Raw genomic sequence first — 115343 nt, 5'->3', positions numbered from 1 at the left:
AGTCATATTAATAAGTAGCTTACATACCCATCGAACAGCCACATTTTTGACTTTGTGAAGCTCTTCTTCGGCGTAGCCACTAAGCAGTGTCATAGGGGACACGGCATAACAGTTGTTTGGTATTTTTGGTGTTACGGAGTAGGGAATGGCAACATCATTGATATAGTAGCAACCAAAGCTTGCTGTGCATTCATTAATAGGATTCGATTGCATAAGAGTGATAAAGGTTTTATGCCATTCTTGAGAGGAAAGTGTCATGATGGCAACGCTTCTCCATTCCACTCAATATCAACGGTAGAAGCGGCGCTCCATTTTGCCTTGTTCTGCCTAGCTAACCGGAGTAATTCAAACACACTCCGGATTTGGCTCCCTACCGGCAAGTTATGCTGTTGCATTACATTCACTCCAGACCACCAATCTTGCCAAGTTCGAGCCTTAAATAGGGATAATCCACCTTCAGCGATGAGTGTTATTGGCCCTAAATGATGTAATCGCTGCTTGGAATGACTGGTAAACTCCATATAAGGAAGCAGTTGATTGCATCGAGACGAGAGTAGGTGCAAACCACTGGTGGCTCTTGGGTTACATTCAATCACGTAGAGTTCATCTTGTGATTTGATGAAGTCAAACGACACTTGCCCATGATAAGTATGACGTTTACCAAAAGCGGCGATAAATGTATCTAGTCGATCGCATGAGATCGGCTGAAAAGCACTGGCGGCCGATCCGTTTACACAGTATTTCGGCACATAAGCTTGGTGTGCTTTAAGGTCACCATGTTCAAAAATCGCATAGTTACACACCGGAGTCCCATGGATTTTTTGTTGCTGAACCCAAGGATAAAGTGGCGATATCGTGACGGCAGAAATAGACTGAGTCGTCACATCTCTTATGACTTGCCCACCAAACCGAGAGTAAACCGGCTTGAGAACGGTTCTCTTATTAATTTCAATCTCACTTTTATCAGCGACCAAACGGGTTTTTGGAAGTGTAATTTCTGGCAAGCCTTTAAGTTGTTCAAAGACGGTCAACTTGTTGTGTAGGGCATTGAGCAGCGCCACATCGGGAAGAAAAAAATCTACTTCTGGACATTGTTTGGCAACATGAGCCAAGTAATACACTTCTTCACAAGTGGGTATCACCATATCAATACGCATCTGAGTAATGATTTTTAGGATCTGCTGTTGATAGGTGGGAAACGCAAATCGAGGTGAAGCGGTGGGGATATAAGACTCGATGCCTCGCAAAAATGACCCCAAAGGCCTTTTTAGTGAATCGGTGAGAATTACTTCATGCCCATGATGCATACACATGGTTGCCCACTCTAGTGCAACTGGTGCTCGGGCTCCGGTGATTAAGACCCGCATATGTTCACCACACGTCGTTGTTTATTCATTGGCGTCCAAATAGGCGCAGGGCGGTAACTAAATCTGACAGGATCAAGCCGCAATTGGTCAAACAACTTTATCAAGGCTTGATGTATAACCCGATGGTGGTGAACATCCGCTTCAATTTGAATGGTTTGTGACCTTGTTTGGGTGATTCGGTAATCCACGCGACCTTGGGCTGATAGTGTTATAGCGCGGTAGATGAGATCTGGTAACACCGTCACTGGGACGTGGTTTGCGTTTAGTGTGAGGCGATCACCACATCGTCCGGCAATTGCGCCAAGAGGTTCAAATACGCCATTATCCTGTTTATTCTCAATAATATCGTCGAGCTGATAACGAATAATTGGCTGAGTTTTACGACGAAAATCGGTAATGATTGGGCTGTAATGAGTGCGTTCGGTATTCAGCCAATGTTTTTCGATGTAAACAACATCCTGATTCCAGCGCATTTGTCCTTGCTGATCAGTACATGCAAGAAAACCTTCGGTACATTGATAGACTTCATGGAGTTCGCTGTCGAACCGTTGAGAAATATAGTGACGGTCACTCTCGGTTAGAACCTCTGCCCCAGAAATGATCCGCTGTGGTTGAATTGCGGGTTGACCAAATTGACCGCTGAACTGGGCGCAGAGCTGAAGAGCTTGCGCACTACCAACCAAAAGCGTGGGTTGGAACTCATCCAGCTCTTTTATCCATTCTTGGTAAGGTTTGGTTAAATCGGCATAAAAGAATGTGACAGGCCCTTTCGCGACGGATTTATACAGTGGGCTGTTGGCTCGCAAGGCTAGTGCAATTCGGTGCTTTTGCCATAGGTTGGGCAAAAGGCGAGCCAATATATTGCCGGCCCACAGTTGTGTTTCCTGCTTGTCAGCAAGAAACAGCCCGCGCATGCCTGATGTGCCCGAAGAGAGCCCAACCGTAACATCGCCAACTTTCGAAGCGGCAAAGTTGCGTGATTGCTCTGCTTTGAGTGCCTGCTGCATTAACTGTTCAGCATCTAAGCCCTTCGTATTTAACTCTGAGAGGTTCTTCATCATAGTTTGCTTATTCATGATAGGGAAATCACTGAGTGGTGCACCTTGAAAAGAGCGGTAATACGGTGAATGACGGCATACCCAATCCAAGTGTTGCGTTAAGTGTTGTTGCTGCCATGTTTCGACTTGTTCCCTTGAGCCGAAGGGGCGGTAGCGGGTTCGCCAGAATTCTGAGATAAGCGTTCTCACTTCATCCATCCTTCTTTGATTAGCTGCTGGATAGTTTCCTGACAATGTGAAGGTACGAAGCGAACAACGTGGTGGGTTTGTTGGTAGCAACTTCTCAACTCGGAGAGGGTGTTTTTATAGGCTTTTGTATCATCGCAAAGCATGTTCGCCAGCCAATGCTGATCGATATTTTCACTCAAGCTCTCGATTAACCAGCATGCATCGGCGAGTAAGAACAGCCAACTTTGGTCTCTTTTAACCAGCAAGCCCACTTGGCCAGCGGCATGGCCTGGCAAGCTAACCATATAAATAAGTCCATCGTCGAACATGTCTTTACAGAGCAAGTTAACCCCTTGGCACTGAGGAAGAATTTGGCTGATTGGCACAGAAAAATCACCATGAATGATGAAGTTAGATTCTATTTGTGGAGGAAGCAGAGCTTTTAGGTAGCCTTTTCTTACGCCTCCAATTCGACCACTTTTAGTAATCGCATCTACCCCTTTTTGTTGGCAATGCAATTGAGAGTGAGAAAACTCAGACACGGCGGCAATGTGATCAGCGTGAAAGTGGGAGAGCACTAAATGCTCAATATCATGAGGTTTGAGATTTTCTTTTGCTAACTGCGCAACAATCCCATGTTCTTGTTGATAGCGGCAAGGTGTTGTCCAAGCATAAAAACGTTCAGGGAAGGGACGAGTCGCGCTAAAAAAGTGCTCGTGATATCCCGTATCAAACAGGATGTTGCCTTGTGTCGGGTGCTGAATTAACGCAACGGCTGCAGGAAATGCTCTAGGCTTTATACCAGAGCCTGGTTTGACAACAAAGCCTGGGTGTACGCAGTGTCCAGCCTCAAAGATTTTTATTTTTAGACCAGTTTGCATACTGCTGTATTCCTTCTTGAATTGAAAAAAGCGGTTGGTAATTCAGGTTTTTTATCGCCTTGCTGATATCCAGAGTTTGATGATAGTTAAACAATCCTGCGCTGTATGAAGTGAGCCTTGGCTCTGGCTGATGTGGTAAGCGCCTTCGTATTTGCTCACTGAGCTTTAATAATGGTGATACCACACCGTATGGTAATGATTGTAACGTTACTTTTAGGTTCAACCCCACACATAAAGCTTGTAGAACAGTCTCAATTGGCATTGGTTCGTTGTTGGAAATATTGAAGACATCACCATGCTGAAGCCGGTCTGCCTGAGTGCAAGCGAGCATCGCCGCATGGGCAACGTTGTCGACATAAGTTAGATCAACCACTGGGTTTCTACCCGATGGCAGAAGCAGAGTGTTGTTTTTTATCGCCTTAAGCACTCTTGGGATAATCGCGCGATCGTTGGGACCAAAAATGCCACGCGGTCTTAAAATGATCACTTTGCTTTGGCCTTTTATGGCTTCAAGTTCAGATAGGTATTTGGTGTGTGCGTAATCATTACACCAGTGTGAAGCAATGGCGTCGGTTTCTCGAATATTCCAACGGTCTTGATGGTCAAAGTAGACGCTGGTGGAGGAAATATGGATAAAACGCGAGATTTGATGCGTATTAGCCGCATTGACGAGGTTTTTGGTGGCATCTACATTGGCTTGATAAAACGCCTGCCACTTTCCCCATGGGCTTGAGAGAGCGGCACAATGGATGATTGCATCCATACCTTGGCATACCGCATGAACTGCTGAGTGGTCTCTTAAATCGACTATATGTGGGATAACATCGAATTGCTCGGCGAGTTGTTTAGCGATGACTGTGTTTCGTGCTGTAAAATGCAGTTCATGCTGCTGGTGAAACATTCTTAGAATTGCGCTACCCAACATCCCACTGCCGCCAGTGACTAATATCTTCATAGTTTTAGCACTCCCATACCTAGTGACAACCCTGCGGCGGTGCCAGCTAATAACACATGTTTTCCTGCTGTTTCTGGCTGATTACGCAGCCAGTGTAAGTTAATTGGGAGTGAGGCGGCGACTTGGTTTCCCAAAGTCGAAAAGTGATTAACTGTTTTCTCGGTTGGTAACCCGGTGAGTGATGGAAGTTTTTTTAATCCGTGCGCACTGGCTTGATGCGGAAGAAAATAATCAATATCGCTGAGTGTTACCGGAGAGGCGTCAAAGCCTTTTTTTAGAAACGCCGGTAAGGTTTTACGCACATGTTTAAAGAGTGCTTTGCCCTCCATCTCAAACTGGCAGCTTTTTAAATAAGCTTGATGCTCTGAGGTGTGAGGGTTGACATGACTACCTCCGCCCTTAATTTGACAAAATGAATACCCGGTATGATGCGTTTCAAAGTGACTGGTGAGTAATCCATCACCGTTTTGTTCTTCGAGCAAAAACGCGGCGGCACCGTCGGCGAATAAGGTTGCAACTTCTGGTTTGAGCGTAAAATTTCGATTCAGTGTGATGCCAGTGGCGAGCTCACTGGTAACAATGAGAATCCGACGGTATCGTTTTGCGAAGAATAGACTCTGAGCAAGATCAAGCGCAGAAAGAAATGATAAACAGGTGCTGTTCAAATCAAAACTTTCTAGCCATGTTGGAGCGTCTAACGCGGCGAGAACCGCTGAAGCGTCGTAGGGCAGAGACTGGTGGTGAGTGCCGCTGGCGTAGATAAGGAGATCAATGGAGCCCAAGGTATATATGTTTCCTAAACACTGCTCTATCGCCTGCACCGCCATGTAAATAGCGGTCTCTTTTGTATTGGCTACATGACGATATTCAACGTCGAATTTATTTCGGCAGGTCCCTGGCGCCAATTTTAGGAAGCGATCCATCTCTCGATCTGACCATTGATTCGTTGGCAGGTAGCTTCCACTAGAAACGATGTTAAAGCCCATTATTCTCTATACATTTATTAAAAACGTCGTTCAAAATAAACCACGTTGCATATTGAAGCTATGGCGAGCGAGATGAAAAATAAACAGAACAAAACAAATGGGAGTAAGAGCACGCTTTGGGTGCAATGCTGAAAATGAATTTTCAGGAATGAGCCAGGCTTTGATTTGCTGGCTCAATATGAATAGAGTGAGGATTACTTCCTAAATTTAGCCAAAATACGATCTAAATGGTTCGCAAATTCGCGGCGATCGGTTTGGGAAAGCGCAGCGGGACCACCAGTCTGAATTCCGCTTGAACGCATGGTTTCCATGAAGTCGCGGATATTTAGACGTGCTTTGATGGTGTCTTTCGTATAAAGCTCGCCACGTGAACTGAGGGCTTGAGCACCTTTAGAGATGACCTCATCTGCAAGCGGAATGTCTGATGTGATCACCAAATCGTTGGCCTCCACACGCTTAACGATTTCGTTGTCAGCGATGTCAAATCCAGCTGGAACTTGCAGCGAGTGGATGTTGTCTCTTTTGGGCACCGGGACAACGTGGTTGGCGACAAACGTACATTCAATCCCCGTGCGTTCGGCGGCACGCACAATGGTTTCGCGGATGACTTTCGGACACGCGTCTGCATCTACCCATAACTTCATGATGACTTCCCACTTAGCTTGGCTTCTAGCTCTTCAATGCGAGCGACTAGTTTTTTCACCGTGCTTTCTAGCGCTGCAAGACGATCATTATCGGTATGCGCTTGCGCTGCGACTTCAACCTTGGGAACACGCTGAGCACTTTTCCAACTTTTTATTGCGGTGATTAATGCAGGCATTGGGACGGGCGTTTTCAAGCGTGCTTTCACTAACGCTACGGTTGGCTCTTTTCCTTGTTGTTGCAGTTGTTCCATTACCGCTTCTAATTGTTTAGTAACGTCTTGAGTTAACATTTTTAATCCTTAACAACGATATATCTATCATCATACGTTGAGTCCCCTAATTTGGCGAATAGCAATTTGGAATGTGTGGTGTGAGAGATCTCTTACATGGGTTGTGAGAGAAAACGATTTCGTGAGCGGAAAAATAGAAATTACAAACATCAAGTTATTGATAAATAATGATTTAACAACTATTTAACCAATGTGGAGTATAAATATTTATCTAGTATAGATTGTCAATTTTTAGGAAAGGCGTAAATTGAGAGTTGTCAGCAGGAAGCAGACATGGAACAGGAAAGCACCAAGGATTTGGTTATCGTCAGGAAGACGATTTGGTTGGTCAGGATGATTAATCAAGCATGGAGCGTAGGACATTGTATGGACACTATCATCAATAGGATGTTGATGACTAAGGATAGACAATGGACCCCTCTAGGATAGAGGTTATGGACAGCGTCAGGAAGATGCAAGGGACACCGCTCAAGGAACAAGTGATGTGTGCTAACGGGGAATGTTAGCTATCAGGATGATAAGGACACCGCTAGGACGGCGACGTAAGGAATAAGCTGACGGAATCAGCCACTATTATGGATGATGCATGGAGCACTTTTAGTAGCCGGACTGCTGCGAGTAAGACCATGACCCCGATACTTATGTGTCGGGGTCTTTCTTATATAAAAAAGATACTTAGTCGTTCTCGTTGAATTAAGCACCTAGAGGTGGCTTGGGTATATCAATATCACAAAATTTATAAATTCCTAATAACACTTAATAAAAAACAATCCAGATCAATATCCTTTCCAATCAGTTGGTTTAACTTTCGGCTTCTCTACAAGGTGTTATGCCCCGCAGTTATTGAGCATATTCAAGCTCATCGAGTTTGCGATCTGCGGATAAATAAAGTTTGTTGTAATCAAGGAACAGATGTGGCCATAGTAACCAGAAGAATGCTTCTTCTACCCTACAATGAGTCGTTGCAACTAGAGTTCGTCATGCTGAATTGCTGTGCGAAAAACCGTGCTGAAATGAACGGTCCGTATACTGTCGCGTCTGCCAAACAGATGTTTGAGAAAATACTGGATGATGAAAATATTTATAGTATGGCGGTGCTAGAAAGCACCAGTCGTGACTATATGGGGCACGTGTTCATTTCCCATCTCGATTCCGAGCCTGAGTTAGGGTTTATTTTTGATAAATCTTATTGGGGTAAAGGGTTAGCGACAGAAGCTCTAAAAGCGTTTTTCCCAAAGGCGTGCCGTGAGCTGGGGCTACATAAGGTGAAAGCTAATGTGAATAGCAACCATCAAGCTTCTATGGCGGTGCTGAAAAAACTGGGATTTGTTGAAACAAAAGAAAGTAAGGATCTATATGGTCCTTACTTTGAAATGGAATTTACAAGCGATGCGGTGGTAGGTGAAAGTTCTGCGGCCTGAAACCGACCATAGTTAGCTCCCCTTGGTAGCAATCGTCACCAAGCGATGAAAACTCAAATTGATACACCGTATGCCAACGCCAGACTCCGTCTGGCGTTTTTAGTTTGTGGGCACCAAAGGCGATGCTGATTAATTGGAGATCCAATTGCTCACATTTACGCGTGATTGCCACTTTTGCGAGTTCGGCTTGACGACGTTGTTGCCAAAACAGATAACAGAAAAAGCATAGCCCTAAAATTGCTAAAAGATCACCAATCATCCCTGAACCTTTATTATCCCTTTGTTGCTTGTTGTAAGCTGACTAGCGCGTTTGCTAGTTCTTCAGATGGATTTGAATGTAGCAAGGGCAATAGCACCATTCTTAACTCTGGTAGCATCACTAAATCGGCAAATAACTGATTAAATAGGGCTTGATTACCGGTTTGAGCTAAACGCAGCAAAAACTGTTCTGCTACCTTTTCATTGGCTAGTAAGTGCCAAGCTCGGCCAGCCACGCCAATCAGTACTTCCTGATGGCTTAAACGAGGGCTTTGTAATATCGCTTCTAACACTGGAGAGGCAATGGCTGTTGGTGCGCCAGCCAAAGCTCGGATAAGCGCTGAAAGTAGGAAGAGATCCGGTTCGCTACTTGCGATTTCTTGTTGTGCTTTGTCGGCGATACGCTCAGCTAAACGCTCTTGTAACTCTACATGCTCAAGCGCACCCAATAGAGCATAAAGTGGTTCATTCGGTAGGTGGTTCAACGCTTTGCGTATCATTACCCCGTTTTGCTCTTTGTCCAAACGAGCGGCCATGTCGGTGATCCCTTGCAGACCTACGGTTTGCCAATTATCCCAGCCTAAACCACCTGAAAAGTAATGCTGAGTGTGCTCGTAATATTGGCTGGTAGGAAGATCGAGGTTCGCGCGGACCTGGCTATGGAACACGGCCATTTTGTCTTCGGAAGGTTTGAACGTATATGGGTTATTAGACAGCTTTTGCTGTTGCTCTTCAGTGATATCATCATTGAGGCGTGTTCCCATGGCTTCCACTACGTATTTAATGAAATTGCCGATATCCGCTTGCTTTAACAAGCCGCGCTCGTCCAATTCAAACTTTAGAAACCAAATCCAAGGTTGCTTTTGTTCATTCCAATAAGCGATGGCAAGGTGTGCTTTACGCTGCATTGGGAATGGGTACGGTGCTTGACCTTTTTCTACATCGGCAAACTCTTTCTTAGCGATGGTTTTGATACGACGACCAAGATCGAAGATTTGATAATCACAGTGGCTGTTGTTCAACAGTTGAGTGAGGGTTTGAATGTTTTCCATTAAATACGACGTCCTAACGTTCTTTTCACAAGAAATGGTATCATTCTCGGCTAATTCAAGGTTCGAGATAGAATTAATGGTAACAAATACTCAATTGGTCGACTTACTTCACCAACTTGAAACGCAGCTTAAAGAACATAAGTTGTGGCAACACACTAGGCCTTCAGAGCAAGCCTTACAAAGCGTGGAGCCATTTGCGATTGATACACTGCATCCTCATGAGTGGTTGCAGTGGATCTTTATAGACAGAATGCACGCGCTAGTGGAAAGCAACCAACCATTGCCAAGAGGGTTTTCTCTCGAGCCCTATTTTTCAGAAGCGTGGAAGCAGGTACCGCAGTTCGCAGAGCTGCTTGTTACAATCCGAACCATTGACGAACTGTGTAAGTAAACGAATGCTAGAACAAGAAATAGCGCGATCTTCAGAACCAGTGGAACTGGAGATCGTTTATCAGGATGAATATTTTGTTGCGGTCAACAAGCCTGCCGGCATGTTAGTGCATCGCAGTTGGTTAGATAAACACGAAACTCAATTTGTCATGCAAACTTTGCGCGACCAAATTGGTCAGCATGTTTTCCCACTGCATCGTCTGGATCGTCCAACATCGGGTGTGCTCGTGTTTGCTTTGTCGAGTGAAGTCGCGTCACAAGTCATGCCAATGTTTGCTGAACATAAAATGGAAAAAACATACCACGCGATAGTACGCGGTTGGATTGAGGAAGAGGGCGTCTTGGATTACGCGCTCAAAGTCGAGTTAGACAAGATTGCGGATAAGTTCGCTTCACAAGAAAAAGAAGCGCAAGAAGCGGTGACGGAATATAAACCGTTGGCTAAAGTGGAAGTTCCCTATTCGACGGGTAAATTTCCTACAACGCGTTATTGCTTAGTTGAGATGAAACCTAAAACGGGGCGTAAGCACCAACTTCGTCGTCATATGGCGCATCTACGCCATCCTATTGTGGGTGATACAACGCACGGAGACGGCAAGCACAACAAGCTTTATCGCACAGAGTTTGATGCTCACCGCTTGCTACTGCATGCTTCAGAGTTACGGTTCGTCCATCCATTTACCGATCAAGAGATTGTCATGACGGCCAATATTGATGAGACTTGGCAGCAATTGTTTACTCGATTTGAGTGGGATGAATCGATGATCAACCGATAATCGGCGCAGTTAGATCTAGATAATGATTGAGTACAAATAAAAAGGGTTAGCATCAATGCTAACCCTTTTTTAATATTTAAGACTTAACGTTTTACTTTAGTTTTTCGAGATCTGCTTCGATCTCTGCGATCTTGCTCGAAACAACTTTTTCTAAATGACGAAGGTCTGAGAGAATTTTCTCTTTGACATCAACCTCAGGTTGTTTCGTTGGCTTAGTGATTTTATTCAGTTCATCAATGACCAATGTGAGGTTACGGTTGATTTCCGTTACTTCTTTATATTTGTGACTGCCACTGTCCACAAGAACATTTTTGATTTGGCGCGGGTATTTGAATTTAACGCTTTTGGCGAACAGCTCGCCTTTTTGCTTGTGGAAATAGATCTTGAGCACGTCTTTGTGTGCTTCTTGGCGTAGGGAATAACGTTCAATCTGCTTAGGGTCGTGAATACCCAAACCAGTGAGGTGGGGATACATAGGCTACCTCTATTACATCGAATTGATATTGATATAACTGTAGCAGCCTATGTATGAGCTAGATAGCTGATATTTAGCCAAAATGCTTAACTTGTGGGCAAGATCGCTCTCGCCCTGAACCGAAAAGATTGGCAGGTTTGATCTAAGCAGCGACCTCATCAGATAACTTTTCGATCAATCTCTCTCTTAGCTCATCTTGCTGTTCTTCACTTAATCTTCCCCCTGCATCACTGGTTAAAATAAACAAGTCTTCTGCTCGCTCACCAATGGTGGTGATTTTTGCACCATGAAGGTTGATATTTAAATCAGCAAACGTACGGCCTACTTTGGCCAACAGCCCTGGTGTGTCTAGCGCGACAAACTCCATTAAAGTGTGTTTTTTACCTTTGGTTGGTAAGAAGTCGACTTTGGTTTTCACATTAAAGTGCTGAAGTTTGTTCGGAGTACGGCGCGTTTTAATCTTGGTTGGTCGGCCAGCCTCCAGTACATGGGTGAGGTGTTTAATCACCGCGGCGTGACGAGACTCATCAATCGCTTCGCCATGTTGATCGAGCACCATAAAGGTATCAATCACGTGCCCATCTTTGCTGGTCATGATTTGCGCGTCGTGTACATTAAAATTACGCCTATCTAACTCCGCCACGACCGTCGCAAATAAAGCTGGCTGGTCTTTCGTATATACAAACACCTCAGTGCCGCCACGAGTGGCTTTTTTACTGATCAACACCAAAGGCTTAGTCGGATCTTCCATGCGAAGTAAGTGTTCGCAGTGCCACGCGATTTGCGTATGAGTATGACGAAGGAAATAGTCAGCTTTAAAGCGCTGCCACAATACTTCAATTTCGCGCGCGGCAAAGCCCTCTTTACGTAGCATTGCGGAGGCCATTTGTTGATTGTGGCGAATTCGCTCACGCACATCGACAGGATTCTCTAACCCTCTACGTAAAGCACGTTGTGTGGAGTAATACAGCTCTGCCAGTAAGGTTCGTTTCCAAGCATTCCAAAGTTCTGGGTTAGTTGCACAAATATCTGCAACTGTCAGGCACACAAGATAATCGAGAGATTCTTCGTCTCTGACTTTTTTGGCAAATTCGGTAATCACATCGGGATCATAAATGTCTCGGCGCTGTGCTGTGACGGACATTAATAGATGATGCCTTACCAACCAAGCGACAAGTTTGGCCTCGGGCTTTGATAAGCCATGCTCAATACAGAAGTCGTAAGCCTCACCTTCGCCTATAACAGAGTGATCGCCGCCACGTCCTTTACCGATATCGTGGAAAATAGCGGCAATAATCAACAGTTCTTTCTTTTGCATCCGAGGGTAGACGTCACAGCAAATAGGGTGCTTCGCATGATTGTCTGGGTCACTAAAGGTGTTGATGTGTTTCAGTAAGCGAATACTGTGTTCATCAACGGTGTAGGCGTGGAATAAGTCAAACTGCATTTGACCAACAATTTGACTCCATTGTGGTAAATAGGCCGCCATAACCCCTAATCGGTGCATTAGGCTGAATGCTTTATGCAGAGCATTAGGGTGACGACATAACGCCATGAATTTTTCACGCGCAGCAGGAATGGTGTGCAAAAATTTGTTGAGTCGACGGCGCGCGGTGCGCAGCTGACGTAGTGTTGGTGGGCTCACCCCTTCAATGGTTGAGTCGTTCGCGATATGTAAGAACATATCCAGAATAGTTTCTGGGCGAGCTTGAAACAATGCGGGTTTCCGCGCTTCAATCAAAGAGCCACGACGTTGGAAGTCGGCATCGAGAATCTCGGCACTTTCTGTCGCACCACCATTAATGATCGCTTGATCAAAAAGTTTGAGTAGCATTTTATTGAGCTCTGCCACACGACGAAGTGTGCGATAGAACTCTTTCATCATCATTTCTACGCCTCGGTTGCCTTCACCGACGTAGCCTAGATTTTCCGCAACTTGTGCTTGATGGGCAAAGGTCAAGCGGTTGTCATAGCGGCGAAGCTCCATGTGCAGAGCGAAACGCACTCGCCAAAGGAAGTCCTGACATTCAACCAATTCTCGGTATTCTGCGTCAGTTAAAAATCCGTATCGGCTCATTTCCAGCAATGATGTGGCACCAAAGTGACGTCGGGCGACCCAGCTTAATGTATGAATATCGCGCAGCCCGCCAGGGGTCGACTTAATGTCTGGTTCTAAGTTGTAGGTCGTATCATGGTAACGCGCATGGCGTTCTCTCTGCTCTTGAATTTTCGCGCGGTAAAACGTTTCACTTGGCCAAAAGGAGTCTGATAATACGACTTTCTTCAGTGCCTGAAAGGTATCCTCGCTGCCACACAGTAGACGCGCTTCTTGGAGGTTTGTCGCGACCGTTAGATCGGCTTTACCAATTTCAGCACATTCAGTAACGGTGCGAACAGCGTGTCCGACCTCGAGTTTTAAATCCCACAACAGCGTAATGAATTCGCTGATTTTTGCTTCTAACGCGGTCGGCAGTTTATTGTTCGACAGAATCAAAATATCGATATCGGAGAGCGGATGTAGCTCGCCACGCCCATAGCCACCCACGGCAACTAGGGAAATGTTGTAAATATCTTTGAAGCCAAAATGTTGCCACAAACGATTCAGAAGCAGATCCATGTATTCTGCCCTGGCTAAAACCAAGCTCGTTACCGGATGATGATTGAGAAACTCTTGGTTTTGATCGGAGCTAAATTTCTCTAACTCTTGTTTGAGCTCTCCGATATTGATTTGTTCATCGGAAAAGGTAAGAGGGGACTGAAGTGTCATATTTGCCATCCGTGCAAGCTAATCTAGTTACAATCTAACAAATTTGTGGCAGATAAAAAATATCCCCGCCGAAGCAGGGATATAGTAAACAACGAGTGGTCGTCAGCTTTACGCGTTTTTCATTAGGCGAGGAATTGTATCGTCGCTACGAAGCGTCAGTACTTCACAACCTTCTTTTGTTACAACAATGGTATGTTCCCATTGCGCAGAGTTCTTGCCGTCGCCTGTGTAAACGGTCCAATCGTCTTGAGCGTCAACAGAGCAACCAAATTTACCTGCGTTAATCATCGGCTCAATAGTAAAGCACATGCCTTCTTTTAGTACGCGGCGGTCTTTGTTCTTGTAATGAACCACTTGTGGTTCTTCATGGAACTCATCGCCGATACCGTGGCCACAGAAGTCTTTCACAATAGAAAACTTGTTGCGAGGGTTGTTTTTGTTGTTCTCTTTGATGTATTTCTCGATAGCCGTACCGATGTCACCAACCGTTGAACCTGGCTTTACGGTACGCATACCAACATACAGTGCTTCTTGAGCAACCATGCATAGACGTTTGTTTGCAGGTGAAACATCACCGACTAGGAACATCTTAGAAGTGTCACCATGGTAACCTTGAGGACGCACGCTCAGATCCGCATTTTCGTCATTTGGAACGATTACGGTAATATCAACGTTTAAGATGTCGCCATCTTTTAGTACCGCTGGCTTCATTTGACCGTTGCTACCGATTTCGTCTTTTTCTGCTGGAATACCGTGGCATACGATATGGTTGATTGAAGTACAAATCGACTTAGGGAAACCATGGTAATCAAGCGGAGCAGAGTATGCGCCTTTTTCTAGAGCGTACTCATGACAGATTTTGTTCAACTCTTCTGTCGTCACACCAACTTTGATGTGTGGTTCGATCATTTCTAGAATCTCTGCGGCCAGCTTGCCCGCAATGCGCATGCGTTCTATTTCTTCAGCAGTTTTAATCTTGATTGACATTGGCTTTCTCTACTTATTCCTAAGCACGTAAACGTGCGAATGGCCGCATTCTATCAGACATCGGGGCGTTAACCCAAGTTAGATAGGAATATGCATCATTCTTAATTCGATCGTATGTTTAAAGTTTTGCTTATAAATAGGAGAAAGTGGCACGGTGAAGAAATAATTTTTACTAGCCACAGTGAGCTAAAATATGGTATAAAGCGCGCCGGAATAGAGGACTGTTCTCTTCGTTTAGCAAAGCTAAGCGGCGAAGCAAGCTTCATCCGAATAACCTTTTATCTTTAAATCACACACATTCCGTCACATATTCCGGGGTGCTGAGCAGAAGCTTGGTCGGAGTTATGGGGAATGTGGAGGCCTAACCCCATAGAGGAATTTAAAATGGCAACTGTATCAATGCGCGATATGCTAAAAGCTGGTGTTCACTTCGGTCACCAGACTCGTTACTGGAACCCAAAAATGAAGCCATTCATCTTTGGCGCTCGTAACAAAGTTCATATCATCAACCTAGAAAAAACTGTACCAATGTTCAACGACGCTCTAGCTGAACTAGCTAAAGTTGGCGAGAAGAAAGGTAAAGTTCTATTCGTAGGTACTAAGCGCGCTGCATCTGAAGCTGTTAAAGAAGCTGCAATCGCAAGCAACCAGTTTTACGTAAACAACCGCTGGTTAGGCGGTATGCTTACAAACTACAAAACAGTTCGTCAGTCTATCAAGCGTCTAAAAGATCTAGAGACTCAATCTCAAGACGGTACTTTTGACAAACTAACTAAGAAAGAAGCTCTAATGCGTACTCGCGAAATGGAGAAGCTAGAGAAATCTCTTGGTGGTATCAAAGACATGGGCGGCCTACCAGACGCTCTATTCGTAATCGACGCTGATCACGAACACATTGCAATTAAAGAAGCTAACAACCTAGGTATTCCAGTATACGCTGTGGTAGATACTAACTCTAACCCAGACGGCGTTGACTACGTAATCCCAGGTAACGACGACGCGATCCGCGCTGTACAGCTATACCTGAACGCTGCTGCTTCAGCAGTATCTGAAGGTCGTAACAAAGACGTAGCTGCAGTTGCTGAAAAAGACGGTTTCGTAGAAGCTGAATAATAGCGGCTCTGTGTCACACTTGGTCTATGTGAAACCTTTGTGTAGCATAAACTAAGTTATAGTTAGCAATGGGGGCCGACAATGTTAGGCCCCTGTTTTTTACCTTATTTCGAATCAAACGAGGAATACAGAATGGCAACTGTAACTGCTGCTCTAGTTAAAGAACTTCGCGAGCGTACTGGCGCTGGCATGATGGAATGTAAGAAAGCGCTTGTAGAAGCAAACGCTGACATCGAACTAGCAATTGAAAACATGCGTAAATCTGGCGCAGCGAAAGCAGCTAAGAAAGCTGGTAACGTTGCAGCTGAAGGCGCAATCATCATCAAAGAAGAAAACGGCGTTGCTGTTCTTCTTGAAGTTAACTGCCAAACTGACTTCGTTGCTAAAGACGGTAACTTCACTGCATTCGCAGAAGAAGTTGCAGCTGCAGCTCTAGCTTCAAAAGCGACTGTTGAAGAGCTACAAGCACAATTCGAAGACGCACGTGTAGCTCTTGTAGCTAAAATCGGTGAAAACATCACTATCCGTCGCGTAGAATACGTTCAAGGCACTGCAATTGCTTCTTACCGTCACGGTGAGAAAATCGGTGTTGTTGTTGCTGGTGAAGGCGACGCAGAAACTCTTAAGCACGTTGCAATGCACGTTGCTGCTTCTAAGCCTGAGTTCGTTAACCCAGAAGACGTACCAGCTGACGTAGTAGAAAAAGAGAAAGCGGTTCAAGTTGAAATCGCAATGAACGAAGGCAAGCCTGCTGAAATCGCTGAGAAGATGGTTGTTGGCCGCATGAAGAAATTCACTGGCGAGATCTCTCTAACAGGTCAAGCTTTCATCATGGAACCTAAGAAAACTGTAGGTGAAATGCTGAAAGAAAAAGGCGCTTCAGTTTCTACATTCGTTCGCCTAGAAGTAGGTGAAGGTATCGAGAAGAAAGAAGAAATGAGCTTCGCTGAAGAAGTTGCTGCAGCTCAAAAAGGTTAATCCTTAGAGACTGTATAAAGATTAGACCGTAGCCTTGGCTGCGGTCTTTTTATGAGCAGTGAACGATTAGCCGTGATGAATAGCCATAACTGAATTTGTGTCTATTCATGACTGTTAATCAACAACTCTCTTTGGAAGGTAAACTCCATGACTACGAACCCTAAACCAGCGTATCAACGTATTCTATTAAAACTGAGTGGTGAAGCTCTTCAAGGTGAAGACGGTTTTGGTATTGATCCTGCGGTCCTTGATCGCATGGCACAAGAAGTGAAAGAACTGGTTGAACTGGGTGTTCAGGTTGGTGTAGTTATCGGTGGCGGTAACTTGTTCCGTGGTGCAGGCCTTGCTGAAGCTGGTATGAACCGCGTAGTTGGTGACCACATGGGTATGCTTGCTACAGTAATGAATGGCCTAGCGATGCGCGATGCTCTTCACCGCGCATACGTGAATGCGCGCGTTATGTCTGCCATACCTCTAAAAGGCGTATGTGACGACTATAATTGGGCTGATGCGATCCGTGAGCTTCGCCAAGGCCGTGTTGTCATCTTCTCTGCTGGTACGGGTAACCCGTTCTTTACAACGGATTCTGCTGCTTGCCTACGTGGTATTGAAATCGAAGCGGATGTTGTACTAAAAGCGACGAAAGTTGATGGTGTATTTACTGCTGACCCTGTAGCAAACCCAGACGCAGAGCTGTATGATAAGCTATCTTACGCAGAAGTTCTGGATAAAGAGCTGAAAGTGATGGACTTGGCGGCGTTTACGCTAGCTCGTGACCACAAAATGCCAATCCGCGTATTTAACATGAACAAGCCAGGCGCACTACGTCGCGTGGTTATGGGCGAAGCAGAAGGCACGCTCATCAACGAATAAGCTTGTCCCAAGGTGCCACCCAAAGCGTTAGGGTGGCGTTTGCTTTGCTCAACCGTTTTAGGCTTTCTTCAGGAAAGATGACATTTTTAAGGTGAAACTGTGATTAACGAAATCAAAAAAGACGCGCAAGAGCGCATGGATAAAAGCGTTGAAGCGCTTAAGAACAACCTTTCTAAAATTCGTACAGGTCGTGCACACCCAAGCCTACTATCTGGTATTTCTGTAGAATACTACGGTGCAGCAACACCTCTAAACCAAGTAGCAAACGTTATTGCTGAAGATGCACGTACACTTGCAATCACGGTTTTCGATAAAGAGCTGACGCCGAAAGTAGAAAAAGCGATCATGACGTCTGACCTTGGTCTAAACCCTATGTCAGCTGGCACTATCATCCGCGTTCCACTTCCACCGCTAACGGAAGAACGTCGTAAAGACCTAGTTAAGATCGTTCGTGGTGAAGCTGAAGGTGGTCGTGTTGCTGTTCGTAACATCCGTCGTGACGCAAACAACGATCTAAAAGCGCTTCTAAAAGATAAAGAAATCTCTGAAGATGAAGATCGTAAAGCACAAGACGAAATTCAAAAACTAACTGACGTTGCAGTTAAGAAGATCGATGAAGTTCTTGCTGCAAAAGAAAAAGAGTTGATGGAAGTTTAATACTCCCACACACATCACTGTTGGAAAACGCTGTGCTCACAGCTCAGCGTTTTTTTATGTTAGTCTATCCAACTGATGGAACTCAATTAACTCCCTATGCAAAATTCTCAAGCCTTCTCTGATTCCCTTCCTAAGCATATTGCCATCATTATGGACGGTAATGGCCGTTGGGCTAAGTCCAAAGGAAAACCTCGCGTATTTGGTCACAAAAAAGGCGTTAATGCCGTTCGTAAGACCGTGGCTGCTGCTTCAAAGCTTGGCATTAAAGCCATGACGCTATTTGCTTTTAGTAGTGAAAACTGGCGTCGTCCGGAGGAAGAAGTGGGTCTTTTGATGGAACTGTTTATCACGGTCCTGTCTAGTGAAGTAAAAAAACTACACAAAAATAATTTACGGTTGCGCGTGATCGGTGATACCAGTCGATTTAGTGAGCGTCTACAAAAGAAGATTGTAGAAGCTGAAAATCTAACGGCAGGTAACACGGGGATGGTGATAAACATTGCAGCCAATTATGGCGGTAAGTGGGACATCACAGAAGCGGCCAAAACGTTAGCGTTAAAAGCACGTAACGGTGAGATTCGTGTAGAGGATATCAATGAGCAGCTAATCACTGAGCATTTGACCATGGCAGACTTACCTGAAGTGGATCTTTTGATTCGTACCAGTGGAGAGTGTCGCATCAGCAACTTTATGTTGTGGCAAATGGCTTATGCAGAAATGTACTTTACACCCGAGTATTGGCCGGAATTCGACGAAGACAGCTTAGTTGAAGCTGTAACTTGGTTTATCAATCGAGAGCGTCGTTTTGGCTGTACAGGGGAACAAATAAAGGCATTGATGGCAGCTCAATAAGGACTAGTTAGTTTGAAACAGAGAATAATAACAGCACTAATTTTAGCTCCCCTGGTTATTTTAGGCATTTTTAAATTACCCCTAATGGGCTTTATTGCCGCTTTAACTGCAATTACCCTATTAGGTTTTTGGGAGTGGACTCAATTTACAGGAAGCAACTCTCGCTTTGCTGCCCTCGTTCCGGCAGTCATTGTTACCGGACTTAGTTTTCTATATATTTCGCCTGACGCACATAGCCTCAACCATTTAGCAACGCCTCATTATGTTGTGCTGGGCCTTGGTTTTGTTTGGTGGATTATTGCTAGCTTAATGGCGATTACTTATCCCAAAACGACGAAATCTTGGCAAAATAATTTTGTTTTACGCCATGTGTTTGGTTTTCTGACATTAATTCCATTCCTTTGGAGTGTAGTTATTCTTAGAGCTCATGACATTACGGTAGATCCATACCACGGAGCAAAGCTCGTGTTATACGTTTGTTTCTTGGTATGGGCTGCAGATAGCGGTGCTTACTTTGCAGGCAAAAGCTTAGGCAAACGTAAAATGGCGCCACATGTCAGTCCGAATAAAACCATTGAAGGGCTTATTGGCGGCATTATCACGGCATTGATCGTGGCGTGGGCATTTTCTGATTGGTTTGATATTCAGTTCTCCAGTCCTGTCCATATGGTGTTGATTACGTTGGTTACTGTTGTTATATCAGTGCTCGGCGATCTGGTGGAAAGTATGTTCAAGCGTGTCTCAGGCATTAAAGACAGCAGCAACATTATCCCAGGACATGGCGGTGTGCTCGATCGTATTGACAGCCTAACCGCAGCATTCCCAGTTTTTGCTCTTCTTTACTACGTATTCTAATTTATCAGGAGCGGCATTGTCGCTCCTGAGCTTTCTAACGGTCTTACAACATGCAAAAGTTAACGATTCTTGGTGCTACTGGATCCATTGGTGCAAGCACGCTTAAAGTGGTCGAACAAAACCCAGAGCTGTTTTCTGTCGTTGCCTTAGCGGCAAGCACCAACGTTGAAAAGATGATCGGGCTATGTCGTCAGTGGCAACCTAAATACGCGGTAATGGCGGACAAAGCCGCAGCAATTCAACTCCAATCTGAGTTACATTTGGTTTCGCCAAACACCGAAGTATTAGGTGGTGTGGATGCTCTATGCCATATTTCTTCATTGGACGAAGTTGACAGTGTGATGGCTGCTATTGTCGGAGCGGCTGGTCTACTGCCTACCATGGCTGCTGTGAAAGCTGGTAAGCGAGTATTGTTGGCAAATAAAGAAGCGCTGGTAATGTCAGGACAGTTATTTATTGATGCCGTAGAAGAGTTTGGTGCGGAGCTACTTCCCGTCGATAGTGAACACAATGCTATTTTCCAGTGCTTACCACAGCAAGTACAAACCAATTTAGGTCGTTGTAGTTTACAAGAACATGGCATTTCTCATATTTTGCTGACTGGTTCTGGTGGTCCTTTCCGTTACACTGACATCGCAGAACTGGAAAAGGTGACTCCTGAACAGGCGATCGCCCATCCAAACTGGTCGATGGGACCAAAGATTTCCGTTGACTCAGCCACGATGATGAACAAAGGCTTAGAGTATATCGAAGCTAAATGGTTGTTTAATGCGGCTCGCGAGCAGCTAAAGGTTATTATTCATCCGCAGTCTGTTATTCATTCAATGGTTCAATACCGCGATGGTTCGGTTTTGGCACAAATGGGTGAGCCGGATATGGCGACCCCTATTGCACTGACTATGTCATACCCATCAAGAGTTGAAGCTGGGGTTAAGCCACTAGACTTCACGCAAATTGGCGAATTGACGTTTTTGCAGCCTGACTTTGCTCGTTACCCATGTTTAAAACTAGCAATTGATGCTTGTTATGAAGGTCAACATGCAACAACGGCACTGAATGCAGCGAATGAAGTCGTTGTTGATGCATTTTTAAATAACAGCCTAGGTTTTACGGATATCGCTCGCATCAATGAGTCTGTGTTGAATAAAATCAATGCAAGCTGCAAAGCTGAGAATGCGAATAGCTTGGAAAGCTTGTTAGAGCTAGATAGAATGGCACGAACTATTGCCCTAGAAACCATACGCGAGCGTAGCTGATGACTGGTATATTGTGGAATCTCATTTCTTTTATCGTCGCACTGGGCATTCTTGTCGCTGTGCACGAGTTTGGGCACTTTTGGGTTGCTCGCCGTTGCGGCGTGAAAGTTGAAAAGTTTTCAATCGGTTTCGGCAAGTCTATCTGGAGTAAGGTAGGCAAAGACGGAACGGAGTACAGCATCTCAATGATCCCTCTCGGCGGCTATGTAAAAATGGTTGATAGCCGTGTTGATGAGGTGCCAGAACATGAGAAGCATTTAGCGTTTGATAAGAAGCCGCTATGGAAGCGAACGTCTATTGTTGCGGCAGGCCCTATCTTTAATTTCCTTTTCGCAATTTTCGCCTATTGGCTCGTATTTCTTATTGGTATCCCAGCAGTTAAGCCAGTAATTGGTGAAGTTACGCCCAATTCGATCGTCGCAGAAGCCGGAATTGAATCAGGAATGGAACTTAAATCGATATCTGGTATCAAAACTCCGGATTGGGAATCGGTAAATATGGGATTGATTTCTCATATTGGCGATGATTTGATGACGGTAACACTAACGTCAGCGAATGAAGTTGGTTCAGAAGTAACGAAAACGCTCGATTTACGTGAGTGGAAGTTCGACCCAGAAACTCAGTCAGCGATGCAGTCGTTAGGTTTTGCTCCGTATACACCGGAGGTGTATCGCGTTATCGAGCAGGTCTCGCAAGGTGGAGCGGCGGAAAAAGCCGGTGTGCTTCCAGGTGATGAGGTTGTCGCAATTGGTCAACAACGCGTGACCGAATGGAAGCAAGTGGTTGAAGCGGTTCGTTCTAATCCTGATACACCGATTGAATTAACGGTATTGCGTCAGGGCTATGAGCAAACATTAACGCTGACGCCTGGTGGCCGTGAGCTAGCTAACAAAGAAGTCGTTGGTTTTGCAGGTATTGCACCTAAAGTCGCAGAATGGCCAGAAAGTTATCGCTTCGACCTTCAGTTTGGTGTATTCGAGTCAGTAGGTAAGGCGGTAGACAAAACCGGCCAAGTCATTGGCTTGACAATCAGCATGCTTAAGAAACTGATTGTTGGTGACGTTGGTCTGAATAATCTGAGTGGTCCAATATCAATAGCCAAAGGCGCAGGTGCGACGGCTGATTATGGCTTGGTCTACTTTTTAGGTTTTCTCGCTCTAATTAGTGTTAACCTAGGTATTATTAATCTCGTTCCTTTACCAATGTTGGATGGCGGTCATTTGTTATTTTTTGCAATTGAAGCAGTCATTCGACGTCCCGTTCCTGAGAGAGTGCAGGAAATGGGCTTTAGAATTGGTGGTGCGATCATCTTCTCGCTCATGGCGTTAGCGCTATTTAATGATTTTACTCGTCTGTGATAGTTCAGAGACAAAAGCAGTAGCAAGGAATAATTAGAACAAGTATGGCGATTAAGCGAATTCTATTTGCAAGTTTACTGGCGACCAGTGTATCTGCAAATGGAGCAGAGAACTTCGTAGTTCAAGATATTGAAATCGATGGATTGCAGCGTGTAGCACTGGGTGCTGCGTTGTTGAAAATGCCTGTACGTGTCGGTGATACCATTGGCCAAGGCGATGTTGCAGAGATTATCCGTGCACTGTATGCATCTGGTAACTTTGAAGATGTGAAAGTGTTACGTGACGGCGGCGTTCTGATGGTTCAAGTCAAAGAGCGTCCTACCATTGCCAGCATCTCATTTTCTGGTAACAAAGCAATCAAGGACGAGCAGCTACAAGAAAACCTGAACGCATCTGGTGTTCGTGAAGGCGAAGCGCTTGACCGCACCACGCTAAGCAACATTGAAAAAGGCTTAGAAGACTTTTACTACAGCGTAGGTAAATACAACGCCACAGTAAAAGCTGTGGTGACTCCACTGCCACGTAACCGTTCTGACCTAAAGTTTGTCTTTACTGAAGGCGTGTCGGCAAAAATTCAGCAAATCAACTTTATCGGTAATGAAGTGTTCAGTGATGAAGAGCTGCTTTCGCGCTTTAACTTAAATGTTGATGTGCCGTGGTGGAATTTCCTTTCTGATGAAAAGTATCAAAAGCAAGTCCTTGCAGGTGATATTGAAGCACTCAAATCATTCTACCTGGATCGTGGTTACTTAAAATTTAACGTTGATTCGACACAAGTTGCAATCTCTCCTGACAAGAAAGGGGTATACATTACTCTTGGCTTAGAAGAGGGAGAGGTTTATACCGTCAAGGACGTAAAGTTCCGTGGTGATTTGATTGGTGAGGAAGCGACGTTCGAACGACTTGTACCATTTGAAGACAATGAGACGTACAACGGCTCGTTGGTCACTTCAATGGAAGAGGGTATTAAACGTGTGCTTGGTGAGTCCGGCTACGCTTATCCTCAAGTGAATACCATTCCTGAGTTTGACGATGAGAATCAAGAAGTTTCTTTGGTCGTTAACGTCGATCCAGGTAACCGAATTTACGTTCGTGATATCCGCTTCACGGGTAACAACTCAACCAAAGATGAAGTACTTCGTCGTGAAATGCGTCAGATGGAAGGCAGTTGGTTAAACTCGAAATCGATTGAAACGGGTAAAACTCGTCTAAACCGTTTGGGCTACTTTGAAAACGTTGAAGTACAAACCGTTCGAGTGCCAGGTAGTGATGATCAAGTCGACCTAGTTTACTCTGTCAAAGAAGCGAACTCTGGTAGCGTTAACTTCGGTGTTGGCTACGGTACAGAATCGGGTGTGAGCTTCCAGGTTGGCCTGCAACAAGATAACTTCATTGGTAGTGGTAACCGTGTTGGTATCAACGCGATGATGAATGACTACCAGAAAAACATCAGTCTTGATTACCGTGATCCGTACTGGAACTTAGACGGTGTAAGCTTGGGTGGTAAGGTTTTCTATAACGAATTTGAAGCGAAAGAAGCCAATATCGTTGACTATACCAACGAAAGCTATGGCGCGAGCTTAACGTGGGGCTTCCCATTCGATGAGTTGAACCGTTTTGAATTCGGTGTCGGTTATACGCACAACAAGATCGGTAACTTATCGCCTTACTTGCAGGTAGAGCAGTTCTTACGAGCACAAGCAGACAACATTGATTCTAGTGGAGCGTTGAACACAAACGACTTCGACTTCAATATCTCTTGGACACGTAATAACTTAAACCGTGGCTATTTCCCAACAGCAGGTAACCATCAACGTGCATTCTATAAAATGACCGTACCTGGCTCTGACGTTCAATATTTCAAAATGCAGTACGATGTTCGTCAGTATGTGCCATTGACTAAAAAGCACGAGTTTACCCTCTTGTTCCGTGGCCGCTTAGGTTACGGTAATGGTTACGGTCAAACGGATGGTAACGATAACTTGTTCCCATTCTACGAAAACTACTACGCAGGTGGCTTTACATCGCTTCGTGGCTTTGGCTCAAACTCTGTTGGTCCTAAAGCGGTTTACCGTGATACATCTGGTTCAAACAATGGCGCAGATACAGCAACAGATGACTCTGTTGGTGGTAACGCCGTAGCGCTAGCAAGTGTTGAGTTGATTGTCCCAACACCATTTGCATCAGAAGAAGTACAAAACCAAATTCGTACCAGTATCTTCTTTGATATGGCAAGTGTTTGGGATACGGAGTTTGACTACCGCGATTCAGGTGCGGAATATGGTGACCGTTACTACTACGATTACTCAGATCCAACCAACTACCGCTCTTCTTACGGTGCGGCGTTGCAGTGGATGTCTCCAATGGGGCCACTAGTCTTCTCACTAGCGAAACCAATTAAGAAATTTGATGGCGATGATGAAGAGTTCTTCACATTCACTATCGGTAGAACTTTCTAAAGAGGAAAATATTTTGAATAAAATGATCAAAGCGGCTGGGATTGGCCTTCTTGTACTGAGCTCTTCAATGTTTGCAAATGCGGCAGAAGCTGCACAGAAAATTGCTTACGTAAATACAGCTCAAGTTTTCCAAGCTCTTCCTCAACGTGAAGTTGTACTACAAAAAATGCAGAAAGACTTCAAAAGCAAAGCTGATGAACTGAAGTCAATCCAAGCACAAGCTAAAACAAAGATCGAAAAGCTACAACGTGACGGCGAGCTTTTGGGTCAAGACGAAGTTGAAAAGCTACGTATCGATATCGCGAAGCTAGACAGCGAGTACAAAGTGAAAGCACAAGCACTTGAAAAAGCAAGTGCGCGTCGTGAAGCTGAAGAAAAAGCGAAGCTTTTCAAAACGATTCAAGATGCAGTTAAGAAAGTCGCAGACAAAAATGGTTACGATCTTGTGATTGATATCTCTGCTTTGCAGTACGGCAAGCCAGAATACAATATCTCTGAAGACGTAATTAAAGCTCTAAAATAAGAAGTTATGAAGACATTAACATTAGCCGAATTGGCGACAATTACCGGGGGGGAGCTGTTTGGTGACGAGTCTCTCGTTGTAAGCCGTGTTGCTCCAATGGATAAAGCACAAGAAGGTGACGTAACCTTCTTGTCTAACCCAAAATACGCAAAACACCTTTCTGAGTGCCAAGCTACCGTTGTTATGGTAAAGGTTGAGCATAAAGATCAATGCGTTGGAAATGCGCTAGTGGTTTCAGACCCTTATGTCGCATTTGCTCGTGTGGTTCAAGCGATGGATACCACACCAAAACCGGCAGACGATATTGCACCAAGTGCTGTGATTGCCGCTGACGTTAAGATGGGTGAGAACGTTACAATCGGCGCTAACGCTGTGATTGAAACGGGCGTAGAACTCGGCGATAACGTAAGCGTTGGCGCTGGTTGTTTTATCGGTAAGAACGCCAAGCTAGGGAATAACACCAAGCTTTGGGCTAATGTCACTATCTACCATGAAGTGTCATTGGGTGATGACTGTCTCGTTCAATCGGGTACCGTCATTGGCTCTGATGGTTTTGGTTACGCTAATGACAAAGGCGAGTGGATCAAAATCCCTCAGCTTGGTTCAGTGCGTATCGGTAACCGCGTTGAGATTGGTGCTTGTACTACGATTGACCGCGGTGCACTCGAAGATACTATCATTGAAGACAATGTCATTCTGGATAACCAACTTCAAATCGCGCACAACGTGCAGATCGGATATGGTACCGTGATGCCTGGTGGTACTATTGTCGCGGGCAGTACAAAAATTGGTAAGTACTGCCAGATTGGCGGCGCGTCTGTTCTGAATGGCCATATCACTATCGCAGATGGTGTGGCGATTACAGGTATGGGCATGGTAATGCGCAGTATCGAAGAAAAAGGCCTTTACTCATCAGGTATTCCACTACAAACGAACAGAGAGTGGCGTAAAACTGCAACTCGAGTTCACCGTATTGATGAGATGAATAAGCGCCTGAAAGCGGTTGAAAAACAGCTGGAACAGAAAGAAGAAATTTAGAACAAGTTATCTTTCGCTCTGTATTTAACGTGAAAGCTAACAGGCTCTAGTTCCATATTCTGTACGAAGACTCGCGAAATGCGGGTCTTTTTCTTCTATAATGACGCGCTCTAAGTAGATTTAACTCCAAGATGGTGCGTATTTTGCTAGTATATTGCAAAGCGATTCGGCTTTACGACCTGTTGCCACGTTTGCCATCTTGGCGGCAAAAAATTGATATAGGAAGACGACTTTGACTACTGAAAAGAAAACGATGAACATCTCTGAAATTCAAGAGCTACTACCTCATCGCTACCCATTCTTATTGATCGACCGAGTGATAGACTTCCAAGAAGAGAAGTACCTTCACGCGATTAAAAACGTGTCGGTTAACGAACCTCAGTTCACAGGTCACTTTCCTCAACTACCAGTATTCCCAGGTGTTTTGATTTTAGAAGCAATGGCTCAGGCAACAGGCTTACTTGCATTTAAATCATTTGGTGCACCAACAGAAAATGAACTGTACTACTTTGCAAGCGTAGACGGCGCGAAATTCCGTAAACCAGTGGTTCCGGGCGACCAATTGGTTATTGAGGTAGAATTTCTGAAAGAACGTCGCGGCATTGCTGCATTTAGCGGTGTAGCAAAAGTTGACGGCGAAGTGGTATGTTCTGCAGAACTGAAGTGTGCTCGTCGAGAGTTTTAATATGATTCATGAAACCGCTAAAATCCACCCGGCAGCGGTGGTAGAAGAGGGCGCCAAAATTGGTGCTAACGTAACAGTAGGTCCTTTTACGTACATCACCTCTACGGTTGAAATTGGTGAAGGCACAGAAGTGATGTCTCACGTTGTGATCAAAGGTCACACGACTATTGGCAAAGATAACCGTATTTTCCCGCATGCTGTCATTGGCGAAGAAAACCAAGACAAAAAATACGGTGGTGAAGACACAACTGTGGTTATCGGTGATCGTAACGTCATTCGTGAAGCGGTCCAAGTTCACCGCGGCACAGTGCAGGACAAAGCAACCACGATCATTGGTGATGATAACTTATTGTGTGTGAATGCACACGTTGCGCATGATGTTGTTATTGGTAACCACACTCATATCGGTAATAACTCGATTCTTGGTGGTCACGTTACTGTTGATGATTATGCTGGTGTGATGGCACTGTCTGCGATTCACCCGTTTTGTACAGTGGGCGCTTACGCGTACATTGGCGGCTGCTCAGCAGTGGTGCAAGATGTCCCTGCTTACGTACTCGCGCAAGGCAACCACGCGACTCCTTTCGGCTTGAACCTTGTTGGCTTGAAGCGTAACGGCTTTGAGAAACCAGAGATTCGTGCGCTACAAAAAGCGTATAAAGAAATCTATCGTTCAGGTAAGACGCTAGAAGAAGTGAAGCCTATTCTGGCTGAAATGGCTCAAGAGTGGCCGGCTGTGAAGCGTTTCTCAGATATTCTGGAAACGACGGAACGTGGCATTATTCGTTAATTGGCGAATGAAGCAATAAATAAAAAGATCGTGACCGAATTTGAGGTTACGATCTTTTTGTGTTTTATGGATAAGGCAAACCGTTATCCATAGCGCACAGGAAAAATAGCGAAGTAGATATGGAAAGACCATTACGTATTGGCATCATTGCCGGAGAATTGTCTGGCGATACGCTAGGTGAAGGCTTTATCAAAGCAGTAAAGCAGCAATATCCAGACGCAGAGTTCGTAGGCATTGGCGGTCCGAAAATGATAGCCCAAGGTTGCGAGTCTCTGTTTGATATGGAAGAGCTTGCGGTGATGGGGTTAGTCGAGGTTTTAGGCCGCTTACCGAGACTTCTTAAAGTGAAAGCTGAGCTCGTTCAGTATTTTACTCAGAATCCGCCTGATGTTTTCATCGGGATCGATGCTCCTGACTTCAACTTACGCCTAGAGCTTGACCTCAAGCAAGCGGGCATTAAAACCGTTCATTACGTGAGTCCGTCTGTTTGGGCTTGGCGTCAGAAGCGCATCTTTAAAATAGAAGCGGCAACGAACTTGGTGCTAGCATTTCTTCCGTTTGAGAAAGCGTTCTACGACAAATTTAATGTACCTTGCGAGTTCATTGGTCATACCTTGGCTGATTCCATCCCACTAGAATCAGAACAAGCGCCTGCACGTGAGTTGCTTGGTTTAGAACAAGATAAAAAGTGGCTTGCTGTCCTGCCAGGCAGTCGTGGTAGCGAGTTAAAAATGCTCTCTGAGCCATTTATTGAAACCTGCAAGTTACTCCATAAAAAATTTCCAGAACTGGGGTTTGTTGTCGCGCTTGTTAATCAAAAACGCCGTGAGCAGTTTGAACAAGCCTGGAAAGAACTCGCACCAGAGTTGGACTTCAAGTTAGTTGATGACACCGCACGCAACGTCATCACCGCATCCGATGCCGTGATGCTGGCCTCTGGTACCGTAGCGTTGGAGTGTATGCTTCTCAAGCGTCCAATGGTGGTGGGTTATCGTGTGAATGCATTTACTGCTTTCTTAGCTAAACGTCTATTGAAAACGAAGTATGTGTCATTGCCGAATATCTTAGCGGATGATGAGCTCGTCAAAGAATATCTACAAGATGAGTGCACACCAGACAATTTGTTTACTGAGGTTTCTCGCTTATTGGAAAGCGACAATAAACTGATGTTAGATAAGTTTACGGAAATGCATCATTGGATCCGTAAAGATGCGGATCAACAAGCCGCAAACGCGGTTCTAAAATTGATTGAGAAATAGAGATTTATCATGGCTGTTAAACCAAAAGCGACCAAAACCAAAGTTGAACTCCCTCCGTTTGAATATCCGCAAGGTTATCAGCTTGTGGCCGGAGTCGACGAGGTAGGACGTGGCCCTTTGGTGGGAGACGTCGTCACCGCTGCGGTTATCCTTGATCCTAACAATCCTATTGAAGGTTTGAACGATTCGAAAAAATTGACCGAAAAGAAACGCATGGCGCTGCTTCCTGAAATCAAAGAAAAAGCATTGGCGTGGGCGGTCGGGCGTTGTTCTCCTGAAGAAATCGATCAACTGAATATTTTGCAGGCGACCATGGTTGCGATGCAGCGTGCAGTGGCGGGGTTAAAGGTTCAACCTGATTTGGTGTTGATTGATGGTAACCGTTGTCCAGAGCTGCCAATGGATGCTCAAGCTGTAGTAAAAGGCGATCTACGCGTTGCCGAAATCAGTGCGGCTTCCATTGTTGCCAAAGTCGTGCGTGACCAAGAGATGGAAGAGTTGGATAAACTTCATCCACAATTTGGCTTCGCCAAGCACAAAGGTTATCCAACTAAAGCGCACTTTGAAGCGATTGAGCAACACGGAGTGATCAGTGAACACCGCAAGAGTTTCAAGCCAGTAAAAAAAGCTTTAGGCATAGAATAATCAAACGATCTAATTGGTGTTATAAACCCAACCTCTTTAGGTTAGAATCCCCAACAAAATAGAGTTACACGGTACCTGTTAATGTCAGATCCCAAATTCATCCACCTGCGTGTTCATAGTGACTTCTCGATGGTGGATGGCCTCAACAAAGTTCCGCCAATAGTAAAGAAAGTTGCTGAACTCGGCATGCCCGCAATGGCGTTGACCGACTTTACCAACCTATGTGGTTTGGTGAAGTTTTACGGTACGGCACATAGCAGTGGTGTTAAACCGATCATCGGTGCTGACTTTAAAATGCAGTCGGACGAGTTTGGTGAAGAGCTGACACAAGTGACTTTGCTTGCGGCGGATAATGTGGGTTATAAGAACCTGACGTTATTGATATCAAAAGCGTACTTACGCGGACATGTTCAACACCACCCTGTGATTGATAAAGCCTGGTTGGCTGAAATGTCTGAAGGCTTGATTGTATTATCCGGCGGTAAAAGCGGGGAAATTGGTCGCGGCCTTTTGAAAGGCAACCGTCAAATAGTGCAAGGGTGTGTTGATTTTTATAAACAGCATTTTCCAGATCGCTTTTATCTTGAGTTACTTCGTACCGGTCGTCCAGATGAAGAAACTTATCTTCACTTTGCAGTTGAATTGGCAGAGCAGCAAGACTTGCCAGTAGTGGCGACCAATGAAGTTGTATTCCTGAGTCCAGACCTATTTGATGCTCATGAAATACGCGTAGCGATTCACGATGGTTACACATTAGAAGATCCGCGTAGGCCAAAAAACTACAGTCCGCAGCAATATCTTCGTACAGAAGAAGAAATGTGCGAGCTGTTTGCTGATATTCCTGAAGCGTTAGAAAACAGTGTCGAGATAGCGAAGCGTTGTAACGTGACTGTGCGCTTAGGGGAGTACTTCCTACCAGCCTTCCCAACTGAAGGGATGAAAGAGACTGAGTTCTTAGTCATGAAATCCCGAGAGGGCTTGGAAGAGCGTTTAGAGTTCCTATTTCCAGATGAGGAAGAGAGGAAACGTCGTCGCCCTGAATATGATGAACGTCTTCAGATAGAGCTAGATGTTATCAACCAAATGGGATTCCCTGGTTACTTCTTGATCGTAATGGAGTTCATCCAGTGGTCAAAAGATAATGGAATTCCTGTAGGTCCTGGACGTGGTTCCGGTGCAGGTTCTTTGGTGGCTTACGCACTAAAAATCACCGATCTGGATCCACTAGAATACGACTTGCTGTTCGAACGTTTCTTGAACCCAGAACGTGTCTCGATGCCCGATTTCGACGTCGATTTCTGTATGGATAAACGTGACCAGGTTATTGACCACGTTGCGGAAATGTACGGTCGCGACGCGGTGTCTCAGATCATCACGTTTGGTACCATGGCGGCAAAAGCGGTAATCCGTGACGTTGGCCGCGTATTGGGCCATCCATTTGGTTTTGTTGATCGTATTTCAAAGCTGATCCCGCCCGATCCAGGCATGACGCTAGATAAGGCGTTTAAAGCTGAACCTGCACTACCTGAATTGTATGAGGCCGATGAGGAAGTTAAAGAACTCATCGACATGTGTCATATTTTGGAAGGTTGTACGCGAAACGCCGGTAAACACGCTGGTGGCGTTGTAATTTCACCTACAACAATTACCGATTTTGCACCAATTTATGCAGATGCTGAAGGTCACTTTCCGGTTACTCAATTTGATAAAAACGATGTTGAGACCGCTGGCCTAGTTAAGTTTGACTTCTTGGGTTTACGTACCTTAACCATTATTGACTGGGCGTTAGGACTGATTAACCCACGTCTAGAGCGAGAAGGTAAAGAACCGGTTCAAATTGAATCCATACCGTTAGAAGACCCTGCCTCTTTCCGTTTGTTGCAAAACTCTGAAACGACAGCAGTATTCCAGCTTGAATCTCGGGGCATGAAAGAGCTGATCAAACGACTTCAGCCAGACTGTTTCGAAGACATTATCGCGTTGGTAGCACTCTTCCGTCCGGGTCCTTTGCAATCTGGCATGGTAGATAACTTTATCGACCGTAAACATGGCCGAGAGGCGATCTCTTATCCAGATGAAAAGTGGCAACACGAGTCGCTAAAAGAGACGCTTGATCCAACCTACGGCATCATCCTGTACCAAGAGCAGGTAATGCAGATTGCTCAGATCTTAGCGGGTTACACGCTAGGTGGTGCGGACATGCTCCGTCGTGCAATGGGTAAGAAAAAGCCAGAAGAGATGGCAAAACAACGTGCTATCTTTGAAGAAGGTGCGATAAAGAACGGTATCGATGGCGAGTTGGCGATGAAAATCTTCGACTTGGTAGAGAAGTTCGCTGGTTATGGTTTTAACAAATCGCACTCTGCTGCTTATGCATTGGTTTCTTATCAGACTCTTTGGCTGAAAACCCATTATCCTGCCGAGTTTATGGCCGCGGTAATGACAGCTGATATGGATAACACGGAAAAAGTCGTTGGCTTGGTCGATGAGTGTTTCCGTATGAAGCTAACCGTGCTGCCACCAGACATCAACTCTGGCCTATATCGCTTTAATGTTGATGAAAATGGCGCAATTGTTTACGGTATTGGTGCGATAAAAGGGGTAGGTGAAGGCCCTATCGATGCGATTCTTGAAGCGAGAAATAAAGGTGGTCACTTTAAAGACCTATTTGATTTCTGTGCTCGAGTTGATCTAAAACGCGTCAATAAACGAGTGATAGAGAAGCTGATCTACGCGGGCGCGTTAGATCGACTAGGTCCACACCGCGCGGCGATGATGGCGTCACTCAATGATGCGGTAAAAGCAGCAAGTCAACATCACCAAGCTGAGGCGTTTGGTCAAACGGATATGTTTGGTGTGTTAACGGATGCGCCTGAAGAAGTAGAGCATAAGTATACGCAGGTTCCGCCTTGGCCAGAAAAAGTGTGGTTAGAGGGCGAGCGTGATACCCTAGGTCTATATTTGACAGGGCACCCAATTAACGCCTACGTAAAGGAACTAAACAAATACACCAGTTGTCGACTAAAAGACGCAACGCCAACGCGTCGCGACCAATCTGTCACGGTGGCAGGTCTGGTTATTGCAGCTCGTGTAATGACGACTAAGCGTGGTACACGAATTGGCATTATGACACTGGATGACCGAAGTGGTCGCATGGAAGTGATGTTGTTCTCAGATGCACTGGATCGATACGCTGAACTTCTCGAAAAAGACAGAATTTTGGTCGTTTCTGGACAGGTCAGCTTTGATGACTTCAACGGTGGCCTTAAAATGTCGGCGCGTGAAGTTATGGATCTCGGCAGTGCGCGCGAGAAATACGCTCGTGGTTTGTCGGTATCGATAGATGCAACTCAGATCAACGATCAGTTTTTTGAGCAGTTCAGCCGTATTTTAGAACCGCACAAAGCCGGAACCGTACCCGTCAATGTATACTACCAGCGTGCCGACGCCAGAGCGCGGTTAACATTGGGCACCGAGTGGCGAGTAACGCCAAGTGATACATTACTCGACGATTTAAAACAGTTACTTGGCAAAAGCCAGGTAGAACTCGAATTTAACTAAAAATTCAGCGCAATATGTTAGACGCTGAGTAAACAAGGATTCATAGATGAGCCTAAACTTTCTTGAATTTGAAAAGCCAATTGCAGAACTAGAAGCGAAAATTGAAGCACTACGTGATGTCTCTCGTCACGGTGGTGATTCTGCGATTGACCTGGATAAAGAAATCGAACAGCTTGAGAAGAAAAGCTTAGAGCTGAAGAAAAAAACCTTCAGCGACCTAGGCGCATGGGAAACAGCTCAACTGGCTCGTCACCCACTACGTCCTTACACGCTGGATTACATCCAACACGCTTTTGAGGAGTTTGATGAATTAGCGGGTGACCGCGCGTTTGCAGACGACAAAGCGATTGTGGGTGGCATGGCTCGACTTGAAGGCCGTCCAGTGATGATCATCGGTCATCAAAAAGGTCGTGAAACCAAAGAGAAAGTGAAACGTAACTTTGGTATGCCAAAACCAGAAGGTTACCGTAAAGCGCTACGTTTGATGGAAATGGCTGAGCGTTTCAACATGCCGATCATCACATTTATCGATACGGCTGGCGCGTACCCAGGTGTGGGCGCAGAAGAGCGTGGTCAATCTGAAGCTATCGCGAAAAACCTAAAAGTGATGTCTGGTCTTAAAGTGCCAGTAATCTGTAACGTTGTTGGTGAAGGTGGTTCAGGCGGCGCACTAGCAATTGGTGTAGGCGACTACGTGAACATGCTTCAGTACTCTACATACTCAGTAATCTCTCCTGAAGGTTGTGCTTCAATCTTATGGCGTGATTCTGACAAAGCACCGCAAGCTGCAGAAGCGATGGGTCTAACTGCTCCTCGTCTTAAAGAGCTTGAACTGATCGACGAAATCATTGAAGAGCCACTAGGCGGCGCTCATCGCGATCATGTTCAAATGGCAGCGAATATGAAAGCAACACTACTTCGTCAGCTAGAAGATCTAGAACAATTGGATGAAGAGACACTACGTGAACGTCGTTACCAGCGCCTAATGAGCTACGGTTACTGTTAATTTCGGTGATTGCTATTAAGCGTTAGCTGATATCTCAAGTGATAACAGTTAAAATAGAAAGGGTTGGATGAGAGTCCAGCCCTTTTTTGTACCTATCGGATCGCTTATGGAATCGCTTTACCCGCATTTTGCTCAAGTTCTCGGCCGCTACTATCAATCAGGCACTAAGGTTGTCTTGGCGTTTAGCGGAGGAGTGGATTCACGTCTTTTACTCGAATTACTCAGTCGCTATCAACAAGCGCATTCGATAGAGTGTCACGCTGTGTATGTGCACCATGGTTTGAGCTCGAATGCCGATGATTGGGCCGATAAATGCTTACTTTGGGCAAAACAAGTGGGCATATCATGCTCGATTGAGCGAGTGAGCTTAGACATCAGCAATGGTGAAAGTATTGAACTTCTTGCTCGTGAAGCTCGCTATCAAGCCTTAACTAAGTACATTCAAGAAGGCGATATACTGTTGACCGGCCAACATGCTGATGATCAACTAGAGACTTTTCTCCTTGCTCTTAAGCGAGGCAGCGGGCCAAAAGGGTTATCTTCGATGGCGGAGAGTATGCCGTTTTCTGGCGGATCCCTAGTTCGACCATTGCTTACTATCAAGCGGAAGACCATCGAAGACGCGGCTACTAAGTTAGGCTTGGAGTGGGTGGAAGACGAAAGCAACCAAGATACTCGTTATGATCGTAACTTTCTTCGTCATTGTGTTATCCCTGAATTGTCTGGTCGCTGGCCGAGTATCCATCAAGCGGTTCAGCGCAGTGCAAGCTTATGTGCTCAACAAGAAGCGCTATTGGATGAACTATTGAGCGCGGTGTTTGAACGCGCTTTACAAACGGATCTAAGTTTGAGTATTGAAGAACTGGCTAAGCACAGTGAATTAGCGCGTGCGCGCTTGATTCGTATGTGGCTGGCTAAGCTTAATACTAGTATGCCGGCTCAGGTACAACTCAATCTTATCTGGAATGAAGTCGCATTAGCTCAGCAAGATGCCAACCCCAAACTACAACTTAAGCAAGGTGAAGTGCGCCGTTTTCGAAATCGTCTCTATTGGGTAACGGAAATCGCTGACGTCACTGAGTGGCAAAGTACGATTCAAGTCGATACCGTTTTATCGCTTCCAGAGCAGCTAGGGGAGCTGACCTTAACGACGAGTTCTAGCAACGCAACGATTGCGCTTCCGAGTCAGCCAGAATTGCTTCGCGTGACCTTTAATCCGGAAGGCTTATCAGCGCATCCAACCACGCGTAATCACAGTCGAAAACTGAAGAAGTTGTTCCAAGAATACAATGTGCCAAGCTGGCTGCGTCGTCAAATTCCGATTTTGATGTATCAAGACCGAGTCGTTGCTGTGGCAGATCTGTTCGTTGATCAGGCGTTTAATGGTCAAGATTGTGAACTTATTTGGCGCAGGTAATGAAAATTCATGCCACAATGTCGATTATAAAATATAAAAATCCTTAAATAATAATTGATTAGGTGAAGCAATGAAGAAAACAATCATGGGCGCAATGGTGACGCTAACCATACTCAGTGGGCAGGCTCTAGCTGCGGGAGATGCCACAGCAGGTCAAGCAAAGGCAGGAGTATGCGCTGCGTGTCATGGCGCCGACGGCATTGCTGTCATTCCGGGTTACCCAAACCTGAAAGGGCAAAACGAGCAATATATTATCAGTTCAATTAAAGCCTATAAAAACAAAGAGCGAACAGGTGGTCTTGCTGCTGTTATGCAAGCTCAAGCTTCACTGTTGTCTGATGAAGATATCGCTAATCTAGCGGCTTACTACGCAAGTTTGAAGTAAACGCGAGTCTGAAAAAGCTTGGACGATTGGGCATTGAGCAGTCCTCATTGGGGTTTTATCAACTCACGATATTCGCTATGTTAATTTGCTCAATCTGGATTTTCGCTGGTGGATCAGAGACAAACATTGAATGTTGCGAAACGCTAAACGATAATAAGCGCAATCGATTGAAGCTTAAGGGATGAACATGAAAAAAATTGAAGCGATTATCAAGCCATTTAAATTGGATGATGTTCGAGAAGCGCTAGCTGAAGTTGGCATTACAGGGATGACTGTCTCTGAAGTGAAAGGCTTTGGTCGCCAAAAAGGTCACACCGAGCTTTACCGTGGTGCAGAGTACATGGTGGACTTTCTGCCTAAAGTGAAGCTCGAAATCGTTGTAACGGAAGATGTGGCTGATAAATGCGTAGAGACGATCATTGAAACCGCGCAAACCGGCAAAATTGGTGATGGTAAAATCTTTGTTACTGATGTTGAGCGTGTGGTTCGTATCCGTACTGGTGAAGAAGACGAAGACGCGATCTAAGGTTTCTTGTTACCTGTCTCGTATTTATTATGCTAAAAGGGAGCCAAGTGGCTCCTTTTTTGTTTTTTACTTTCAGTGAAATCAAATAACCCGAGCTTGGTTGTTCCAGTTTTAGGGTGCGTATATTCAGGTTTGTCGTATGTTTAAGCGTTTTTTTCTGGCGTTAGCTTTTCTTATTATGGCGGTATTGGTCGGCTTCCAGGTTATTTTCACCGTACCAGATCAGCCGCAAATCATTACTCAAACAGGTTCAGAGCTGACGCAGGATATTAGGTGTATCGAATTTAGCGGCTCAAAAGCTCTGGATCAGGGCGGTGAAATCAATGTACTTGTCTGGAATATCTACAAACAGAACCGAACTAATTGGCAAAGCGCACTCAATGAATTCTCTGCTGAGAAGCAACTGCTGTTATTGCAAGAAGCCAGCATGACACCATCTTTTAAGCAATGGTTGGTGGATGGCAACTGGGTCAGCAACCAAGTGAGTGCCTTTAAGGCGCTGGGCAGCGGTGCGGGTGTGATTAGTATCGCTCAAGGGCAACCAGAAAAAGCTTGTGCTTATACGTCTAAAGAGCCTTGGCTGCGTTTACCCAAGTCTGCACTATACAGCCAATATCAATTAAGCAATGGCGAGAGACTCGCTGTGGTGAATGTACATGCAATTAACTTCACGGTTGGCACGCAAGAGTATGTCTCTCAGTTAACGGCTCTTGAAATGCTTTTAAAGCATCATACAGGGCCGATCCTATTCGCTGGAGACTTCAATAGTTGGAGTGAATCTCGCGTTAATGCGATGCGACAGGCCTTAAAAGCCGCGGACTTGCAAGAAGTGACGTTCTCGCCTGATCATCGAGTCCAATTTATAACGGGATTACCGTTGGATCACGTATTTTACCGAGGGCTGACCCTCAAATACGCGAAAGCGCCGCAGAGCGACGCTTCCGATCATAACCCATTGTTACTGTCATTTACGTTAGATGACTAGCTTAGGTCACTACAATATAAAGCGCCCAAATAACGTAGAAGAATACCCATGGCAGGCTTGCAATCACCAAGGCTTGCCCACGTTCAAACTCAGTCCAAGTAAGCACAACACCGTAGCCCAATACAATATACCAAGGCAGCAGTAGTGGTAGTGAGCTGGCAAAATGCGACCACTCGCTGGTAAGCGGCAGTTTTAATAGACCATTGAGGCTGTTTAAATCTGCTGCGTAAGTCATCACCTGACCATGCTTGAGTAACAGACTCGCGTAGCTTGCGATATCGCCCAATACTGCTGGGAATAAGATTGCACACGACGCGGCAAACCACTTCCAGTAACCATATTGTTGCTTGCTTGCCTTCGTTGCAAGAAAGAACCAAAGCGCAAGCAACAGTAAGGTGGCAAAGCGGTTGAATACATCATTGATGATCGCACTTGCCATTAGCGTGTTTGGCTCTAATAGCTCAATCTGCTTTGGGTCGATTTGTTGAAACTGCGCGGCTAGTTGGTCACTAAGCCACGTGAAATCGACATTCGAAAAGTAAGCGCCCCAGAATAAAAACGGACTAAGCATCAAGAAGATGAACGGTTGCCATCCCCATCCGCCGCGTTGGTAAAGCGCTAGAAAGCAAGATGTTGGAGAACGAAAAATGTCCAACAGCATCACAAGTGGGTTGCTTGATGGGTTCATACACTTACCTTCGTTACGTCAACGTACAACTTAAGTTTTTGACCTGGTTGTAAGTATTTTTTCTTGTGTAGCGAGTTCCATTTTACGATGTCGTTTGTTTTTACTTTGAACTTGCTTGCAATGCCGCTAATGGTGTCACCGGAGCGAACGTTGTAGAAAACGGTACGGATCACAGCACCTTTGTCTGAGTCCTTCCAAATCACGAGCTTTTGACCCACACGCAATGGATCTTTAGGGCCCATGCCATTCCATTTTGCTAACGATTTATACGACACTTTATTTTCACGTGCGATTGACCACAAACTTTCTCCAGACTGAACGACATGAGTGAGCTTGAGTTGTCCACGAGCACGTGATTGAGTCTTGCTTAATCGATTTTGTGCCGTTAGTGCGTATTTCGCATCGTCTTTTGTTGACGTCGGAATCAGTAGGTATTGGCCAATACGAATATTGTTATTCGACAGGCCGTTTGCACGTCGAATCACTTTTGTGGTTGTGCCGTATTTATTAGCTAGCACACTTAAAGAGTCACCAGACTTCACCTTGTAGCGAGCGACCTTCATCCCTTTACCACGGTTTTTCTCCACCTTAGTGAGAAAAGTCTCTTTTTTCTCTACCGGAATCAAAAGTTGGTGCGGACCTTCAGGCGCAGTCGACCATTGGTTGTATGCAGGGTTGTAACTTTGTAACTCTTTCACACCAATGCCGGCATAATCTGCAGCAATGGCTAGATCAAGCTGTTCTTTCGGATCGACAAGCGTTAGAACAGGCTTGTTTGGAATCGCAGGAATATTAAGCCCGTACTTGTCTTGGTTTGCGATGACGTCAGCCAAGGCTAGCAGCTTCGGTACGTAACTGCTGGTCTCTTTTGGTAAGTCCAATGAGAAGAAATCGATAGGTTTACCGAGCTTTTTATTCTTACGAATTGCGCTAGAAACACGGCCACCACCACTATTGTAAGCGGCAATTGCATGCTCCCAGCTACCATCAAAACGCTCGTTTAGTTGTACAAGGTAGTCCAGTGCGGCATCCGTTGCTGCTGCCACATCTCGGCGACCGTCATACCAGTAGTTTTGCTCTAGTCCCATCATCTTTCCGGTGCCAGGGACAAATTGCCACAATCCAGCCGCGCTACCGTGTGAGTAGGCAAAGGCATCGAATGAGCTTTCCACCACAGGAAGCAAAGCAAGCTCCATTGGGAGTCCACGCTCTTCGATACGTCTTGTGATCATGTATAGAAAAGGAGTCGCACGCTTAGACACCGTGTAAAGGTGATTCGGGTGCTTTAGATACCACGTACGGTAGTAGTCCACTTTCTTATGGTTTGGGATATCCATTTCAAGTTGCATGGCGATACGTTGCCATACATCTTCTTGTTCCTGAGGGGAAAGAATTTTAGGCGCGTCGTTAGCGGATTTTTTTGCTAAAGACGATGTGTTGCCCGGTTGAGCCTTCGCTGCATTTTGTTTTGCAGTCTGCTCAGATTTATTGGTTTCTGGTGTAGAAGACGTTGAGTCTGACTGAGTCAATTGACAGCCAGATAATAACAACGCCAACGCCCAGGTATACTTCAAACGCATGGATTCAGCCTATTTAGGGCCTTTTTATCTTCACCTGCCTGTCGCGCAACACAATGTGCGTGGCAGTCGCAAGATAATAGACATCTTTTAAACACTAACTAATTAATAGAGGCAAAGAGCTTCTAAATTATGCAATGGGGAGAAATTCAAATAGATTTATATCAACCCCAAACGTAAGAGAAGCGCCAGTGGCGCTTCTCGAAAAATCAGCCCTTGATAATACTGGGGTCTTGCAAACTTACAAGCAGAAAATGGTTAAAATTCGTTCTTCCACTCACGTAAAGCAGTAAAAACCGAGCATGGATCGCTATTTTTAATACGACTAGCAACAGATTGAACCACGTCAGGATTGGTGGTTCGCAAGAACGGATTAATCCACTTTTCTTTGCGTATTGTTGTTGGAAGTGTCGGAATGTTTAGGGCTCGCAGTCGGTTTACATCATCGCGATATTGACGGAGCTGCTCATTATCAGGCTCAACCGCTAAAGCAAACGCCACGTTACTCGCGGTGTATTCATGCGCGCAGAAGACTTGAGTTTCTTCTGGTAGAGACGTTAGCTTGTTTAGTGACTCAAACATTTGCTCTGGCGTACCCTCAAAAATACGACCGCAGCCTGCGGAAAACAACACGTCACCGCAAAACAGTTTTCCGTCTCCAACGTAACCGATATGACCTAAGGTATGGCCTGGTAAACCCAGCACCAAAAAGATTTCGCCAAATAACTCCAGTTTGTCGCCTTCTTCCATGGGGGTGGTTAGGGTTGGAATTGGCTCAGATTTCGGGCCTACAACGGCGACTTCAGGAAAGGTACGCACTAAGTCTGGAACGCCACCAATGTGATCGTTGTGGTGGTGCGTAATTAAAATCGCTTCTAAAGTTAATTCGTTAGCCTGCAAGTATTCTAACACTGGCTTCGCATCGCCCGGATCAACGACTGCGCAACGTTTATCGCTATTTTGTATCAGCCAGATGTAATTATCATTAAATGCGGGTATGCTTTTGATCTCTAACACGATTCGTTCTCCGTCACCCATTTTAGTCAGGTGGTTAATGAAACCAGCACTCAGCAACAAAACTATACCACACCCGTCGACTTGGTCAGCAATGAACAACGGTCCGTGGGTGCTTGAGTCAATCCAGACCCGACTTGATGAATGGTGTCCGAAACTCTTCGGTTACCATATGCTCAAACTGGGCGGGTTGAGCTGTGAGCTAACCAGCTGTAATTGTAACATTCAACACCAAGTCAACGTAGATATCCAGAACCCGTTGCATAATGTGATTGCAGATGGTTACGAATTGCCCTTTTTGGAAAAAAGCTTTGATGTTGTGATACTCGCTCATCAGCTCGACTATGCAAGCGATCCACACCGTTTGCTACGGGAAGTCGATAGAGTGATGATGGATGATGGTTATTTGATAATCACTGGATTTAACCCACTAAGTTTGACTGGATTAGCGAGTTTGCTTCCATGGCGTAAACATAATTTGCCTTGGAGTGGACGAATGTTTACGTCGAACCGCATCAACGACTGGTTAGGGTTACTTAATTATCAAGTGATTCATTGCGATCGTTACGCGCTGTTTCCGATGAAGCGCTACCGCACGATGTGGACATGGTTGGAAAACAGTCTCGGTGATTGGGCGTCACCTGCAGGGAGTTTGTATTACATTGTGGCACGGAAACGAACATACCCTCTCAAGCCTATCAAACCGCATTGGCGTTTGAAGAAAAAGCTCACACCACTAGGGGTGATGAATCGAGAGGGCAATACTATGAGGAAAGAATCTCGTTAAGAGGGTTGGTAACCAGTATCTTCCTCGGTTGGGTTTTCTGCGGCGGTACGGGCTAGCTCATCACAAATTTCGTTCTCACGATGGCCCGCGTGGCCTTTTACCCAATGCCATTCAACTTGATGGCGTGCGGTTTCTTTGTCTAGAGCTTGCCATAAATCGGCATTCTTAACGGGTTTTTTATCCGCTGTTTTCCAACCACGCTTCTTCCAGTTATGGATCCACTGAGTAATACCTTGGCGCACATATTGACTGTCAGTCGTTAAAGTGACTTTGCAAGGTTGTTTTAACGTCTGCAGCGCGACGACAGCCGCCAACATTTCCATGCGGTTGTTGGTGGTTAACGTGTAGCCTTTGGAAAGCGTCTTTTCTACGTCTTTGTAACGCAATACAATGCCGTAACCACCTGGTCCTGGGTTACCTAAACAAGAACCGTCAGTGAAAATCTCAACGTGTTTGGTCATATTTTTTGGTACTATTAGCCGAAACATTTAATAAAGCATAGTCTGACATACATAACCTTATGAATACCAGCAGCAATTCTGAATATAACCGCATTGTCGTTCTCGATACCGAAACCACAGGTATGAACCGCGAGGGTGGTCCTCACTACATGGGACACCGCATTATTGAAATCGGTGCCGTGGAGATCATCAACCGTAAGCTGACTGGTCGTCACTTCCACGTCTATTTAAAACCCGATCGTGAAATCCAACCAGAAGCGGTTGAAGTTCACGGTATTACGGATGAATTCTTGGTTGATAAACCGGAATACGCGAGCGTGCACCAAGAGTTTCTTGAGTTTATTAAAGGTGCAGAACTTGTTGCCCATAACGCGCCCTTCGATACCGGCTTTATGGATTACGAGTTTGGCATGCTCGATCCCAACATCGGCAAAACGGACGACTACTGCAAGGTGACCGACACCCTTGCTATGGCGAAGAAAATCTTCCCAGGTAAGCGAAACAACCTTGATATCTTATGTGAACGTTACGGTATTGATAACTCGCACCGTACACTCCACGGAGCTTTGCTCGATGCGGAGATTCTAGCCGACGTTTACCTCTTTATGACGGGTGGTCAAACGAGTCTAGAATTTAACGCGAATAAACAAGAGGGTGGGGTAGAAACCATTCGCCGTATTGAAGGAAGAAAAGCGCTAAAGGTTTTGCGCGCAAGTGCCGATGAACTAGAAGCTCACCAAAAAAGATTAGAGTTGGTGAACGACTGTATTTGGCATCAATAGGAGAAGCTATGCTGAGGGCTTTGTTGGTCGCGTTTTTAGCGATATGGAGTAGTCTCTCGAGTGCATCGAGTGAATCTGCTATGTCTTTGTTAGACAATCGCTTTCGAGTGGATCCAACCATCGAGCAGATCACTTTTTTAGTTTATCGTGAGCAAAGTTCTCAGCCAGTTGTTTTAGTCCGCCCTGACGGTAAAAAGTACTATGCTTGGGACGCCTACGACAATGTACGTTGGTACCAAGAAGCCTCACTCGATATTATCTCCGTTGACAATCCTATGCCAGGCCCATGGCAGGCTGTGGGGAAAGTCACTCCTAAAAATAACATCCGCTTAATTTCTCACTTAAAGCTCAGTACGGATGTGTTCCCAAACCGATTATATAATGGGGAAGCGCTTAAGTTTACAGCTCGCCTAACCTCCGACGACAAACCTCTTGTACTGCGCGACTTCCTTGACCGCGTGAATCTACGCGTGACATTTACCAAGTTTGTCGAAAATGAAGATGAGTTGATCAAAGAAGCACGTCCAGTGCCGATGGTTGTGGGTGAGTTTGCTGATGATGGCCGCGGCTTGGATGAAAAAGCAGGGGATGGTGTGTTCACTGTCCAACTACCAATAGACGTTGAGCCCGGTAAGTACCGTGCGCGAATCACCTCTGGTAATGGCGTATTCTTACGAGCGCAAGAGCAAGTCATCTTGGTTTATCCGAACCCCATTTCTCGTACTTTTATTCAGGCGCGCAATCCTGACAAAACACACCAATTGGTGGTGAGTGGTGAGCAAGGTATGATCGCGCCAGGCTCAATCGCAGTCACGGTGGAACAAGATGCACCTGATGGCTTTGTTAGCTACAGCCAAGGCCAGGTTTCTAAAGATGGAATGAGAACCACGCTGAACCTCAATAACGACGCTGAGCTTGGTAAATACGCATGGCGCGGCGAGATCTTTGCCACTGATTTTGCGACGCAACGTCCACTGGTGTTTCCTATTCCAGAGCAAACCTTCAGTGTAGTTGATGACGTTGATCTAGAAGCCGCTCGAATTGCAAAAGAAGCTGAATTAGCCGAGCAGCGCCGTATTGAAATGGAAAAGCAAATTATTGCTGAGCGGGAGGCTGAGCGTAAGCGCAGCATGATTATTATCGCGGTGGGTAACGTGATAATGCTGCTGATTGTGATCATTGCATGGATAGTCTGGCGCAAAATTAAAGCGAAGCGCGATGCCATGCCAGAGATGCAGTTAGAAGTGCCAAAGAAATAGTAGTAACACATAAAGCGAGAAACGGAGCCAATCGGCTCCGTTTTTTTTCAGTTTAAGTTTGAGACAGAATTTGATGTTTCTCATGGTCATTAATCATTTTATTTTAAAGTAACGCCATGATTTAACGTTGATTAATCATAATAAAGCTCGCATGATACTCTTTACGTTTCGACTTGATTTTAGTGCGTATCGACGGAGTGAGTTATGACAATTGGAGCGTTAGAACTAGAACATCTACCACGACACAAGGCCTTGGTTGAGTCTGCTTATGATGCCTTTTATTCTGAAAAAGACGTTGTTGCTGCGGTATTGCTTGGTTCATTGTCATCAGGAAAAGGTGACCGTATTTCGGACGCTGATGTTGTTGTCTTTACTCAAAACAACTTCCATAAAGCCTCAGAGCCTTGCTTTACCCACTTTGAAGCAAATAAAGACATTTTTTATCGTCTTGAGGGAGAGCACAACGAAAATGCGTGCTTCAAAAAATATATTTTTAATGACCTAACCAGTGCGGAGATTCATTGTTTAGATATCTGTGAGCCTTTCAAACTTTCTAAGCCATTTAAGGTTTTATTTGATAAAGCTGATGTGACTGCTGGCATGGTTACTGATGAACCTGCGCCAAAACATGAAGATTTCCCAGTTTATACCAGTGGTGATCAAGGCCTGATTTGGGAACTCTTTGATTGTATTAAGTGGTTGAGCAGAGATAACCATGATCTTGCAAAGTCCTACTTGAAAAAACTCTCTGAGAAACTCTAATTTGAGAGTTATCCCCGTTCCTCCCACTCAAGTTAGTTAGGCGGTTAGGTTATGAAATACAAAAAGCGTCAGAAGTACAGATACACTCTCCATTCTGAAGAAAAGATTGAGACTCACATTTCAGTGAGTAACGCGTATGACAGCCCTTTTCTTAGTTTGTCCAAACAAGGCGTGTTAACGATTAAAAAGGGCTATGCATGGGATGGAGCGAGTGGGCCAGCGTTAGACACAAAAAACATTATGAAAGCTTCTTTAGTGCATGATGCTCTTTACCAACTCATGAGGGAAGAGGTGTTGCCTCAAAGTGCTCGAAAGCATGCGGATATGTTGATGAGAGAAATATGTTTAGAAAAAGGAATGTCTAGCTTCAGAGCAACTTATATCTATTATGGCGTCAGAGTTGTCGGTGGCTTCTTTTCCAGACCCGATACTTTGTGTGCTTAACGGGAACATCTTTCCAATGTTTAACTGTTTATTTATACAGTTTGGTTGTGTAAGCTCCAAGATGATATAAAGGAGTCGTACATAATGACAATAAGATATGAAGAGCATGTGCCAAGCCCGAAAGAATACTGTGATATGCGTGTCAAAGCCGGGCTATCACCCAAATCGTTGAAAGCTGCTGAAATTGGTCTACCCAATTCGTTGTATGGCGTATCTGTCCGGGATGAAGGAAAGCTCATTGCAATGGGTCGGGTTGTTGGTGACGGGGCGTGTAACTTCGAAATTGTCGACGTTGCCGTTGATTCTGATTATCAAGGTAACGGTTTAGGTAGAAAAGTCATGGAATACATCGACGGTTATCTTTCTTCTGTTGCACTTGAAGGCTCTTACGTTTCTATGATTGCTGATGAGCCGGTCTTTTACGAAAAGCTTGGTTATAGGCTGGTGGCTCCTAAAAGCCAAGGGATGACAAAAAAGTTTAAGCCGAAGGTGTAACACGTATTCAGCTGTGCAAATAAGCAATAGAAAACAGGAGTTTAATTTCCTGTTTTCTATATTAAATTTCTACTTAAGCCACTTCTGGAATTGGTTTGGGTGGCTGCTCTAAATCAGGCTCTTTTTGAACAGTAGGAATTTGTCCCTCACCCACAGCACTGATGTAACAGCCACTAAGTTTAATGGCAAGGTACATATCGGCTCGAAGTAAGATACCTCCTTCACTGGTGCTGATACCAGTAAGCTCACACCATTGACGTAAGCGTCGTTTCCTTCCTGCGAGGATTAAGCGTACGCCTCTCTTTTTTAAAGTATTGTGAATATCTGCCAGTGTTGCCATCACACTGAGATCCAAGTGAGTAAAGCTCGATACGGCGTCGATGACAACGCAACTTGCGTCTTTGTGATGTTCTACTTGCTCTAACACTCGGCGTTTAAAGTAAGGTGCGTTGAAGTAAGTCAGCGGCGAGTTAAAGCGGTAAATCACCATTCCTGGAATAGGTGATGCTTTTCCTGAGTCGTCGATGGTCCGAATTGTGCCTTTTTCATCCAAGCCAAGTAGCTGATCACTCGGTCGCATGACAATACGTAAAAATTGAAACAGCCCTAGCAGTACCGCCAAAGTGATCCCCGGTATTACGCCTACGATCAAAACAGAAATAAAAGTGATGATTGCTAGATAGAACGCATCTTTGTCACGAGATTTTAATTTCCAAATGGCTTTGAGATCGAGCAGAGACAAGGATGCGATGATCAACACGACACCAAGTGATGCGATGGGAATAAACTGTAAAGGCTCATAAATAAATACCGCAATAATGGCAATAGTGATTGCGGCGACAATCGAAACTAATTGAGATTTCCCGCCATTGGCATCATTTACCGCTGTGCGTGAGTCAGCTCCGCTTATCGCGAAACCTTGCGAAAACGCCGAGGCAATGTTGGCAAAGCCCAACGCCTGAAACTCTTTATTTGCATCAATATCATAACCGTTTTTGGCGGCGAAACTGCGCGCGGTGAGCATCATGCTAACAAAGCTGACAATCGCAAGGTTGAGCGCCGGGACCACTAGCTCACGAACTTCACCTAGCTCAAACTCCGGCGTTTGAAACTGAGGGAAACCACCTTGAGTGAGCCCAACTACGGATACGCCCATCTCTTGTAAATGGAAAAACCAAACTGACGCGGTAGTCACGAGTATCGCCAGCATGGCAGCAGGCCAAGTTGGTCGGTAGCGTTTGGTGAGTAAATAAACGACAACCGTCACGATACTCAGAGTTACGGTAGGCCAATGAAGCTCGGTTAATCGTTGTGGAGCCTCCCATAAGCGTTCCAGCAAATAACGTTGTTCGTATTTCAAACCGACCACTTTGGCAAACTGACCAACGATAATCGTGAGAGCGACACCGTTGAGTAGACCCAAAAGAATCGGGCGAGAAAGGAAGTCTGCAAACACCCCTAACTTGAAACGACTTGCCAGTACACACCAAATACCAGTCATCGCTGTCATGGTCATGACTAACTGCCAATGTTTTGTAGGATCACCTGCGGCAAGTGGTGTTACAACAGCAGCGATCACTGCACAAGTTGCTGCATCGGGTCCGACAATGAGTTGTCGAGATGTGCCCATCATGGCGTACACCAACATTGGCAGTACACACGAGTACAGACCGACAATTGCGGATACCCCGGTTAATTGTGCATAAGCAATGGCAACTGGCAGGGCAACCGCGACAACAGAAAAGGCGGCTCTAAAGTCGTTAACAAACCATTCTTTTTGATAATGCTTAAGCTGAACAAGCCCTGGGAACCACTGTGCGAATAATATTTTAGCCAACGGATTTACCATATATGTGAGTGAGTTACTTAAAAGTATACACCGCTTGCTTGGAACGTCTGTGAGTTAGTTATCACTGGAAATCGGGGGGAAGGGTCGGAGTGCGTGGATTTTATTGCGCTTGCGCAGAGGTTCTTCGTGGTGTGAGGTGTTATGAACGCTATTCTGGTAGCTATAAAAAAACGGGAGTTGTTACTCCCGTTTTATGGTTTCAGATTAGAAAGTTAAGCAACGCTATCCATCTGAGGGTATAGCGGCTTTGCGGCGAGCAATTCCGGCTCAAAGTCGTCAACGTTTATTGTATCCAGACGATGCTGTTCCGCTTCTCTGAGTAGATCGGCTTCTTCTTGCGTTATGAAGCCTTGCTCTAGCCCTTCCTGAGCAATCATATCCAAACGTAGGAATGGACGACGTTTGCCTTGCGCTTTACATACTTTGTCGAACACTGGCTCAGCTTGAAGAATGACTGACAGGGCAAGCTCAATCTTACCTGCTGCGTTGTGCTCGGTTGGTTCAAGGTACTGACCGCGACCAATGCGTGAGCGCGTTGCACTAGGCGTTTGTAGAATGCGCGCCACTTTGCTGTCTAGTTTATCGCTTGGCGCTTTGCGTACACGACCGAATGGCATGATTAACACGCGCAGTGCACGACCAATCACTTTGTTCGGGAAGTTTGCTAAGAATTCGTCTACCGCCACTTCCGCTTGTTTCAAACTGTCTTGTAGACCCCAGTGTACTAATGGTAAATCTTCGACTGGGCGGCCATCTTGCTCAAAACGTTTCAACGTCGCAGAGCTCAAATATAGCTGGCTTAGAATGTCACCAAGACGCGCTGATAGACGCTCTTTACGTTTCAAAGAGCCACCTAGCACTGCCATTGAGATATCCGATAGCAGAGCAAGGTTTGCGCTGTAACGGTTCAATTGTTGGTAGTAACGTTTGGTTGCATCTTTGGTTGGTGATGAAGAACCTAAACCGTCGCTCAAACCAAACCAGATGCTGCGAACGAGGTTACTCATGGTGAAGCTCGCGTGACCAGCAAGCGCTTTATCAAACTTCTCTACAGAGTCACTGGCATCAGAGTACGCTGCGTTCATTTCTTCAAGAACGTAAGGGTGACAGCGAATCGCACCTTGACCAAAGATGATCATTGAACGAGTTAGGATGTTTGCACCCTCAACCGTTACCGCGATTGGCGCACCTTGGTAACCACGCGCTAGGAAGTTAGAAGGTCCCATACAGATCCCTTTACCGCCTACGATGTCCATTGCGTCGATGATGCTTTGTTGTCCACGGTGCGTACAGTGGTACTTCACGATAGCTGAGATAACCGAAGGTTTTTCACCTAGGTCGATACCTGCCACGGTTAAGTTACTTGCTGCATCCATTACGTAAGCATTACCACCAAGACGTGCCAATGGCTCTTCTACGCCTTCCATGTGACCGATAGGTTGTTTGAACTGACGACGAATGCGTGAGTAAGCGCCCGTTGCCATTGCCGCAGTTTTGATGCCACCTGTTGAGTTTGAAGGTAGCGTGATACCACGTCCAACCGACAGACACTCAACCAGCATACGCCAACCTTGGCCCGCCATTTTTTCACCACCGATAATGAAATCGATAGGAACAAAGATGTCTTTACCGCGCGTTGGGCCATTTTGGAAAGGCACATTGAGCGGGAAGTGTCGGTTACCAATCTCAACACCTTTGACATCAGTTGGGATAAGCGCACAAGTGATGCCAAGATCTTCTTTGTCGCCTAGCAAACCTTCAGGATCGCGAAGTTTAAATGCTAAGCCTAGTACCGTTGCGACTGGCGCTAGGGTGATGTAGCGCTTGTTCCAAGTCAGGCGCATACCCAGTACTTCTTTTCCTTCCCATTCGCCTTTACAGACCACACCGTAATCTGGAATAGATCCAGCGTCAGAACCCGCTTCTGGACTTGTTAGGGCGAAACAAGGGATTTCCTTACCTTCAGCTAGGCGCGGTAAGTAATGATTTTTCTGATCTTCAGTACCGTAGTGTTGCAGTAGCTCACCAGGGCCCAAAGAGTTAGGAACACCAACGGTAGACGATAGAACGCCAGAAACACCCGTTAGTTTTTGTAGTACTAGTGATTGCGCGTATGCTGAGAACTCAAGACCACCGTACTTTTTCTTAATGATCATGGCGAAGAATTTGTGATCTTTCAGGTATTGCCATACTTCTGGTGGTAAGTCTGCGAGTTCGTGAGTCACTTGGAAATCGCTCACCATGGCACACACTTCATTCACTGGACCGTCTAAAAAGGCTTGTTCTTCTGCACTTAATTTAGGTGCTTGAATTGCGTGAAGCTTTTGCCACTCTGGTTTGCCTTTAAATAGCTCGGCTTCCCACCAGACGGTACCTGCGTCTAACGCTTCTTTTTCGGTTTGAGACATAGCTGGCAGCACTTTCTTGAAAAGCGCTAATGCTTTGCGGCTTACCAAAGACTGACGTACGCCAGGAACCGCGAATACAGCGGCAGCAAGAACGTAAATAGCCCAACCAGTAACGCCAACCGCGCCTATTACTGTGAGCGCTAACAAAGCTGCTGTGAGTAAACTAATAGATTTCACGAGAGACATGCGGTGGTAGAGCGTAATGCCTAGCACGACCGTCATCGTGATGATTGAGAGCAAGATGTCCATATGTATTTTCCTTTTCAGACTTTATAAGTGTTGTACGTCTGTATGTTAGGTAAGAGGTCTAACCAGTTGGTTTAAGTGTAATCAAAATATTAAGGAAATGTAAAACATAAGATTGGATAAAAAGTGATCTAAGTAGAGTTAAAGTTCTAAAGTTGCGATTTGAGTGATGGTTTCATGAGCAAGTTGACAAGTTTATTACCATCACCAATCTAAATCTGTTGGTTCACTATCGACACTAATTCTCGTTTGTGGGTAAACTCAGAGTAATCAAACCCGAGTTCAGGTTTATGAAATGTCCGATACCAAATTGGTATCAGAACAATTTGCTCAGTGAATCTAGGACTGACTGAAGCCGAAATAATAAAGAGAACGTCTTATGTACCATGATCTGATTAGAAGTGAATTAAACGAAGCTGCTGAAGTGCTCAACAAATTTTTAAGCGATGACCATAACATTGCACAAATCGAAGCAGCGGCGAAAATGATTGCTGACTCATTCAAGCAAGATGGTAAAGTACTGTCATGTGGTAACGGTGGTTCTCACTGTGATTCGATGCACTTTGCCGAAGAGTTAACAGGCCGTTACCGAGAAAACCGTCCTGGCTATGCTGGTATTGCTATTTCAGATCCAAGTCACCTTTCTTGCGTGAGTAATGACTTTGGTTATGACTTCGTGTTTTCCCGTTATGTAGAAGCCGTTGGTCGAAAAGGTGACGTACTGTTTGGTCTGTCGACTTCAGGTAACTCAGGTAACATCCTGAAAGCGATTGAAGCGGCGCAAGCGAAAGGCATGAAGACGATTGCGCTAACAGGCAAAGATGGCGGCAAAATGGCAGGGCTTGCCGATATTGAAATCCGCGTGCCACACTTTGGTTATGCGGACCGTATTCAGGAAATTCATATTAAGATTATTCATATCATCATTCAGTTGATTGAAAAAGAGATGGAATAGTCGTTTCACGGCCACCTTTTCGAGCTGTGTTGTTAGGGAGTTTTTTAAATCATGTGTGAATTGCTCGGTATGAGCGCTAATGTTCCGACGGATATTTGTTTCAGTTTTACCGGGCTCATGCAGCGTGGAGGTCGAACTGGCCCACACCGTGACGGATGGGGAATTACCTTCTACGAAGGGAAAGGTTTTCGAACTTTCAAAGATCCCAAGCCAAGTTGTGAGTCGCAAATTGCAGAGTTAGTGCAAAATTATCCCATCAAAAGTCGCGCTGTCGTTAGCCATATCCGGCAGGCGAATCGTGGCGGCGTTAATTTAGAAAATACTCACCCTTTTACACGTGAGCTGTGGGGGAGGTATTGGACGTTTGCGCACAACGGTCAGCTCTCAGGCTATCAAGACTTACATACGGGTCGACACCGACCTGTCGGTGAGACAGATAGTGAACTGGCATTTTGCTGGTTGTTGAAGCAAATGGAAGATCGATATCCTGAGCCGCCAAAGGACATGGAATCGGTATTCTTATATGTTGCTAAATGTTGTGATGAGCTAAGAGAGAAGGGTGTATTTAACATGCTTCTGAGTGATGGTGAGTATGTAATGACGTATTGCACCAATCACTTGTATTGGATCACGAGACGCGCACCGTTTGGTAAAGCCGCTTTGCTTGATGAAGATGTGGAAATTAACTTCCAAGAAGAAACAACGCCACATGACATTGTTTCTGTGATCGCGACTCAACCTTTAACGGGTAACGAAGCTTGGCAGCGGATGAAACCTGGCGAGTACGGCTTGTTTCACCTAGGTGAACTAGTGAAAAACAATGCCTCTGAACTGGTGAATGTGCCGTTTGCAGCGGCGAAACCGGGCAATCAGGCGCCAACTGAGCCGTTAGAATAGCGGTTAACTCGGAACAACTCGTAAAGCTCGCTTAATCGCGAGCTTTATTTTTATACGTTTTCAACCGAATGCGGATACTGGTGAACTCTCATACTTTCTAGCTTCCTAGTCTCGCTAAGGCTTGCCGGAAAGATGTAACTGATAGAAATTTCTCATAAAACACCACGTTATTCTGAACGGTGAGGAACGAACCAGATTCAGAATCTACTTTCCGAGTGTCGTGTTACTCAAGTGGTTATGGGATTTTTTTAGAATGTTGGGTTTTAGGTTTCTAGTCTCACTACGGCTTTCTTGAATCAAGTTTATATGTTTCAAAATAACAAAAGGCAGCTCTCAGGCTGCTCTTTTGTGTTTGGAGTTTGGTATTCAGGACTACTCATCGGAGGCGTAGCCGTGTGCGCCAAGTTCTGCGCCATCTAAATAGGCTTTACCATCCTTCATGATCAACCGCTCGTCTACCAACCACTTAGCCACCATAGGGTAGATTCGGTGCTCCTGAGCCTGCACACGCGCAGCAAGTACACTAGCATCATCGTCTTCGAACACCGGAACTTTTGCTTGCAGTATGACAGGGCCACCATCAAGCTCTTCCGTTACAAAGTGCACACTCGTACCATGTTCTTTGTCGCCAGCATCTATTGCTCTCTGGTGTGTGTGTAGCCCAGGATATTTTGGTAGAAGAGAAGGGTGGATATTGATCATCTTACCCATGTAATGAGAAACAAACTCGCTGCTCAGAATACGCATGTAGCCCGCCAGAATAATCACGTCTGGTTGGTACTCATCGATTTGACTCATTAGCTCTGCATCAAAGCTTTCACGCGAGTCGAATGCTTTAGGGTCGACAAAGTGACCGTCTACATCAAACTTTTTTGCACGTTCTAAACCCAAAGCATCAGCTTTGTTAGAGAACACGGCTGCCACTCGTGCGTTTGGCATGCTGTCTTCGCAAGCTTCCAAGATAGCTTGCAGATTACTTCCGTTACCCGAGATGAGGACCACAATGTTTTTTAGGGTATGGTTTTTCATGATGTCGAGAGCGCCTTGGTATGGTAGGTTGGAGTTATGTAGCTTCTAAACTACCTACTAATAGAATGGTTTTTAGTGTTCTAGATAGCAAAATGAGGACCTAGTCATCTAGTGTCCTCATTCTTCTTATCTTTTGAGCTCGATTTGCAAATTATTGGATTTCAACTTGCTCTTCGTTCGCTTCAGCTTGTGCGATTTGACCAATCACCCATGCGTTTTCGCCTTCTTCTTTAAGAAGAGCAACTGCTGCGTCTGCCTGGTCTTTCGGTAGTGCGACGATTAGACCTACACCACAGTTGAATGTGCGGTACATTTCGTGTGTGTCGACGTTGCCTTTCTCTTGTAGCCACTTGAAGATCACTGGCCATTCCCAGCTGTTACCATCGATAACTGCTTTTGTGCCTTCAGGCAGCACACGTGGGATGTTTTCCCAGAAACCACCACCAGTGATATGAGAAATCGCATGGATGTCGTGTTTCTCAATCATCTTAAGTGCTGATTTGATGTAAATCTTAGTTGGTTCTAGTAGGTGCTCACCGATAGTGCGACCTACTAGTTCTTCGTTCTTATCTGCGCCAGATACTTCTAGGATTTTACGGATAAGGGAGTAACCGTTTGAGTGTGGGCCGCTTGAGCCAACAGCGATAAGTGCATCACCAGCAGCGACTTTCGTGCCGTCGATCACGTCTTCTTTTTCGACGACGCCAACACAGAAACCAGCTACATCGTAGTCTTCGCCTTCATACATGCCAGGCATCTCCGCAGTTTCGCCACCAATTAGGGCGCAACCTGCTTGAACACACCCTTCAGCGATACCTGAAACAACATCCGCTGCGGTATCAACGTCTAGTTTGCCTGTTGCGTAATAATCTAGGAAGAACAGTGGCTCTGCGCCTTGCACGATAAGATCATTTACACACATCGCAACAAGGTCGATGCCGATAGTGTCGTGCTTGTTCATATCCAGCGCTAGGCGAAGCTTAGTACCTACGCCATCAGTACCAGAAACCAGTACAGGTTGTTTGTATTTGGTTGGCAATTCGCATAGCGCGCCAAAACCACCGATACCACCCATAACTTCAGGGCGACGAGTACGTTTTACCGCACCCTTAATACGATCCACAAGCGCGTTGCCTGCATCAATATCTACACCAGCGTCTTTATAGCTAAGAGAAGAGTTGTTACCACTCACAGGGAAGTCCTCGGTATTAAGTTGGATATGAAAACGGCGCTATTCTAACAGTGCTTAAACACAGATAGCAAACGTTTGCGTCTGTTTTTTTCTTTAGTGATTTATCCTGATATCCCTGTAAAAATCATGTATAATCTGAAGGTTTGTTTAAATATTGCCAACTATAGCCGGAGATGGACATGAAAGTTGTTGAAGTAAAGCACCCTCTAGTAAAACATAAAATTGGTCTAATGAGAGAAGGTGACATCAGCACAAAACGTTTTCGTGAGTTAGCGACTGAGGTCGGTAGCCTACTTACTTACGAAGCAACGTCAGACTTTGAAACAGAAAAAGTGACCATTGATGGTTGGAACGGTCCGGTAGAAGTAGACCAAATTAAAGGTAAAAAAGTAACCGTAGTACCAATCCTACGTGCAGGTCTAGGCATGATGGACGGTGTTCTTGAGCACATGCCAAGCGCACGTATCAGTGTTGTTGGTATTTACCGTGATGAAGAAACACTTGAGCCAGTTCCTTACTTCAACAAGCTTGCTTCTAACATCGATGAGCGTATTGCGCTTGTTGTTGACCCAATGCTTGCAACAGGTGGTTCTATGATTGCTACGATCGATCTTCTAAAAGAGAAAGGTTGTAACCAAATCAAAGTGTTAGTACTTGTTGCTGCACCAGAAGGTATTGAAGCGCTAGAAAAAGCACACCCAGATGTGGAGCTATACACTGCTGCAATCGATGAGAAGCTAAATGACAAAGGCTACATCGTACCGGGTCTAGGTGATGCAGGTGATAAGATCTTCGGTACTAAGTAATTCTTTAATGTATTACTACGACTGAACAGAAAAAACAAAGGCTTGGTGAAAACCAAGCCTTTTTTATATCTATAATACGAGAAGAATAAAATGCGCCACTCAGTAAAGCAGCGCAGACGCACTATTTCGCGTTCTCTTCTTCCATTTGTGCGTTATCTACAACGTGGTTTTCACCTAAATCGTTTGGTAGCACAAGGTTAAGAATAATTGCCACGATACCGCATAGGCTCACACCTTGTAGGCTGAACTCGCCAATACCGAAAGCCATACCGCCAATACCAAATACAAGTGTTACGGCAACGATCACTAGGTTACGAGACTTATGTAAATCAACGTTATTCTTGATCAGTGTATTAAGTCCTACCGTGGCGATAGAGCCGAACAGCAGAATCATGATGCCACCCATGACAGGAACTGGAATCGTTTGAAGAATCGCGCCTAGCTTACCTACCAATGCAAGTACGATTGCAGTGATCGCAGCCCAAGTCATGATCACAGGGTTAAATGCTTTGGTTAGCATTACCGCTCCTGTAACTTCACTGTAAGTGGTGTTTGGTGGAGCACCCACCATCGAGGCTGCGATAGTTGCCACCCCGTCACCTGCGATTGTGCGATGAAGGCCAGGTTTTTTCAGGTAGTTTTTACCTGTAACGTTTGAGATAGCAAGCATGTCACCTACGTGCTCTACCGCAGGTGCGATAGCGACAGGAATCATGAACAAGATTGCGTTTATGTTGAACTCTGGCGCGGTGAAGTTTGGCATAGCTAGCCAAGCCGCTTGTGTTACTGGAGTGAAATCAACCACCCCATAGAATAGAGAAACAGAGTAACCAGCAAGAATACCACCAACAATAGGAACGAGCTTCAAGAAGCCTTTTGCAAACACGCTTAGTACAATGGTTGTGAGCAGTGAGACCGCCGAGATGATGATCGCAGCATCACCATTAACAAGCTGTGCAGCACCATCACCGGTTTTACCTACCGCCATGTTCACTGCTGTTGGAGCAAGGCCAAGACCAATCACCATGATCACAGGGCCAACGACAACAGGGGGGAGAATTTTATGGATAAATCCAACACCACGCACTTTGATCATCGCCCCTAGAGCCACATAAACCAGGCCCGCTGCCATTAAGCCGCCCATCGTTGCGCCGATACCCCAAGTTTGGATACCGAACATAATAGGAGCAATAAACGCAAAAGAAGAGGCAAGGAAGATGGGAACAGAACGTTTAGTCATTAATTGGAAGAGGAGAGTACCGACACCGGCACCAAAGAGGGCGACATTTGGATCAAGGCCAGTTAGCAGCGGCACAAGCACCAAAGCACCAAAAGCGACAAAGAGCATTTGAGCGCCTTGTAACGCGTTTTTCATAATAATTCCCTATTTTCAAGATACGCAGACAAATCCGGCGAATACTATCATCCTGCAATCGTTTGCAACGTTGCATGGATCAAACTTTCGATTGAATCTTTCCCATAAATAGCGTTTTTGAGAGTTAGTTGCTTGCAAATTGTCCTCTTTTACGTGTCTTGCGTGAAGGTGAAAAATAGACAGCCTAACTTGTTGAGATAGCTTAATAAGCAATGAGTTTATTATAAAAAATAGCACTGAAGCGCTGGTTGAGGCCCGAGTTAACAAAGCTGGTCATAATACAGACAATTTACTCAGTACTTACCTTGCTCAAGATTTGATAGTTGCTTATTATTCGGGTTCTTGTTCAGAGGATTATAAAAACTATGCGCTATTTAGCTCTCTTACTGATAGGTTGGTTGTCCCTACCAGTATATGCATTAACTCAGGTGGATATCTATCGTGCCGAAGTGGTTATCGACAGTGAGCAGAACGACGGTGAGTCTCTGGCTCGTCAACAAGGTATGCAGGATGTGATTGTTCGAGCGACCGGTTCTCAATCCTCTTTAAGCAATCCAGTGATTAAAAAGGCACTTGGTTCAAGTGCGCGTTACATTTCCCAACTGAGCTATGGGCAGGTTGATGGAAAAGCGAGCTTAAAAATGTTGTTTAACAGCGACCAAATCAGCTCGCTTTTAACACAAGCACAATTGCCATCTTGGTCGCCAAATCGCGCCAATATTTTGGTTTGGATGGTGGAAGAGCAGAGCTACGATCGTAATATTGCTTGGGAGCATTCCGACTCTTCAAACGTTGTAGCACTTCGCAGTGCTGCGAAATCGAGAGGCTTGCCGATCACGATCCCGGTTGGTGATTTTGATGATGTAACTGGTGTGAATGTTTCTGATCTTTGGGGCGGCTTTATTGAACCTATTGGCCAAGCCAGCCAGCGATACCCAGTGGATGCTGTTTTAGTTGTGCGCGCTCAAGGTGAACAAATTCGCTGGACGTTATACGATCAATCACCAATGAGAATTGTTGAAGCACAACGCTCTCCGCGTAACGGTTCAGCATCAGGCGCCAATGCCATTGCTGAGATGGTTGATGGCATCGCTGACTATTACGCGAGTAAGAGCGCAGTGGTAGTATCTGGAAAATCTTCAAAAGCGTTGGCGGTGAAAGTCCTTAATGTAACGTCTGCCACGGACTTCTTCCGTTTAGAGAATGCGTTAAAACAACTTAATTCGGTTGCGGGTACGGAAATTAAGCGTGTCCAAGGTGATGAGCTGACGCTCAACATCCATCTTTTGGCATCTCAACAAGCTTTTGAGAAAGAAGCTTCTTCTATTTCTCAATTAATGGTTTTTGAAGATCCTTTGGGTGAAGTTGATGCCCCAGCTTTAACTCAAGAAGCAGAGCCAATTGCTCCGATGAATGAAGCTAAAGATACAGCTATGGTAGAAAAAGTGCAGTCTGAAGTGCCTACGGATATCGCGGCGGAAGCAAAGGACGAAACGCAACCAACTCAGCCGATGATTGTGGAGCCTGTCCGAGAACAGTATGACTTGATCTACGAGTGGCGCTCGGCATCGTAATCGCATTGATAGCTTTCCAGGCGTGAAGCGCAAGGATCAAACACCAATGTGGTAAGCGTAAATAAGAGTCGCAATAGCGACTCTTTTTGTTTTCTAAATTCGTATTCGAACCAATGATCAGTGATTGACTGCGATTGGCGTTATTTATTGAATTTCGCTTTTTCTTCTTTTTCTACTTGAGAGAGGCGTTTCAACTTAAGACCTAGCTCTTTGCCTCTCGCTCTAGCAAACAAAATATTGCCAGCGAAACCGAGTGAAGTCAGGAGCAACTCTACTGCCGCAAGCCAACGTTCTCCGCCATCCACATAAAGGATGGTCAGCGCATGCAAGAAATACAGCATAAGAACAAAGTTAGCCCAAGCATGAGTGTAAGGCTTGCCGGCCAAAATACCAGGCAACGGAAGTAATAGCGGAATACACCAAGCAATAGCAAGTGTTGTGCTGCTGAGGTGAGGGTGAGGGGACAACGCAAGCTGCCAAATAGCGACCCAGGCCAATAAGGCTAAGTTGCCAAATAAAGCCAGGTAACGATAGGTTTTAGCCTGTGTACCGAGTGGTGTTTGGTCTAAAGAGTCAGACATCGATTAACTATCCTTGATTTTACTAACAGACTTTTAGTTTTAACGCTGCAGTTGCCAGCCTTTTGCCTAATTGTTGTGCCAGACGAATCTCTTCACTGCTGAGGGTTGCCTCATGGCCTACACTGCTGGCGCCATACGGAGTGCCTCCGGACTGCGTAGTGTGTAGCTCTGGTTCGGCATAAGGAATGCCCAAAACCATCATCCCGTGATGCAATAAAGGGGTCATCATGCTTTGTAACGTTGTTTCTTGACCACCATGCATCGAAGAGGAAGAGGTAAAGACACAAGCTGGCTTATCGATTAAGTCACCACTGACCCATAAAGATGTAGTCTGATCCCAGAAGTGCTTTAAAGGCGCAGCCATGTTGCCAAACCAGACGGGACTGCCAAACGCTAGACCGTCGCACGTTTTCAGTTCCTCTAGAGTAACAATTGGATCAGAAGGGGAGTGTGAGTGAGGTGACAATTCTTCAACTGTACGCAAAATTGCTTGGCATTGAGGAGTCGATTCGACTCCTCTTGCTATCTGTCTTGCCAGTTGTTTTGTCGAGCCGTGACGGCTGAAATACAAAATAAGGATCTGGCAATCCATTTATAGAATATCCAACACTTGCTCTGGTGGTCGACCAATTTTCGCTTTGCCGTTGGCAACTACCACCGGACGCTCAAATAATTTTGGATTTTTCGCCATTGCTTCGAACAATTGCTCATCGCTAACAGAGTCTTCGCCTAGGCCAAGTTCTTTGTATTCGCTTTCTTTGGTGCGCATCATTTCACGTACAGATGAAAAGCCAAGTTGTGCGTACAGCGCTTTTAGCTCATCTACGTTAAGTGGTGTTTCTAGGTATTTGACGACTTCCGGTGTAACACCATTTTGCTCAAGCAGTTCAAGTGTTTGACGGCTTTTTGAGCAACGAGGGTTGTGATAAATCACGACTGACATGGTTTTCTCCATTTCGTTATTGTAATGCCATGAATCGATCTCTTTGGATCATTAGTTGGTCAATACGGGCATCGTATCGAGCTTGCTCTAAGCTGCCCAACTTGGCCATTTTACTTGCTTCACTATAATATTGAATCGCTTTATTCCAGTTTGCTCGCAACGCCAAAATTTCCGCTCGCGCAGCCAACTCTTCATCACTACGTCCTAGTGCGTGGTAGCTCTTCGATATTAGGTGCCAGCCATTTGTATCTTCAGGATAATCATGAGTGTATCGCTGAAGAACTCGCGTGGCTTGATCGTTTTTATTGTCCTCAAGTAGCGCATTGGCATAGTTAATGGTCAATACTTTATTTTGAGGGTTCCGAGATAACGCTTTACGGAGCATATCGGTTGCTTTTTCTGGCTGCTTCTTATCGATATATAAATCCGTCATAGCATCCAGGTAGAACGGGTTACTTGGGTCCTGCTCCAGCAACTTTTTCAAAATAGGTTCCGCTTGAGACAAGCGTTTGCTGTCTAAATGTACGAGTGTTCGCCCATAGTCAAAAGCAGGTGTAATGTCCGCAGAGGCTTTCTTTTGAGTTCGCTCAAACCAGCCTAAAGCAGCTTGTCCGTCAATGCCGGCGTACCGCGCCACAATGCGCGCACGCGCTAGGTGATAGTCTATTGAAGGCACTACTCGCATTGGTGGATAGGTCCTTGCTCGCGCACGGCTATCGGTAATTCGATCTTCAGGTAGTGGGTGAGTCAGTAGCATTGGCGGCGGTTTACTCGCATAACGATATTCATCTGCAAGACGGCCAAAAAAACGTGGCATTGCTTGAACATCAAAACCAGCTTTTGCCAGTGTTGAAATACCAAAGCGATCCGCTTCTTTTTCATTCGCGCGAGTGTAGTTGATTTGGCTTTGCATGTTACCTGCGGTTGCCGCCGTAATTGCAGCCATCCCCGCTTCTGGTGAGGCAATCGAAAGCAGTAATGCGCCAGCGAGTGCAGCTAATGTGGCCGGAGAGCGACGTGCTTGCTCTTCCATGCTGCGCGCAAGGTGGCGTTGTGTGACGTGCGCAATCTCGTGAGCAACAACAGAGGCTAACTCGCTTTCTGAACGTGCATGAAGAAACAACCCAGAGTGCAACGCTACGTAACCACCAAAAAACGCGAACGCGTTAATATTGCGGTCGCGAATCATAAAGAAGTGAAACGGCGTTTTTACATCGTTCGCATTGGCTACTAATCTGTGCCCGAGAGCGTCAATATACTCATTGATAACAGGATCATTAACGATAGGTTTACTGGCTCTGAGCATACGCATATAGGCGTCGCCGTAAATCAACTCTTGGTCTATTGAGAGCGTGCCACCAGCAGCCGTGCCAATGTCTGGCAAGTCAATGCTATTGGCATAAGTTGTCGGCGAACTGATTGCAGCTGCAAGACATAAGCAAACTAGCGAGCGAGTGCGTTTTAACATACGTTTAAAAGGTTCTCCAAAATACATAAGCATGTGGTTAGAGGCTGAGAACCTCTCAACAGCGCCACATGCGTTTTGGTTATCCGCGAGGATATAAGCTAGCAATAAGACCGGAAATAAATGAATTGGTTTCGTAAATTATTTTATATCCGAGTCATTTCAGCATGTGGTTAAATCATGTCAGAAGTGCTAGCACCAGCTCAAAAAGCCGTTACAATACAACCCTATCATAAGTGCAGAGCAATACAATGGAATCCATGTTACTTGATTTGCGTGAACAACGTTGCCCTATGGCACTGTTACTTGCAAAGCGTCACGCTGCTGAAGTCTTTCAAGGAGAAACGCAGCAGTATCATCAACTTGTTATTCAAGTGGTGGATAACAGCTCTAAACGAGACATTGTGAACTATCTCAGTGCCCAAGGGTACTCAGTTGATTGCCAATCTACATCAGAGCACTACACATTGACTGTATTCAATAAGGAATCCGCATAAGATGTTTGAAATGGTTAGTCGTTGGTATAAACGACGTTTCTCAGACCCTCATGCAGTAAGTCTCGTCGCGATCTTGCTGTTTGGTTTTATCACCATTTACTTCTTTGGGCATTTGATTGCGCCATTGCTTGTCGCGATCGTTTTGGCTTATTTACTTGAATGGCCAGTCGTAAAAATGTGTCGCATGGGCGTGCCGCGCACTTTGTCGGTCATCATCGTGATCTTAATGTTCGTCGGATTGATGTTGATCGCTTTGTTTGGTTTGGTTCCGACGATTTGGACTCAGGTCGGTAATCTAATTAACGATATTCCAAACATGTACAACGGGTTACAAAAGTTTATTGTCACGCTACCAGAACGTCATCCTGAGTTAGCAAACTTAGAAATTGTAGAAACCGTGGTGACAAATGCCAAAAACCAAGCGTTGGGACTTGGTGAGAGTGTAGTAAAAGGCTCACTTGCGTCATTAGTCAGTATTGCGACGCTAGCGGTATACCTGATTTTAGTGCCACTACTTATCTTCTTTTTGCTTAAAGACAAAGAAGAAATGCTGAGAATCGCAAGCGGTATTCTGCCGAAAAACCGTAAATTGGCGAATAAAGTTTGGCATGAAATGAACGAGCAGATATCAAATTACATTCGCGGTAAAGTGCTCGAGATTTTAATCGTGGGTGGCGTGAGTTACGTGACTTTTGCCATTTTAGATCTTCGCTATTCGGCGCTGCTTGCCGTAGCTGTCGGTCTATCGGTGTTAATTCCTTATATCGGCGCGGCAGCTGTAACTGTGCCTGTCGCCATCGTTGGTCTGTTCCAATGGGGTCTTGCGCCTCCGTTTTATTGGTTGCTGCTTGCTTACGGTATTATCCAAGCGCTGGATGGTAATGTGTTGGTTCCTGTTCTGTTTTCCGAGGCGGTAAATCTACACCCAGTTGCCATCATTGTGGCAGTGTTAGTCTTCGGTGGCTTGTGGGGTTTTTGGGGCGTATTCTTCGCCATTCCGTTGGCGACACTAGTTAAAGCCGTATGGCATGCCTTACCAAGTACGGAAGAAAACGAACCAGTCGAACAAGAGTAGGCGTTACCAAAGAACAATGCTCAAAAGAAAGCCCAGCAGTTTGCTGGGCTTTTTGTTATTTGAGAACGGATCGCGCTTATGCGTTTTCGTTCAGGTAATTTAATACGACTTCGTGGTGATCTTTGGTTTTGAACTTGTTGAACACGTGTTCAATTACGCCTTCTTCATTGATCAGGAAGCTAATGCGGTGAAGACCATCGTATACTTTACCCATGAATTTCTTTTCGCCCCAAACGCCAAATTGGTCTGCAACGGCATGATCTTCGTCAGAAAGCAGGGTGAAGTTTAAATCATCACGCTCGATGAATTTGCCTAGGCGTTTTACAGGGTCGATGCTTACGCCAAGTACCACCACGTTGTGTGCATCGAGTTCAGCTTTGATGTCACGAAGACCTTTTGCTTGTGTAGTACAACCCGGAGTCATCGCCTTAGGGTAAAAGTAGAAAAGTACTTTCTTGCCTTTAAAGTCTTCAAGAGAAACGGTATTTCCGTCTTGGTCGAGCAAAGAGAAGGCTGGCGCTGGCGAGCCTGCTGTCAGCGTATTCATGGTGATTTCCTTTACTTTATAGTGTGTTTTTAATGAAATTCAGAGAACCTTGTACGTTGAGCGACTGACAAAGTTCATCGAAATCTTCTTGTAATTGCATTAAGTTACAATCTGCACTTACTGATGCGGTAATCGCAATGTGGAATTGGTCGGCATCAAGTTGAATTTTCGACTTACTGATAGTTTGCGCGCTGAGTGAGTCCAAACCAATCTGTTGATCCGCGAAGAACTTAGTAAACTTTTCAGTCAGACCTGGGCGGTCTTCAGACTCAATAAACACTTCCATTGTGTAGCTGTTGTCGAGCAATTCGTGCGCCGACGTACGCTTCATAATCGTAATCAGGTCATGCTCTTGGCCAAGTAGAGGCAATTGCGTTTCTACTCGAGTCACGCTACTGGCGTTCCCAGTTAGGAGCATGATCAGCGTAAATTCACTTCCAAAGATAGCGATACGGCTATCGACTATGTTACAACCGGCTTGAGTAACGAGGTGTACGACTTGGTTACAAATGCCTGGACGGTCCGTTCCAACTGCTGTAAGTACCAGATGTTGCTTCATAAATGAGCTTCTTGTCCTTTCTTCAATAGAGAGATGTTAGCACAGATATTGCGGAGAAATATCGAGTCAGTTCTTTTTTTAGTTTACAAAAAAGCAGGTTGGCTCTTGAGGTGAACGATTGGAGGCAAGCAGTAAACGAGGGAGTTGGGGGAATAAAACGTTTGCATGATGTGCTTGCGTATTGTTTGGTCTTTTTATTCACTCAGGTCTGACTTGGCGAGCGCAACCCAAGAGTATATTTTCCTGGCTTGTGCACTTCAGTATTTTCCAAATCACTGATAGATTCTAAAGTCACTCGAAAGCCCAACACGATTATCAATATTGCCGCTAATCAAACCAAATAGAGCAATTAAGTTGCTAGACCTCTAACAACTGATAATTATTCATTCATTTGTACTTTGTAAGCGAGTTTACGCTCTTGTGTTTTTCAATCGCATTACAGTACCATGCAGAAAGAGTTAAATGAGGGAGATAAACATGTTTTCAGGAAGTATCGTAGCGCTGATTACGCCATTCAAAGCAGATGGCGAAGTAGACTTTGACAGTCTGCAAAAGCTAGTAGAGTACCACGTTGAAGCGGGTACAGACGGTATTGTGGCAGTAGGCACAACAGGTGAGTCAGCGACACTGACCATTGAAGAGCATGTAAAGGTCGTTAATAAAACTGTTGAGTTTGCCGACGGTCGCATCCCTGTGATTGCTGGCACGGGTGCAAATGCAACCCACGAGGCAGTAACATTTAGCAAATTACTGGCTGATTCTGGTATTGCTGGCTTCCTGAGTGTGACACCGTATTACAACAAACCAACTCAAGAAGGTTTGTTCTTGCACTACAAGGCAATTGCTGAAGCGAGTGATGTGCCTCTAATTTTATACAACGTACCAGGCCGTACTGCTGTTGATATGCAGCCAGAAACAGTGGCACGCTTGTCAAAGCTTGATAATATCGTGGCTTTAAAAGATGCAACGGGCGATTTGGACCGAATTGCAATTCATCGTGAACTTTGTGGCGAAGATTTTATCTTACTAAGTGGCGATGATGCGACGGGTCTCGATTTTGTGAAACTTGGCGGCAATGGTGTTATCTCGGTAACGAACAATATTGCAGCTAAAGACATGGCAGACATGTTCCATTTGGCAAGTGAAGGTAAGTACGAAGAAGCAGAAGCGATTAACCAACGCTTGATGACTCTACACAAAAACCTTTTCATTGAAGCAAGCCCTATCCCAGTAAAATGGGCAGCGCAAAAGCTTGGTTTGATTGAAGAAGGTGGTTTGCGTCTTCCTTTAACCACACTTTCTGAACAATCGCAGCCGATCGTCGAACAGGCGTTAACCGACGCCGGTATTTATTAAAATTGAGCTATTAAGATTGAGTTACTAGGATTGAAGTTCATACTGGGGGCCAAAGCGCCCTCGGTGTTTTAGGAGTATAGATGAAGCTTTCAAGCCAGTTAGTGTTAAGTTCATTAGCTGTATTCGTATTGACTGCCTGTTCAGGTGGTGCCAATCAACGTCGTCAAGCAAAAGATGACTTCGACTATTTGAACTCCCCCAATTTGGGTGAGTGGAATGTCCCACAAGGCGCACAGCCACAGTTTTATCCGAACTATGAGATCCCTCAGGGTAACTATGCTGGTGGTGTAGGTAAAGATGTCGACATTCGTCCACCTCAACAAGTCCTAGAGCTTATTCCTGGTGCACGTCTGGACCGCAGTAGTGATGGTGAAGTGACACTTTGGCTACTTCGTAAAGATGAACTAGATAAAGTTTGGCAAACGGTACAAAACATGGTCGCGGCCAACGAGATTCCAGTTGAAAGCCAAACGGATTCTCGTATCGAGACGGGTTGGGTGACGTGGGATTCGCCAGACGAAGAGCTGGAAATTGGTAGCCGATATGAGATCGTACGTGCTGAAGCAAATGGTCGACACGGCTTTAAAGTGAGTCTTATTGACTGGCGTGAAGGCAATCAAGTGAAAGAAGTAACGGCGACCAACCGTGAGCGCTACAATGTGTTCATGACTAACTTGGTAACCGCTCGCTACGATCAAGAAGTACGTGAAGAAGCACAACGTAAAGCGCAAGAGTTGGTTAAACAGATCCCAATTACAATGGGTAAAGACCGCAGCGGGCTTCCTGTGATTGTCGCGCGTGCGCAATACAACATGCTTTGGCAACGTCTGCCTAATATTCTACCTAAGATGGGCTTTAAGATTGAAGAGCGTAGCCAGTCTCAGGGCACAATCACTGCGAAATATGCGTCTCCGGATGATGAATTCTGGAACGATATCGGCGTTAAACCAGTGGAGTTAGACGCTGGTAAGTACACATTCTTACTTGGTGATTTAGGCAACCGTACGTCTATCAATATTACGGATTCCTCTGGTAAGCCAGTAGAAGAAGAGTTTTTGAAATCACTAGCGCCTGTATTGGCTGCGACGGTGAAGCAGTAACCAAAGCGAACTTAACGCGATACGTTTACACAATAATTGAAAAGGGACCCAGTGGTCCCTTTTTTGATGCTTATATTCGGCGTGTCGGGATAAAGTAGGTGTTTAACTAACGAGGCTCGTCTTTGTTGCTCTCCTCGTCAGCGGAGCGCTGTTTATCCAACGTGTTCAGCTTATCTAAATCGTTCTTACGGCTTTTATCCATCTGACCAAACTTCATTTTTGCGGTGTATTTGAGTGCGGCAATGTTACCAATGACCACGCTCAACACTACAATGATAATGACCCAAGGGTTGGTGAGTATTTCTATCATAGAGCCTCCGGCGGCGTGATATTGTGAATAAATTTGGCAACGACGTTATCCAAATTATTCAGTATGACGTCAATCCCTGCAATGTTGTCGGTCTGATTTTGCTGAATCAGCTGGTTTCTAAGCACATCATGCGTCAATTGCGCGAGGCACTGTTGCCCGACAGTGCGGTGGCTAATGTGCCAAGGCTCAATCGAAACGCCACCTAAATCTTGCTGATAAGGGAAGAAGAAGCCGAATCGACCAAGGTTGGCTTTTAACCATTGGTAGAACGCTTGCTGGTGGCCTTCAAGGTACTCCCAAGGCTCCAGCTTGAGTTTGGTGTCAGTAGGCAATAAATTGCGCGCATAGACATCAAAATCGCAACCCCAATGATGACGACTTCCTCCAGGCAGTGCCGACCAGCGCAAAATGGCCATCAACTTCTCTTCGTCATTTAACTCTGCTTTGTTTAAAGGGCGGGAGTTGACGTCGAGAATTGGCAACTCACCAGAAAACTTCCCGTTCCAGATCGCTTTTTGGCGGTTGAAGTCACGAAAACCACTGGCGATTTCCATTTTAAAACCTGCTTCTGTTGCCGCTTCAATCATCTTTAGCAGATCGTCAGCTACTTCAGGGTGGAGTAGAAACGCTTTTTGACCCACTAAAGTGGATTGCAGATGAGAATCTGTGGTGCCGGTGAGTTGCTCTGGTGTCATGGTGTTCTCGCTGATTACTTCGCTAACAGGTGTTTCAACGTGTTCTCGTACATGTCAGTCAACTTTTCTAGATCGTCCACTTTCACGCATTCGTTCACTTTATGAATCGTAGCGTTAACAGGGCCTAACTCTACGACTTGACCACCCATTCGAGCGATAAAGCGACCATCAGACGTACCGCCAGTTGTAAGTAGTGCTGGCTTCGTATCATTCACTTCGGCAACAGCAGCAACAACTGCATCTAGCAGCGCGCCTGTATCGGTCAGGAATGGGTCGCCGTTGAATGTCCATTTTAGGTCGTAGTCCAGCTCATGCTTGTCTAGTGTTTCGGTAACACGCTGAACAATTGCGTCATTGTTAAGCTCAGTACTAAAACGTAGGTTGAACTGAACATGGAACTCGCCAGGAATGACGTTAGACGCACCAGTGCCAGCCGATACGTTCGGGATCTGGAAGCTGGTTGGTGGGAAATAATCATTTCCTTTGTCCCACTCGGTTGTTGCGAGTTCATGAATCGCGAGTAGAGACTTGTGCACAGGGTTATTGGCTAGGTGAGGATAGGCCACGTGGCCTTGTGTTCCTTTTACCGTCAAATCGCCAGTGATAGAGCCGCGACGTCCATTTTTCACCACATCGCCAACTACTTCGGTACTGGATGGTTCACCGACGATACACATGTCGATATTTTCGCCACGTGCCATCAACGTTTCTACAACACGAACGGTACCATTGATAAATGGTCCTTCTTCATCCGACGTAATTAGAAAGCCGATTGAGCCTTTGTGGTCTGGGTTCTCTGCAATGAAGCGTTCGACAGCAACGACCATAGCAGCTAGCGACCCTTTCATGTCCGCTGCACCGCGACCGTGTAGGTAACCATCAATAATAGTTGGTTCAAACGGATGTGTATCCCAGTGCTCCAGTTTGCCAGCAGGTACCACATCGGTGTGGCCAGCAAACGCAAATAGTGGCGCTTCTGAACCACGTCGAGCCCAGAAGTTCGTGGTATCTTCAAACACCATTACTTCAATTTCAAACCCGAGTGCTTTTAAGCGCTCGATCATCAAATCCTGACAACCTGCGTCTTCCGGCGTTACAGATTGTCTACTGATCAGATCTTTAGCAAGTGCCAATACTGGACTGTCTGTCATCCTTGAGTATTCCTTTATTTAAGAGTTGAAAATGGTAGCGTATTGATCAGCTTTAAAACCGATATGAAGTTGATCATTCACTTTTAAAATTGGGCGCTTGATCATCGCCGGATTTTCTACCAAAAGAGCGATCGCGTTTTCTTCGTTAAGCGTGTCTTTCTGTTCTTGTGTCAGTTGGCGGTAGGTCGTGCCACGTTTGTTGAGCACCTGTTCCCAACCTAAAGCGCGACAAAATTCGCTTACCATAGCTACATCAACGCCTTGCTTACGGTAGTTATGGAAGTCGTAAGCAATATCCTCAGCTTCTAACCATTTTTTGGCTTTTTTGATCGTATCGCAGTTGGGAATACCAAACATGGTAATCGACATAGTGTTTCCTTTTTTCTTTGTTCTATTTTTCACTGGCGTGGTTAAAACGCACTTAAGTTATTTGGGCTGCTATAGCATCCTATCAAGAAGCAATCAAACTGACAAAATGCGGTGGAAAATATTTTCAGATAGATTGAGATAACTGATGTTACGTAACTTATTTACGATGAATGCACTATAAATCGAATAAAAAATCGTCTAAATCAAATGGAAAAGTCGAGTTATTGATCAAACGCAACATCTCGCTGAGCAAAAACGAAATAATGAATCAGCACAATTTTAGGAGGTGTCAATGGAATTGAGTCCTGTTTTTGCAAGGCGGCTATATTTGGCCTTGTTGGTGGAAAACCTAGAAAGGCCGAATGTGCCAAAGTTGATCGAAAAAACGGGGTGGCCTCGTCGTACAATTCAAGATGTACTCAAGGCGTTACCTGGGATCGGCATTGAACTCATATTCGTTCAAGATGGCCGACGTCATAATGACGGCTATTATCAACTTTCAGATTGGGGGCCTTTTGATAGCCAATGGGTTCTAGAGCGGGAGAGAGATATCGCTAGCAGTCTTGGATTTCGTGCATAAGCCAGCAATTGCTGGCTTTTTTCATATTCAGGCGTCATCTATTGCAGCGGTAAGCGGAGCCCAGCACGCTAAATGAGGTGATAAAATCTTGCGGGGAGACCATAAAAACGGTATCCGCATCGATAGCCGCTGCATTGTTTTTTAAATCATTCATTGCACCTTGCATCATCGCGTCATTGGTCATGAAAATGTAGTTATACCAATGACCCTCGCTTCCGGTGACTTCGCCTTTGTATTCGCATCGATCAGGGTTGAACTGAGCGTCAATGCGAATATGAACATCTTGGCTTTGAGCATGAGTAAGGTGAGAAGGCATCGTGCAACCAGAGAGAAGTACGACAAAAAGTCCAAGTAACAGGCGTCTCATCAGCTATTTCCCCAATACTATGTAAGCAGCAAAGCCAATCCAGCTCAGAGCGAGCAGTATCCAAGGCAGTTTGCTTGATGCATAGTTTGGCGCATCGTTGGTGATGTTGTCTTGTTCGATAGCTTCTTCATGCTGACGTTGCTTTTCACGTTGCTGTTTTTTCTTTGCTTTATCGGCTTGACGATTGCGCTCTTTTTGCTGCTTCTTATATTGAGCGATGCCTTTTTCGATACCTTGAGCGATCAGCTTGGTTTGCTCTTTGGTTTGCCCCGGTTTCTGTGTGGATTTGGCAATTCTCATCGCTTCGGCTTGAGTTTCTTGAGAAGGCGCTGGGGTAGCTGGAGTTCTTTTTTTCATGTTTCTCATCAACGTCATTGTAAATCTTTGTTTAGTTTACCTGTGTAAGATGATGAAATGAACTTTAGTTCTCATCTTTGCTGGCTTGCAACTCTGAAATGATAGGTTAAAGTGGCGTTTTATCACATTAAGAAGAAGATGTTGTGCGCTACTCGTTTGACCAATATGACGCCCATGGATTTTTAAAAGCGCCGATTATTTTATGGTTTGGATGGATGTTTCTTGTGCGTTCATGGGTTGTGTTTGCGATGGCAGGCGTAAGTCGTGATAGTGGCAGTAAGCTACTCGCTATTGTTTACCCAGACTCAAGTACGCTGTATTTGGGTTTGGCGATGGGCATTCCAAGCCTGCTTCTCATGTGGTTGATGGGGCTCCGTCACCCCGATAGAGGATGGGTAAACAGAATTACTCGCTATGGTCGAGAGATCACTTTGATCTTGTGCGGTATCCAACTGACTCAGACCATGTATCATGTGTATCTGGAACATGGTGTATTCAACTGGGCAAACGCCCTTACCATTACCTTATTAGCTTGGTTTATGATCTATCTTCTAAATGGAAGATGGGTAAAAGACTGTTTTCATGTGCCACAATTGGAGCGCAATGAAGAACAGCCTTCGAAGAATTAAAAACAATAACTTCCCACACCGGGGCAAAGTATAGAGGAAACCTCAATGTCACAAGCTCAAACGGCGATCGTGCCAGAAGCAGGGCCATTTGCACTGTACACTCAACTTAAAGTGAACCAAAACCGTGAAAACGTATTGGATAAGCTGAAAGCACTACCAAAGTTAGTGGAAGAGTTAAATATTACCCAGCCAGGCGCGGCGCTGACCCTTTCTATCGCATTCACAAAATCGTTTTGGCAACACCTCAATGTAGACGCGCCAGAAGAGCTTATTGATTTTACTCAACTTGGCGAAGGAGACATCGTAGCGCCTGCAACGGATGTTGATGTGCTGATTCACTGTCACTCTACTCGTCACGACTTGCACTTTTATGTTCTGCGTAAGTTTCTAGAAGAGACGGCGCAAGATGTCACCATTGTGGACGAAACGTATGGGTACCGTTACCTTGATGCTCGTGATATGACAGACTTTATTGATGGGACAGAAAACCCGAAAGGGGAGGCTCGCGCTGATGTGGCTCTAGTAAAAGAGGGCCCATTTGCTGGAGGTAGTTATGTCATGGCTCAACGCTTTGAACATAACCTTGCCGCTTGGAATCGCTTGAATGTCAAAGCGCAAGAAAAAGTGATTGGTCGTACCAAACCAGACTCTATCGAGCTAGAAGACGTTCCTGCTGCATCACACGTTGGTCGCGTTGATATTAAAGAAGAAGGAAAAGGTCTCAAGATTGTTCGTCATAGCTTGCCATACGGGACGGTAACAGGGCCTCATGGTCTGCTGTTTATTTCTTACTGCAATACACTTCATAACATTAAAGTGATGCTAGAAAGTATGTACGGCGTGACAGATGGTAAAACAGACCAAATGCTTCGTTTCACAAAAGCGGTAACTGGTGCGTACTTCTTCGCTCCATCACAAGAAATGCTAGCAGAGCTAGCCATCAAGTAAGTTCTCAGACTTTATTTCTTAAGCCCTCCAATTGGAGGGCTTTTATTTTCTTCTTTTCTATTCCACAGACTTTTTCAAAAAAGACTAAACCTTTCGATTATTTGGTCGATAAGTATCCAAAGCCTTAATTTATTTGGAGTCTGTGTCTCTTGGCTATCACCGTTAATACCAATGTTGCAGCACTTGTCGCACAACGTCATTTGACCAGTGCAACTGACATGCTGAACCAATCCATGGAGCGTTTGTCTTCAGGGAAGCGTATTAACAGCGCAAAGGATGACGCTGCGGGTCTGCAAATCTCCAACCGCTTGCAATCACAAATGCGTGGTTTAGATGTTGCGGTTCGCAACGCGAATGACGGCATTTCCATAATGCAAACCGCCGAAGGGGCGATGAATGAGGTGACCAATATCATGCAACGTATGCGTGATTTGTCGCTACAGTCAGCCAATGGTTCAAACAGCAAAGCGGAACGCACTGCACTGCAAGAAGAAGTGACGGCACTTAACGATGAGCTAAACCGCATTGCTGAAACGACCTCCTTTGGTGGGCGTAAGCTGCTCAATGGCAGCTTTGGTAAGTCGGCATTTCAAATCGGTGCAGCGTCAGGTGAAGCTGTGCAAGTTGAATTAAAGTCGATGCGCAGTGATGGCATTGATATGGGCGGCTTTAGTTACATTGCAAACGGACGTGCAAGCTCTGATTGGAAAGTAAAAGACGGTGCGAATGATCTTAGTATGTCATTTACGAATCGTTTTGGTGAGACGGAAACCATTCAAATTAATGCCAAAGCTGGCGATGATATCGAAGAGCTTGCGACTTATATCAATGGTCAAACTGACAAAGTCACGGCATCGGTGAATGAAGAAGGTCAGTTACAGCTATTTATGGCTGGAGAAGAAACTTCAGGCACTTTATCGTTTTCAGGTGACTTAGCGAGTGAACTGGGGTTACAGCTAAAAGGTTACGATGCGGTTGATAACATCGACATTACGTCTGTCGGTGGTGCGCAACAAGCCGTGGCCGTCCTAGATACTGCGATGAAGTACGTTGATAGCCATCGTGCTGAGTTAGGCGCGTATCAAAACCGCTTTAATCACGCGATCAATAATCTGGATAACATCCACGAAAACTTAGCCGCTTCCAACAGTCGTATCCAAGACACTGACTACGCGAAAGAAACCACGCAAATGGTGAAGCAGCAGATCTTGCAGCAGGTCAGTACTTCTATTCTTGCACAAGCAAAACAAGCGCCAAACCTAGCATTAACCTTACTTGGCTAATGATCGACCTCGCTCGAATTTAACGCAAAACCTGCCTGTATCGACAGCTCGAAAAGAAGCTTTAGCGAAAGTTTGACGTTTTTTTGCTTTTTTATCTGCTTCATCACGATTCCTTCTCCAAATGAACTTTTTTCAAAAAAATCCAAAGAATTCCCTAAAGAAATCAGTTTGAGCGCCGTTAATAAAAGTAACTTTGAGAGAACTACTTGGTTTTCCGAGACGTCGGAAACCGCTATACCGGAAAATCAATTGGAGAAATCACCATGGCAGTGAATGTAAACACTAACGTATCAGCGATGACCGCTCAGCGTTACCTAAACAACGCAAACTCAGCTCAACAAACTTCTATGGAGCGTTTGTCTTCGGGTTTCAAAATCAACAGCGCAAAAGATGACGCTGCGGGTCTACAAATCTCGAACCGTTTGAACGTACAAAGCCGTGGTTTGGATGTGGCGGTTCGCAACGCGAACGACGGTATCTCAATTGCACAAACCGCTGAAGGTGCAATGAACGAGACCACTAACATTCTTCAACGTATGCGTGATTTGTCTCTGCAATCAGCAAACGGTTCAAACTCGAAATCAGAGCGTGTGGCGATTCAAGAAGAAGTGACCGCGCTAAACGACGAACTAAACCGTATCGCAGAAACCACGTCTTTCGGTGGTAATAAGCTACTAAACGGCACACACGGTGCGAAATCGTTCCAAATTGGTGCGGATAACGGTGAAGCCGTAATGCTTGAGCTAAAAGACATGCGTTCAGACAACAAAATGATGGGCGGTGTGAGCTACCAAGCTGAAAGTGGTAAAGGTAAAGACTGGAACGTTGCTGAAGGTAAGAACGACCTAAAAATCAACCTAACGGACAGCTACGGTCAAGAGCAAGAAATCAACATCAGCGCAAAAGCAGGTGACGATATCGAAGAGCTTGCGACTTACATTAACGGTCAAACTGACCTAGTGAAAGCCTCAGTAGACCAAGACGGTAAACTGCAAATCTTTGCTGGCAACAACAAAGTCGAAGGCGAAGTCGAGTTTTCAGGCGGCCTATCTGGCGAGCTAGGTTTGGGCGAAGGTAAAAAAGTAACAGTAGATACTATCGACGTAACCTCAGTTGGTGGCGCACAAGAATCTGTTGCTATCATCGATGCGGCACTGAAATACGTAGACAGCCACCGCGCAGAGCTGGGTGCATTCCAGAACCGTTTCAACCATGCAATCAGCAACTTGGACAACATCAACGAGAACGTGAACGCGTCGAAGAGCCGTATCAAAGATACTGACTTCGCGAAAGAAACGACTCAAATGACCAAGTCACAAATTCTATCGCAAGCGTCAAGCTCAATCCTTGCGCAAGCGAAACAAGCGCCAAACTCAGCGCTAAGTCTGCTAGGTTAATTTCAAACCTAAGACGAGAACCTCATTGGCTCGTGGTGAGAGATGAGCGAGTAAACCCAGCTTCGGCTGGGTTTTTTTCTGTCTTTTTGGGACTCAGAATTTCTGCGAATCACGACATTAGAGCTTCGTCACATTTCAGTAAGCCAAAGAAAATAATCGCAAAAAATTGAAAATTTCTTCTAAAGGATATTCATCGGTCGCCGTTAAAGGGACTGAGAGAAATGAGATGTACCTAAGTGAGGTGAGAGACACGACGGTACATTCACTAAAGCCTTAAGGAGATCAATTATGGCGATTAACGTTAATACTAACGTTTCTGCGATGACTGCACAGCGTTACCTAAACCAGGCAGCTGACGGTCAACAAAAATCAATGGAGCGTTTGTCTTCGGGTTATAAAATCAATAGCGCGAAAGACGATGCTGCAGGTCTACAGATTTCAAACCGCTTGAATGCACAAAGCCGTGGCCTAGACATGGCGGTGAAAAACGCAAACGACGGTATTTCTATTGCACAGGTTGCTGAAGGTGCAATGAATGAATCTACCAACATCCTACAACGTATGCGTGACCTATCGCTTCAATCTGCGAACGGTTCTAACTCAAAAGCAGAACGTGTTGCGATCCAAGAAGAAGTAACAGCGCTAAATGACGAGCTAAACCGTATTGCTGAAACTACCTCTTTCGGTGGTAACAAGTTGCTGAACGGTACATACGGTACGCAATCTTTCCAAATCGGTGCAGACTCAGGTGAAGCAGTGATGCTGTCTATGGGTAGCTTGCGCTCAGACACTTCTGCAATGGGTGGCAAGAGCTACGCAGCAGAAGAGGGTAAAGATGCATCTTGGACTGTTGGTGAGAAAACTGAGTTCAAAATGAGCTACACCAACAAACAAGGTGAAGAGAAAGAGCTATCGATCAGCGCAAAACAAGGCGACGACATTGAGCAGCTAGCAACGTACATCAACGGTCAAAACGATGATGTAAAAGCGTCTGTTGGTGAAGATGGCAAGTTACAAGTATTTGCTTCTTCTCAAAAAGTTCAAGGTGATGTTGAGTTCTCTGGCAACCTAGCGGACGAGATCGGCTTTGGCGGTCCGAAAGACGTAACAGTGAAAGACATCGACGTAACAACAGTAGCAGGCTCTCAAGAAGCTGTGGCTGTTATCGACGGTGCCCTGAAGTCAGTAGACAGCCAACGTGCGTCACTTGGTGCTTTCCAAAACCGCTTCAACCACGCAATCAGCAACCTAGACAACATTAACGAGAACGTTAATGCGTCTAACAGCCGTATTAAAGATACTGATTACGCGAAAGAAACCACTGCGATGACTAAGTCGCAAATTCTTCAGCAAGCAAGTACTTCAATCCTGGCTCAAGCGAAGCAGTCTCCATCTGCAGCGCTAAGCTTGTTGGGCTAAGTGGTTGACCCAGCCTGAGGTAAACATCTTAGTGCTGGGGCACCAAAGCGATAGGTTCTATCGTTAGCCCATAAGGTGGAAGGGAGATTGTAATGGATATATCCTCCTACGCATCGAACATCCAGCCTTACGGCACGCCAAGTGGCACAAAGTTTGCAAATAAAAATGGCAATGATATAGGCACGTCTAGCCCAGCAAATTCAAATGGTGAGGTTTCGCCGCAAAAAGCGAAAGACACCGAATACGACTTCTCTGTTCAAGCAGCGATCGAGATGGCAGAAAGCCGTCAAGAGCTGAACAAAGAAGAACGTGAAAAATTGGTCGCGCAAATGAATGAGTTTGTGACGTCCATAAACAAAGGAGTCGCGTTTCGAGTGGATGAGGAATCCGGGAGAGATGTGGTGACGATTTACGAAGCCAAAACGGGCGACGTGATTCGTCAAATTCCTGATGAAGAAATGCTAGTGGTATTGCGTCGCCTAGCTGAGCACACAGCCAACAGCGGGTTGTTGACTGAAAAAGTGTAAGTCGTTTTTAGAGGTGATTTGATGAGTTTAGGCCCTTTGGGGATGTCTGGCGGCATGGATATCAATTCCATGGTCAGCAAAATTGTGGATGCCGAACGCGTACCAAAGCAGCAACGCATTGACAACGAGCGCACGACAATTAATGCCAGTATCAGTGCCTATGGGCGACTCAGAGAATCACTGGATACGATGAAAAATCTCATGGCGAACTTTCGTCAAGAGAAAGCGTTTGCCGTTCGTACTGTTGAAACGACAGACGACAATATCGTATCTGCTACGGCAACCACAGATGCTATCGCTGGCAAATATGCTATCGATGTGTTGCAGCTTGCCCAGAGCCACAAAGTCGCTTCTGACGTACTGCCAGAAGACGCAAAGTTTGGCCCTGGTAAGCTGCAGATTTCGCTTGGTGATGACACCTTCAACGTGAACGTTCGTTCGAGCTCCAAGCTCGCAGATGTCGTACGCGGCATCAACGGCTCAAAAGACAACCCCGGTGTTCGAGCATCTCTCATTAACGACGTTGAAGGACCACGCCTTATCCTTGCCTCAAATCTCTCTGGTAAGGATCATCAAATCAGAGTCAGTGCGGAGGCCGACAAAGGCAACCCTCTAAAATATTTCGAGTATCAAACACTTGAAGACCGTGTTAACGCGCTTGAAGAAGCTCGTTCAGCGGCGGAAGAAGTGTTAGGTCCTCTTCAATTCTCCGAGCAACCAGTGGAACTGGATGCAAACGGCAATCCTCTACCTCCAGAAGAGCAAAAAGCGGCAGAAAATGGACAAGATGATGGCTCCCAAGAGCCAATCTCTGCTGCGGGTGCAGAAGCCGCTAAAGCTGGGCAGGAAGCGATTGATGAAGCCAACCGACGCGCAAGTTTGCGCCCTGAAGACCGAATTCCAGGGTGGACAGAAACTGCGTCAGGCACTTTGCTGGATTCTTATGAAGAGCCAGAGCTCGAACTCGACGAGAAAGCAATAGAGAAGGCACCAGATGTACCGGGTTGGAGTAATGCGGCATCAGGCACATTAACCGACTCTTACGTTACGACGAAAGAGGCCAAGCAGCTTCTTGAGCAAGAAAAAGCAGAAATTGAGCAAAAAATTGCGAGTGAAAAACAAGCGCTAGACGCAAAAGTTGAACGTGGTGAATTGACCGAAGAGCAAGCGAAACAAATTCATCGCGCTAAGCTGGATCCTCAAGAACGCGAACGTTTAGAAAAAATTGATGAAGCAGAAGCGAAAATCGCAAAAGCGCAATCTGCTTTTGAAGAATACCTTGGCATGACAGAGGTACAAGCAGGGCAAGATTCAGAAGTTCTGCTTGATGGAGTAGCAAAGCTTTCTAGTCACAACAATGTGATTGAAGATGCCATAGAAGGTGTTGATTTAACACTTAAAGGCAAATCAGAACCGAACAAGCCACCTGCTGAAATTGGCGTCGAATACGACCGTCAGAGTGTGCGTAACGACATCGAAAACTTTGTTGCGGCGTACAACTCGTTTTATCAAACGTCTCAAGCGTTGGCGAGTGTGGATCCAGTCACTGGTCAAAAAGGACCGTTGTCGGGTGACAGTACCGTACGCAGCGCAGACTCACGATTAAAATCGGTATTTTCCACTCAAATTGATAAAGCGCCTGAAAACCTAAAGTCATTAACTGAATTTGGCATTACTACCACGCGTCAAGGCACCTTAGAAATCAACTATGACATGTTGGATCGTCAGTTGAACAACAACTTCAACGAGCTAGAAAAGTTCTTCGGTGGCAACACAGGTTTTGCTAAACGAGTCGAAGACGCGATTCATGGTATTACAGGCATTACAGGCAGCATTCGTACTCGAGAGAAAAGTCTCACAGAACAAAATTATCGTTTGAGTGATGATCAAGCGGCATTAGATCGCCGCATGGAAAGCCTAGAAAAGCGCACTCACGCGAAGTTTACCGCCATGCAAGATGCGACTGGCAAAATGCAAGGTCAGTTAGGTGCCTTAATGAGTGCGTTGGGTTAATAAATGCAAAAAGAACTCATAGATATTAGTGATATAGATCAACTAATTACGCAAGAATTGGAAAAAGTCGACTTTAGTACTGAAGAAATTCTTCGCTTGGTCGATATCAGGGAACGGTTATTGCAAAACCTGTTACCAATTATTCATCAAAATCCTTTGGTTAAGCAGGATGCAGAGTGGCAAGCGTTGCTTACTCGTACCAAAAGAATTGTCGAGCTGATGCAATCGGAAACGTCAAAGGTCGGAAAAGAACTTCATAAGTTTCGTTATGGCCAGCGTTCGCTTCAGCAGTACAAAAAATTTATTTAAAAGAGGATTACTATGCGCGGTTCTTTGCAAGCATACAAAAAGGTATCAGTCGACAGCCAGCTAAGCGCGGCTTCTCCGCACAAAGTCATTCAAATGCTTATGGCTGGTGCGATTGAGCGCCTTATTCAAGGTAAAGCGGCCATGCAAGCAGGCAACATTCCAGCAAAAGGTGAGCGTTTAGGTAAAGCGCTAGACATCATTATTGCGCTACGTAGCTGTCTATCGATGGATGACGGTGGTGATATTGCTTCAAACTTAGATTCACTCTATGAGTTTATGATCACGCAAATTTCAGCTGCCAACCATCAAAATGACCCTCAACTGATCGACGACGTTATCGACATTATCCGTGAGATCAAATCCGCTTGGGACCAAATCCCTACAGAGTTTCATAATCTTACAGCAGCTGAAGTCGGTATTTAATAACCAAAACAACGCGTTAAGATATTAGAGGAATATATTTGTCAATTGCGCAACGAGTTGTGTAGCAAAGTTTCTATCAAGCTCACACCTCTTTATTGCTTGGTTGCCTTATTTTTATATTCAAATAAAATAGAAGCCATTAGTAGCCCTAATGGCTTTTTTTGTTGCTGATTTTCCTATTTTGTCTATCGTAAATTGAGTGTGGTGGTTCTGCCTTCTTTTAGCACCCAATTGCGCAAATCAAGGTTTGGCCGCAACGCACCTAAAATAAAGGCAATCATTCTTACTTATGCAAGGTTTGGCAAAGCTGCTTGTAATTGATGATGACGCATCAAGTCGTTTAAATTTAAGCAATATATTGGAATTTGTTGGAGAAAATTGCGAAGCGGTCAGTTCTGATCAGCTCAGCGATGTTGATTGGTCTAGCGTATGGTCGTGCTGTATTGTTGGTAACATTCCAGCAGGTCAAGCGGCGAATACGGTTATCTCTCATTTAAACAGCGCCTACCACATCCCACTTTTAGTCATGGGCCGATTTCCGTTGCCCGTGGATGATCTTCCAAATTTTGTAGGTGAGCTAGAACTACCTCTTAATTACCCGCAGCTTAGTGAGGCGTTACGCCACTGCAAAGATTTTCTGGGTCGAAAAGGGGTCAATGTCGTTGCTAGTGCACGAAAAAACACGCTTTTTCGCAGCTTAGTTGGTCAAAGCAGAGGTATTCAAGAAGTTCGTCACCTGATCGAGCAAGTCTCAGACACCGAGGCAAACGTGTTGATCTTGGGTGAATCTGGTACCGGTAAAGAAGTCGTTGCGCGTAACATTCACTATCATTCGTCGTACAGCAGTGGTGCCTTTGTGCCCATTAACTGTGGTGCCATTCCACCGGAGCTTCTAGAAAGTGAATTGTTTGGCCACGAAAAAGGCGCGTTTACTGGTGCGTTAACGGCACGTAAAGGTCGATTTGAGCTCGCAGACGGTGGCACGATCTTTCTTGATGAGATTGGCGATATGCCGATGTCGATGCAAGTGAAGCTACTTCGCGTATTACAAGAGCGCTGTTTCGAACGCGTGGGTGGCAATAGCACCATCAAGGTCAATGTTCGAGTTGTCGCGGCAACACACCGTAATCTAGAAAGTATGATTGAAGAAGGCACGTTCCGAGAAGACTTGTTCTATCGTTTGAACGTGTTTCCAATCGAGATGCCTGCGCTGAAAGAGCGCAAACAAGATATTCCATTGCTGCTGCAAGAGTTGATGACGCGTCTGGAAGCGGAGGGTGGCCAGCCTATCTGTTTTACCCCTCGTGCGATCAATTCACTGATGGAGCACAACTGGCCGGGTAACGTGCGTGAGTTAGCCAACCTTGTTGAGCGAATGATCATTCTGTACCCAAATAGCTTGGTCGATGTAAACCACTTACCAACCAAATATCGCTACAGTGATATCCCGGAGTTCCAACCAGAAAGTAATCCGTTTATTTCGGTTGAAGAACAAGAGCGTGATGTGTTCCAAGACATCTTCTCAGAAGACTTTAGTTTTGATGATCAAGACGATCTTGACCACAGCATGAACGCTCCGCAAGCGCTGCCGCCTGAAGGTGTAAATCTGAAAGAGCTGTTGGCTGATTTAGAAGTTAATATGATCAGCCAAGCGTTAGAAGCACAAGGTGGGGTCGTGGCACGAGCCGCTGATATGCTGGGTATGCGACGCACAACGTTGGTGGAAAAAATGCGTAAGTACAACTTACAACGCTAGGTAACGTTGAGATTTAAGACGATATCTAAATCATTTGGGCTATTTAGCATCGTTTTTCTGACACCAAAAACCGTTATCTGAGGGTGTCAACTTATTGTCGATGACTTAACGTAATGATAAATATAAAAAAATAGCTTGGTACGCTAATTGCTTACCAAGCTATTTTAGTTTTAGCGGCGATATTTCGACAGGCAGTAATGGATAACAACACCAACCAATCCCATTTAGATTCCGTAGAAAATCAGGTTGAGCGCTATAAGCAGGTGCTTGATGTGATGCCTGCCGGAGTGATTCTGCTCGACACGTACGGCATAGTGCGTGAAGCAAACCCAGAGGCGCACCGAATTCTTGAGATTCCACTGGTTAATGAAAAATGGTTCAACATTATTCAGGCGGTGTTTGATCCTCGTGAGGATGATGGTCACGAAGTTTCCCTGCGGAATGGTCGTAAAGTTCGATTAGCCATTTCGGCTTCTACGACAGGTCAATTGATCCTGATTACCGATTTAACCGAAACTCGCTTACTTCAAGCTCGTGTGAGTGATTTACAACGCTTGTCGTCGTTAGGGCGTATGGTAGCGTCGCTTGCTCATCAGGTAAGAACGCCGCTATCGAGCGCCATGCTATATGCATCCAATTTGGGAGCGCCAAACCTTCCACCAGCGACAAGGGATCGCTTTCAAACCAAATTAATGGATCGACTGCACGATTTGGAAAAGCAGGTTAATGATATGCTGCTTTTTGCTAAAGGTGGTGATAATAAAGTCATTAAGCCATTTACGATTGCTCAGTTGGTGGCGGAATATCAGCCGATGGTCGAAACCGCGCTAAAAAATAATGGTATTGATTACTGCCTAGAAGTGGAAGAAGAACAAACTGAGTTGCTAGGCAATGCGAATGCGATTGCATCCGCGTTGAGCAACCTTGTCATGAATGCGATTCAGATGTCTGGTAAAGAGTCGCAAGTCGATATTTTTTTCCGCCCGGTAAATGGTGAGTTGCGCATTTCAGTGCAAGACAGCGGACCGGGTGTACCTGAAGAACTACAAGCCAAAATTATGGAGCCATTTTTTACCACGCGTTCTCAAGGAACCGGGTTAGGGCTGGCTGTTGTTCAAATGGTTTGCCGTGCCCATGACGGTCGATTGGAACTTATTTCAGAGCAGGGTGATGGAGCCTGCTTTACCATGTGCATTCCGCTAGAGCGAGTGCAACCAGAAGCGCAATAAGCAGCTTCTGGTAATAACAATTACTGGAGAATCAGAATGGCGCAAAGCAAAGTGCTGATCGTAGAAGACGATGAAGGTCTTCGTGAAGCCCTAGTGGATACTCTGGCTCTGGCAGGGTATGAGTGGTTAGAAGCTGACTGTGCGGAAGACGCACTACTAAAACTCAAATCGAATACTGTCGATATCGTCGTTTCTGACGTGCAAATGGCAGGTATGGGCGGATTGGCTCTGCTCAAAAACATCAAGCAGAATTGGCCTAACTTACCAGTACTGTTAATGACGGCGTACGCTAACATTGAAGATGCCGTGTCGGCAATGAAAGACGGCGCGATTGACTACATGGCGAAACCATTTGCACCGGAAGTATTGCTGAACATGGTCAGTCGATATGCACCGATCAAAAGCGATGACAATGGTGACGCGGTCGTTGCAGATGAAAAAAGTCTGCGCCTACTTGCATTGGCCGATAAAGTGGCACGTACAGATGCGAATGTTATGGTGCTAGGTCCGAGTGGCTCAGGTAAAGAAGTGATGTCGCGTTATATTCACAACGCATCAAACCGTAAAGATGGTCCATTCGTTGCTATCAACTGTGCGGCGATTCCAGACAACATGCTGGAAGCGACACTATTTGGTTACGAGAAAGGCGCGTTCACTGGTGCGGTTCAAGCGTGTCCGGGTAAGTTTGAACAAGCACAAGGCGGCACAATCTTACTGGATGAAATCAGCGAAATGGACTTAAACCTGCAAGCGAAACTATTACGTGTTTTGCAAGAGCGTGAAGTGGAGCGCCTTGGCAGTCGTAAGAGCATCAAGCTGGATGTACGCGTGCTCGCGACCAGTAACCGTGATCTCAAGCAGTACGTCTCAGAAGGCAACTTCCGTGAAGATTTATACTACCGCCTGAATGTGTTCCCAATTGCGTGGCCAGCACTGAACGAACGCAAAGGCGATATTGCGCCACTTGCCAAGCATCTTGCTGAGCGTCATTGCAGCAAGATGGGGATGCCAGTGCCTCAATTTTCAGCCGTTGCGGTAGAAAAACTGCTGCAATACCCTTGGCCAGGTAACGTTCGTGAGCTGGATAACGTGGTGCAACGAGCTCTTATCTTAAGTGAGAATGGTGATATCGACGCTGAGCACATCTTACTAGAAGGGGTGGATTGGCAAGATGCCAACAGCTTGCAACATGTGGTGCAAAATGCAGAGATGGTGGTACCTAATGTTAAGCCAGTCGCTCAACCTGAGAGTGTGAACCGTCCGGTATCTGGCGGGGAAGGCTTGGGCAGCGAGCTGCGTGACCAAGAATACGCCATTATTTTGGAAACCTTGGTGGAGTGTAACGGCCGACGCAAAGAAATGGCGGAGAAACTGGGCATAAGCCCACGAACCTTGCGCTACAAACTTGCCAAAATGCGTGATGCTGGTATAGATATCCCAAATTAACATGTGCAATCGCCATAAGACAAAAAGTGTAAGCAAACCGCTAACTAATGTCTTATGGCACGTTAATTGCTGTGTTAATAATCAGTTTTGTTAATAGTCAATCTTTTGGCTTAGAGGTGCTAATGAAAGTTGATGGTATTCAGGCAGAAATGCGCGCCATGATGGTAGAAGCAACCAATACTGCTCCTACTGCAAGTGGGGCGAAAGTTGGAGCAGATTTTAATGATCTCCTAACTAAAGCCATCAATAACGTGAACACACTTCAAAAAGCATCCGGTGACTTACAAACCCGTTTTGATCGTGGTGATGCCGATGTTTCCCTTTCTGACGTTATGATTGCTCGTAACAAGTCTAGTGTCGCTTTTGATGCGACGGTTCAAATTCGCAATAAACTCGTTGAGGCGTATAAAGACCTCATGAACATGCCAGTGTAATTTAGGTAATAAGTGTGGCAGACAAGTCTACAGATTTAACCGTCACTGAAGGCGGCTCAGATGGTGCACTGGTAGCAAGTTCCGACGTAGATGTGGAGAGTCAAAATCCAGATCTAGAGGAGCGCAGTGCGTCAAAATTTGATATGGCAGTGGGTGACCTTGATTTACTTCGTCAAGTTGTACTTGTGCTGTCAATCTCCATCTGTGTTGCATTGATCGTGATGCTGTTCTTTTGGGTCAAAGAGCCGGAGATGCGCCCGCTTGGAGCGTATGAGACCGAAGAGTTGATCCCCGTTTTGGATTATCTGGACCAGCAAAAAATCAATTACAAGCTTGATGGTAATACCATTTCTGTTGAATCGAGCGAATACAACTCGATCAAACTTGGCATGGTTCGCTCGGGCGTAAACCAAGCCACAGAGGCGGGCGATGATATTTTGCTGCAAGATATGGGCTTTGGCGTATCACAACGTTTAGAGCAAGAGCGCCTTAAACTCAGTCGAGAACGTCAGTTGGCTCAAGCGATTGAGGAAATGAAGCAAGTTCGTAAAGCGCGAGTCTTATTGGCGCTACCAAAGCACAGTGTTTTTGTGCGTCATAACCAAGAAGCATCAGCGTCCGTATTTTTGACACTGTCGACTGGTACGAACCTCAAACAGCAAGAAGTGGATTCTATCGTTGACATGGTGGCGAGTGCCGTTCCGGGAATGAAAACCTCCCGAATTACCGTCACAGATCAGCATGGCCGTTTGCTCAGTTCAGGCTCTCAAGACCCTGCTTCTGCAGCGCGACGTAAAGAGCAAGAATTAGAGCGTAGTCAGGAACAGGCGCTGCGTGAAAAAATTGATTCAGTGCTATTACCTATTTTAGGTTATGGCAACTACACGGCGCAGGTCGATATCCAAATGGATTTCAGCGCGGTTGAACAAACTCGCAAACGCTTTGATCCCAATACCCCTGCAACCCGCAGTGAGTACGCATTAGAAGATTACAATAACGGCAATATGGTAGCGGGTATTCCGGGGGCGTTAAGTAATCAGCCTCCAGCGGATGCCTCTATTCCGCAAGATGTGGCTCAGATGAAAGACGGTTCTGTCATGGGACAGGGTTCGGTGCGTAAAGAATCCACGCGTAACTTTGAGCTTGATACCACTATCAGCCATGAGCGTAAGCAGACGGGGACGGTTGCTCGTCAGACAGTTTCTGTTGCGATTAAGGACCGTCGTCAGGTCAACCCAGATACGGGAGAAGTGACTTATACCCCGATGTCCGAATCGGAAATTAATGCTATTCGCCAAGTCTTAATTGGTACGGTCGGTTTTGACCAAGGCCGTGGTGATTTGTTGAATGTACTGAGTGTGAAGTTTGCAGAGCCTGAGGCTGAACAGCTGGAAGAACCACCAATTTGGGAGCACCCTAACTTCAGTGACTGGGTTCGTTGGTTCGCAAGTGCATTAGTGATCATCGTTGTTGTGTTGGTTCTGGTTCGCCCAGCAATGAAGAAATTGCTTAACCCTACCAGTGATGACGAAGACGAAATGTACGGACCAGACGGCTTGCCGATAGGCGCGGATGGTGAAACTAGCCTGATTGGCAGCGACATTGAAAGCAGCGAACTGTTTGAGTTTGGTTCAAGTATTGATTTGCCAAACCTTCATAAAGATGAAGATGTATTGAAAGCGGTTCGCGCTCTGGTGGCGAATGAACCTGAACTGGCTGCTCAAGTAGTGAAAAACTGGATGAATGACAATGGCTAACGATATCGTACCTCAAGATGACAACGCCGCGGGAATGCCAGTTGAGCTGGATGTCTCAACCATTACTGGCGAAGAAAAAGCAGCAATTTTGCTACTGAGCCTCAATGAACAAGATGCCGCTGGCATTATTCGTCACCTAGAGCCAAAACAGGTCCAGCGTGTGGGTAGTGCGATGGCTAAGGCGAAAGATCTCAGCCAAGACAAGGTGTCAGCCGTTCACCGTGCGTTTTTGGAGGACATCCAGAAATACACCAACATCGGCATGGGCAGCGAAGACTTCATGCGTAATGCGCTGGTGGCGGCTCTTGGTGAAGACAAAGCCAACAACTTGGTTGACCAGATCCTACTTGGTACGGGTTCAAAAGGCTTGGATTCCCTGAAATGGATGGACCCACGACAAGTGGCGAGCATCATTGTCAACGAACACCCGCAGATCCAAACCATCGTATTGTCTTATTTAGAAGCAGACCAATCCGCGGAGATTTTGTCTCAGTTCCCTGAGCGCGTGCGTTTGGATCTGATGATGCGTATTGCCAACCTTGAAGAAGTTCAGCCATCGGCACTGGCAGAGCTGAACGAAATCATGGAGAAACAGTTCGCGGGTCAAGCTGGCGCTCAAGCAGCCAAGATTGGCGGCCTGAAAGCGGCAGCGGAGATCATGAACTATCTAGACAACAACGTTGAAGGTTTGTTGATGGAACAGATTCGCGATCAAGACGAAGACATGGCGACGCAAATTCAAGACTTGATGTTTGTCTTCGAAAACTTAGTCGAAGTAGACGACCAAGGTATTCAGAAATTGCTGCGTGATGTACCACAAGACGTGTTGCAAAAAGCACTTAAAGGTGCCGACGATTCTCTGCGTGAGAAGGTATTTAAGAACATGTCGAAACGAGCGGCTGAGATGATGCGTGATGACATCGAAGCGATGCCGCCAGTTCGCGTGGCGGATGTCGAAGCGGCACAGAAAGAAATCCTAGCGATCGCTCGTCGCATGGCCGATGCAGGCGAACTCATGTTGTCTGGCGGTGCGGACGAATTCTTATAATCTCTATTGCTCCGCGATTATCCTATTGCGGAGCGCCCTCACTTCTTAATCGAATACATAATAGGTAACCCATGGCTGGCGAAAGAAAACGTGGATTTATCCGTCCTGATGAAGATGATTCGATGATCGAACCACAACGTTGGGGGTTGCCTGATTACGGCGAGCCCAAAGCCAAGCAAGCAAAACAAACCGCGTTTAACTATGACCCGGGTTGGGTACCGAACCTTGAAGAACCAGAAGAAGAGCAAGCACTTGAGCTAACCGAAGAGCAGATAGAGCTGATCAAGCAAGGCGCTTATCAGGAAGGTTTGTATCAAGGTCAAGAAGCCGGCTTTAAGCAAGGTTACGACAAAGGCAAAGAAGAAGGCCTGCAAGCGGGCCATGCTGAAGGGCTGGAGCTTGGAAAAGCCGAAGGCGTGACCGCAGGCCAAGAATATATTCAGCAGCAAGTCGAAACCTTTATGAATTTAGCGAACCAGTTTGCTCAGCCGTTAGAGCTAATGAATGCTCAGGTTGAAAAGCAGCTGGTGGACATGGTGCTTTGTTTAGTTAAAGAAGTCGTGCATGTCGAAGTACAAACCAACCCTCAGATTATTTTGGACACGGTTAAGCAGTCGGTTGAAGCGCTGCCAATATCAGGTCATCCCATTACCTTGCACCTGAATCCAGAAGACGTTGCGATTATTCGCTCAGCTTACGGCGAAGAAGACCTTGATTGCCGCAACTGGACGTTAGTTGCTGAGCCATCACTCAATCGAGGCGACGTCCAGATTGAAGCGGGTGAATCAAGCATTAACTACCGTATGGAAGAGCGCGTCAAAAGCGTGTTGCACAGTTTTTGTGGTGCAAACCGTCATCAAGAGGGTGAGTAATCCATGCAAGCATTGGCTGACCGTTTAAGAAACTACAAAGTTGAAGGCTTAACGACGCGCCCAGTTGCCTCTGGCAAACTGGTTCGAGTGGTTGGGTTAACGTTGGAAGCGACAGGCTGTCGCGCGCCAATTGGCAGTTTATGCTTAGTGGAAACCATGTCCGGTCAGATGGAAGCCGAGGTCGTCGGTTTTTCAGGTGATAACCTATTTTTGATGCCAAGCGAGCAAATTACGGGCATTTTGCCTGGCGCTAGAGTGACGCCATTAACCAGTGACGCTGGCTTGCCTGTTGGCATGGAGTTACTTGGTCGAGTGATTGACGGGGTTGGTAATCCGCTTGATGGACTTGGCCCGTTGTATACCGATCATCGCGCCTCTTTTAATGCTGAGCCAATCAACCCGCTGGCTCGAAAGCCAATTTCAGAGCCACTTGATGTGGGCTTGAAAGCGATTAACGGATTATTGACGGTTGGTAAAGGTCAGCGTATCGGTCTGTTTGCCGGCTCTGGTGTGGGTAAATCGGTCACGCTTGGGATGATGACGCGAGGTACAACCGCACAAGTTGTTGTGGTCGGTCTGATAGGTGAGCGTGGACGCGAAGTTAAAGAGTTTATCGAAGAGATTTTAGGTGAGGATGGACGACGTCGCTCTGTCGTTGTGGCTGCGCCTGCCGATGCTTCACCATTGATGCGTTTGAAAGGCTGTCAAACCGCCTTAACCATTGCAGAGTACTTTCGCGATCAAGGTTTGGACGTTTTGTTATTAATGGATTCCTTGACGCGTTTTGCGCAAGCACAGCGTGAAATCGCCCTTTCTGTTGGTGAGCCGCCAGCGACAAAAGGCTATCCGCCATCTGTGTTCGCCAAGCTACCTGCTTTGGTTGAGCGTGCGGGTAACGGAAGCGCCGAACAAGGCTCAATTACGGCGTTCTTTACCGTGTTGACCGAGGGCGATGATTTACAAGACCCGATTGCGGATGCATCGCGGGCAATTCTTGATGGTCACATTGTGCTGTCCCGTGAAATGGCGGATGCTGGTCATTATCCTGCGATTGACGTCGAAAAGTCGGTGAGCCGTGTTATGCCGCAAATCACCACTGAAGAACATGTTCTGATGTCGAAAGCCGTACGTCAGGTCTTGTCGATTTGCCGCAAGAACCAAGATTTGGTCTCGATTGGGGCGTACAAGCCGGGCACCGATCCTGCTATCGATGGCGCGTTTACATTGAAGCCAAAGTTAGACGAATACTTACAGCAGAGCATGAAAGAATCGGTGCCATACGATATGTGCGTCAACATGCTTAGAAACATTTTGGGCGGGTGATAGCGCATGAACAATGCGATGGAGTTCTTACTTGAGCAGACTAAAGAGCGTGAAGATCAAGCCGTACTTGCGCTGAACAAAGCGCGCTCTGAACTTGAAGATTATTACCGTCAGGTTGAGCAAATCGAAAAGTATCGCCTTGATTATTGCCAACAGCTTATCGACCGTGGTCAGGCTGGCTTAACGGCAAGCGAATATGGGCATTTAAATCGCTTTCTCACTCAGCTAGACGAAACGTTATCTAAGCAGAAACAAGCGGAAAGTCATTTCAAAGAACAGGTAGAAAACTGTCAAGAATACTGGTTAACAGTACGCAAAGAACGCAAATCCTATGAGTGGATGATCGAAAAGCGAGAGAAAGAGAAACAGCTTGCCGAAGCCAAACGGGAACAAAAGCAAATGGACGAGTTTTCAACGTTGCTTTACAGCCGTCGAGCGAAGCCTTTTTAATGTTTAAAAGTTGATGTTGCTTCCACTTATAATACTCATTTTGTCACTGCAGCAATGAGCTTGTTATTGGCGTAATTTTTGCAAATATCTTTGTAGATGATCATCCCAATAACCTAAATTTGCCACTGTGTGCAATTTAGCAGCGGCCTAGCGCTCGAAGCTGCTGATAATGAGAATTTCTATATGAATGTGAATTTGTCCAATGTTTCTGCGACGAGCAAGACGTCAGTGTCTGACTCTGCCGCACAAGCACCTACAGAAAACGCGGAGAACAAGGGATTTTTGGAAACCTTGACGGATGCGTTTTCAGGTTCACAAAAGTCAGAAAAAGTAGCAACGAAATCACTAAACGGTGAAGACCAAAACAGTGCCGAGATTAACAAGCTTTCGTCTGGCAAAGCTGATAGCCAAGAAGCGGTCACAGACGTGGCTCAAGCGAGTAGTAACGACGCCGAAGAGTTTCTGGCGCAAGAAAGCCTTCAAGAGCAAAGCCGCTCTGGCGACATGCTGACAGAGCATGCGAACACCATTCAAAGTGATGAAGCAAGCCTACTGGAAGCCAAACAAGGCGCGCACTCGCAAAATGATGCTGATGTCACTGAGAAAGTCGGTTCACTCTCGAACGCCCCTTCAGCTGCTAATGGCGCAAAAAGCGCGATGGGTGAAGGACAACAGCTGCTTGGTCGTATTGAACAAGCGAATCAAACCTTGAAAGCGAATAATGCATCCATCGATAGTGGCAAAGTTTTGCCTCAACGAGCGGGTTTAGAGCACTCGTTTAACGAGCAAACAACAGACATTGATGAACTTGCTTTGAATGAAATGCCATCAGCTCAATCGCTTGAACAAGTGCAGGCAATGGCTGGGCAACGCTTAGAGCCAATTTTAGATAAGAATGGTCAACCTATCGATGTCGATAAGCTCTCGTCTGAGTTTGCTACTTGGCAAGGTATGGCTAAACAAGTCAGTCACCCAACCGAGAAGGGCATGGTCAGTGGTGACGTTGCCAATGAACTATCGCCACTGGAGGTGGGTTTGGATGGCTCTAAAATTGATGCGCTTCAGCGTGTTTCCTTGGATGAACTCGAACTCATAGATACCAAACTGGCGCAGGGAAAACCACTGACTCAGCAAGAAACAGAGATCATAGAAGGGTTGAAAAAAGGGACGGTCATTGCCGATATTCCTGAGCAAGATCTTGCCCAGTTTGTTGCGCTTCCTACTGACGTTAAACAGGTTCTTGCAGAGCAGCAAGTACAACATCATTTAGCTCGTCAGGCTGCGCCTATGGGGATGTCTCAGCAAGCCCTTCATTTGGCGACTCAATCAGCTCAGCCACAAGCTGTTCAGAGTACAGATAAAGTCGCATTATCTCCGATGCCAGATGCGTTGGCCGCAGCTCATTTGCCGACGGCGCTTCAAGGCGTAAAGGACGGAGAGGTTAACCAGAAAGTTGTGAATGTCGCATTGACTGCTGGTGCACTTAAAGCGACAGCGGATAAGCAAGATAAACCAGAACTTCAACATGGTTTAGCAGGGCAGCTTCAGGCGATGGCGGGTCAACAAGGAACAAACGTGCAGCAACAAGCGCGTATTGATGCCGCGCAGCAAGCTCAGCTTCCGTTGCAACTGACCAAAGAGTTGGCCAATGAGCAAGTGGCGGAAAAAGTGCAAATGATGATGTCGAAGAACCTAAAAAACCTCGATATTCGTCTTGATCCACCAGAATTAGGTCGTATGCAAATTCGTATGACGATGAACAACGATGTGGCTAATGTGCATTTTACGGTGAACAACCCGCAAGCGCGTGACATCATTGAACAGACACTTCCTCGCTTGAGAGAGATGTTGGCGCAGCAGGGCATGCAACTGGCTGATTCTTCTGTTCAGCAACAAAACAGCGGGCAGCAGCAAGGTAGGTATACTGCTGAGCAACATGGTCAAAGCGCTCAAGGCAGCGGTTTTTCTGGACAATCAGAAGAGAGCTTTGATGCTGACGTCAATCTGGATTTGAATGTGGCTTCAAAGCGTGATGGAATTAGCTTTTACGCATAACAGGCCGTTTAAAGGCAATAATACAAGGTTACCAAACGACTTCCTTAAGTATCTCGGTAACCTAAAAGAACAATAAGAGACAACAATGGCAGAAGAACAGTTACAAGGGGCCGATGCGCCGAAAGGAAAAGGTAAGTTACTTATCATCATAATCGCTGTTGTGGTATTGCTACTTGGCGGTGGTGCAGCAGCATTCTTTCTCATGGGCTCTGATGAACCAGCTCAGGCTGAAGCGTCTCAACAGGTTCAAGCGAAGGCATCTGATGCCTCGCCCATTGCCTACGTGAATCTTCCTCAGGCATTTGTATTTAACGTTACTGGGGACCGTCGCGACAGACTGGTACAAATTAAAGCGCAGTTAATGGTTCGCGGCGCAGAGAATGAAGAGTTGGCGCGGTACCATTCGCCACTGATTGAGAGCTCTTTGTTATCAACGTTTGCTTCGGCGACGGTTGATCAGTTGCGTTCTCCAACGGGACGAGTGGAATTGCGCGATCGTGCTTCCGAAGATATCAAAGCAGCGCTAAACGCTGCGGTCGGTAAGCCAGTGATTGAAAAAGTACTGTTTACAGATTTTGTTATTCAATAGGTAAAACGTGACCGATCTATTAAGCCAAGACGAAATTGATGCGCTATTGCACGGAGTTGACGATGTTGATGACGTCGATGAACCGATAGAAAACGACAACGAAGGTGCCGTCAATTTTGATTTCTCGTCGCAAGACAGGATTGTACGTGGTCGAATGCCGACGCTCGAACTTATCAACGAGCGCTTTGCACGACACATGCGTATTAGTCTGTTTAATATGCTGCGTAAAACGGCAGAAGTGTCGATCAATGGCGTGCAGATGATGAAGTTTGGCGAATACCAAAACACATTGTACGTGCCAACCAGTTTGAACATGGTGCGTTTTCGTCCGTTAAAAGGTACAGCGTTGATCACCATGGAAGCTCGCTTAGTCTTTATTCTGGTAGAAAACTTCTTTGGTGGGGATGGTCGATTCCATGCCAAAATCGAAGGGCGCGAATTTACCCCAACGGAACGCCGCATCATTCAGCTGCTGCTGAAGATTGTATTTGAAGACTACAAAGAAGCGTGGTCGCCAGTGATGGGGGTGGAGTTCGAATATCTCGACTCTGAAGTAAACCCAAGTATGGCTAACATTGTCAGCCCGACAGAAGTGATTGTCGTGAGTTCTTTCCACATTGAGGTCGATGGTGGCGGCGGCGATTTTCATGTCGTTATGCCTTACTCCATGGTTGAGCCGATTCGTGAACTGTTGGATGCAGGTGTTCAGTCCGACAAGATGGAGACAGACGTCCGTTGGAGCTCAGCATTACGTGAAGAGATTATGGATTGTCCGGTTAACTTCCGCGTTAACTTGCTTGAAAAAGACATCTCTTTGCGTGACCTCATGGAATTGCAACCGGGTGACATCATCCCGATTGAAATGCCAGAACATGCGACAATGTTTGTGGAAGACCTGCCGACCTATCGCGTAAAAATGGGCCGTTCGGAAGACAAATTAGCGGTGCAAATTTCTGAGGAAATTGAGCGCCCACATGTAGTCAAAACAGATTTAGCTTTCTTGGGCAAAGACATCATGTCTGAGCTTGAGAATGAAGACGATATAGACGATTAAGATACCTTATTGAACAGACATGCTTTGGCATTAAATAAGGCTTAACACAGGATAGAAAAATGGAACCAAGTGACGATCAAAAGCTAGCAGATGAATGGGCAGCCGCTCTTGGCGAAGACCCGTCTGCACCTTCTGTTGACGTAGATGAAGTATTGGCCGCGCCACTGGAAGAGCTAAAAGACACTTCAAGCCCAATTACCGAAGATGAGCGCCGTAAACTCGACACCATCATGGATATTCCGGTGACGATTTCGATGGAAGTCGGTCGTTCACAAATCAGCATTCGGAACTTATTGCAGTTGAACCAAGGTTCGGTTGTTGAGTTGGATCGTCTAGCGGGCGAGTCATTGGACGTATTAGTCAACGGTACACTGATTGCGCATGGCGAAGTCGTGGTCGTGAACGATAAGTTTGGTATCCGTTTGACGGATGTGATCAGCCAAACTGAACGAATTAAGAAGCTACGTTAAGATGAGCTGCTCAATCAAAACGCGATTGACGCAAATCACTGGAGCACTGAGCTTAATGCTGAGTGCTCCTTATGCATTTGCTGCCGCACCAAATAATCTGGATCTTGCGACGACACTGGGCTCGCTTGTGCTTGTGATCGGCGTGATTCTTTTGTTGGCTTGGCTACTTAAACGTATGCAAGTGCCGGCGATGGGACAACAAAAAGGCTTGCGTATTGTGAGTCAGTTGCCAGTGGGCACCAAAGAAAGAATCGCCGTAGTTCAAGTGGGTGAAGAGCAGTTTTTGGTTGGAATTACCAGCCAATCAATCCAAACGTTAGCCAAGTTAGATAAGCCACTGAAAGAGGAAGAGTTGGCGACCAATGCTTTTGCGACTCAATTTAGCCAACTGATCAAAAAACATGACAAAGGGTAACCCGATTCGTTTGCTCCTGAGCACGTTGTTGCTTTTCGTCGGCGTGCTGTTTTCTTCATTTTCGTTTGCAGAGGCAGAGGAGTCTGCTCTGCCTGACAACTTGGCCGATGGAAGTAGCGTCACTGTTCAGGCGATGCAAAGTGATACTGGCGCCAGTCGTGCTATGTCCGTTTCTAGTGGTGGTGGCATCCCTGCGTTTACCATGACCACAAACCCAGATGGCAGTGAAGATTACTCGGTTACACTGCAAATTTTAGCGTTAATGACCATGCTTGGCTTCTTGCCTGCCATGGTGATTTTAATGACGTCGTTTACTCGAATTGTGGTGGTGATGTCGATATTGCGTCAGGCAATGGGTTTGCAACAAACGCCGTCTAATCAGGTCATCATTGGTATAGCGCTGTTTTTGACCTTTTTTGTTATGTCTCCTGTCCTGAACGAAATCAACGATAAAGCCGTTCAGCCTTATTTGAATGAGCAAGTCACGGCTCGAGAAGCATTTGATGCTGCACAAGCGCCAATGAAAGCGTTCATGCTTAAACAGACCCGAATCAAAGACTTGGAGACGTTTGTAACCATGTCAGGAGAGCAAGTTGAGAACCCAGAAGATGTGTCGATGGCGGTGTTGATTCCGGCTTTCATCACCTCGGAGCTAAAAACTGCATTCCAGATTGGCTTTATGCTCTTCTTGCCGTTTTTGATTATTGACCTCGTGGTAGCGTCGGTACTGATGGCAATGGGTATGATGATGTTGTCACCAATGATTGTTTCGTTGCCGTTCAAGTTGATGCTGTTTGTATTGGTCGATGGCTGGAACTTGATACTTTCGACACTCGCGGGCAGTTTTGCCCTTTAGATAAGCGCAGATAGAGGATAAGACATGACACCAGAAATGTTTGTCGAGCTTTTCCGTGAAGCACTTTGGATGGTGCTTATCATGGTCTGCGCCATTATCATCCCAAGTTTGCTTATTGGCCTTATTGTTGCGATTTTCCAAGCTGCGACTTCCATCAACGAACAAACATTGAGCTTCTTGCCGCGTTTGATTGTCACGCTTTTGGCTCTAATGCTATTTGGTCACTGGATGACGCAAATGTTGATGGAATATTTCTATGGCTTGATTGAGCGCTTACCTCAGGTGCTTTATTAGAGGCGCCTATGGAGTACCCCACTAGCGTTGTCTTAGATTGGATCGCAAACTATTTCTGGCCCTACGTTCGTATCTCTTCCATGCTGATGGTGATGACGGTAACTGGGGCTCGATTTGTCTCACCACGAATCCGCCTTTACCTCGGGTTAGCCATCACTTTTGCAGTCATGCCAGCGATCCCTGCAGTGCCTCAAGACATTGAGTTGCTCTCGTTTCGGGGTTTTATGACCATTGCCGAGCAAATGATCATCGGTATTGCGATGGGCATGGTCACTCAATTTATGATTCAAACCTTTGTCTTGTTGGGACAAATATTGGGTATGCAGTCAAGTTTGGGTTTCGCTTCTATGGTTGATCCCGCAAATGGTCAGAACACGCCATTGCTTGGTCAGCTATTCATGTTTTTGACGACAATGTTTTTCCTTGCCACCGATGGGCACTTGAAAATGCTGCAACTGGTAGTGTTCAGCTTTAAAACCTTGCCGATTGGTTCCGGCTCGCTCAACGCGGTTGATTTCCGTGAAATGGCAGGCTGGCTTGGTATTATGTTCCAAACGGCACTGAGTATGTCTCTATCTGGCATTATTGCACTACTTACCATTAACTTGTCGTTTGGTGTAATGACCCGTGCTGCACCACAGTTAAATATCTTTTCGCTTGGTTTTGCATTTGCGTTGATGGTGGGTCTATTACTGTGTTGGTACATACTGGCTGGCCTTTACAGTCATTATGAAATGTTCTGGACGGTGGGTGAGGCGCAGATTTGTCGACTCATTCGCTTGGAGTGCTAAGAATTGGCAGAATCAGACGGTCAGGAACGCACCGAAGAAGCCACGCCCCGGCGGTTACAACAAGCCAGAGAAAAGGGGCAGGTTGCTCGGTCTAAAGAACTTGCATCAGCATCTGTACTGATCGTTGGCGCCATTTCACTGATGTGGTTTGGCGAGGCGTTAGCACGCTCACTGTTTTCCATCATGAGCCGTTTATTTGATCTTCAACGAGAAGAGATTTTCGATACGGCAAAGCTATTTGACATTGCTTTAGGGGCGATGACCGATTTGTTGTTCCCTCTATTTTTGGTGCTAGCTACGTTGTTTACTGCCGCCATGATTGGTGCTGCGGGTGTGGGAGGAATCAGTTTTTCTGCTCAAGCGGCTATGCCAAAGCTGTCAAAAATGAATCCGCTTAGCGGTTTAAAGCGGATGGTCGGAATGCAAAGCTGGGTAGAGTTGATCAAATCAATTCTTAAAGTGGTTTTGGTTACTGGTGTCGCGATCTATTTGATCCAAGCATCGCAGGCGGATCTGATTCAATTAAGTATGGATGTGTATCCGCAAAACATCTTCCATGCTTTAGATATTCTGCTGAACTTTATCTTGTTGATCAGCTGTTCGCTGTTGATCGTGGTTGCTATCGATATTCCATTTCAAATCTGGCAGCACGCTGATCAGTTAAAAATGACCAAGCAAGAAGTCAAAGACGAATATAAAGAAACCGAGGGTAAGCCAGAGGTCAAAGGACGCATTCGTATGTTGCAAAGGGAAGCGGCTCAACGTCGAATGATGGCGGATGTTCCTCAAGCTGATGTTATTGTTACTAACCCAGAGCACTTCTCGGTAGCGCTTCGTTATAAACAGAAGACAGACCGTGCGCCGGTAGTGATCGCTAAAGGTACTGATCACATGGCAATGAAGATTCGAGAAGTCGCCCGAGAGCATGACATCACAATTGTACCAGCTCCGCCACTTGCTCGTGCGCTGTACCATACTACTGAGCTAGAACAAGAGATCCCCGATGGATTATTTACTGCGGTGGCTCAGGTTTTGGCATTTGTATTCCAGTTGAAGCAATACCGAAAACGAGGTGGACAGCGCCCCAAAATTCAGGATTACGATTTGCCAATCCCGCCAGAACACCGGCACTAATGCTAAAAGAAGCCTAATTCTAAAAAGATTAATTGAATCAGATATTAAACTCTACTTGAGTGTTTAGTCATTATTTTGGCGTTAATTATGGTACATAGCTTGCTTAAAACGCCTTAATTATCAACCATACCTAAACTTTTAGGCCAAAGCGGTCGCGTATTAATAGTAAGAGCTAACGTGACGCTTCAATCGATTGAGATCTCTCGTAGTATGAAGTTAAGCCTGCCATTTGCAGATAAATTGCCACGAATCCCTCAGCGTGAAATGCCAGCTATTGGCGCACCGGTGATGGTTTTGGCCACCTTAGCGATGGTGGTGCTCCCTATTCCAGCCTTTTTGCTGGATATGTTCTTCACCTTTAACATCGCGTTGTCGATGGTGGTGTTGTTAGTGACCGTTTACACACGTCGTCCGTTGGACTTCGCCGCTTTTCCGACGGTACTGCTGATCGCGACTTTGTTGCGTTTGGCGCTGAACGTTGCCTCGACACGTGTCGTCTTACTGCATGGTCATGAAGGCGGCAACGCAGCAGGTAACGTAATTGAAGCGTTTGGTAATGTCGTTATTGGTGGTAACTACGCGGTCGGCTTAGTGGTTTTCCTTATCTTAATGATCATCAACTTTATGGTGGTGACCAAAGGTGCAGGTCGTATCTCTGAGGTAAGTGCTCGCTTCACCCTTGATGCGTTGCCAGGTAAGCAGATGGCGATTGATGCGGACTTAAATGCCGGATTGATAGACCAAGAACAGGCAAGAGTTCGTCGTTTTGAAGTGACCAAAGAAGCGGATTTCTACGGCTCGATGGATGGTGCCTCGAAGTTCGTAAAAGGTGACGCGATTGCCGGTATTTTGATTCTGTTTATCAACATCATCGGCGGTCTGTCGATCGGTATGGCGCAGTATGGATTGGGTTTCGGTGAGGCAATTGAAATCTATACTTTGCTGACGATTGGTGACGGCCTAGTTGCACAGATTCCATCGCTATTGCTGTCGATTGCAGCGGCGATGATGGTGACACGTCAAAACACCGATGAAGACATGGGTGAACAGCTGGTCTTCCAGATGTTCGACAACCCAAAAGCACTGATGATTACCGCAGCTATTCTCGGTGTGATGGGCATCGTACCGGGCATGCCACACTTTGCGTTTTTGAGTCTGGCGGTCGCGGCTGGCGCGGCGGCGTATTTCATCGATAAACGCCAAAAGCAGAAAGCGAAAGAACCGGCTTTACCAGCGAAAGCCGACGAAGGTGCAGAGCCTTCATCACAACGCGAACTATCTTGGGACGACGTCCAGCCAGTCGATATTATTGGCCTAGAAGTGGGTTACCGCTTGATTCCGCTAGTGGACCGAGACCAAGGTGGAGAACTGTTAGAGCGCGTAAAAGGTGTGCGTAAAAAGCTATCGCAAGATTTTGGGTTCTTAATCCCTGCGGTTCACATACGTGACAACCTTGAACTGACGCCAAACAGCTATCGAATCACATTAATGGGGGTTGCGGTGGGCGAAGCTGAGATTCGTCCGGATCAGGAGCTAGCGATTAACCCAGGTCAGGTGTATGGCATGATTGATGGCGAGCCAACCATTGACCCTGCATTTGGACTGGAAGCCGTATGGATTCGCGAAGATCAGCGTGAGCATGCTCAGGCGCTAGGGTATACGGTTGTTGACTCATCGACAGTATTAGCGACGCACCTGAGCCAGTTATTGACTAATAACGCATCGCAGTTGATTGGTCATGAAGAAGTAGAGAATTTATTAGAAATGTTAGGACGCAGCGCGCCTAAGTTGGTTGAGAACTTTGTTCCTGATCAGTTGCCTTTAGGTGTGGTGGTGAAAGTCCTACAAAACTTGTTAAACGAGGCCATTCCAATCCGCGATATTCGCACGATTGTTCAAACTTTGGCTGAGTACTCAAGTAAGAGTCAAGAAGCTGACATATTGACGGCAGCAGTTCGAATTAGTCTGAAACGTCTAATTGTTCAAGAAATCAATGGTATAGAGCCTGAGCTGCCAGTGATTACTTTGATACCTGAACTGGAACAAATATTGCATCAAACTATGCAAGCATCAGGAGGCGAATCCGCGGGGATTGAACCAGGGCTCGCTGAACGATTGCAGTCTTCACTAAGCCAAGCGACACAGGAACAAGAATTGAAAGGCGAACCTGCCGTTCTGCTTACTTCCGGTGTATTACGCTCGACGTTGGCGAAATTTGTGAAGAACACAATACCTAATCTCCGGGTACTGTCTTACCAAGAAATCCCGGATGAAAAACAGATCAGAATTGTGCAAGCCGTGGGTAACTGATCTCACGCATCATTAATGGATTCATAGTTTGAAAATAAAGCGATTTTTTGCCAAAGACATGAGAACGGCGCTGCTCCAAGTGAAAGAGGAGTTAGGCGCGGAAGCGGTGATCATGTCAAACAAGAAAGTGGCTGGTGGGGTGGCGATTGTTGCGGCGATAGATAGTGAATCTAACCCGTCTCAAGCAAGCGCAGCATCACAACAAAATCGCGGTGCTTCTCAATCGAATCGCTATAACGAACATCGTCAAATGTCATCGTCTTCTGCAGATCGTTATCAAGATCGTCATTTAGATGAAGATAAAATTAGCCTGAACAGTAATAACAGTAACAACGAAAAAACAGGCTCGATGACGCAGCGATTCGCTAACATGCTTAAGCAATATAGTGGTGGTGCAGCAGATGCTGACGATCATGTAGCGGAAAATGAAGATTCGCTCTCTGCTTTATTGCAACGCCAGAATAAGCATCGCGACGGCTACAACCAAGAAAAGCCAGCGCCATATCAACCAGATTCACCTTTGGCGAAGTTAATCGCACAAGATAATCGATTTGAGCGTCCAACGCCGAAGTTGGATCCGACACGCTATGATCGCCGCCGTCCAAGTGATGAGCGAGAAGAGTCTGCCGATGAGCTGGAGAGTATGCGCGAAGAGATGACGTCAATTCGTCGTCTTCTAGAGCATCAAGTCTCTGGCCTAATGTGGCAGGAAGTGGAACGTCGTGAGCCGCTCAGAGCAATGCTGATTAAGCGCTTAGAGCGTATGGGCGTTTCTCCGGAGTTAGCAGACCAAATGGCTTGCTATATCCCGGAAGATACTAAACCAGCGCGAGCGTGGAAAGCGTTGTTGTCGCTGGTGGCGGATCAAATCAATATTCCTAAACAGGACATTTTAAAACGTGGTGGTGTGGTCGCACTGTTAGGTCCGACGGGGGTGGGAAAAACAACCACCGTTGCGAAGCTCGCAGCACGTGCCGCCATGGAATACGGTGCCGACAATGTAGCCCTTGTGACAACTGACACATATCGCATAGGTGCACATGAGCAGCTCTCAATTTACGGAAGAATCATGGGTTGTCCCGTAAGAGTTGCTAAAGATTCTAACGAGTTAGCCGATGTTATATATCAGCTAAGAAACAGAAGACTGATTTTGGTCGATACGGCAGGGATGGGGCAACGAGATGTCAGGCTTTCTGAGCAGCTCGATACTCTAATGCAAGAGAGCGGAGAAGTGATTCACAGCTACCTTGTTTTGCCAGCTACCGCACAACGTCGCGTTCTACAAGAAACGCTGGATCACTTCCGACGCATACCACTTTCGGGTTGTATTATGACGAAGCTTGATGAGTCATTAAGTCTAGGCGAATTCATCAGTGTAGTGATTCAAAACGCAATGCCAGTGGCTTACATCGCTAATGGTCAGCGCGTGCCAGAAGACATTGTGATAGCGCAACCAAAATATATGCTTGCGAAAGCAAATGAACTGTTAGAGAAGTCGACAGAGAACGAACCTCACTTTTGGAACAGTGACAGTGAAGGACTCTAAGGCGGCGGACTACTATGACTGAGAATATGATACACGATCAAGCAAGCGGCCTCCGTCGCTTAACACAACCATCGTTGACCAAAGTGATTGCTGTTACTGGCGGCAAAGGTGGTGTGGGGAAATCAAACGTAACACTGGGTCTGGCGATTTGTATGGCTCGCCAAGGCAAGAAGGTGATGGTTCTCGACGCTGATTTAGGTCTGGCCAATGTGGACGTGATGCTCGGAATTCGTGCAAAACGCAATCTAGGACATGTCTTAGCGGGTGAATGTGAGCTAAAAGATGCGATTGTCGAAGGGCCTTATGGTATAAAGATAATCCCTGCAACTTCTGGCACGCAGAGCATGACTGAGCTTTCTCACGCTCAACATGCTGGACTCATTCGAGCATTTGGTAGTCTTGAAGACGAAATGGATGTCCTGCTGATAGATACCGCCGCAGGCATTTCTGACATGGTAATCAGTTTTTCGCGAGCAGCTCAAGATGTCGTTGTGGTTGTGTGTGATGAACCAACTTCAATCACAGATGCATATGCGTTAATTAAGCTGTTAAGTAAAGAACACCAGGTCCAACGCTTTAAAGTTGTAGCAAATATGGTCAGAAGCTACCGAGAAGGGCGAGAATTGTTTGCAAAGTTGACGCTAGTCACAGAGCGATTCTTGAATGTCAGCCTTGAACTCGTAGCATGTATTCCATTAGATGATAAAGTACGACAGGCTGTAAAAAGACAAAAAATTGTCGTTGATGCGTTCCCTCGCTCACCTGCCGCTTTAGCTATTAGCTCACTAGCAAACAAAGCGTTAACGTGGCCACTACCGAAAACACCAAGTGGACACTTGGAATTTTTTGTGGAAAGGTTGCTAAATCGTACCGAATTCGCAGAGGACCCTTTTGGTGAATAAAGCGATAACCTATGACCAACATGGCAAGTTTAATAGCCAGCAAGCGTTTATAGAGCGCTACTCAGTGTTGGTTAAGCGCATTGCTCACCACCTATTAGGCCGTTTACCGCCGAGTGTTCAGGTAGAGGATTTAATTCAGGCCGGCATGATCGGTCTTATCGAAGCTCAGCAGAATTATGATGGTTCTAAAGGTGCGAGCTTTGAAACTTATGCAGGTATCCGTATTCGCGGTGCAATGTTAGATGACATGCGCAAAGGCGATTGGGTACCGCGTTCTGTTCATAAAAATAATCGAGAGATTAACCAAGCGATTGCGGAACTGGAAGGCGAATTAAATCGAGATCCTACTGATTCTGAAGTAGCCACGCATCTCGGTATGACACTGGATCAATATCATAGTGCTCTGACCGATATCAACTGCTCAAAATTAGTCGGTATTGAAGATTTAGGCGTTTCTGATGATGTGATTTCACCTGCAGATGAAACTGATGACAGTAACCCGTTCAAAGGGGTTGCCGATGAATCATTTCGAAAAGCACTGGTTGAATCAATAAAACAGCTTCCAGAGCGTGAAGCTTTGGTACTTTCGCTTTATTATGATGAAGAACTCAATTTGAAAGAAATTGGCGATGTGTTAGGCGTAAGCGAATCTCGCGTAAGTCAAATACTGAGTCAAGCGATGCAACGTTTGCGCACCAAGCTCAGTGCGTGGACACAAAATGACTAAAAACACTGATTTTACGATTCAGTGGAGGCAATTTTGAATAAAAACATGAAGATCCTTATTGTTGATGATTTCTCAACAATGCGCCGTATTGTTAAAAACCTGCTTCGTGACTTGGGTTTCAATAACACTCAAGAAGCGGACGATGGTTTAACCGCATTACCAATGCTGAAAAAAGGTGACTTCGATTTTGTTGTAACTGACTGGAACATGCCAGGTATGCAAGGCATCGATTTGCTTAAACACATCCGCGCGGATGCAGAACTTAAGCATTTGCCAGTTCTAATGATCACGGCTGAAGCGAAGCGTGAGCAGATCATTGAAGCTGCTCAAGCAGGCGTAAACGGCTACATTGTTAAGCCATTTACTGCTGCAACATTAAAAGAAAAATTAGATAAAATTTTCGAGCGTTTATAACTCTCTCTTTTTCTCTTTGTTATTCGAGTCGTTCATACCAATTATTAAATACCTATTAAATGACTCGTTTAGCGTTTTTAAAGTGATAAGAAGAACTAAACGTAAAAGGGTCTATTCAGAATGATCTCACTAGAGCAGGCGAAGTCACTCGTTCAAATGCTAGAAAACGGGGAACAAGACCAAGCCAATATGCTTGTTGCCTCGATCTACGAAGGTGCCGAGAATCCAATGCTGCAAGAAATTGGAGCCTTAACTCGAGACCTTCACGAATCACTCAAGCAGTTCAGTCTCGATCAGCGCATGACCGAAATTGCGAAAGACGAAATCCCTAACGCAAGGGATCGTCTTAATTATGTGATCGAGAAGACAGAGCTAGCAGCCAACAAAACGATGGATGCAGTCGACTGCTGCCTTCCTATCGCTGACAACCTGCATGATTGCCTTCAGAAAGTTCGTCCTCAATGGAATGAACTCATGCACGGGCGCATCGAATTAAGCGAATTCAAAGCACTTTGTCACCGAATCGACGAGCTATTAGTTCAAGTCGAAGGTGACAGCACTGAGTTGCGTGGTCAATTGACCGAAATTCTCATGGCGCAAGACTTCCAAGACCTAACTGGCCAAATTATTCGCCGCGTAATTACGTTGGTAAATGAAGTAGAAGGCCGCTTAGTGGAAATCCTAACCGTATTCTCTGGAAATAAACCTGAAGAACACATTCAAGTTTTGTCAGAACCGGCAGATAAAAAGAATACACAAACAAGCGAAGCCGAAGGCCCGATTCTTCATCCAGAACTGAGAGAAGATGCGGTTTCATCGCAGGACGAAGTCGATGACTTGTTGTCCAGTCTTGGATTTTAAAGGTAACGTATGAGCTACGATTTAGACGAAGATATTCTTCAGGACTTTCTCATTGAGGCTGGGGAAATTCTCGAACTGCTTTCTGAGCAGTTGGTTGAATTGGAAAATAACCCAGAAGACAAAGACTTACTTAATGCAATTTTCCGCGGGTTTCACACCGTAAAAGGCGGTGCTGGCTTCCTGTCTTTGGCAGAGCTAGTCGATACTTGTCATGGTGCGGAGAACGTGTTCGACGTTTTACGAAACGGCCAACGCACGGTCACGCAAAACTTAATGGATACGATGCTAAAAGCGTTGGATACGGTCAATACCCAGTTCCAAGCCGTTCAAGATCGTGAACCATTGGAAGCAGCGGATCCTGCCCTTCTTGAAGAACTTCATCGTCTATGTAAACCTGAATCAGAAGATGAAGTCGCTGCAACCGTGGTTGAAGAGCCAGTGGTTACTCCTGAACCTGTCAGTCCTGAGCCTGTTATTGAAGAACCTGCCGCGCCAGCGTCAAGTGTCGGCTCTGTTGATGAAATTACCCAAGACGAATTCGAAAAGCTGCTGGATGAACTTCATGGTAAAGGCTCAGCTCCAGGCGCTTCAGAACCTGCGACACCAACAACGCCATCAGTGCCCCCTCAATCAAGTGCGCCATCAGTTGAAAGTGGCGATATCACTGACGATGAATTTGAACGTCTACTTGACGAACTTCACGGCGTCGGCAAAAGTCCATCAGCGGCAGAGGCTGCAGCATCTGCACCAGTAGAACCTCCTAAAGCGGCAGAACCAGCTGCGCCAGTTGCATCGTCAGCAAATCAAGATAGTGACTTAATGACGGACGAAGAGTTCGAAAAGTTACTCGATGAGCTACATGGTGCGGGCAAAGGTCCTACGCTAGAAGAACTGGATATGGCAACGAAGCCGGCATCAGCAAACGTAGAGGAAAGCCCTGCGAAACCTGAGCCTGCGGTTAAGCCAGCACCAGCACCAGCAGCGCCAACTCCGGCTCCAGCACCAAAACCAGAATCTAAACCTGTCGCGGTGAAAGAAGAGGCGAAAGCGCCAGCGGTTAAAAAGCCTCAGGCCGAGGCAACCGTTCGTGTCGATACCTCGACGCTTGATACCATCATGAACATGGTAGGTGAGCTTGTATTGGTCCGAAACCGTCTATTAAGCCTTGGTTTGAACAGCGACAATGAAGAAATGTCCAAAGCGGTCGCCAACCTTGATGTCGTAACGGCGGATCTGCAAGGCGCGGTAATGAAAACGCGTATGCAGCCAATCAAGAAAGTATTTGGCCGTTTCCCACGCGTTGTCCGTGACTTGGCGCGCAACCTAAATAAAGACATTGTGTTGGAAATGCGCGGTGAAGAAACCGATCTCGATAAAAACCTTGTAGAAGCATTGGCTGATCCATTGATTCACTTGGTTCGTAACTCGGTTGACCACGGTATTGAAATGCCAGACGACCGCGCGAAAGCAGGTAAATCACGCACAGGTAAAGTGATTTTGTCTGCATCGCAAGAAGGGGATCATATTGAGCTATCCATCGTAGATGATGGCGGCGGTATGGACCCGAACAAACTGCGTGGTATCGCGGTTAAGCGCGGCATGATGGACGAAGATGCGGCGGCCCGTTTAACAGACAAAGAGTGCTTCAACCTTATCTTTGCGCCAGGTTTCTCAAGTAAAGATAAAATTTCTGACATCTCTGGCCGTGGCGTTGGCATGGATGTGGTTAAGACGGCGATCAACACCTTAAATGGTTCAATCGATATCGATTCTGAGCTAGGTAAAGGCACTAAGATCACCATCAAAGTACCACTGACGCTTGCGATCCTACCAACACTGATGGTTGGTGTTGGCGGTCATCCGTTTGCGCTGCCACTGGCATCGGTGAGCGAAATTTTCCACTTGGATCTGAGTCGCACAAACGTGGTAGATGGTCAGTTGACGATCATTGTGCGTGAAAAATCTATCCCGCTATTTTACTTACAGAACTGGTTAGCATCCAAATCACAAAACGTCGAAGAGCGTACTGGTCACGGTCATGTGGTTATTGTACAGATCGGTAACCAGCGCGTTGGTTTTGTTGTGGATACGCTTATTGGTCAAGAAGAAGTGGTTATTAAGCCACTCGATAATCTATTGCAAGGCACTCCGGGCATGGCTGGTGCAACAATCACTAGCGATGGCCATATTGCATTAATTCTAGATGTGCCTGATTTACTTAAGCGATATGCTGCGGCTTCACGCCTTTAAGCAAAGCTGACGTTATTAAAAGGAATAAGATGGCGATTAAAGTACTAGTCGTTGATGATTCGAGTTTTTTTCGACGTCGCGTGAGCGAAATCATCAACTCAGAATCGCGCCTAGAAGTGATTGACGTTGCGGTAAATGGCAGAGAGGCGGTTGAGAAAGCCAAATCTCTTAAACCGGACGTCATCACGATGGATATTGAAATGCCAGTGATGGATGGCATTACCGCTGTACGTGAAATTATGGCAGCGGCTCCAACGCCAATCCTAATGTTTTCGTCCCTGACTCATGACGGGGCGAAAGCCACGCTTGATGCGCTAGATGCGGGCGCATTGGATTTCTTACCGAAAAAGTTTGAAGACATCGCACGTAACCGCGAAGAAGCGGTGTCACTGCTTCAGCAACGAGTTATTCAGATTGCTTCGAAGCGCGCTTTTATGCGTCGACCAATCACTCGCGCTGCTGCGAGTACCAGTGCGGCAGCTCGTCCACTAGGCTCAAGAACGGCTTCGCCAGCGACTCCAGCTCCTGCTCGACCGGCTGCGGCAAAGTTCCGAGCCTCCGGTAAGAAGTATCAACTGACCGCAATTGGCACGTCTACTGGTGGTCCGGTTGCTTTGCAAAAAATTCTGACGCGTTTACCGATGAACTACCCGCATCCGATCGTATTGATCCAACATATGCCAGCAACCTTTACTGCTGCATTTGCCAGCCGTTTGAATACCTTGTGTAAGATTCAAGTGAAAGAAGCCCAAGACGGCGATGTCTTACAGCCTGGTGTGGCATACCTTGCTCCAGGTGGTAAGCAAATGATGGTGGATGGTCGAGCGGGGGCTGCTCGTCTTCGTATCATTGATGGCGGCGACCGCATGAACTACAAACCATGTGTGGATGTGACTTTTGGTTCTGCAGCCAAAGTGTACGGTGACAAAGTGCTCTCTTTAGTACTGACTGGCATGGGTGCAGACGGTCGTGAAGGTGCTCGTATGTTGAAGTCTGCAGGCTCAACTATTTGGGCTCAAGATGAAGAAAGTTGTGTTGTTTATGGTATGCCCCAAGCTGTTGCTAAAGCAGGCATTTCTTCAGAAGATTTACCGCTTGACCGCATTGCAGAACGCATGTTGGTGGAAGTTGGCCTAGCGTAGGATTCATCATGATTGTTTGGAGTGTAGCTAACCAGAAAGGTGGCGTGGGTAAAACCACCTCAACAGTGACATTAGCGGGTTTGCTGAGTCAAAAAGGTCATCGCGTACTGATGGTCGATACTGACCCTCACGCATCACTGACTACCTATCTTGGTTATGATCCTGACGCAGTAACTTCGAGCCTGTTTGATTTATTCCAGTTGAAGACATTCTCTCGTGAAACGGTGAGGCCGTTAATCCTAGAGACAAAACTGGAAGGGATGGATATCATTCCCGCGCATATGTCCCTTGCGACGCTTGATCGTGTCATGGGGAATCGCAGTGGGATGGGGCTGATCTTAAAACGAGCTCTACAAGCGGTCTCACAAGACTATGATTATGTGTTGATTGACTGCCCGCCAATTCTTGGTGTGATGATGGTGAACGCACTGGCCGCCAGTGACCGAATTTTGATTCCCGTTCAAACCGAGTTTTTGGCGATGAAAGGCTTGGAACGCATGATGCGCACGTTAACCATTATGCAAAAGTCTCGTCCGGGTGGTTTCAAAGTGACTATCGTTCCAACGATGTATGACAAGCGCACCAAAGCGTCTTTGCAGACATTGATGCAACTGAAGAAATATTACCCAAATCAAGTATGGACCTCTGCGGTGCCGATTGATACCAAGTTCCGTGATGCTAGTTTAAAGCATTTGCCAGCATCACATTTTGCATCTGGTAGTCGTGGTGTGTTTGCGTATAAACAGTTACTGATTTACCTGGAGAGGTTAGCGTTCGATGAGCAGTAACGACGTGCTTTCCAGTGAACAAGCGCTTGATGACTACTTTAATGCGCTACTGGGTGATGAGGCTGAAGCAACGACTCTTGAGGAAGAGCTTGACTTGCTGGCTCAAGAAATATCATCTGCAGAGCCAGAGCCAGAGCCAGAGCCAGAGCCAGAGCCAGAATTGCAGTTTCAATACTCGGAGCCGGAAACTTACCAGTTTCAAGAAGCGTACCCGCCAGAATTGGAAGCCCCAAATCTGGAAGATGTGCAAAGGTTATTAAGTCAGCTTGAAGCAAGCAACCCTGTAGCCGAGTTAGATATTGATAGTATTCTTGAACAAAATACGATTGATATTGCAGCAGAAATAAAAGCGGCTGAGCCAGACGTACAAACCGTTAGTGAGGCGCCCGAGTTACAAACAGTTGAAGAGATACAAGACTGGGTGATTGATGCGCCAGTTTTTGAGGAAACTCAGCCAGAACTGGTTGAACCTCAATCGGTGATTGAGCATGATGTCAATATAGAATCGAACGTTGATACCGAGCTCGAGACACAAACAGGTTCCGAAATACCAACTGACTGGGAAAGCACGAAGCGAAGTGAAGATTTTCAAGTGCTTTACTTTGATGTGAATGATGTCACGTTTGCCGTACCGCTTGATGAGTTAGGTGGTATTCATCGCATCAGCGAGCTTAACCATTTGATAGGAAAGCCCGCCTGGTATTTGGGGCTACAAACAAATCGTGAGCAACAGTTTGATGTCGTCGATACCGCGAAATGGGTGATGGCAGATAAGCTTCGCGATGACAGTTACAAAGATAATTACCAATACGTTGTCATGCTTGGAGAGAGCATGTGGGGGCTGGCCAGTAACCAACTAATGGGGACGGAAACGCTCAATATCGACAAGGTTCGCTGGCGTGAACAGGCGGGTAAGCGCCCTTGGCTAGCGGGCATGGTAAAAGAAAAAATGTGCGCCTTAATTCATGTCCAGGCGCTCATTGACATGCTAAACGCCGGTTTAGATGTCAAATCACTGAATTAGATTTAAGTCGGGAACGACATTAACGAGGATTAACTATGTCTCAAGCTTTTGAAGTAGAAGTGAAGAAAGATGCATCGAATGACGAAGTTCTTCAGTGGGTGACGTTCCAGCTAGAAGAAGAAACGTACGGCATCAACGTAATGCAAGTTCGTGAAGTACTTCGTTATACTGAAATTGCACCCGTTCCAGGTGCGCCAGATTATGTTCTGGGTATCATCAACCTGCGTGGTAACGTGGTTACTGTTATCGACACGCGTTCGCGTTTCGGCCTGATGGAAGGCGAAGTTACAGATAATACTCGTATTATTGTGATCGAGTCAGAGCGTCAAGTGATTGGTATTTTGGTAGATAGTGTGGCAGAAGTGGTTTACCTACGTTCTTCTGAAATTGACACGACGCCTTCTGTTGGTACTGATGAAAGCGCGAAGTTCATCCAAGGTGTGAGCAACCGTGACGGCAAACTTCTTATCCTTGTGGATTTGAACAAGCTCCTAACGGATGACGAATGGGACGAGATGGCTCACCTATAATGGGCTGAATAATGATGGCTGAAGAGACTCTTTTATCTGTTCCATTCCTTGCGGGTGGCGTCGCTTTTATCGTGTTGGTGTTGGTTGTTTTGCAACTGCGCATTCGCTCGGGGTTGCAAAAGCAAGTAGACCAGCAACGAGCACAGTCTCGACATGTAGATAAAGAAGTACAAAAGTTGAGTAAGCAGTTACTCGAAGTGCGTTCGGTTGTCGTTGGTCTTGGACAAAAAGTAACGGAACAACAAGACATTATTCAGCACCTAAACGAGAGAATTCGTGAACTCGAGCACGCTGATACTGATGGTCGCTTGTACAGTCGAGCTTCTAAAATGGTACAGCTTGGTGCAGATATCAATGAGCTCATTGAAGAGTGTGAACTGCCAAAAGCTGAAGCGGAATTGATGCTTTCACTACAGAAAAAACTGGCGGGAAAAGAGAAAATTCCACCACTAAGCGGTCAGCCATCAGATGATGCAGAATACCCGACGCGTGGACGTCGTCGACGCTAAAGGTTTTAAAGCGATAAAAAGAGGCGATAAGCCTCTTTTTTTGTGTTCGGTTACTAATTATCTTTTTGCAATACAGCCCTAGGTTACCTTGAGCTCTCTTCATTCTTAGCACTCGCTCCCCAAGTTAAAATGAGAGCTTATAACTACTTATAGTTAATTTTATTAAAGTGTGACGATTAATTAACAAAAATACATGAACTTACATACATCCCAGCCCTCTTATCCTGTTTTGTCATAACTAAGCTGTGCTAATATAGCGCTTCGTTCATTTTTTAGTTGAAGCTCTATGTTAGAAGTATCTAACCTGACAGCGATCCGTGATGAGAGGGTCCTGTTTGAAAACCTGCAGTTTGAAATTAAGCCTGGTGAATTGGTCCAGATAGAAGGGCGCAATGGTACTGGCAAAACTACGTTACTACGTATTGTGACAGGTTTAGGTGATAGAGAAGAAGGCATCATTAAGTGGAAAGGAGAAGAGGTTGAAAAATCTCGTGATGTTTTCCATCAAGATCTGCTGTTCTTAGGGCATCAAACTGGAGTGAAACGAGAGCTTACCGCACTAGAAAACTTACGTTTTTACCAATCTATTCAAAATAACCGCTCTTCTGACGAAGAAATCTTCACTGCTTTAACTCAAGTTGGTTTAGCTGGTCGAGAAGATGTGCCTGTAGCACAGCTTTCCGCAGGTCAGCAACGACGAGTGGCACTAGCAAGGTTATGGCTCAGTAAGCAAATTTTATGGATTTTAGATGAACCGTTGACCGCCATAGATAAGCAAGGCGTCAAAGTGCTTGAATCTTTGTTCGCAAGTCACGCTGATAATGGCGGTATTGTCGTGTTGACTACGCATCAAGATATGTTTTCGGACAGCCCGAAACTTAGAAAAATAAAGTTGGGTGATTGATATGATTCCATCTATGACCACCATCATTCGCCGCGAGCTATTGATAGCATTTCGCCGTCAGGCAGACATTCTGAACCCGCTTTGGTTCTTTATTATTGTTATTACTCTGTTTCCTCTTAGTATCGGGCCTGAACCAAATTTGTTAGCACGTATTGCAGCGGGCATTGTTTGGGTTGCCGCATTGCTATCTGCCTTATTATCATTAGAGCGTCTATTTCGTGATGATTTTCAAGACGGTGCATTGGAACAAATGATGCTAATGCCGATTCCATTGCAACTTGTAGTGGTTTCAAAGGTCATAGCACATTGGTTGTTAACAGGGTTACCTCTGATCCTAATTAGCCCATTATTGGCGGTTTTACTTTCGCTCGATTTCAATACTTGGCTATCTGTTGTACTAACCTTGATGATCGGTACACCGACACTAAGTTTTATTGGAGCTATTGGTGTGGCTTTGACGGTTGGGTTGCAAAAGGGGGGCGTTCTTTTGAGTTTGCTTATTCTTCCGCTCTACATCCCAATTTTGATTTTCGCAACATCAGCAATTGATGCCGCCGCGCTTGGTATGGCGTATAACGGTCAACTAGCAATTTTAGGTGCGATGCTAATGGGAGCGATGACGTTAACGCCTTTTGCCATTAGTGCCGCATTGAGAGTTAGTGTTAACTAACTCAATAAAGTGCCAATGAAGCGGCGCTTGATCAAAGAATTATTATTAAAGCACTGCTACGGTCTCAGCCCTTTAGACAGTGTCCCTGAAGTAAGAGTGAGAACAAAACATGTGGAAATGGCTACATCCTTATGCCAAGCCAGAAACCGCTTACCGTTTGAGTGGTAAGTTTCTGCCTTGGTTTTCTGTATTGGCCCTCGTATGCTTATCGGTTGGTACGGTTTGGGGGCTTGCATTTGCGCCTTCAGATTACCAACAAGGTGACAGTTTCCGAATCATCTATATTCACGTCCCATCAGCTATTTGGTCTATGGGCGTTTATATGTCGATGGCGATTGCGGCATTTATTGGCTTAGTATGGCAAGTACGTCTATCTGATATGGCGGCGCTTGCGATGGCGCCGATTGGTGCGGTATTTACCTTCATTGCTCTACTTACTGGTGCCGTTTGGGGTAAGCCAATGTGGGGCACTTGGTGGGTATGGGACGCCCGTCTTACTTCAGAATTGATTCTTCTATTTCTCTACCTTGGTGTTATTGCGCTTTATCACGCGTTTGACGATCAGAAAACAGCCGCAAAAGCGGCGGGTATTTTAGCGATCGTAGGCGTCGTGAACCTACCTATCATTCACTTTTCCGTAGAATGGTGGAACACGCTTCACCAAGGCGCGACGATCACGAAATTTGAACAACCTTCTATTTCATCCGACATGCTTTGGCCGTTATTGCTAAACATCTTTGGCTTTGCGTTCTTCTTTGGTGCAGTGACGATGGTACGTTTTCGTAACGAAATCATCAGTAAAGAAAGTCACCGCCCTTGGGTGCGCAAACTCGCAACAGAACAAACTCAGTGAGGTAATTGATTATGCATTTTGAATCTCTGAGCGACTTTTTTGCCATGGGTGGCTACGCATCATACGTATGGAGTGCGTTTGGTATTACTTTCTTATCCATGCTGATTCTTCTGATCACTAGCCTTCGCCGCGGTGATGCATTATTGAAAGAAGTGAAAGCAAAAATTGACCGTCAAGCTCGTATCGACGCAGCGAAGAACATGGAGAACACCTTATGAACCCGAGACGTAAAAAGAGGCTAGGTATCGTACTAGCGATCTTTATCGGTATTAGTGCCACCATTGGTTTGATACTTTATGCGCTTAACCAAAATATGGACCTTTTCTACACTCCAACGGAATTGGTTAATGGTAAGCCAGATGGCACCAAGCCAGAAGTAGGCCAGCGTCTGCGTATTGGTGGTATGGTGGTTGTGGGCTCGGTTCGTCGAGATCCTAATTCTTTGAAAGTGAGTTTTGACCTGCACGATGTCGGTCCTAAAGTGACGATTACTTATGACGGTATTCTTCCTGACTTGTTCCGTGAAGGGCAGGGTATTGTGGCTCAAGGTGTACTGAAAGATGCCACGACAGTTGAGGCATTTGAGGTCCTAGCGAAGCACGATGAAGAATACATGCCACCAGAAATTGCAGAAGCGATGAAGAAAACGCATGAACCGCTTCAATACAGCACCGAACAGAAACAAGGAAGCGGCCAATGATTGCTGAAATCGGTCACTTTGCTCTCATTCTTTCGCTTGCAATGGCTGTGCTGCTGAGCGTATTGCCATTGTGGGGAGCATCGAATAATAACACCATGCTCATGAACACAGCGCGACCGCTATCTTGGTCTATGTTCCTGATGCTGTTGTTCTCTTTCGCCATTTTATTTTGGGGATTTTATACCAACGACTTCACGTTACAGTATGTAGCGAGCAACTCGAATAGTCAGCTTCCTTGGTACTACCGTTTAACCGCAGTATGGGGTGCACACGAAGGTTCACTGTTGCTATGGGTTTTAATCCAAGCTGCTTGGACTGTCGCTGTAGCGACATTCAGTCGTGGTATGCCACAAGAGTCGGTTGCACGTGTACTTGCCGTAATGGGTATGATCTCAGTAGGTTTCCTACTGTTTATTATCTTAACGTCAAACCCATTCTTACGTACGTTGCCTTTCTTCCCGGTTGACGGGCGTGACTTGAACCCTCTGCTTCAAGACCCTGGTTTGATTGTTCACCCGCCAATGCTTTACATGGGCTACGTTGGTTTCTCGGTTGCCTTCTCTTTTGCGATCGCATCCCTAATGACTGGACGCCTTGATACGGCTTGGGCCCGTTGGTCTCGTCCTTGGACAACCGCTGCATGGGTATTTTTAACACTCGGTATCGCACTAGGCTCTTGGTGGGCTTACTACGAACTTGGCTGGGGTGGCTGGTGGTTCTGGGACCCAGTAGAAAACGCATCATTCATGCCTTGGTTAGCGGGTACCGCATTAATGCACTCTCTTGCCGTGACAGAAAAACGCGGCACATTTAAAGCGTGGACGGTACTATTGGCAATCTCTGCATTTTCGTTGAGTTTGTTGGGCACATTCTTAGTCCGTTCCGGTATTTTAGTATCGGTGCACGCGTTCGCGTCTGACCCGTCGCGCGGTATGTTTATTCTAGGTTTCTTAGTTTTCGTTATCGGTGGTTCTTTACTGCTGTTTGCCGTGAAAGGGGCGGCAGTGCGTGTACGAGGTAACTTCGACTTAGTCTCTCGTGAAAACGCGCTCTTAGCCAACAACGTATTACTTATCGCAGCACTTGTTGTGGTGTTAGTGGGGACACTGTTGCCGCTCGTACATAAGCAGCTTGGTTTGGGGTCGGTTTCTATCGGTGCGCCATTTTTCGACATGCTGTTTGCGTGGTTGATGATGCCATTTGCTTTCCTACTTGGTATTGGTCCACTTATCCGTTGGAAGCGAGACAATTTATCTAAACTTGTGAAACCAATGCTCGTTTCAGGTGTGCTTGCTTTTGCTTTGGCCGCGGTATGCGTATACCTGTTTGCCGACTTCTTCTCAACCATGGCTTACATTGGCTGGGTAATGGCGATTTGGATTATTGCAATGCATGGCTTTGAACTATATGAGCGTGCAACGCACCGTCATAGCTTTAGTGAAGGCGTTCGCAAGCTGCAGCGTAGCCACTGGGCGATGATGTTGGGTCATGTTGGTCTGGCGGTATCTGTTATCGGTATTGCGATGGTACAGAACTACAGCATCGAGCGTGATGTACGTTTAGCACCTGGCGAACATTTCCAAATTCAAGGTTATGATTTCTACTTCTCAGGCCTGCGTGATAAAGATGGTCCAAACTACGATGGCTACATCGCGGATTTTGAGATCACACATGATGGCAAATACGTGAATACGCTTCACGCTGAGAAGCGCTTCTACCGTACGGCTAAGTCTATGATGACCGAAGCTGCCATTGACCGTGGAATTAGTCGTGACTTATACATTGCAATGGGTGAACGTTTAGACGACAACCGATCTTGGGCTGTTCGTATTTACTATAAACCGTTCGTTCGTTGGATTTGGGCTGGCTCTTTGATTATGGCGTTAGGCGGTGCACTAGCGATTTCAGATAAGCGTTATCGCTTCCGTAAATCTTCAAAGAAAAACGCGAAGTCAAAAGAGCAGGAGGCATAACATGAATAAGAAAATCTTATTTATTCCGCTCGTCGCTTTCATGATTTTGGCGGGCATTTTCGCAACCCAGT

The 115343-nt window shown here is 45.8% G+C and carries 119 protein-coding genes (2 of these 119 cut by a window edge); 85 read left to right on the top strand and 34 right to left on the bottom strand.

All coding sequences use genetic code 11. From position 1 onward, the window contains the following. From NB463_RS01165 to NB463_RS01130, 8 genes are all read right to left on the bottom strand, one after another. Nucleotides 1-258, bottom strand: the 5' end (the start) of a protein-coding gene (locus tag NB463_RS01165; protein ID WP_258431117.1) for a hypothetical protein. It extends 816 nt beyond the left edge of the window; the window shows 258 of its 1074 coding nt (coding positions 1-258); it begins with the start codon at nt 256-258; its stop codon lies beyond the left edge, outside the window. Beyond that, nucleotides 255-1367 (bottom strand): ATP-grasp domain-containing protein, encoded by a 1113-nt coding sequence (locus tag NB463_RS01160; RefSeq protein ID WP_258431116.1) that lies wholly within the window; start codon nt 1365-1367, stop codon nt 255-257. Before NB463_RS01160 ends, NB463_RS01165 begins: the two co-directional genes overlap by 4 nt. After that, nucleotides 1355-2623: a F390 synthetase-related protein gene (locus tag NB463_RS01155; RefSeq protein ID WP_258431115.1), complete on the bottom strand. Its 1269-nt coding sequence runs from the start codon at nt 2621-2623 to the stop codon at nt 1355-1357. The genes NB463_RS01160 and NB463_RS01155 overlap by 13 nt, the downstream gene beginning before the upstream one ends. Continuing rightward, nucleotides 2611-3474 (bottom strand): MBL fold metallo-hydrolase, encoded by an 864-nt coding sequence (locus tag NB463_RS01150; protein ID WP_182032696.1) that lies wholly within the window; start codon nt 3472-3474, stop codon nt 2611-2613. Before NB463_RS01150 ends, NB463_RS01155 begins: the two co-directional genes overlap by 13 nt. Next, nucleotides 3443-4429, bottom strand: coding sequence for an NAD-dependent epimerase/dehydratase family protein (locus NB463_RS01145; protein ID WP_258431113.1), 987 nt, complete (start codon nt 4427-4429; stop codon nt 3443-3445). Before NB463_RS01145 ends, NB463_RS01150 begins: the two co-directional genes overlap by 32 nt. Continuing rightward, nucleotides 4426-5415, bottom strand: a complete 990-nt coding sequence (locus tag NB463_RS01140; protein WP_258431112.1) for a ketoacyl-ACP synthase III — start codon at nt 5413-5415, stop codon at nt 4426-4428. The genes NB463_RS01145 and NB463_RS01140 overlap by 4 nt, the downstream gene beginning before the upstream one ends. Nucleotides 5416-5609: 194 nt before the next feature. Beyond that, nucleotides 5610-6059: a YaiI/YqxD family protein gene (locus tag NB463_RS01135; protein WP_012841495.1), complete on the bottom strand. Its 450-nt coding sequence runs from the start codon at nt 6057-6059 to the stop codon at nt 5610-5612. Beyond that, nucleotides 6056-6349 carry a hypothetical protein gene (locus NB463_RS01130; protein WP_258431111.1) on the bottom strand — a complete coding sequence of 98 codons (294 nt, stop codon included), beginning with the start codon at nt 6347-6349 and terminating at the stop codon, nt 6056-6058. The genes NB463_RS01135 and NB463_RS01130 overlap by 4 nt, the downstream gene beginning before the upstream one ends. Nucleotides 6350-7284: 935 nt before the next feature. Here NB463_RS01130 and NB463_RS01125 point away from each other — a divergent pair. Next, complete coding sequence (locus NB463_RS01125; protein ID WP_080936742.1) at nt 7285-7770, top strand: GNAT family N-acetyltransferase; 486 nt, start codon at nt 7285-7287, stop codon at nt 7768-7770. Here the strand turns inward: NB463_RS01125 and NB463_RS01120 are convergent. Then, a complete protein-coding gene (locus tag NB463_RS01120) occupies nt 7730-8029 on the bottom strand; it encodes a DUF3301 domain-containing protein (protein ID WP_012841498.1) in 300 nt (99 codons plus the stop codon). The two genes, NB463_RS01125 and NB463_RS01120, sit on opposite strands and share 41 nt — an antisense overlap. A gap of 13 nt (nt 8030-8042) precedes the next feature. Then, nucleotides 8043-9080 carry a DUF3549 family protein gene (locus tag NB463_RS01115; protein ID WP_161445149.1) on the bottom strand — a complete coding sequence of 346 codons (1038 nt, stop codon included), beginning with the start codon at nt 9078-9080 and terminating at the stop codon, nt 8043-8045. Between the two features lie 76 nt (nt 9081-9156). On the opposite strand from NB463_RS01115, the gene NB463_RS01110 reads away from it, so the two are divergent. After that, complete coding sequence (locus NB463_RS01110) at nt 9157-9471, top strand: YqcC family protein (RefSeq protein ID WP_258431110.1); 315 nt, start codon at nt 9157-9159, stop codon at nt 9469-9471. 4 nt (nt 9472-9475) lie between these two features. Then, nucleotides 9476-10246 carry a tRNA pseudouridine(65) synthase TruC gene (truC, locus tag NB463_RS01105; protein WP_258431109.1) on the top strand — a complete coding sequence of 257 codons (771 nt, stop codon included), beginning with the start codon at nt 9476-9478 and terminating at the stop codon, nt 10244-10246. A 91-nt stretch (nt 10247-10337) separates the two neighbouring features. Here the strand turns inward: truC and NB463_RS01100 are convergent, their stop codons facing one another. The 3 genes from NB463_RS01100 to map all read right to left on the bottom strand — a co-directional run bounded on the left by NB463_RS01100 (nt 10338) and on the right by map (nt 14475). Continuing rightward, entirely contained in the window at nt 10338-10721 is a 384-nt protein-coding gene (locus NB463_RS01100) for a DUF3461 family protein (protein WP_005380322.1), read from the bottom strand. Nucleotides 10722-10863: 142 nt separating this feature from the next. Further along, nucleotides 10864-13488: a bifunctional uridylyltransferase/uridylyl-removing protein GlnD gene (gene glnD, locus NB463_RS01095; RefSeq protein ID WP_104974891.1), complete on the bottom strand. Its 2625-nt coding sequence runs from the start codon at nt 13486-13488 to the stop codon at nt 10864-10866. Between the two features lie 108 nt (nt 13489-13596). Beyond that, nucleotides 13597-14475: a type I methionyl aminopeptidase gene (map, locus tag NB463_RS01090; RefSeq protein WP_005380326.1), complete on the bottom strand. Its 879-nt coding sequence runs from the start codon at nt 14473-14475 to the stop codon at nt 13597-13599. A 384-nt stretch (nt 14476-14859) separates the two neighbouring features. On the opposite strand from map, the gene rpsB reads away from it, so the two are divergent. The 21 genes from rpsB to NB463_RS00985 all read left to right on the top strand — a co-directional run bounded on the left by rpsB (nt 14860) and on the right by NB463_RS00985 (nt 37696). After that, nucleotides 14860-15588 carry a 30S ribosomal protein S2 gene (rpsB, locus tag NB463_RS01085; RefSeq protein WP_012841501.1) on the top strand — a complete coding sequence of 243 codons (729 nt, stop codon included), beginning with the start codon at nt 14860-14862 and terminating at the stop codon, nt 15586-15588. Nucleotides 15589-15720: 132 nt separating this feature from the next. Next, complete coding sequence (gene tsf, locus NB463_RS01080; RefSeq protein ID WP_012841502.1) at nt 15721-16566, top strand: translation elongation factor Ts; 846 nt, start codon at nt 15721-15723, stop codon at nt 16564-16566. Between the two features lie 147 nt (nt 16567-16713). Beyond that, a complete protein-coding gene (pyrH, locus tag NB463_RS01075) occupies nt 16714-17439 on the top strand; it encodes a UMP kinase (RefSeq protein WP_005380329.1) in 726 nt (241 codons plus the stop codon). Between the two features lie 99 nt (nt 17440-17538). Further along, nucleotides 17539-18096: a ribosome recycling factor gene (frr, locus tag NB463_RS01070; RefSeq protein WP_005380330.1), complete on the top strand. Its 558-nt coding sequence runs from the start codon at nt 17539-17541 to the stop codon at nt 18094-18096. A gap of 96 nt (nt 18097-18192) precedes the next feature. After that, nucleotides 18193-18948, top strand: a complete 756-nt coding sequence (locus tag NB463_RS01065) for an isoprenyl transferase (protein ID WP_006741661.1) — start codon at nt 18193-18195, stop codon at nt 18946-18948. Nucleotides 18949-18960: 12 nt separating this feature from the next. Continuing rightward, nucleotides 18961-19803: a phosphatidate cytidylyltransferase gene (locus NB463_RS01060; protein WP_257888778.1), complete on the top strand. Its 843-nt coding sequence runs from the start codon at nt 18961-18963 to the stop codon at nt 19801-19803. A 50-nt stretch (nt 19804-19853) separates the two neighbouring features. Continuing rightward, on the top strand, nt 19854-21059 hold the full coding sequence (gene ispC, locus NB463_RS01055) for a 1-deoxy-D-xylulose-5-phosphate reductoisomerase (RefSeq protein WP_258431108.1): 1206 nt from the start codon (nt 19854-19856) through the stop codon (nt 21057-21059). Further along, nucleotides 21059-22417 (top strand): sigma E protease regulator RseP, encoded by a 1359-nt coding sequence (rseP, locus tag NB463_RS01050; RefSeq protein WP_258431107.1) that lies wholly within the window; start codon nt 21059-21061, stop codon nt 22415-22417. Before ispC ends, rseP begins: the two co-directional genes overlap by 1 nt. A gap of 44 nt (nt 22418-22461) precedes the next feature. After that, entirely contained in the window at nt 22462-24876 is a 2415-nt protein-coding gene (bamA, locus tag NB463_RS01045) for an outer membrane protein assembly factor BamA (protein WP_005391802.1), read from the top strand. A gap of 13 nt (nt 24877-24889) precedes the next feature. Next, nucleotides 24890-25399 carry an OmpH family outer membrane protein gene (locus NB463_RS01040; protein ID WP_005391804.1) on the top strand — a complete coding sequence of 170 codons (510 nt, stop codon included), beginning with the start codon at nt 24890-24892 and terminating at the stop codon, nt 25397-25399. A 6-nt stretch (nt 25400-25405) separates the two neighbouring features. Beyond that, nucleotides 25406-26437 carry a UDP-3-O-(3-hydroxymyristoyl)glucosamine N-acyltransferase gene (gene lpxD, locus NB463_RS01035; RefSeq protein ID WP_053809797.1) on the top strand — a complete coding sequence of 344 codons (1032 nt, stop codon included), beginning with the start codon at nt 25406-25408 and terminating at the stop codon, nt 26435-26437. A gap of 232 nt (nt 26438-26669) precedes the next feature. Continuing rightward, a complete protein-coding gene (fabZ, locus tag NB463_RS01030; protein ID WP_005380349.1) occupies nt 26670-27122 on the top strand; it encodes a 3-hydroxyacyl-ACP dehydratase FabZ in 453 nt (150 codons plus the stop codon). Between the two features lies 1 nt (nt 27123). Beyond that, entirely contained in the window at nt 27124-27912 is a 789-nt protein-coding gene (gene lpxA, locus NB463_RS01025) for an acyl-ACP--UDP-N-acetylglucosamine O-acyltransferase (protein ID WP_005380357.1), read from the top strand. 119 nt (nt 27913-28031) lie between these two features. Then, the gene (lpxB, locus tag NB463_RS01020; RefSeq protein ID WP_047008877.1) at nt 28032-29171 is read left to right on the top strand and encodes a lipid-A-disaccharide synthase; all 1140 of its coding nucleotides are present in this window, start codon (nt 28032-28034) and stop codon (nt 29169-29171) included. Nucleotides 29172-29180: 9 nt separating this feature from the next. Continuing rightward, nucleotides 29181-29816, top strand: a complete 636-nt coding sequence (rnhB, locus tag NB463_RS01015; protein ID WP_053809796.1) for a ribonuclease HII — start codon at nt 29181-29183, stop codon at nt 29814-29816. Nucleotides 29817-29897: 81 nt separating this feature from the next. Further along, nucleotides 29898-33377, top strand: a complete 3480-nt coding sequence (gene dnaE, locus NB463_RS01010; protein WP_047008875.1) for a DNA polymerase III subunit alpha — start codon at nt 29898-29900, stop codon at nt 33375-33377. 46 nt (nt 33378-33423) lie between these two features. Continuing rightward, on the top strand, nt 33424-34383 hold the full coding sequence (gene accA / locus NB463_RS01005; RefSeq protein ID WP_005380365.1) for an acetyl-CoA carboxylase carboxyl transferase subunit alpha: 960 nt from the start codon (nt 33424-33426) through the stop codon (nt 34381-34383). 106 nt (nt 34384-34489) lie between these two features. Next, complete coding sequence (gene tilS / locus NB463_RS01000) at nt 34490-35800, top strand: tRNA lysidine(34) synthetase TilS (RefSeq protein ID WP_258431106.1); 1311 nt, start codon at nt 34490-34492, stop codon at nt 35798-35800. A gap of 70 nt (nt 35801-35870) precedes the next feature. Beyond that, nucleotides 35871-36185, top strand: a complete 315-nt coding sequence (locus NB463_RS00995; RefSeq protein WP_104969703.1) for a c-type cytochrome — start codon at nt 35871-35873, stop codon at nt 36183-36185. 187 nt (nt 36186-36372) lie between these two features. Next, a complete protein-coding gene (gene glnB, locus NB463_RS00990; RefSeq protein WP_005436810.1) occupies nt 36373-36711 on the top strand; it encodes a nitrogen regulatory protein P-II in 339 nt (112 codons plus the stop codon). A 139-nt stretch (nt 36712-36850) separates the two neighbouring features. Next, nucleotides 36851-37696 (top strand): endonuclease/exonuclease/phosphatase family protein, encoded by an 846-nt coding sequence (locus NB463_RS00985; RefSeq protein WP_256951042.1) that lies wholly within the window; start codon nt 36851-36853, stop codon nt 37694-37696. A gap of 1 nt (nt 37697) precedes the next feature. Here NB463_RS00985 and NB463_RS00980 read toward each other — a convergent pair whose 3' ends face one another. From NB463_RS00980 to gloB, 3 genes are all read right to left on the bottom strand, one after another. Further along, the gene (locus NB463_RS00980; protein ID WP_046875508.1) at nt 37698-38384 is read right to left on the bottom strand and encodes a YIP1 family protein; all 687 of its coding nucleotides are present in this window, start codon (nt 38382-38384) and stop codon (nt 37698-37700) included. Continuing rightward, a complete protein-coding gene (locus tag NB463_RS00975) occupies nt 38381-39964 on the bottom strand; it encodes a lytic transglycosylase (RefSeq protein WP_256899701.1) in 1584 nt (527 codons plus the stop codon). The genes NB463_RS00980 and NB463_RS00975 overlap by 4 nt, the downstream gene beginning before the upstream one ends. Nucleotides 39965-40219: 255 nt before the next feature. Continuing rightward, nucleotides 40220-40978 (bottom strand): hydroxyacylglutathione hydrolase, encoded by a 759-nt coding sequence (gene gloB, locus NB463_RS00970; protein ID WP_256935672.1) that lies wholly within the window; start codon nt 40976-40978, stop codon nt 40220-40222. Between the two features lie 37 nt (nt 40979-41015). On the opposite strand from gloB, the gene NB463_RS00965 reads away from it, so the two are divergent. After that, a complete protein-coding gene (locus tag NB463_RS00965) occupies nt 41016-41762 on the top strand; it encodes a class I SAM-dependent methyltransferase (protein WP_012841508.1) in 747 nt (248 codons plus the stop codon). Here NB463_RS00965 and rnhA read toward each other — a convergent pair. Beyond that, the gene (rnhA, locus tag NB463_RS00960; RefSeq protein WP_012841509.1) at nt 41759-42223 is read right to left on the bottom strand and encodes a ribonuclease HI; all 465 of its coding nucleotides are present in this window, start codon (nt 42221-42223) and stop codon (nt 41759-41761) included. The genes NB463_RS00965 and rnhA overlap by 4 nt on opposite strands. A 59-nt stretch (nt 42224-42282) precedes the next feature. Here rnhA and dnaQ point away from each other — a divergent pair, with 59 nt between their 5' ends. From dnaQ to NB463_RS00935, 5 genes are all read left to right on the top strand, one after another. Continuing rightward, entirely contained in the window at nt 42283-43005 is a 723-nt protein-coding gene (gene dnaQ, locus NB463_RS00955; RefSeq protein WP_005380385.1) for a DNA polymerase III subunit epsilon, read from the top strand. A gap of 8 nt (nt 43006-43013) precedes the next feature. Beyond that, on the top strand, nt 43014-44264 hold the full coding sequence (locus NB463_RS00950) for a TIGR03503 family protein (RefSeq protein ID WP_104969699.1): 1251 nt from the start codon (nt 43014-43016) through the stop codon (nt 44262-44264). Nucleotides 44265-44468: 204 nt separating this feature from the next. Continuing rightward, nucleotides 44469-45026, top strand: coding sequence for a hypothetical protein (locus NB463_RS00945; protein WP_258431101.1), 558 nt, complete (start codon nt 44469-44471; stop codon nt 45024-45026). A gap of 51 nt (nt 45027-45077) precedes the next feature. Further along, nucleotides 45078-45470, top strand: a complete 393-nt coding sequence (locus NB463_RS00940) for a DUF1353 domain-containing protein (protein WP_258431100.1) — start codon at nt 45078-45080, stop codon at nt 45468-45470. An 84-nt stretch (nt 45471-45554) separates the two neighbouring features. Then, nucleotides 45555-45965: a GNAT family N-acetyltransferase gene (locus NB463_RS00935; protein WP_114323537.1), complete on the top strand. Its 411-nt coding sequence runs from the start codon at nt 45555-45557 to the stop codon at nt 45963-45965. A 73-nt stretch (nt 45966-46038) separates the two neighbouring features. Here NB463_RS00935 and NB463_RS00930 read toward each other — a convergent pair whose 3' ends face one another. Both NB463_RS00930 and fadE read right to left on the bottom strand, forming a co-directional pair. After that, a complete protein-coding gene (locus tag NB463_RS00930) occupies nt 46039-47814 on the bottom strand; it encodes a SulP family inorganic anion transporter (protein WP_046875514.1) in 1776 nt (591 codons plus the stop codon). A gap of 212 nt (nt 47815-48026) precedes the next feature. Beyond that, a complete protein-coding gene (gene fadE, locus NB463_RS00925; RefSeq protein WP_258431099.1) occupies nt 48027-50471 on the bottom strand; it encodes an acyl-CoA dehydrogenase FadE in 2445 nt (814 codons plus the stop codon). Between the two features lie 376 nt (nt 50472-50847). Here fadE and lpcA point away from each other — a divergent pair, with 376 nt between their 5' ends. After that, the gene (lpcA, locus tag NB463_RS00920) at nt 50848-51423 is read left to right on the top strand and encodes a D-sedoheptulose 7-phosphate isomerase (protein ID WP_005380392.1); all 576 of its coding nucleotides are present in this window, start codon (nt 50848-50850) and stop codon (nt 51421-51423) included. 51 nt (nt 51424-51474) lie between these two features. Beyond that, nucleotides 51475-52320: a class II glutamine amidotransferase gene (locus tag NB463_RS00915; RefSeq protein ID WP_006741678.1), complete on the top strand. Its 846-nt coding sequence runs from the start codon at nt 51475-51477 to the stop codon at nt 52318-52320. A 372-nt stretch (nt 52321-52692) separates the two neighbouring features. Here NB463_RS00915 and purN read toward each other — a convergent pair whose 3' ends face one another. Next, nucleotides 52693-53349 (bottom strand): phosphoribosylglycinamide formyltransferase, encoded by a 657-nt coding sequence (gene purN, locus NB463_RS00910; RefSeq protein ID WP_053809784.1) that lies wholly within the window; start codon nt 53347-53349, stop codon nt 52693-52695. Nucleotides 53350-53500: 151 nt separating this feature from the next. Continuing rightward, nucleotides 53501-54541, bottom strand: a complete 1041-nt coding sequence (gene purM / locus NB463_RS00905) for a phosphoribosylformylglycinamidine cyclo-ligase (RefSeq protein ID WP_053809783.1) — start codon at nt 54539-54541, stop codon at nt 53501-53503. A gap of 179 nt (nt 54542-54720) precedes the next feature. On the opposite strand from purM, the gene upp reads away from it, so the two are divergent. Next, on the top strand, nt 54721-55347 hold the full coding sequence (upp, locus tag NB463_RS00900; RefSeq protein ID WP_041852906.1) for a uracil phosphoribosyltransferase: 627 nt from the start codon (nt 54721-54723) through the stop codon (nt 55345-55347). Between the two features lie 121 nt (nt 55348-55468). Here upp and NB463_RS00895 read toward each other — a convergent pair whose 3' ends face one another. Continuing rightward, a complete protein-coding gene (locus NB463_RS00895; protein WP_226421026.1) occupies nt 55469-56722 on the bottom strand; it encodes a uracil-xanthine permease family protein in 1254 nt (417 codons plus the stop codon). 365 nt (nt 56723-57087) lie between these two features. Between NB463_RS00895 and NB463_RS00890 the strand changes: the two genes are divergently transcribed. Continuing rightward, nucleotides 57088-58296, top strand: a complete 1209-nt coding sequence (locus NB463_RS00890) for a DUF2066 domain-containing protein (protein WP_258431098.1) — start codon at nt 57088-57090, stop codon at nt 58294-58296. A 140-nt stretch (nt 58297-58436) separates the two neighbouring features. Here the strand turns inward: NB463_RS00890 and NB463_RS00885 are convergent, their stop codons facing one another. Genes NB463_RS00885 through NB463_RS00870 form a run of 4 tightly spaced genes read right to left on the bottom strand, consistent with a single transcriptional unit; the run spans nt 58437 to nt 61288 of the window. Continuing rightward, nucleotides 58437-58877: a DUF2069 domain-containing protein gene (locus NB463_RS00885; protein WP_012841511.1), complete on the bottom strand. Its 441-nt coding sequence runs from the start codon at nt 58875-58877 to the stop codon at nt 58437-58439. Between the two features lie 22 nt (nt 58878-58899). Then, on the bottom strand, nt 58900-59469 hold the full coding sequence (gene wrbA / locus NB463_RS00880) for an NAD(P)H:quinone oxidoreductase (protein WP_012841512.1): 570 nt from the start codon (nt 59467-59469) through the stop codon (nt 58900-58902). Then, complete coding sequence (arsC, locus tag NB463_RS00875) at nt 59470-59820, bottom strand: arsenate reductase (glutaredoxin) (RefSeq protein ID WP_053809780.1); 351 nt, start codon at nt 59818-59820, stop codon at nt 59470-59472. It abuts the gene before it with no gap. 16 nt (nt 59821-59836) lie between these two features. Beyond that, on the bottom strand, nt 59837-61288 hold the full coding sequence (locus NB463_RS00870) for a beta-barrel assembly-enhancing protease (protein ID WP_258431097.1): 1452 nt from the start codon (nt 61286-61288) through the stop codon (nt 59837-59839). Nucleotides 61289-61545: 257 nt separating this feature from the next. Here NB463_RS00870 and NB463_RS00865 point away from each other — a divergent pair, with 257 nt between their 5' ends. Further along, entirely contained in the window at nt 61546-61782 is a 237-nt protein-coding gene (locus tag NB463_RS00865; protein ID WP_046875522.1) for a sulfurtransferase TusA family protein, read from the top strand. A 1-nt stretch (nt 61783) separates the two neighbouring features. Next, nucleotides 61784-62857: an AI-2E family transporter gene (locus NB463_RS00860; RefSeq protein ID WP_145532723.1), complete on the top strand. Its 1074-nt coding sequence runs from the start codon at nt 61784-61786 to the stop codon at nt 62855-62857. Between the two features lie 76 nt (nt 62858-62933). On the opposite strand, the gene bcp is transcribed toward NB463_RS00860, so the two are convergent. Both bcp and NB463_RS00850 read right to left on the bottom strand, forming a co-directional pair. Further along, the gene (gene bcp, locus NB463_RS00855; RefSeq protein WP_005380418.1) at nt 62934-63404 is read right to left on the bottom strand and encodes a thioredoxin-dependent thiol peroxidase; all 471 of its coding nucleotides are present in this window, start codon (nt 63402-63404) and stop codon (nt 62934-62936) included. A gap of 16 nt (nt 63405-63420) precedes the next feature. Further along, nucleotides 63421-63963: a glycine cleavage system protein R gene (locus tag NB463_RS00850; RefSeq protein WP_012841515.1), complete on the bottom strand. Its 543-nt coding sequence runs from the start codon at nt 63961-63963 to the stop codon at nt 63421-63423. 477 nt (nt 63964-64440) lie between these two features. Here NB463_RS00850 and dapA point away from each other — a divergent pair, with 477 nt between their 5' ends. Beyond that, the gene (gene dapA, locus NB463_RS00845) at nt 64441-65319 is read left to right on the top strand and encodes a 4-hydroxy-tetrahydrodipicolinate synthase (RefSeq protein ID WP_176320057.1); all 879 of its coding nucleotides are present in this window, start codon (nt 64441-64443) and stop codon (nt 65317-65319) included. A gap of 80 nt (nt 65320-65399) precedes the next feature. Then, on the top strand, nt 65400-66419 hold the full coding sequence (bamC, locus tag NB463_RS00840; RefSeq protein WP_258431094.1) for an outer membrane protein assembly factor BamC: 1020 nt from the start codon (nt 65400-65402) through the stop codon (nt 66417-66419). A 106-nt stretch (nt 66420-66525) separates the two neighbouring features. Here bamC and NB463_RS00835 read toward each other — a convergent pair whose 3' ends face one another. Genes NB463_RS00835 through NB463_RS00820 form a run of 4 tightly spaced genes read right to left on the bottom strand, consistent with a single transcriptional unit; the run spans nt 66526 to nt 68944 of the window. Then, a complete protein-coding gene (locus NB463_RS00835) occupies nt 66526-66729 on the bottom strand; it encodes a DUF2897 family protein (RefSeq protein WP_012841517.1) in 204 nt (67 codons plus the stop codon). Continuing rightward, nucleotides 66726-67424, bottom strand: coding sequence for a M15 family metallopeptidase (locus NB463_RS00830; protein WP_145532725.1), 699 nt, complete (start codon nt 67422-67424; stop codon nt 66726-66728). The genes NB463_RS00835 and NB463_RS00830 overlap by 4 nt, the downstream gene beginning before the upstream one ends. 14 nt (nt 67425-67438) lie before the next feature. Further along, nucleotides 67439-68575 (bottom strand): succinyl-diaminopimelate desuccinylase, encoded by a 1137-nt coding sequence (dapE, locus tag NB463_RS00825; RefSeq protein ID WP_145532727.1) that lies wholly within the window; start codon nt 68573-68575, stop codon nt 67439-67441. A gap of 18 nt (nt 68576-68593) precedes the next feature. Further along, nucleotides 68594-68944: an ArsC family reductase gene (locus tag NB463_RS00820; protein WP_104974904.1), complete on the bottom strand. Its 351-nt coding sequence runs from the start codon at nt 68942-68944 to the stop codon at nt 68594-68596. 292 nt (nt 68945-69236) lie between these two features. Here NB463_RS00820 and NB463_RS00815 point away from each other — a divergent pair, with 292 nt between their 5' ends. Next, nucleotides 69237-69524 (top strand): winged helix-turn-helix domain-containing protein, encoded by a 288-nt coding sequence (locus NB463_RS00815; RefSeq protein ID WP_005380433.1) that lies wholly within the window; start codon nt 69237-69239, stop codon nt 69522-69524. Nucleotides 69525-69558: 34 nt separating this feature from the next. On the opposite strand, the gene NB463_RS00810 is transcribed toward NB463_RS00815, so the two are convergent. Then, on the bottom strand, nt 69559-69891 hold the full coding sequence (locus NB463_RS00810) for a DUF4156 domain-containing protein (protein WP_139060393.1): 333 nt from the start codon (nt 69889-69891) through the stop codon (nt 69559-69561). 3 nt (nt 69892-69894) lie between these two features. Continuing rightward, entirely contained in the window at nt 69895-70248 is a 354-nt protein-coding gene (locus NB463_RS00805; protein WP_139060392.1) for a DUF2956 domain-containing protein, read from the bottom strand. 143 nt (nt 70249-70391) lie between these two features. On the opposite strand from NB463_RS00805, the gene NB463_RS00800 reads away from it, so the two are divergent. The 46 genes from NB463_RS00800 to NB463_RS00575 all read left to right on the top strand — a co-directional run. Continuing rightward, nucleotides 70392-70877, top strand: a complete 486-nt coding sequence (locus tag NB463_RS00800) for a DUF2919 domain-containing protein (RefSeq protein WP_258431093.1) — start codon at nt 70392-70394, stop codon at nt 70875-70877. A 45-nt stretch (nt 70878-70922) separates the two neighbouring features. Continuing rightward, complete coding sequence (locus tag NB463_RS00795) at nt 70923-71825, top strand: Dyp-type peroxidase (RefSeq protein ID WP_139060391.1); 903 nt, start codon at nt 70923-70925, stop codon at nt 71823-71825. A 149-nt stretch (nt 71826-71974) separates the two neighbouring features. Beyond that, nucleotides 71975-73108, top strand: a complete 1134-nt coding sequence (locus NB463_RS00790) for a flagellin (RefSeq protein ID WP_046875529.1) — start codon at nt 71975-71977, stop codon at nt 73106-73108. Between the two features lie 263 nt (nt 73109-73371). Continuing rightward, on the top strand, nt 73372-74505 hold the full coding sequence (locus NB463_RS00785) for a flagellin (RefSeq protein WP_005393103.1): 1134 nt from the start codon (nt 73372-73374) through the stop codon (nt 74503-74505). Between the two features lie 288 nt (nt 74506-74793). Further along, nucleotides 74794-75924 (top strand): flagellin, encoded by a 1131-nt coding sequence (locus NB463_RS00780; protein ID WP_006741693.1) that lies wholly within the window; start codon nt 74794-74796, stop codon nt 75922-75924. A gap of 92 nt (nt 75925-76016) precedes the next feature. Next, nucleotides 76017-76451 (top strand): flagellar protein FlaG, encoded by a 435-nt coding sequence (gene flaG, locus NB463_RS00775; protein ID WP_047008849.1) that lies wholly within the window; start codon nt 76017-76019, stop codon nt 76449-76451. Nucleotides 76452-76472: 21 nt separating this feature from the next. Then, on the top strand, nt 76473-78464 hold the full coding sequence (fliD, locus tag NB463_RS00770; RefSeq protein ID WP_258431092.1) for a flagellar filament capping protein FliD: 1992 nt from the start codon (nt 76473-76475) through the stop codon (nt 78462-78464). A 3-nt stretch (nt 78465-78467) separates the two neighbouring features. Continuing rightward, nucleotides 78468-78773: a flagellar protein FliT gene (locus NB463_RS00765; protein ID WP_012841523.1), complete on the top strand. Its 306-nt coding sequence runs from the start codon at nt 78468-78470 to the stop codon at nt 78771-78773. A 12-nt stretch (nt 78774-78785) separates the two neighbouring features. After that, nucleotides 78786-79196 (top strand): flagellar export chaperone FliS, encoded by a 411-nt coding sequence (gene fliS, locus NB463_RS00760; RefSeq protein ID WP_012841524.1) that lies wholly within the window; start codon nt 78786-78788, stop codon nt 79194-79196. 289 nt (nt 79197-79485) lie between these two features. Further along, nucleotides 79486-80952, top strand: coding sequence for a sigma-54 dependent transcriptional regulator (locus tag NB463_RS00755; protein WP_006741695.1), 1467 nt, complete (start codon nt 79486-79488; stop codon nt 80950-80952). A gap of 197 nt (nt 80953-81149) precedes the next feature. Further along, complete coding sequence (locus NB463_RS00750) at nt 81150-82181, top strand: sensor histidine kinase (protein ID WP_046875535.1); 1032 nt, start codon at nt 81150-81152, stop codon at nt 82179-82181. Nucleotides 82182-82217: 36 nt separating this feature from the next. Beyond that, nucleotides 82218-83627: a sigma-54-dependent transcriptional regulator gene (locus tag NB463_RS00745; RefSeq protein ID WP_046875536.1), complete on the top strand. Its 1410-nt coding sequence runs from the start codon at nt 82218-82220 to the stop codon at nt 83625-83627. 122 nt (nt 83628-83749) lie between these two features. Continuing rightward, the gene (fliE, locus tag NB463_RS00740; RefSeq protein WP_012841525.1) at nt 83750-84061 is read left to right on the top strand and encodes a flagellar hook-basal body complex protein FliE; all 312 of its coding nucleotides are present in this window, start codon (nt 83750-83752) and stop codon (nt 84059-84061) included. Nucleotides 84062-84075: 14 nt separating this feature from the next. Next, on the top strand, nt 84076-85818 hold the full coding sequence (gene fliF / locus NB463_RS00735) for a flagellar basal-body MS-ring/collar protein FliF (RefSeq protein ID WP_006741698.1): 1743 nt from the start codon (nt 84076-84078) through the stop codon (nt 85816-85818). Beyond that, nucleotides 85811-86866 (top strand): flagellar motor switch protein FliG, encoded by a 1056-nt coding sequence (gene fliG / locus NB463_RS00730; RefSeq protein ID WP_012841526.1) that lies wholly within the window; start codon nt 85811-85813, stop codon nt 86864-86866. Before fliF ends, fliG begins: the two co-directional genes overlap by 8 nt. Before the next feature lie 71 nt (nt 86867-86937). After that, nucleotides 86938-87738, top strand: a complete 801-nt coding sequence (fliH, locus tag NB463_RS00725; RefSeq protein WP_006741700.1) for a flagellar assembly protein FliH — start codon at nt 86938-86940, stop codon at nt 87736-87738. A gap of 3 nt (nt 87739-87741) precedes the next feature. Further along, on the top strand, nt 87742-89061 hold the full coding sequence (fliI, locus tag NB463_RS00720; protein ID WP_006741701.1) for a flagellar protein export ATPase FliI: 1320 nt from the start codon (nt 87742-87744) through the stop codon (nt 89059-89061). Nucleotides 89062-89067: 6 nt separating this feature from the next. Then, entirely contained in the window at nt 89068-89511 is a 444-nt protein-coding gene (gene fliJ, locus NB463_RS00715) for a flagellar export protein FliJ (protein WP_012841527.1), read from the top strand. Between the two features lie 183 nt (nt 89512-89694). Continuing rightward, the gene (locus tag NB463_RS00710) at nt 89695-91566 is read left to right on the top strand and encodes a flagellar hook-length control protein FliK (protein WP_258431091.1); all 1872 of its coding nucleotides are present in this window, start codon (nt 89695-89697) and stop codon (nt 91564-91566) included. Nucleotides 91567-91651: 85 nt separating this feature from the next. After that, nucleotides 91652-92155 carry a flagellar basal body-associated protein FliL gene (gene fliL, locus NB463_RS00705; RefSeq protein ID WP_012841529.1) on the top strand — a complete coding sequence of 168 codons (504 nt, stop codon included), beginning with the start codon at nt 91652-91654 and terminating at the stop codon, nt 92153-92155. 7 nt (nt 92156-92162) lie between these two features. After that, a complete protein-coding gene (gene fliM, locus NB463_RS00700) occupies nt 92163-93209 on the top strand; it encodes a flagellar motor switch protein FliM (RefSeq protein ID WP_006741703.1) in 1047 nt (348 codons plus the stop codon). Between the two features lie 59 nt (nt 93210-93268). After that, nucleotides 93269-93679, top strand: a complete 411-nt coding sequence (gene fliN / locus NB463_RS00695) for a flagellar motor switch protein FliN (protein ID WP_012841530.1) — start codon at nt 93269-93271, stop codon at nt 93677-93679. 1 nt (nt 93680) lies between these two features. Beyond that, complete coding sequence (gene fliO, locus NB463_RS00690; protein WP_104969689.1) at nt 93681-94094, top strand: flagellar biosynthetic protein FliO; 414 nt, start codon at nt 93681-93683, stop codon at nt 94092-94094. Beyond that, nucleotides 94081-94950: a flagellar type III secretion system pore protein FliP gene (fliP, locus tag NB463_RS00685; protein ID WP_006741704.1), complete on the top strand. Its 870-nt coding sequence runs from the start codon at nt 94081-94083 to the stop codon at nt 94948-94950. The genes fliO and fliP overlap by 14 nt, the downstream gene beginning before the upstream one ends. Before the next feature lie 24 nt (nt 94951-94974). Then, the gene (gene fliQ / locus NB463_RS00680) at nt 94975-95244 is read left to right on the top strand and encodes a flagellar biosynthesis protein FliQ (protein WP_012841532.1); all 270 of its coding nucleotides are present in this window, start codon (nt 94975-94977) and stop codon (nt 95242-95244) included. Nucleotides 95245-95252: 8 nt separating this feature from the next. Beyond that, nucleotides 95253-96035 carry a flagellar biosynthetic protein FliR gene (fliR, locus tag NB463_RS00675; RefSeq protein WP_005384463.1) on the top strand — a complete coding sequence of 261 codons (783 nt, stop codon included), beginning with the start codon at nt 95253-95255 and terminating at the stop codon, nt 96033-96035. 3 nt (nt 96036-96038) lie between these two features. Beyond that, nucleotides 96039-97169, top strand: a complete 1131-nt coding sequence (flhB, locus tag NB463_RS00670) for a flagellar biosynthesis protein FlhB (RefSeq protein WP_006741705.1) — start codon at nt 96039-96041, stop codon at nt 97167-97169. 210 nt (nt 97170-97379) lie between these two features. Further along, nucleotides 97380-99479: a flagellar biosynthesis protein FlhA gene (gene flhA / locus NB463_RS00665; protein ID WP_041853026.1), complete on the top strand. Its 2100-nt coding sequence runs from the start codon at nt 97380-97382 to the stop codon at nt 99477-99479. Between the two features lie 28 nt (nt 99480-99507). Then, nucleotides 99508-101025, top strand: coding sequence for a flagellar biosynthesis protein FlhF (gene flhF, locus NB463_RS00660; protein WP_012841533.1), 1518 nt, complete (start codon nt 99508-99510; stop codon nt 101023-101025). 14 nt (nt 101026-101039) lie between these two features. Then, nucleotides 101040-101927 (top strand): MinD/ParA family protein, encoded by an 888-nt coding sequence (locus tag NB463_RS00655; protein WP_005380498.1) that lies wholly within the window; start codon nt 101040-101042, stop codon nt 101925-101927. Continuing rightward, complete coding sequence (locus tag NB463_RS00650) at nt 101920-102654, top strand: RNA polymerase sigma factor FliA (protein WP_048625854.1); 735 nt, start codon at nt 101920-101922, stop codon at nt 102652-102654. The genes NB463_RS00655 and NB463_RS00650 overlap by 8 nt, the downstream gene beginning before the upstream one ends. 45 nt (nt 102655-102699) lie before the next feature. Next, nucleotides 102700-103068 carry a chemotaxis response regulator CheY gene (gene cheY, locus NB463_RS00645; protein ID WP_017635949.1) on the top strand — a complete coding sequence of 123 codons (369 nt, stop codon included), beginning with the start codon at nt 102700-102702 and terminating at the stop codon, nt 103066-103068. A 120-nt stretch (nt 103069-103188) separates the two neighbouring features. Then, on the top strand, nt 103189-103929 hold the full coding sequence (locus NB463_RS00640; RefSeq protein WP_006741709.1) for a protein phosphatase CheZ: 741 nt from the start codon (nt 103189-103191) through the stop codon (nt 103927-103929). A gap of 9 nt (nt 103930-103938) precedes the next feature. Further along, nucleotides 103939-106179: a chemotaxis protein CheA gene (locus NB463_RS00635; RefSeq protein WP_074191671.1), complete on the top strand. Its 2241-nt coding sequence runs from the start codon at nt 103939-103941 to the stop codon at nt 106177-106179. A 29-nt stretch (nt 106180-106208) separates the two neighbouring features. Further along, complete coding sequence (locus NB463_RS00630) at nt 106209-107321, top strand: protein-glutamate methylesterase/protein-glutamine glutaminase (protein ID WP_047008842.1); 1113 nt, start codon at nt 106209-106211, stop codon at nt 107319-107321. An 8-nt stretch (nt 107322-107329) separates the two neighbouring features. Beyond that, nucleotides 107330-108109, top strand: a complete 780-nt coding sequence (locus NB463_RS00625) for a ParA family protein (RefSeq protein WP_258431090.1) — start codon at nt 107330-107332, stop codon at nt 108107-108109. Beyond that, nucleotides 108099-109133, top strand: a complete 1035-nt coding sequence (locus NB463_RS00620) for a chemotaxis protein CheW (protein WP_167426337.1) — start codon at nt 108099-108101, stop codon at nt 109131-109133. The genes NB463_RS00625 and NB463_RS00620 overlap by 11 nt, the downstream gene beginning before the upstream one ends. Before the next feature lie 35 nt (nt 109134-109168). Further along, the gene (locus NB463_RS00615; protein ID WP_005380507.1) at nt 109169-109663 is read left to right on the top strand and encodes a chemotaxis protein CheW; all 495 of its coding nucleotides are present in this window, start codon (nt 109169-109171) and stop codon (nt 109661-109663) included. 14 nt (nt 109664-109677) lie between these two features. Next, nucleotides 109678-110172: a DUF2802 domain-containing protein gene (locus NB463_RS00610; protein ID WP_046875563.1), complete on the top strand. Its 495-nt coding sequence runs from the start codon at nt 109678-109680 to the stop codon at nt 110170-110172. 286 nt (nt 110173-110458) lie between these two features. Then, nucleotides 110459-111076, top strand: coding sequence for a cytochrome c biogenesis heme-transporting ATPase CcmA (ccmA, locus tag NB463_RS00605; RefSeq protein ID WP_012841536.1), 618 nt, complete (start codon nt 110459-110461; stop codon nt 111074-111076). Nucleotide 111077: 1 nt separating this feature from the next. Further along, nucleotides 111078-111746, top strand: coding sequence for a heme exporter protein CcmB (ccmB, locus tag NB463_RS00600; protein ID WP_006741714.1), 669 nt, complete (start codon nt 111078-111080; stop codon nt 111744-111746). A 109-nt stretch (nt 111747-111855) separates the two neighbouring features. After that, a complete protein-coding gene (locus tag NB463_RS00595; protein WP_005394301.1) occupies nt 111856-112599 on the top strand; it encodes a heme ABC transporter permease in 744 nt (247 codons plus the stop codon). Between the two features lie 11 nt (nt 112600-112610). Beyond that, a complete protein-coding gene (gene ccmD, locus NB463_RS00590; protein WP_005380515.1) occupies nt 112611-112817 on the top strand; it encodes a heme exporter protein CcmD in 207 nt (68 codons plus the stop codon). Further along, a complete protein-coding gene (gene ccmE / locus NB463_RS00585) occupies nt 112814-113299 on the top strand; it encodes a cytochrome c maturation protein CcmE (RefSeq protein ID WP_005380516.1) in 486 nt (161 codons plus the stop codon). The genes ccmD and ccmE overlap by 4 nt, the downstream gene beginning before the upstream one ends. Then, on the top strand, nt 113296-115272 hold the full coding sequence (locus tag NB463_RS00580; RefSeq protein WP_258431089.1) for a heme lyase CcmF/NrfE family subunit: 1977 nt from the start codon (nt 113296-113298) through the stop codon (nt 115270-115272). Before ccmE ends, NB463_RS00580 begins: the two co-directional genes overlap by 4 nt. 1 nt (nt 115273) lies before the next feature. Continuing rightward, a protein-coding gene (locus tag NB463_RS00575) for a DsbE family thiol:disulfide interchange protein (protein ID WP_012841537.1) crosses the window boundary here: on the top strand, nt 115274-115343 show its 5' portion. It continues 485 nt past the right edge of the window; 70 of the gene's 555 nt are visible here — the first part of the coding sequence; the start codon lies at nt 115274-115276; its stop codon lies beyond the right edge, outside the window.

The sequence above is a fragment of the Vibrio sp. RM-41-2B genome (assembly GCF_024744415.1).
In the GTDB taxonomy this organism is placed as follows: domain Bacteria; phylum Pseudomonadota; class Gammaproteobacteria; order Enterobacterales; family Vibrionaceae; genus Vibrio; species Vibrio diabolicus.
The sequence above is the reverse complement of the archived record's forward strand: the minus strand, read 5'-3'. Positions and strand labels throughout refer to the sequence as shown.

Excerpts from the sequence above, each read along its gene's own strand:
- NB463_RS01130 (WP_258431111.1), bottom strand. The coding sequence starts at position 6,349 with ATGTTAACTCAAGACGTTACTAAACAATTAGAAGCGGTAATGGAACAA.
- fliS (WP_012841524.1), top strand. The coding sequence starts at position 78,786 with ATGCGCGGTTCTTTGCAAGCATACAAAAAGGTATCAGTCGACAGCCAG.
- map (WP_005380326.1), bottom strand. The coding sequence starts at position 14,475 with ATGTCAATCAAGATTAAAACTGCTGAAGAAATAGAACGCATGCGCATT.
- NB463_RS00710 (WP_258431091.1), top strand. The coding sequence starts at position 89,695 with ATGAATGTGAATTTGTCCAATGTTTCTGCGACGAGCAAGACGTCAGTG.
- NB463_RS00745 (WP_046875536.1), top strand. The coding sequence starts at position 82,218 with ATGGCGCAAAGCAAAGTGCTGATCGTAGAAGACGATGAAGGTCTTCGT.
- NB463_RS00810 (WP_139060393.1), bottom strand. The coding sequence starts at position 69,891 with ATGAGACGCCTGTTACTTGGACTTTTTGTCGTACTTCTCTCTGGTTGC.
- fliH (WP_006741700.1), top strand. The coding sequence starts at position 86,938 with ATGGCTGGCGAAAGAAAACGTGGATTTATCCGTCCTGATGAAGATGAT.
- rnhB (WP_053809796.1), top strand. The coding sequence starts at position 29,181 with ATGGCTGTTAAACCAAAAGCGACCAAAACCAAAGTTGAACTCCCTCCG.
- NB463_RS00785 (WP_005393103.1), top strand. The coding sequence starts at position 73,372 with ATGGCAGTGAATGTAAACACTAACGTATCAGCGATGACCGCTCAGCGT.
- NB463_RS00980 (WP_046875508.1), bottom strand. The coding sequence starts at position 38,384 with ATGAACCCATCAAGCAACCCACTTGTGATGCTGTTGGACATTTTTCGT.
- fliR (WP_005384463.1), top strand. The coding sequence starts at position 95,253 with ATGGAGTACCCCACTAGCGTTGTCTTAGATTGGATCGCAAACTATTTC.
- NB463_RS00630 (WP_047008842.1), top strand. The coding sequence starts at position 106,209 with ATGGCGATTAAAGTACTAGTCGTTGATGATTCGAGTTTTTTTCGACGT.
- rnhA (WP_012841509.1), bottom strand. The coding sequence starts at position 42,223 with ATGACCAAACACGTTGAGATTTTCACTGACGGTTCTTGTTTAGGTAAC.
- fliQ (WP_012841532.1), top strand. The coding sequence starts at position 94,975 with ATGACACCAGAAATGTTTGTCGAGCTTTTCCGTGAAGCACTTTGGATG.
- NB463_RS01140 (WP_258431112.1), bottom strand. The coding sequence starts at position 5,415 with ATGGGCTTTAACATCGTTTCTAGTGGAAGCTACCTGCCAACGAATCAA.
- upp (WP_041852906.1), top strand. The coding sequence starts at position 54,721 with ATGAAAGTTGTTGAAGTAAAGCACCCTCTAGTAAAACATAAAATTGGT.
- fliO (WP_104969689.1), top strand. The coding sequence starts at position 93,681 with ATGAGCTGCTCAATCAAAACGCGATTGACGCAAATCACTGGAGCACTG.
- NB463_RS00655 (WP_005380498.1), top strand. The coding sequence starts at position 101,040 with ATGACTGAGAATATGATACACGATCAAGCAAGCGGCCTCCGTCGCTTA.
- NB463_RS00795 (WP_139060391.1), top strand. The coding sequence starts at position 70,923 with ATGTCACAAGCTCAAACGGCGATCGTGCCAGAAGCAGGGCCATTTGCA.
- NB463_RS00765 (WP_012841523.1), top strand. The coding sequence starts at position 78,468 with ATGCAAAAAGAACTCATAGATATTAGTGATATAGATCAACTAATTACG.
- NB463_RS00780 (WP_006741693.1), top strand. The coding sequence starts at position 74,794 with ATGGCGATTAACGTTAATACTAACGTTTCTGCGATGACTGCACAGCGT.
- fliJ (WP_012841527.1), top strand. The coding sequence starts at position 89,068 with ATGAACAATGCGATGGAGTTCTTACTTGAGCAGACTAAAGAGCGTGAA.
- NB463_RS00870 (WP_258431097.1), bottom strand. The coding sequence starts at position 61,288 with ATGTTAAAACGCACTCGCTCGCTAGTTTGCTTATGTCTTGCAGCTGCA.
- NB463_RS00950 (WP_104969699.1), top strand. The coding sequence starts at position 43,014 with ATGCTGAGGGCTTTGTTGGTCGCGTTTTTAGCGATATGGAGTAGTCTC.
- NB463_RS00835 (WP_012841517.1), bottom strand. The coding sequence starts at position 66,729 with ATGATAGAAATACTCACCAACCCTTGGGTCATTATCATTGTAGTGTTG.
- fliE (WP_012841525.1), top strand. The coding sequence starts at position 83,750 with ATGAAAGTTGATGGTATTCAGGCAGAAATGCGCGCCATGATGGTAGAA.
- NB463_RS00830 (WP_145532725.1), bottom strand. The coding sequence starts at position 67,424 with ATGACACCAGAGCAACTCACCGGCACCACAGATTCTCATCTGCAATCC.
- NB463_RS00595 (WP_005394301.1), top strand. The coding sequence starts at position 111,856 with ATGTGGAAATGGCTACATCCTTATGCCAAGCCAGAAACCGCTTACCGT.
- NB463_RS00820 (WP_104974904.1), bottom strand. The coding sequence starts at position 68,944 with ATGTCGATTACCATGTTTGGTATTCCCAACTGCGATACGATCAAAAAA.
- bcp (WP_005380418.1), bottom strand. The coding sequence starts at position 63,404 with ATGAATACGCTGACAGCAGGCTCGCCAGCGCCAGCCTTCTCTTTGCTC.
- dapE (WP_145532727.1), bottom strand. The coding sequence starts at position 68,575 with ATGACAGACAGTCCAGTATTGGCACTTGCTAAAGATCTGATCAGTAGA.
- NB463_RS00580 (WP_258431089.1), top strand. The coding sequence starts at position 113,296 with ATGATTGCTGAAATCGGTCACTTTGCTCTCATTCTTTCGCTTGCAATG.
- NB463_RS01110 (WP_258431110.1), top strand. The coding sequence starts at position 9,157 with ATGGTAACAAATACTCAATTGGTCGACTTACTTCACCAACTTGAAACG.
- lpxA (WP_005380357.1), top strand. The coding sequence starts at position 27,124 with ATGATTCATGAAACCGCTAAAATCCACCCGGCAGCGGTGGTAGAAGAG.
- NB463_RS00965 (WP_012841508.1), top strand. The coding sequence starts at position 41,016 with ATGAAACCAGCACTCAGCAACAAAACTATACCACACCCGTCGACTTGG.
- bamC (WP_258431094.1), top strand. The coding sequence starts at position 65,400 with ATGAAGCTTTCAAGCCAGTTAGTGTTAAGTTCATTAGCTGTATTCGTA.
- fadE (WP_258431099.1), bottom strand. The coding sequence starts at position 50,471 with ATGGACATCTTGCTCTCAATCATCACGATGACGGTCGTGCTAGGCATT.
- NB463_RS00890 (WP_258431098.1), top strand. The coding sequence starts at position 57,088 with ATGCGCTATTTAGCTCTCTTACTGATAGGTTGGTTGTCCCTACCAGTA.
- ispC (WP_258431108.1), top strand. The coding sequence starts at position 19,854 with ATGCAAAAGTTAACGATTCTTGGTGCTACTGGATCCATTGGTGCAAGC.
- fliL (WP_012841529.1), top strand. The coding sequence starts at position 91,652 with ATGGCAGAAGAACAGTTACAAGGGGCCGATGCGCCGAAAGGAAAAGGT.
- NB463_RS00805 (WP_139060392.1), bottom strand. The coding sequence starts at position 70,248 with ATGAAAAAAAGAACTCCAGCTACCCCAGCGCCTTCTCAAGAAACTCAA.
- NB463_RS01125 (WP_080936742.1), top strand. The coding sequence starts at position 7,285 with ATGCTTCTTCTACCCTACAATGAGTCGTTGCAACTAGAGTTCGTCATG.
- NB463_RS00865 (WP_046875522.1), top strand. The coding sequence starts at position 61,546 with ATGTTACTTGATTTGCGTGAACAACGTTGCCCTATGGCACTGTTACTT.
- NB463_RS00895 (WP_226421026.1), bottom strand. The coding sequence starts at position 56,722 with ATGAAAAACGCGTTACAAGGCGCTCAAATGCTCTTTGTCGCTTTTGGT.
- NB463_RS00850 (WP_012841515.1), bottom strand. The coding sequence starts at position 63,963 with ATGAAGCAACATCTGGTACTTACAGCAGTTGGAACGGACCGTCCAGGC.
- NB463_RS00885 (WP_012841511.1), bottom strand. The coding sequence starts at position 58,877 with ATGTCTGACTCTTTAGACCAAACACCACTCGGTACACAGGCTAAAACC.
- dapA (WP_176320057.1), top strand. The coding sequence starts at position 64,441 with ATGTTTTCAGGAAGTATCGTAGCGCTGATTACGCCATTCAAAGCAGAT.
- NB463_RS01155 (WP_258431115.1), bottom strand. The coding sequence starts at position 2,623 with ATGGATGAAGTGAGAACGCTTATCTCAGAATTCTGGCGAACCCGCTAC.
- dnaE (WP_047008875.1), top strand. The coding sequence starts at position 29,898 with ATGTCAGATCCCAAATTCATCCACCTGCGTGTTCATAGTGACTTCTCG.
- bamA (WP_005391802.1), top strand. The coding sequence starts at position 22,462 with ATGGCGATTAAGCGAATTCTATTTGCAAGTTTACTGGCGACCAGTGTA.
- fliG (WP_012841526.1), top strand. The coding sequence starts at position 85,811 with ATGGCTAACGATATCGTACCTCAAGATGACAACGCCGCGGGAATGCCA.
- NB463_RS01150 (WP_182032696.1), bottom strand. The coding sequence starts at position 3,474 with ATGCAAACTGGTCTAAAAATAAAAATCTTTGAGGCTGGACACTGCGTA.
- NB463_RS00625 (WP_258431090.1), top strand. The coding sequence starts at position 107,330 with ATGATTGTTTGGAGTGTAGCTAACCAGAAAGGTGGCGTGGGTAAAACC.
- NB463_RS00995 (WP_104969703.1), top strand. The coding sequence starts at position 35,871 with ATGAAGAAAACAATCATGGGCGCAATGGTGACGCTAACCATACTCAGT.
- glnD (WP_104974891.1), bottom strand. The coding sequence starts at position 13,488 with ATGACACTTCAGTCCCCTCTTACCTTTTCCGATGAACAAATCAATATC.
- NB463_RS00755 (WP_006741695.1), top strand. The coding sequence starts at position 79,486 with ATGCAAGGTTTGGCAAAGCTGCTTGTAATTGATGATGACGCATCAAGT.
- NB463_RS00610 (WP_046875563.1), top strand. The coding sequence starts at position 109,678 with ATGGCTGAAGAGACTCTTTTATCTGTTCCATTCCTTGCGGGTGGCGTC.
- accA (WP_005380365.1), top strand. The coding sequence starts at position 33,424 with ATGAGCCTAAACTTTCTTGAATTTGAAAAGCCAATTGCAGAACTAGAA.
- fliI (WP_006741701.1), top strand. The coding sequence starts at position 87,742 with ATGCAAGCATTGGCTGACCGTTTAAGAAACTACAAAGTTGAAGGCTTA.
- tsf (WP_012841502.1), top strand. The coding sequence starts at position 15,721 with ATGGCAACTGTAACTGCTGCTCTAGTTAAAGAACTTCGCGAGCGTACT.
- rseP (WP_258431107.1), top strand. The coding sequence starts at position 21,059 with ATGACTGGTATATTGTGGAATCTCATTTCTTTTATCGTCGCACTGGGC.
- NB463_RS00640 (WP_006741709.1), top strand. The coding sequence starts at position 103,189 with ATGATCTCACTAGAGCAGGCGAAGTCACTCGTTCAAATGCTAGAAAAC.
- NB463_RS01115 (WP_161445149.1), bottom strand. The coding sequence starts at position 9,080 with ATGGAAAACATTCAAACCCTCACTCAACTGTTGAACAACAGCCACTGT.
- truC (WP_258431109.1), top strand. The coding sequence starts at position 9,476 with ATGCTAGAACAAGAAATAGCGCGATCTTCAGAACCAGTGGAACTGGAG.
- NB463_RS01160 (WP_258431116.1), bottom strand. The coding sequence starts at position 1,367 with ATGCGGGTCTTAATCACCGGAGCCCGAGCACCAGTTGCACTAGAGTGG.
- pyrH (WP_005380329.1), top strand. The coding sequence starts at position 16,714 with ATGACTACGAACCCTAAACCAGCGTATCAACGTATTCTATTAAAACTG.
- NB463_RS00930 (WP_046875514.1), bottom strand. The coding sequence starts at position 47,814 with ATGGTAAATCCGTTGGCTAAAATATTATTCGCACAGTGGTTCCCAGGG.
- ccmD (WP_005380515.1), top strand. The coding sequence starts at position 112,611 with ATGCATTTTGAATCTCTGAGCGACTTTTTTGCCATGGGTGGCTACGCA.
- NB463_RS00985 (WP_256951042.1), top strand. The coding sequence starts at position 36,851 with ATGTTTAAGCGTTTTTTTCTGGCGTTAGCTTTTCTTATTATGGCGGTA.
- flhA (WP_041853026.1), top strand. The coding sequence starts at position 97,380 with ATGAAGTTAAGCCTGCCATTTGCAGATAAATTGCCACGAATCCCTCAG.
- fliD (WP_258431092.1), top strand. The coding sequence starts at position 76,473 with ATGAGTTTAGGCCCTTTGGGGATGTCTGGCGGCATGGATATCAATTCC.
- NB463_RS00635 (WP_074191671.1), top strand. The coding sequence starts at position 103,939 with ATGAGCTACGATTTAGACGAAGATATTCTTCAGGACTTTCTCATTGAG.
- glnB (WP_005436810.1), top strand. The coding sequence starts at position 36,373 with ATGAAAAAAATTGAAGCGATTATCAAGCCATTTAAATTGGATGATGTT.
- lpcA (WP_005380392.1), top strand. The coding sequence starts at position 50,848 with ATGTACCATGATCTGATTAGAAGTGAATTAAACGAAGCTGCTGAAGTG.
- NB463_RS01065 (WP_006741661.1), top strand. The coding sequence starts at position 18,193 with ATGCAAAATTCTCAAGCCTTCTCTGATTCCCTTCCTAAGCATATTGCC.
- wrbA (WP_012841512.1), bottom strand. The coding sequence starts at position 59,469 with ATGGATTGCCAGATCCTTATTTTGTATTTCAGCCGTCACGGCTCGACA.
- NB463_RS01100 (WP_005380322.1), bottom strand. The coding sequence starts at position 10,721 with ATGTATCCCCACCTCACTGGTTTGGGTATTCACGACCCTAAGCAGATT.
- NB463_RS00620 (WP_167426337.1), top strand. The coding sequence starts at position 108,099 with ATGAGCAGTAACGACGTGCTTTCCAGTGAACAAGCGCTTGATGACTAC.
- purN (WP_053809784.1), bottom strand. The coding sequence starts at position 53,349 with ATGAAAAACCATACCCTAAAAAACATTGTGGTCCTCATCTCGGGTAAC.
- NB463_RS00615 (WP_005380507.1), top strand. The coding sequence starts at position 109,169 with ATGTCTCAAGCTTTTGAAGTAGAAGTGAAGAAAGATGCATCGAATGAC.
- lpxB (WP_047008877.1), top strand. The coding sequence starts at position 28,032 with ATGGAAAGACCATTACGTATTGGCATCATTGCCGGAGAATTGTCTGGC.
- arsC (WP_053809780.1), bottom strand. The coding sequence starts at position 59,820 with ATGTCAGTCGTGATTTATCACAACCCTCGTTGCTCAAAAAGCCGTCAA.
- NB463_RS00940 (WP_258431100.1), top strand. The coding sequence starts at position 45,078 with ATGAAATACAAAAAGCGTCAGAAGTACAGATACACTCTCCATTCTGAA.
- NB463_RS00750 (WP_046875535.1), top strand. The coding sequence starts at position 81,150 with ATGGATAACAACACCAACCAATCCCATTTAGATTCCGTAGAAAATCAG.
- rpsB (WP_012841501.1), top strand. The coding sequence starts at position 14,860 with ATGGCAACTGTATCAATGCGCGATATGCTAAAAGCTGGTGTTCACTTC.
- dnaQ (WP_005380385.1), top strand. The coding sequence starts at position 42,283 with ATGAATACCAGCAGCAATTCTGAATATAACCGCATTGTCGTTCTCGAT.
- ccmB (WP_006741714.1), top strand. The coding sequence starts at position 111,078 with ATGATTCCATCTATGACCACCATCATTCGCCGCGAGCTATTGATAGCA.
- cheY (WP_017635949.1), top strand. The coding sequence starts at position 102,700 with ATGAAGATCCTTATTGTTGATGATTTCTCAACAATGCGCCGTATTGTT.
- NB463_RS00945 (WP_258431101.1), top strand. The coding sequence starts at position 44,469 with ATGACAATTGGAGCGTTAGAACTAGAACATCTACCACGACACAAGGCC.
- NB463_RS00860 (WP_145532723.1), top strand. The coding sequence starts at position 61,784 with ATGTTTGAAATGGTTAGTCGTTGGTATAAACGACGTTTCTCAGACCCT.
- tilS (WP_258431106.1), top strand. The coding sequence starts at position 34,490 with ATGGAATCGCTTTACCCGCATTTTGCTCAAGTTCTCGGCCGCTACTAT.
- ccmA (WP_012841536.1), top strand. The coding sequence starts at position 110,459 with ATGTTAGAAGTATCTAACCTGACAGCGATCCGTGATGAGAGGGTCCTG.
- flaG (WP_047008849.1), top strand. The coding sequence starts at position 76,017 with ATGGATATATCCTCCTACGCATCGAACATCCAGCCTTACGGCACGCCA.
- NB463_RS01145 (WP_258431113.1), bottom strand. The coding sequence starts at position 4,429 with ATGAAGATATTAGTCACTGGCGGCAGTGGGATGTTGGGTAGCGCAATT.
- fliP (WP_006741704.1), top strand. The coding sequence starts at position 94,081 with ATGACAAAGGGTAACCCGATTCGTTTGCTCCTGAGCACGTTGTTGCTT.
- NB463_RS01120 (WP_012841498.1), bottom strand. The coding sequence starts at position 8,029 with ATGATTGGTGATCTTTTAGCAATTTTAGGGCTATGCTTTTTCTGTTAT.
- NB463_RS00975 (WP_256899701.1), bottom strand. The coding sequence starts at position 39,964 with ATGCGTTTGAAGTATACCTGGGCGTTGGCGTTGTTATTATCTGGCTGT.
- lpxD (WP_053809797.1), top strand. The coding sequence starts at position 25,406 with ATGAAGACATTAACATTAGCCGAATTGGCGACAATTACCGGGGGGGAG.
- NB463_RS00915 (WP_006741678.1), top strand. The coding sequence starts at position 51,475 with ATGTGTGAATTGCTCGGTATGAGCGCTAATGTTCCGACGGATATTTGT.
- fliN (WP_012841530.1), top strand. The coding sequence starts at position 93,269 with ATGGAACCAAGTGACGATCAAAAGCTAGCAGATGAATGGGCAGCCGCT.
- NB463_RS00815 (WP_005380433.1), top strand. The coding sequence starts at position 69,237 with ATGGAATTGAGTCCTGTTTTTGCAAGGCGGCTATATTTGGCCTTGTTG.
- NB463_RS00935 (WP_114323537.1), top strand. The coding sequence starts at position 45,555 with ATGACAATAAGATATGAAGAGCATGTGCCAAGCCCGAAAGAATACTGT.
- NB463_RS01135 (WP_012841495.1), bottom strand. The coding sequence starts at position 6,059 with ATGAAGTTATGGGTAGATGCAGACGCGTGTCCGAAAGTCATCCGCGAA.
- ccmE (WP_005380516.1), top strand. The coding sequence starts at position 112,814 with ATGAACCCGAGACGTAAAAAGAGGCTAGGTATCGTACTAGCGATCTTT.